The 115,343-nt window shown below is 48.8% G+C and carries 104 protein-coding genes and 6 tRNA genes; 71 read left to right on the forward strand and 39 right to left on the reverse strand.

Annotated elements, in window-relative coordinates:
* Positions 1-183 precede the first annotated feature (183 nt).
* Together ACL9RG_RS17080 and ACL9RG_RS17085 are read left to right on the forward strand one after the other, a co-directional pair.
* Positions 184-260, forward strand: a tRNA-Asp gene (locus tag ACL9RG_RS17080).
* Between the two features lie 55 nt (positions 261-315).
* Positions 316-391: transfer RNA gene (locus ACL9RG_RS17085), tRNA-Trp, on the forward strand.
* A 336-nt stretch (positions 392-727) separates the two neighbouring features.
* Here ACL9RG_RS17085 and hdfR read toward each other — a convergent pair.
* The gene (gene hdfR, locus ACL9RG_RS17090; protein WP_422793836.1) at positions 728-1,555 is read right to left on the reverse strand and encodes an HTH-type transcriptional regulator HdfR; all 828 of its coding nucleotides are present in this window, start codon (positions 1,553-1,555) and stop codon (positions 728-730) included.
* Between the two features lie 118 nt (positions 1,556-1,673).
* On the opposite strand from hdfR, the gene ACL9RG_RS17095 reads away from it, so the two are divergent.
* Positions 1,674-2,012, forward strand: a complete 339-nt coding sequence (locus tag ACL9RG_RS17095; RefSeq protein WP_422793837.1) for a DUF413 domain-containing protein — start codon at positions 1,674-1,676, stop codon at positions 2,010-2,012.
* A gap of 25 nt (positions 2,013-2,037) precedes the next feature.
* Here ACL9RG_RS17095 and ACL9RG_RS17100 read toward each other — a convergent pair whose 3' ends face one another.
* Positions 2,038-3,579, reverse strand: coding sequence for a YifB family Mg chelatase-like AAA ATPase (locus ACL9RG_RS17100; protein ID WP_422793838.1), 1,542 nt, complete (start codon positions 3,577-3,579; stop codon positions 2,038-2,040).
* Between the two features lie 367 nt (positions 3,580-3,946).
* Here ACL9RG_RS17100 and ACL9RG_RS17105 point away from each other — a divergent pair, with 367 nt between their 5' ends.
* The 7 genes from ACL9RG_RS17105 to ilvA all read left to right on the forward strand — a co-directional run bounded on the left by ACL9RG_RS17105 (position 3,947) and on the right by ilvA (position 11,908).
* Entirely contained in the window at positions 3,947-5,164 is a 1,218-nt protein-coding gene (locus ACL9RG_RS17105; RefSeq protein WP_422793839.1) for an MFS transporter, read from the forward strand.
* Between the two features lie 153 nt (positions 5,165-5,317).
* Complete coding sequence (gene ilvL / locus ACL9RG_RS17110; protein WP_422793840.1) at positions 5,318-5,416, forward strand: ilv operon leader peptide; 99 nt, start codon at positions 5,318-5,320, stop codon at positions 5,414-5,416.
* 140 nt (positions 5,417-5,556) lie between these two features.
* Positions 5,557-7,203: an acetolactate synthase 2 catalytic subunit gene (ilvG, locus tag ACL9RG_RS17115; RefSeq protein WP_422793841.1), complete on the forward strand. Its 1,647-nt coding sequence runs from the start codon at positions 5,557-5,559 to the stop codon at positions 7,201-7,203.
* A complete protein-coding gene (gene ilvM / locus ACL9RG_RS17120) occupies positions 7,200-7,463 on the forward strand; it encodes an acetolactate synthase 2 small subunit (RefSeq protein ID WP_422793842.1) in 264 nt (87 codons plus the stop codon). Before ilvG ends, ilvM begins: the two co-directional genes overlap by 4 nt.
* 15 nt (positions 7,464-7,478) lie before the next feature.
* The gene (locus ACL9RG_RS17125; RefSeq protein WP_422793843.1) at positions 7,479-8,408 is read left to right on the forward strand and encodes a branched-chain amino acid transaminase; all 930 of its coding nucleotides are present in this window, start codon (positions 7,479-7,481) and stop codon (positions 8,406-8,408) included.
* Positions 8,409-8,507: 99 nt separating this feature from the next.
* Positions 8,508-10,358 carry a dihydroxy-acid dehydratase gene (ilvD, locus tag ACL9RG_RS17130; protein ID WP_422793844.1) on the forward strand — a complete coding sequence of 617 codons (1,851 nt, stop codon included), beginning with the start codon at positions 8,508-8,510 and terminating at the stop codon, positions 10,356-10,358.
* A 5-nt stretch (positions 10,359-10,363) separates the two neighbouring features.
* Positions 10,364-11,908, forward strand: coding sequence for a threonine ammonia-lyase, biosynthetic (gene ilvA, locus ACL9RG_RS17135; protein WP_422793845.1), 1,545 nt, complete (start codon positions 10,364-10,366; stop codon positions 11,906-11,908).
* Between the two features lie 62 nt (positions 11,909-11,970).
* Here the strand turns inward: ilvA and ilvY are convergent, their stop codons facing one another.
* Positions 11,971-12,858 carry an HTH-type transcriptional activator IlvY gene (gene ilvY / locus ACL9RG_RS17140; protein WP_422793846.1) on the reverse strand — a complete coding sequence of 296 codons (888 nt, stop codon included), beginning with the start codon at positions 12,856-12,858 and terminating at the stop codon, positions 11,971-11,973.
* A gap of 185 nt (positions 12,859-13,043) precedes the next feature.
* On the opposite strand from ilvY, the gene ilvC reads away from it, so the two are divergent.
* A complete protein-coding gene (ilvC, locus tag ACL9RG_RS17145) occupies positions 13,044-14,519 on the forward strand; it encodes a ketol-acid reductoisomerase (protein ID WP_422793847.1) in 1,476 nt (491 codons plus the stop codon).
* Positions 14,520-14,628: 109 nt separating this feature from the next.
* On the opposite strand, the gene ppiC is transcribed toward ilvC, so the two are convergent.
* Positions 14,629-14,910 carry a peptidylprolyl isomerase PpiC gene (ppiC, locus tag ACL9RG_RS17150; protein WP_422793954.1) on the reverse strand — a complete coding sequence of 94 codons (282 nt, stop codon included), beginning with the start codon at positions 14,908-14,910 and terminating at the stop codon, positions 14,629-14,631.
* 284 nt (positions 14,911-15,194) lie between these two features.
* Here ppiC and ACL9RG_RS17155 point away from each other — a divergent pair, with 284 nt between their 5' ends.
* The 3 genes from ACL9RG_RS17155 to rep all read left to right on the forward strand — a co-directional run bounded on the left by ACL9RG_RS17155 (position 15,195) and on the right by rep (position 18,532).
* Positions 15,195-15,563 carry a nuclear transport factor 2 family protein gene (locus ACL9RG_RS17155; RefSeq protein ID WP_422793848.1) on the forward strand — a complete coding sequence of 123 codons (369 nt, stop codon included), beginning with the start codon at positions 15,195-15,197 and terminating at the stop codon, positions 15,561-15,563.
* Between the two features lie 50 nt (positions 15,564-15,613).
* Entirely contained in the window at positions 15,614-16,423 is an 810-nt protein-coding gene (locus tag ACL9RG_RS17160; RefSeq protein ID WP_422793849.1) for a MoaF C-terminal domain-containing protein, read from the forward strand.
* 81 nt (positions 16,424-16,504) lie between these two features.
* Positions 16,505-18,532 (forward strand): DNA helicase Rep, encoded by a 2,028-nt coding sequence (gene rep / locus ACL9RG_RS17165; protein WP_422793850.1) that lies wholly within the window; start codon positions 16,505-16,507, stop codon positions 18,530-18,532.
* Positions 18,533-18,794: 262 nt separating this feature from the next.
* Here rep and gppA read toward each other — a convergent pair whose 3' ends face one another.
* Both gppA and rhlB read right to left on the reverse strand, forming a co-directional pair.
* Positions 18,795-20,294 (reverse strand): guanosine-5'-triphosphate,3'-diphosphate diphosphatase, encoded by a 1,500-nt coding sequence (gene gppA, locus ACL9RG_RS17170; protein ID WP_422793851.1) that lies wholly within the window; start codon positions 20,292-20,294, stop codon positions 18,795-18,797.
* A 4-nt stretch (positions 20,295-20,298) separates the two neighbouring features.
* The gene (gene rhlB, locus ACL9RG_RS17175) at positions 20,299-21,591 is read right to left on the reverse strand and encodes an ATP-dependent RNA helicase RhlB (RefSeq protein ID WP_422793852.1); all 1,293 of its coding nucleotides are present in this window, start codon (positions 21,589-21,591) and stop codon (positions 20,299-20,301) included.
* Between the two features lie 132 nt (positions 21,592-21,723).
* Here rhlB and trxA point away from each other — a divergent pair, with 132 nt between their 5' ends.
* The 17 genes from trxA (at position 21,724) to ACL9RG_RS17260 (ending at position 37,565) form a co-directional block, all read left to right on the forward strand.
* Entirely contained in the window at positions 21,724-22,050 is a 327-nt protein-coding gene (gene trxA / locus ACL9RG_RS17180) for a thioredoxin TrxA (protein ID WP_422793853.1), read from the forward strand.
* A 460-nt stretch (positions 22,051-22,510) separates the two neighbouring features.
* A complete protein-coding gene (gene rho, locus ACL9RG_RS17185) occupies positions 22,511-23,770 on the forward strand; it encodes a transcription termination factor Rho (protein ID WP_422793854.1) in 1,260 nt (419 codons plus the stop codon).
* A 314-nt stretch (positions 23,771-24,084) separates the two neighbouring features.
* On the forward strand, positions 24,085-25,167 hold the full coding sequence (wecA, locus tag ACL9RG_RS17190) for a UDP-N-acetylglucosamine--undecaprenyl-phosphate N-acetylglucosaminephosphotransferase (RefSeq protein ID WP_422793855.1): 1,083 nt from the start codon (positions 24,085-24,087) through the stop codon (positions 25,165-25,167).
* Between the two features lie 63 nt (positions 25,168-25,230).
* Positions 25,231-26,280 (forward strand): ECA polysaccharide chain length modulation protein, encoded by a 1,050-nt coding sequence (wzzE, locus tag ACL9RG_RS17195; RefSeq protein WP_422793856.1) that lies wholly within the window; start codon positions 25,231-25,233, stop codon positions 26,278-26,280.
* Between the two features lie 110 nt (positions 26,281-26,390).
* On the forward strand, positions 26,391-27,509 hold the full coding sequence (gene wecB / locus ACL9RG_RS17200) for a non-hydrolyzing UDP-N-acetylglucosamine 2-epimerase (protein ID WP_422793857.1): 1,119 nt from the start codon (positions 26,391-26,393) through the stop codon (positions 27,507-27,509).
* On the forward strand, positions 27,506-28,768 hold the full coding sequence (gene wecC / locus ACL9RG_RS17205; RefSeq protein WP_422793858.1) for a UDP-N-acetyl-D-mannosamine dehydrogenase: 1,263 nt from the start codon (positions 27,506-27,508) through the stop codon (positions 28,766-28,768). The genes wecB and wecC overlap by 4 nt, the downstream gene beginning before the upstream one ends.
* Positions 28,769-28,795: 27 nt before the next feature.
* Positions 28,796-29,503, forward strand: a complete 708-nt coding sequence (rffC, locus tag ACL9RG_RS17210; RefSeq protein WP_422793859.1) for a dTDP-4-amino-4,6-dideoxy-D-galactose acyltransferase — start codon at positions 28,796-28,798, stop codon at positions 29,501-29,503.
* Positions 29,504-29,508: 5 nt separating this feature from the next.
* A complete protein-coding gene (gene rffA, locus ACL9RG_RS17215) occupies positions 29,509-30,639 on the forward strand; it encodes a dTDP-4-amino-4,6-dideoxygalactose transaminase (protein ID WP_422793860.1) in 1,131 nt (376 codons plus the stop codon).
* Between the two features lies 1 nt (position 30,640).
* Positions 30,641-31,891: a lipid III flippase WzxE gene (gene wzxE, locus ACL9RG_RS17220; RefSeq protein WP_422793861.1), complete on the forward strand. Its 1,251-nt coding sequence runs from the start codon at positions 30,641-30,643 to the stop codon at positions 31,889-31,891.
* A complete protein-coding gene (locus ACL9RG_RS17225; RefSeq protein ID WP_422793862.1) occupies positions 31,888-32,973 on the forward strand; it encodes a TDP-N-acetylfucosamine:lipid II N-acetylfucosaminyltransferase in 1,086 nt (361 codons plus the stop codon). Before wzxE ends, ACL9RG_RS17225 begins: the two co-directional genes overlap by 4 nt.
* Positions 32,970-34,346: an ECA oligosaccharide polymerase gene (wzyE, locus tag ACL9RG_RS17230; RefSeq protein ID WP_422793863.1), complete on the forward strand. Its 1,377-nt coding sequence runs from the start codon at positions 32,970-32,972 to the stop codon at positions 34,344-34,346. The genes ACL9RG_RS17225 and wzyE overlap by 4 nt, the downstream gene beginning before the upstream one ends.
* A gap of 5 nt (positions 34,347-34,351) precedes the next feature.
* Entirely contained in the window at positions 34,352-35,089 is a 738-nt protein-coding gene (gene wecG / locus ACL9RG_RS17235) for a lipopolysaccharide N-acetylmannosaminouronosyltransferase (RefSeq protein WP_422793864.1), read from the forward strand.
* Positions 35,090-35,546: 457 nt separating this feature from the next.
* A complete protein-coding gene (thrP, locus tag ACL9RG_RS17240) occupies positions 35,547-36,929 on the forward strand; it encodes a bifunctional threonine/serine APC transporter ThrP (RefSeq protein ID WP_422793865.1) in 1,383 nt (460 codons plus the stop codon).
* Between the two features lie 156 nt (positions 36,930-37,085).
* Positions 37,086-37,162: transfer RNA gene (locus tag ACL9RG_RS17245), tRNA-Arg, on the forward strand.
* Between the two features lie 63 nt (positions 37,163-37,225).
* Positions 37,226-37,301 (forward strand) — tRNA-His (locus ACL9RG_RS17250).
* Between the two features lie 37 nt (positions 37,302-37,338).
* Positions 37,339-37,425 (forward strand) — tRNA-Leu (locus tag ACL9RG_RS17255).
* Positions 37,426-37,488: 63 nt separating this feature from the next.
* Positions 37,489-37,565, forward strand: a tRNA-Pro gene (locus ACL9RG_RS17260).
* A 648-nt stretch (positions 37,566-38,213) separates the two neighbouring features.
* On the opposite strand, the gene hemY is transcribed toward ACL9RG_RS17260, so the two are convergent.
* Genes hemY through hemC form a run of 4 tightly spaced genes read right to left on the reverse strand, consistent with a single transcriptional unit; the run spans position 38,214 to position 42,253 of the window.
* The gene (gene hemY, locus ACL9RG_RS17265) at positions 38,214-39,407 is read right to left on the reverse strand and encodes a protoheme IX biogenesis protein HemY (RefSeq protein WP_422793866.1); all 1,194 of its coding nucleotides are present in this window, start codon (positions 39,405-39,407) and stop codon (positions 38,214-38,216) included.
* Positions 39,408-39,410: 3 nt separating this feature from the next.
* Positions 39,411-40,550, reverse strand: coding sequence for a uroporphyrinogen-III C-methyltransferase (gene hemX, locus ACL9RG_RS17270; protein WP_422793867.1), 1,140 nt, complete (start codon positions 40,548-40,550; stop codon positions 39,411-39,413).
* Between the two features lie 21 nt (positions 40,551-40,571).
* The gene (hemD, locus tag ACL9RG_RS17275; RefSeq protein WP_422793868.1) at positions 40,572-41,315 is read right to left on the reverse strand and encodes a uroporphyrinogen-III synthase; all 744 of its coding nucleotides are present in this window, start codon (positions 41,313-41,315) and stop codon (positions 40,572-40,574) included.
* On the reverse strand, positions 41,312-42,253 hold the full coding sequence (hemC, locus tag ACL9RG_RS17280; RefSeq protein ID WP_422793869.1) for a hydroxymethylbilane synthase: 942 nt from the start codon (positions 42,251-42,253) through the stop codon (positions 41,312-41,314). Before hemC ends, hemD begins: the two co-directional genes overlap by 4 nt.
* Before the next feature lie 333 nt (positions 42,254-42,586).
* Here hemC and ACL9RG_RS17285 point away from each other — a divergent pair, with 333 nt between their 5' ends.
* The 7 genes from ACL9RG_RS17285 to uvrD all read left to right on the forward strand — a co-directional run bounded on the left by ACL9RG_RS17285 (position 42,587) and on the right by uvrD (position 51,140).
* Positions 42,587-45,148 (forward strand): class I adenylate cyclase, encoded by a 2,562-nt coding sequence (locus tag ACL9RG_RS17285; protein ID WP_422793870.1) that lies wholly within the window; start codon positions 42,587-42,589, stop codon positions 45,146-45,148.
* 129 nt (positions 45,149-45,277) lie between these two features.
* Positions 45,278-45,478: an LPS translocon maturation chaperone LptM gene (gene lptM, locus ACL9RG_RS17290; protein WP_422793871.1), complete on the forward strand. Its 201-nt coding sequence runs from the start codon at positions 45,278-45,280 to the stop codon at positions 45,476-45,478.
* Positions 45,479-45,642: 164 nt separating this feature from the next.
* Positions 45,643-46,467, forward strand: coding sequence for a diaminopimelate epimerase (gene dapF / locus ACL9RG_RS17295; protein WP_422793872.1), 825 nt, complete (start codon positions 45,643-45,645; stop codon positions 46,465-46,467).
* On the forward strand, positions 46,464-47,201 hold the full coding sequence (locus tag ACL9RG_RS17300; protein ID WP_422793873.1) for a DUF484 domain-containing protein: 738 nt from the start codon (positions 46,464-46,466) through the stop codon (positions 47,199-47,201). The genes dapF and ACL9RG_RS17300 overlap by 4 nt, the downstream gene beginning before the upstream one ends.
* On the forward strand, positions 47,198-48,109 hold the full coding sequence (gene xerC, locus ACL9RG_RS17305; protein WP_422793874.1) for a tyrosine recombinase XerC: 912 nt from the start codon (positions 47,198-47,200) through the stop codon (positions 48,107-48,109). Before ACL9RG_RS17300 ends, xerC begins: the two co-directional genes overlap by 4 nt.
* Complete coding sequence (gene yigB / locus ACL9RG_RS17310) at positions 48,109-48,825, forward strand: 5-amino-6-(5-phospho-D-ribitylamino)uracil phosphatase YigB (RefSeq protein WP_422793875.1); 717 nt, start codon at positions 48,109-48,111, stop codon at positions 48,823-48,825. Before xerC ends, yigB begins: the two co-directional genes overlap by 1 nt.
* Before the next feature lie 152 nt (positions 48,826-48,977).
* Entirely contained in the window at positions 48,978-51,140 is a 2,163-nt protein-coding gene (gene uvrD, locus ACL9RG_RS17315) for a DNA helicase II (protein ID WP_422793876.1), read from the forward strand.
* A 399-nt stretch (positions 51,141-51,539) separates the two neighbouring features.
* Here the strand turns inward: uvrD and ACL9RG_RS17320 are convergent, their stop codons facing one another.
* Complete coding sequence (locus tag ACL9RG_RS17320; protein WP_422793877.1) at positions 51,540-52,013, reverse strand: WbuC family cupin fold metalloprotein; 474 nt, start codon at positions 52,011-52,013, stop codon at positions 51,540-51,542.
* 447 nt (positions 52,014-52,460) lie between these two features.
* Here ACL9RG_RS17320 and corA point away from each other — a divergent pair, with 447 nt between their 5' ends.
* Positions 52,461-53,420, forward strand: coding sequence for a magnesium/cobalt transporter CorA (corA, locus tag ACL9RG_RS17325; protein ID WP_422793878.1), 960 nt, complete (start codon positions 52,461-52,463; stop codon positions 53,418-53,420).
* 205 nt (positions 53,421-53,625) lie between these two features.
* On the opposite strand, the gene ACL9RG_RS17330 is transcribed toward corA, so the two are convergent.
* Positions 53,626-54,102 (reverse strand): thioesterase family protein, encoded by a 477-nt coding sequence (locus tag ACL9RG_RS17330; RefSeq protein ID WP_422793955.1) that lies wholly within the window; start codon positions 54,100-54,102, stop codon positions 53,626-53,628.
* 300 nt (positions 54,103-54,402) lie between these two features.
* Here ACL9RG_RS17330 and pldA point away from each other — a divergent pair, with 300 nt between their 5' ends.
* The 3 genes from pldA (at position 54,403) to rhtC (ending at position 57,979) form a co-directional block, all read left to right on the forward strand.
* The gene (pldA, locus tag ACL9RG_RS17335) at positions 54,403-55,281 is read left to right on the forward strand and encodes a phospholipase A (protein ID WP_422793879.1); all 879 of its coding nucleotides are present in this window, start codon (positions 54,403-54,405) and stop codon (positions 55,279-55,281) included.
* Between the two features lie 82 nt (positions 55,282-55,363).
* The gene (gene recQ, locus ACL9RG_RS17340; RefSeq protein ID WP_422793880.1) at positions 55,364-57,196 is read left to right on the forward strand and encodes an ATP-dependent DNA helicase RecQ; all 1,833 of its coding nucleotides are present in this window, start codon (positions 55,364-55,366) and stop codon (positions 57,194-57,196) included.
* A 147-nt stretch (positions 57,197-57,343) separates the two neighbouring features.
* Positions 57,344-57,979 (forward strand): threonine export protein RhtC, encoded by a 636-nt coding sequence (gene rhtC / locus ACL9RG_RS17345; RefSeq protein WP_422793881.1) that lies wholly within the window; start codon positions 57,344-57,346, stop codon positions 57,977-57,979.
* A gap of 69 nt (positions 57,980-58,048) precedes the next feature.
* On the opposite strand, the gene rhtB is transcribed toward rhtC, so the two are convergent.
* Positions 58,049-58,669 (reverse strand): homoserine/homoserine lactone efflux protein, encoded by a 621-nt coding sequence (gene rhtB / locus ACL9RG_RS17350; protein ID WP_422793882.1) that lies wholly within the window; start codon positions 58,667-58,669, stop codon positions 58,049-58,051.
* 114 nt (positions 58,670-58,783) lie between these two features.
* On the opposite strand from rhtB, the gene pldB reads away from it, so the two are divergent.
* Positions 58,784-59,776 (forward strand): lysophospholipase L2, encoded by a 993-nt coding sequence (gene pldB, locus ACL9RG_RS17355; RefSeq protein ID WP_422793883.1) that lies wholly within the window; start codon positions 58,784-58,786, stop codon positions 59,774-59,776.
* 138 nt (positions 59,777-59,914) lie between these two features.
* Positions 59,915-60,751, forward strand: coding sequence for a sugar/pyridoxal phosphate phosphatase YigL (gene yigL / locus ACL9RG_RS17360; RefSeq protein WP_422793884.1), 837 nt, complete (start codon positions 59,915-59,917; stop codon positions 60,749-60,751).
* A 15-nt stretch (positions 60,752-60,766) separates the two neighbouring features.
* On the opposite strand, the gene ACL9RG_RS17365 is transcribed toward yigL, so the two are convergent.
* Positions 60,767-61,753 carry a LysR family transcriptional regulator gene (locus tag ACL9RG_RS17365; RefSeq protein ID WP_422793885.1) on the reverse strand — a complete coding sequence of 329 codons (987 nt, stop codon included), beginning with the start codon at positions 61,751-61,753 and terminating at the stop codon, positions 60,767-60,769.
* A gap of 84 nt (positions 61,754-61,837) precedes the next feature.
* Here ACL9RG_RS17365 and ACL9RG_RS17370 point away from each other — a divergent pair, with 84 nt between their 5' ends.
* Positions 61,838-62,578, forward strand: coding sequence for an SDR family NAD(P)-dependent oxidoreductase (locus ACL9RG_RS17370; RefSeq protein WP_422793886.1), 741 nt, complete (start codon positions 61,838-61,840; stop codon positions 62,576-62,578).
* Between the two features lie 18 nt (positions 62,579-62,596).
* Positions 62,597-62,800 (forward strand): tautomerase family protein, encoded by a 204-nt coding sequence (locus ACL9RG_RS17375; RefSeq protein WP_422793887.1) that lies wholly within the window; start codon positions 62,597-62,599, stop codon positions 62,798-62,800.
* 65 nt (positions 62,801-62,865) lie between these two features.
* Here ACL9RG_RS17375 and glpQ read toward each other — a convergent pair whose 3' ends face one another.
* From glpQ to ACL9RG_RS17400, 5 genes are all read right to left on the reverse strand, one after another.
* Positions 62,866-63,966 (reverse strand): glycerophosphodiester phosphodiesterase, encoded by a 1,101-nt coding sequence (glpQ, locus tag ACL9RG_RS17380; RefSeq protein ID WP_422793888.1) that lies wholly within the window; start codon positions 63,964-63,966, stop codon positions 62,866-62,868.
* Between the two features lie 3 nt (positions 63,967-63,969).
* Positions 63,970-65,322: a glycerol-3-phosphate transporter gene (gene glpT, locus ACL9RG_RS17385; RefSeq protein ID WP_422793889.1), complete on the reverse strand. Its 1,353-nt coding sequence runs from the start codon at positions 65,320-65,322 to the stop codon at positions 63,970-63,972.
* A gap of 412 nt (positions 65,323-65,734) precedes the next feature.
* Positions 65,735-66,817, reverse strand: a complete 1,083-nt coding sequence (gene aguA / locus ACL9RG_RS17390) for an agmatine deiminase (protein ID WP_422793890.1) — start codon at positions 66,815-66,817, stop codon at positions 65,735-65,737.
* A 3-nt stretch (positions 66,818-66,820) separates the two neighbouring features.
* On the reverse strand, positions 66,821-67,705 hold the full coding sequence (aguB, locus tag ACL9RG_RS17395; protein ID WP_422793891.1) for an N-carbamoylputrescine amidase: 885 nt from the start codon (positions 67,703-67,705) through the stop codon (positions 66,821-66,823).
* A 66-nt stretch (positions 67,706-67,771) separates the two neighbouring features.
* Positions 67,772-69,166, reverse strand: a complete 1,395-nt coding sequence (locus ACL9RG_RS17400; protein ID WP_422793892.1) for an APC family permease — start codon at positions 69,164-69,166, stop codon at positions 67,772-67,774.
* A 105-nt stretch (positions 69,167-69,271) separates the two neighbouring features.
* Between ACL9RG_RS17400 and ACL9RG_RS17405 the strand changes: the two genes are divergently transcribed.
* Positions 69,272-70,165 (forward strand): LysR family transcriptional regulator, encoded by an 894-nt coding sequence (locus ACL9RG_RS17405; RefSeq protein WP_422793893.1) that lies wholly within the window; start codon positions 69,272-69,274, stop codon positions 70,163-70,165.
* A 107-nt stretch (positions 70,166-70,272) separates the two neighbouring features.
* On the opposite strand, the gene ACL9RG_RS17410 is transcribed toward ACL9RG_RS17405, so the two are convergent.
* Positions 70,273-70,833: a DcrB family lipoprotein gene (locus ACL9RG_RS17410; RefSeq protein ID WP_422793894.1), complete on the reverse strand. Its 561-nt coding sequence runs from the start codon at positions 70,831-70,833 to the stop codon at positions 70,273-70,275.
* A 114-nt stretch (positions 70,834-70,947) separates the two neighbouring features.
* The gene (locus tag ACL9RG_RS17415) at positions 70,948-71,619 is read right to left on the reverse strand and encodes a 7-cyano-7-deazaguanine/7-aminomethyl-7-deazaguanine transporter (protein ID WP_422793895.1); all 672 of its coding nucleotides are present in this window, start codon (positions 71,617-71,619) and stop codon (positions 70,948-70,950) included.
* Between the two features lie 226 nt (positions 71,620-71,845).
* On the opposite strand from ACL9RG_RS17415, the gene tusA reads away from it, so the two are divergent.
* Positions 71,846-72,097, forward strand: a complete 252-nt coding sequence (gene tusA / locus ACL9RG_RS17420) for a sulfurtransferase TusA (protein WP_422793896.1) — start codon at positions 71,846-71,848, stop codon at positions 72,095-72,097.
* Positions 72,098-72,130: 33 nt separating this feature from the next.
* Here tusA and ACL9RG_RS17425 read toward each other — a convergent pair whose 3' ends face one another.
* The 4 genes from ACL9RG_RS17425 to rsmD form a co-directional block, all read right to left on the reverse strand.
* Entirely contained in the window at positions 72,131-74,518 is a 2,388-nt protein-coding gene (locus ACL9RG_RS17425; protein ID WP_422793897.1) for a zinc/cadmium/mercury/lead-transporting ATPase, read from the reverse strand.
* 84 nt (positions 74,519-74,602) lie between these two features.
* The gene (locus tag ACL9RG_RS17430) at positions 74,603-75,229 is read right to left on the reverse strand and encodes a lysoplasmalogenase (protein ID WP_422793898.1); all 627 of its coding nucleotides are present in this window, start codon (positions 75,227-75,229) and stop codon (positions 74,603-74,605) included.
* A 141-nt stretch (positions 75,230-75,370) separates the two neighbouring features.
* The gene (locus tag ACL9RG_RS17435; RefSeq protein ID WP_422793899.1) at positions 75,371-75,649 is read right to left on the reverse strand and encodes a DUF1145 family protein; all 279 of its coding nucleotides are present in this window, start codon (positions 75,647-75,649) and stop codon (positions 75,371-75,373) included.
* Positions 75,639-76,262, reverse strand: a complete 624-nt coding sequence (rsmD, locus tag ACL9RG_RS17440) for a 16S rRNA (guanine(966)-N(2))-methyltransferase (RefSeq protein WP_422793900.1) — start codon at positions 76,260-76,262, stop codon at positions 75,639-75,641. Before rsmD ends, ACL9RG_RS17435 begins: the two co-directional genes overlap by 11 nt.
* Before the next feature lie 210 nt (positions 76,263-76,472).
* Here rsmD and ftsY point away from each other — a divergent pair, with 210 nt between their 5' ends.
* From ftsY to rpoH, 4 genes are all read left to right on the forward strand, one after another.
* Entirely contained in the window at positions 76,473-77,879 is a 1,407-nt protein-coding gene (ftsY, locus tag ACL9RG_RS17445) for a signal recognition particle-docking protein FtsY (protein ID WP_422793901.1), read from the forward strand.
* Between the two features lie 5 nt (positions 77,880-77,884).
* Positions 77,885-78,553, forward strand: coding sequence for a cell division ATP-binding protein FtsE (gene ftsE / locus ACL9RG_RS17450; protein ID WP_422793902.1), 669 nt, complete (start codon positions 77,885-77,887; stop codon positions 78,551-78,553).
* On the forward strand, positions 78,546-79,526 hold the full coding sequence (gene ftsX, locus ACL9RG_RS17455) for a permease-like cell division protein FtsX (protein WP_422793903.1): 981 nt from the start codon (positions 78,546-78,548) through the stop codon (positions 79,524-79,526). The genes ftsE and ftsX overlap by 8 nt, the downstream gene beginning before the upstream one ends.
* 339 nt (positions 79,527-79,865) lie before the next feature.
* A complete protein-coding gene (gene rpoH / locus ACL9RG_RS17460; RefSeq protein WP_422793904.1) occupies positions 79,866-80,723 on the forward strand; it encodes an RNA polymerase sigma factor RpoH in 858 nt (285 codons plus the stop codon).
* Positions 80,724-80,785: 62 nt separating this feature from the next.
* Here rpoH and ACL9RG_RS17465 read toward each other — a convergent pair whose 3' ends face one another.
* Positions 80,786-81,490, reverse strand: a complete 705-nt coding sequence (locus ACL9RG_RS17465; protein ID WP_422793956.1) for a DUF2461 domain-containing protein — start codon at positions 81,488-81,490, stop codon at positions 80,786-80,788.
* 298 nt (positions 81,491-81,788) lie between these two features.
* On the opposite strand from ACL9RG_RS17465, the gene ACL9RG_RS17470 reads away from it, so the two are divergent.
* Positions 81,789-82,706 carry a DMT family transporter gene (locus ACL9RG_RS17470; RefSeq protein WP_422793905.1) on the forward strand — a complete coding sequence of 306 codons (918 nt, stop codon included), beginning with the start codon at positions 81,789-81,791 and terminating at the stop codon, positions 82,704-82,706.
* Positions 82,707-82,786: 80 nt separating this feature from the next.
* Here ACL9RG_RS17470 and ACL9RG_RS17475 read toward each other — a convergent pair whose 3' ends face one another.
* The gene (locus ACL9RG_RS17475; RefSeq protein ID WP_422793906.1) at positions 82,787-83,572 is read right to left on the reverse strand and encodes a hypothetical protein; all 786 of its coding nucleotides are present in this window, start codon (positions 83,570-83,572) and stop codon (positions 82,787-82,789) included.
* A gap of 166 nt (positions 83,573-83,738) precedes the next feature.
* Between ACL9RG_RS17475 and ACL9RG_RS17480 the strand changes: the two genes are divergently transcribed.
* Both ACL9RG_RS17480 and ACL9RG_RS17485 read left to right on the forward strand, forming a co-directional pair.
* Complete coding sequence (locus ACL9RG_RS17480; protein WP_422793907.1) at positions 83,739-84,641, forward strand: hypothetical protein; 903 nt, start codon at positions 83,739-83,741, stop codon at positions 84,639-84,641.
* 140 nt (positions 84,642-84,781) lie between these two features.
* Positions 84,782-85,453, forward strand: a complete 672-nt coding sequence (locus ACL9RG_RS17485; RefSeq protein WP_422793908.1) for a peroxiredoxin-like family protein — start codon at positions 84,782-84,784, stop codon at positions 85,451-85,453.
* Positions 85,454-85,495: 42 nt separating this feature from the next.
* Here the strand turns inward: ACL9RG_RS17485 and ACL9RG_RS17490 are convergent, their stop codons facing one another.
* From ACL9RG_RS17490 to umuD, 5 genes are all read right to left on the reverse strand, one after another.
* Positions 85,496-86,380: a LysR substrate-binding domain-containing protein gene (locus ACL9RG_RS17490; protein ID WP_422793909.1), complete on the reverse strand. Its 885-nt coding sequence runs from the start codon at positions 86,378-86,380 to the stop codon at positions 85,496-85,498.
* A gap of 50 nt (positions 86,381-86,430) precedes the next feature.
* Entirely contained in the window at positions 86,431-87,267 is an 837-nt protein-coding gene (locus ACL9RG_RS17495; RefSeq protein ID WP_422793910.1) for a hypothetical protein, read from the reverse strand.
* 373 nt (positions 87,268-87,640) lie between these two features.
* Positions 87,641-88,423: an alpha/beta fold hydrolase gene (locus ACL9RG_RS17500; RefSeq protein ID WP_422793911.1), complete on the reverse strand. Its 783-nt coding sequence runs from the start codon at positions 88,421-88,423 to the stop codon at positions 87,641-87,643.
* Between the two features lie 107 nt (positions 88,424-88,530).
* Positions 88,531-89,799: a translesion error-prone DNA polymerase V subunit UmuC gene (gene umuC / locus ACL9RG_RS17505; protein WP_422793912.1), complete on the reverse strand. Its 1,269-nt coding sequence runs from the start codon at positions 89,797-89,799 to the stop codon at positions 88,531-88,533.
* Between the two features lies 1 nt (position 89,800).
* Positions 89,801-90,220 carry a translesion error-prone DNA polymerase V autoproteolytic subunit gene (gene umuD, locus ACL9RG_RS17510; RefSeq protein ID WP_422793913.1) on the reverse strand — a complete coding sequence of 140 codons (420 nt, stop codon included), beginning with the start codon at positions 90,218-90,220 and terminating at the stop codon, positions 89,801-89,803.
* Between the two features lie 242 nt (positions 90,221-90,462).
* Between umuD and ACL9RG_RS17515 the strand changes: the two genes are divergently transcribed.
* Both ACL9RG_RS17515 and ACL9RG_RS17520 read left to right on the forward strand, forming a co-directional pair.
* Positions 90,463-90,708: a hypothetical protein gene (locus ACL9RG_RS17515; RefSeq protein WP_422793914.1), complete on the forward strand. Its 246-nt coding sequence runs from the start codon at positions 90,463-90,465 to the stop codon at positions 90,706-90,708.
* 387 nt (positions 90,709-91,095) lie between these two features.
* Positions 91,096-92,256: a TDT family transporter gene (locus ACL9RG_RS17520; protein WP_422793915.1), complete on the forward strand. Its 1,161-nt coding sequence runs from the start codon at positions 91,096-91,098 to the stop codon at positions 92,254-92,256.
* Positions 92,257-92,287: 31 nt separating this feature from the next.
* On the opposite strand, the gene ACL9RG_RS17525 is transcribed toward ACL9RG_RS17520, so the two are convergent.
* Both ACL9RG_RS17525 and panM read right to left on the reverse strand, forming a co-directional pair.
* Positions 92,288-92,647 carry a bleomycin resistance protein gene (locus ACL9RG_RS17525; protein WP_422793916.1) on the reverse strand — a complete coding sequence of 120 codons (360 nt, stop codon included), beginning with the start codon at positions 92,645-92,647 and terminating at the stop codon, positions 92,288-92,290.
* 51 nt (positions 92,648-92,698) lie between these two features.
* Positions 92,699-93,094 carry an aspartate 1-decarboxylase autocleavage activator PanM gene (gene panM / locus ACL9RG_RS17530; protein WP_422793917.1) on the reverse strand — a complete coding sequence of 132 codons (396 nt, stop codon included), beginning with the start codon at positions 93,092-93,094 and terminating at the stop codon, positions 92,699-92,701.
* A gap of 421 nt (positions 93,095-93,515) precedes the next feature.
* Here panM and ACL9RG_RS17535 point away from each other — a divergent pair, with 421 nt between their 5' ends.
* The 10 genes from ACL9RG_RS17535 to ugpQ all read left to right on the forward strand — a co-directional run bounded on the left by ACL9RG_RS17535 (position 93,516) and on the right by ugpQ (position 103,854).
* Complete coding sequence (locus ACL9RG_RS17535; protein ID WP_422793918.1) at positions 93,516-94,625, forward strand: branched-chain amino acid ABC transporter substrate-binding protein; 1,110 nt, start codon at positions 93,516-93,518, stop codon at positions 94,623-94,625.
* 110 nt (positions 94,626-94,735) lie between these two features.
* Complete coding sequence (gene livH / locus ACL9RG_RS17540; RefSeq protein ID WP_422793919.1) at positions 94,736-95,662, forward strand: high-affinity branched-chain amino acid ABC transporter permease LivH; 927 nt, start codon at positions 94,736-94,738, stop codon at positions 95,660-95,662.
* Positions 95,659-96,942, forward strand: coding sequence for a high-affinity branched-chain amino acid ABC transporter permease LivM (locus ACL9RG_RS17545; protein ID WP_422793920.1), 1,284 nt, complete (start codon positions 95,659-95,661; stop codon positions 96,940-96,942). The genes livH and ACL9RG_RS17545 overlap by 4 nt, the downstream gene beginning before the upstream one ends.
* Positions 96,939-97,709 (forward strand): high-affinity branched-chain amino acid ABC transporter ATP-binding protein LivG, encoded by a 771-nt coding sequence (gene livG / locus ACL9RG_RS17550; protein WP_422793921.1) that lies wholly within the window; start codon positions 96,939-96,941, stop codon positions 97,707-97,709. Before ACL9RG_RS17545 ends, livG begins: the two co-directional genes overlap by 4 nt.
* 154 nt (positions 97,710-97,863) lie before the next feature.
* Positions 97,864-98,565, forward strand: a complete 702-nt coding sequence (livF, locus tag ACL9RG_RS17555; RefSeq protein ID WP_422793922.1) for a high-affinity branched-chain amino acid ABC transporter ATP-binding protein LivF — start codon at positions 97,864-97,866, stop codon at positions 98,563-98,565.
* A gap of 221 nt (positions 98,566-98,786) precedes the next feature.
* A complete protein-coding gene (gene ugpB / locus ACL9RG_RS17560; protein WP_422793923.1) occupies positions 98,787-100,103 on the forward strand; it encodes a sn-glycerol-3-phosphate ABC transporter substrate-binding protein UgpB in 1,317 nt (438 codons plus the stop codon).
* Positions 100,104-100,301: 198 nt separating this feature from the next.
* Positions 100,302-101,189, forward strand: coding sequence for a sn-glycerol-3-phosphate ABC transporter permease UgpA (ugpA, locus tag ACL9RG_RS17565; RefSeq protein ID WP_422793924.1), 888 nt, complete (start codon positions 100,302-100,304; stop codon positions 101,187-101,189).
* Entirely contained in the window at positions 101,186-102,031 is an 846-nt protein-coding gene (gene ugpE / locus ACL9RG_RS17570; RefSeq protein ID WP_422793925.1) for a sn-glycerol-3-phosphate ABC transporter permease UgpE, read from the forward strand. The genes ugpA and ugpE overlap by 4 nt, the downstream gene beginning before the upstream one ends.
* A 6-nt stretch (positions 102,032-102,037) precedes the next feature.
* Positions 102,038-103,111: a sn-glycerol-3-phosphate import ATP-binding protein UgpC gene (locus ACL9RG_RS17575; protein WP_422793926.1), complete on the forward strand. Its 1,074-nt coding sequence runs from the start codon at positions 102,038-102,040 to the stop codon at positions 103,109-103,111.
* 2 nt (positions 103,112-103,113) lie between these two features.
* A complete protein-coding gene (gene ugpQ, locus ACL9RG_RS17580) occupies positions 103,114-103,854 on the forward strand; it encodes a glycerophosphodiester phosphodiesterase (RefSeq protein ID WP_422793927.1) in 741 nt (246 codons plus the stop codon).
* A gap of 109 nt (positions 103,855-103,963) precedes the next feature.
* On the opposite strand, the gene ACL9RG_RS17585 is transcribed toward ugpQ, so the two are convergent.
* The 3 genes from ACL9RG_RS17585 to ACL9RG_RS17595 form a co-directional block, all read right to left on the reverse strand.
* Positions 103,964-104,641, reverse strand: coding sequence for a hypothetical protein (locus ACL9RG_RS17585; protein WP_422793928.1), 678 nt, complete (start codon positions 104,639-104,641; stop codon positions 103,964-103,966).
* A gap of 278 nt (positions 104,642-104,919) precedes the next feature.
* The gene (locus ACL9RG_RS17590) at positions 104,920-107,310 is read right to left on the reverse strand and encodes a TonB-dependent receptor domain-containing protein (RefSeq protein ID WP_422793929.1); all 2,391 of its coding nucleotides are present in this window, start codon (positions 107,308-107,310) and stop codon (positions 104,920-104,922) included.
* 370 nt (positions 107,311-107,680) lie between these two features.
* The gene (locus tag ACL9RG_RS17595) at positions 107,681-108,013 is read right to left on the reverse strand and encodes a DUF2756 domain-containing protein (RefSeq protein WP_422793930.1); all 333 of its coding nucleotides are present in this window, start codon (positions 108,011-108,013) and stop codon (positions 107,681-107,683) included.
* A gap of 225 nt (positions 108,014-108,238) precedes the next feature.
* Here ACL9RG_RS17595 and ACL9RG_RS17600 point away from each other — a divergent pair, with 225 nt between their 5' ends.
* Positions 108,239-109,138, forward strand: a complete 900-nt coding sequence (locus ACL9RG_RS17600; protein ID WP_422793931.1) for a carboxylate/amino acid/amine transporter — start codon at positions 108,239-108,241, stop codon at positions 109,136-109,138.
* Here ACL9RG_RS17600 and metR read toward each other — a convergent pair.
* Positions 109,023-109,979, reverse strand: a complete 957-nt coding sequence (metR, locus tag ACL9RG_RS17605) for an HTH-type transcriptional regulator MetR (protein ID WP_422793932.1) — start codon at positions 109,977-109,979, stop codon at positions 109,023-109,025. The genes ACL9RG_RS17600 and metR overlap by 116 nt on opposite strands.
* A 104-nt stretch (positions 109,980-110,083) precedes the next feature.
* Between metR and metE the strand changes: the two genes are divergently transcribed.
* A complete protein-coding gene (metE, locus tag ACL9RG_RS17610) occupies positions 110,084-112,360 on the forward strand; it encodes a 5-methyltetrahydropteroyltriglutamate--homocysteine S-methyltransferase (RefSeq protein ID WP_422793933.1) in 2,277 nt (758 codons plus the stop codon).
* An 84-nt stretch (positions 112,361-112,444) separates the two neighbouring features.
* Here metE and ACL9RG_RS17615 read toward each other — a convergent pair whose 3' ends face one another.
* Positions 112,445-113,272, reverse strand: a complete 828-nt coding sequence (locus tag ACL9RG_RS17615) for a dienelactone hydrolase family protein (RefSeq protein WP_422793934.1) — start codon at positions 113,270-113,272, stop codon at positions 112,445-112,447.
* Positions 113,273-113,578: 306 nt separating this feature from the next.
* Between ACL9RG_RS17615 and udp the strand changes: the two genes are divergently transcribed.
* The gene (gene udp / locus ACL9RG_RS17620; RefSeq protein ID WP_422793935.1) at positions 113,579-114,334 is read left to right on the forward strand and encodes a uridine phosphorylase; all 756 of its coding nucleotides are present in this window, start codon (positions 113,579-113,581) and stop codon (positions 114,332-114,334) included.
* A gap of 117 nt (positions 114,335-114,451) precedes the next feature.
* The gene (locus ACL9RG_RS17625) at positions 114,452-115,234 is read left to right on the forward strand and encodes a tyrosine-protein phosphatase (RefSeq protein WP_422793936.1); all 783 of its coding nucleotides are present in this window, start codon (positions 114,452-114,454) and stop codon (positions 115,232-115,234) included.
* Positions 115,235-115,343 lie beyond the last annotated feature (109 nt).

Consider the following 115,343-nt stretch of genomic DNA (forward strand, 5'->3'; position numbering starts at 1 on the left):
TGAAACGCCGTAGCGCCGATGGTAGTGTGGGGTCTCCCCATGTGAGAGTAGGGAACTGCCAGGCATCAAATTTAAAGCAGTACGTAAGTATTGTGAAAGTTAGGTTCCTTTTTCCCCTGACAAGGAAATATAACAGGAACAAACTGATATCAGATAACGTCTGATGTGAGTGAAAGAACCGGTGGAGCGGTAGTTCAGTTGGTTAGAATACCTGCCTGTCACGCAGGGGGTCGCGGGTTCGAGCCCCGTCCGTTCCGCCACTTATTTAAATTATGCCTGCTAATTTATTAGCAGGCATAATAGTAAGAAAAATCTAGGGGCGTAGCTCAGTTGGTAGAGCACCGGTCTCCAAAACCGGGTGTCGCGAGTTCGAGTCTCTCCGCCCCTGCCATATTAAAACCCTTCGCGTAAGCGAGGGGTTTTTTGCTTTATAGCAAATGAAAAATCTTCAATACCTCGCTGAAAATCCCCCTATTGCTTGCCGCTGATCTTCCCTTGTTGGGGATCATTCCTTGCTTTCATATTGCTTAGTGACACTTAAGCCATATGATTTTGACAGCGCAAATACATTATTTGATGATTATTGTGTGCAGGAATCGCTACTGAGGCAGTAGTTTGTCTCCAGCATAGGTGAGGGTAAAGTGACGGGTTATAGCTCGTCAGAAGGGCAGAGGTATATCTTGATGAGCATAGCGGCCATCCATCCTTGGTAGGTGCCATTAAATTTCTAGATAGTGGTAATGAGCGTGGTTTTAAGCAGTTGGCGAATAAGGACTTGCTGGTCGCTATTTTGCAGCCACACGGCATAAAGTGGCCGGATCACTGGGGGAATATCCTCATATACGGACAACTGGGGATATTTTTTCTCCCAGTGCTCAGGCAGAAATGCACACGCACCTGTTGTTTCCAGTAATTGCCGTGTTAAATGTGCTGAAGTTGTTGTGAGCATCGGCTCTTGTTCATTCATTGATATACGGCTTTCCTGTTGTGGAAAGTCAGCACCCCATTCGAGTCGTATATAGGCGACTTCCGCGCTTTTTTCTTGTTTTTGAGAACAAAAAAGACGTAACGAAAAGTTACCCAATAGTTGGCTGGAGAGTTCATCCATTTTCGGGGGTTCAGTGGTGATCAGTAAATCTAATTGCCGTTCATGCAGTTGTTTGACTAATGAATGACGTAGTGCAACGCGAGCCTCTAACCGCAGGCTTTCTCGCTGCTGGTAAAGCGTTTGTAGCCAGGGAGTAAGGTAAGCCTCCCATAATGATGCCGTGGCTCCAATAGATAGCTCTGTGTGCTGTAACGAACGTACAACCTCTTTTTTGGCTAATTGCCATGTCGACATCAAACTCTCGGCATAAGGCAGTAGCCTTTCACCTGCAGGCGTCAGGCGAATGTTATTTCTGTGTCGGGTGAAAAGGTTTGCACCCAATTGAGTTTCAAGTTGTCGTATACGAAAACTCACTGCTGATTGTGTCAAATAGAGAGATTCAGCCGCCCGACCAAAATGGCGAGTTCTACTGACCTCCAAAAAGGTTTTCAGTAATTCCGTGTCCACAACTATCTCCAAAAAATTTTGTCGTTAGGATTTAAATGTTTTGTTTTACACAATGTCAAGCCTATCTAATACTCCGCGCCATAACAGCAGGACTATGAGAACATTAGGAGCGTGTCAGATGGCTGAAAGCTTCACCACGACAAATCGTTTTTTTGATAATAAACATTACCCGCGCGGGTTTTCCCGGCATGGCGATTTCACCATTAAAGAAGCCCAATTGCTAGAACGTTTTGGCTATGCTTTTAACGAACTAGATTTGGGTAAACGCGAACCTGCAACCGACGAAGAAAAGCTGTTTGTAGATGTTTGCCGCGGTGTGCGCGAGCCAGCAACCGATGCTGAAAAAGTGTGGAGCAAATACATTATCCGCACTCGTCGCCCGAAAAAATTCCATACTCTGTCCGGTGGTAAACCTCAGGCAGATGCGATGGAAGACTACACAGAAAGCGACGATTAATGAAACGGGGCATGTCCCCGTTTTTTTATGCCAAATTTTTATGTAAGGCTAACAATAGTCGATCCATACTGCGATAGCTTAATGCTTCTGCAAGCTGTGCCCTTTCAATCATAGTTTGATCATTCAAATCTGCTAATGTCCGAGCAACTTTTAGTATCCGGTGCCATGCTCTGACTGATAATCCTAGCTTTTGTAATACTTCTTCTAGAAACAGCGCATCAGCGACTTTCAGCTCACAATACTCTTCGACTTCGCGACTGCTAAGGTGGGCATTTAATTTCCCCGCACGATTTAATTGAATATCGCGAGCTGCGATCACCCTATCACGTATCTGGCGGCTATATTCTTTGCTGCGTTTTTTGCTGATATCGTGCTGTTGGCTAAGTAATCCAGGGGGAAGTAACGGAACTTCGATAGATAAATCAAAACGGTCGAGGAAAGGGCCAGATAAACGGCCTAAATAACGCAGGACTTGCTGAGGCGGCGTGCGATTGTGTCGTCCTTGATAATGCCCGGTTGGGCTAGGATTCATGGCGGCGATAAGCTGCATCTTGGCCGGAAAGCACACTTTGGCTCTTGCGCGCGATATGGTGATCTCCCCGGACTCCATCGGCTGGCGTAAAGCATCGAGTACTCTGCGCTCAAATTCTGGCAGCTCATCAAGAAATAGCACACCATTGTGTGCCAGAGAGATTTCGCCTGGTCGTGGTAAGGTACCGCCTCCTACCAATGCTGACATGGATGAACTGTGGTGAGGTGCTCTAAAGGGACGTCGGCGTGAAAAACTCATATCACTGTCGGTACTATAAACCAGACTGGTGATAGCTGCGGTCTCTAGTACCTCTTGATTGGTTAATGGAGGCAGCAGGCTGGGTAAACGGCTAGCCAGCATCGTCTTACCCGTTCCTGGGGGGCCGATAAGCAATAGATTATGCCCGCCGGCTGCGGCTATCTCCAAGGCTCGTTTAGATTGTTCCTGACCAATAATATCCGCAATATCCCCACTTTCTGTTTCATCCTCATCGACCGGCGATGTTTCAACGACAACCAGACTCTCCTGATCCTGCAAAAAGCTGCATACTTGCAACAAATGATTAGCAACCAATGCTGTTCCTTTCTCCAGTAATGCCATCTCTCGCTGGTTATCTTCAGGTGCAACCAGCATGCGTCCATCGTGTTTTGCTTCTAGTGCTGCTGGGATCGCACCGGTCACACCGCGCAGGGATCCTGCTAGCCCGAGTTCACCGATAAATTCATAGTGATTTAATTTGTCTCCTGCAAGCTGTTCGGAGGCAACCAGAATGGCGATGGCGATTGGTAGATCATAACGCCCGCCTTCTTTAGGCAAATCGGCTGGCGCTAGATTGACCGTGATACGTTTAGCCGGAAAGGTGAAGTTGCAATTAATGATAGCGCTGCGAACCCGGTCCTTTGCCTCTTTCACGGCCGTTTCTGGTAACCCGACTAACGTTAGAGCGGGAAGACCGTTGCTGATATGAGCCTCGATAGAGACACCTGGAGCCTGAACACCTAGCGATGCTCGAGTATGAACAATGGCTAATGACATATCGTCCTCTTGGCAAAACATCAAGCATGCTGCATAGCGGCGTTGCGTGAGAGAGGGACGTTATTTATTTACGAGACCGGTGCAAAAAATTCATCTCCTGATGTCGTTTGGCAAAATTTTTTTGGGTCATGCCACGTAGATATTAAGTAATTTTCATTAACATTTAGATTTGTTCGGATACAAATTTCTATTCCACATAATCTTGCTGGTGATTTCTTCAACTGGTATTTATTGAGTGGGGGATTTAACAATTGAGTATTTTAAATTACATATAATTAACGCCCTCCACTTACTTCTCTTGCCATTCCGTTGAATGCAAAACGGGTACTACTACGAATACATTTTCGAAAGAAATAAGGATTACACCATGTTTGGTTGGACTTCCAGGCAACGTAACGTTGCTATTGCCAGCTTCTTGAGTTGGACGCTGGATGCTTTTGATTTCTTCTTGTTGGTATTCCTGCTCAGCGATATCGCGGCGGCTTATCACGTCGATATCAAAGAAGTCACGTTAGCTATCTTACTCACTTTGGCCGTGCGCCCTATTGGCGCGTTGCTTTTTGGACGTGCCGCCGAAAAGTTTGGTCGTAAGCCTGTGCTGATGGTCAACATTCTGTGTTTTTCCATTTTCGAACTTCTCACTGCCGCCGCACCTTCATTGGCCGTTTTCTTAGTTTTACGCGTGATTTACGGTATCGCAATGGGTGGTGTCTGGGGCGTAGCGTCGTCGCTGGCGATGGAAACTATTCCCGATCGTTCTCGCGGTATGATGTCTGGGATATTCCAGGCCGGTTATCCGTTCGGCTATCTGTTAGCTGCTGTGGTTTATGGGCTGGTATCTGACATAGTGGGCTGGCGTGGAATGTTTGTTATTGGCGCGGTGCCGATTTTCCTGCTGCCATTTATCTATTTCAAAGTACAAGAGTCACCAGTGTGGCTAGCGGCTCGTCAACGTCATGAAAGTACGGCACTGCTACCGGTGTTAAAAACACATTGGAAGCTTTGTGTGTACTTGGTGATTCTGATGGCGGCCTTTAACTTCTTTAGCCATGGTACGCAGGATCTTTATCCTTCATTCCTGAAAGTTCAGCACGGCTTTGATGCGCATATGGTGAGTATTATTGCCGTTAGCTACAACATCGCCTCTATTATCGGTGGTATCACCTTTGGCGCGCTCTCTGAACGTATTGGCCGTAAGAAAGCCATTATTATTGCCGCATTGCTTTCCCTGCCTGTGATCCCTTTGTGGGCGTTTGCGGGAGGTTCTTGGACGTTGGGCCTTGGCGCTTTCCTGATGCAATTTATGGTTCAGGGTGCGTGGGGGGTTATCCCAAGCTATCTTACCGAGTTGGTGCCAGCTAATACTCGTGCTGTGTTGCCAGGCTTCGTGTATCAGTTGGGGAACCTGATCGCATCAGTCAATGCGACGCTTCAGGCTTACATAGCCGAAAACCATGGTCAGAATTATGGGTTAGCAATGGCGATCGTTGCCGGCACGGTGGCCATTGTCATTGCAGTATTGGTTTCCTTCGGACGCGATACTCGCGGTCAGGCGCTCAATACAGCTGGAAATGTGAAAAAATAATTTTTTAACTCTACATCATGATTTAAAAGTATTTTTCGGTCGTTTTTGTGGACAAGGTAATGATAATAACTAAACAAAAGTATTGTCATTACCACAAAAACTGTGATAACTCTGTAGGCAATCGTTCGCAAGAAGAAATATAGACAAGCTAAAATGAAAGCACTTCTCGTCCTCGTCAGCCTAATTATTATTCGTGTGGTGGTGATTATTATCCCACCGTGCGGGGCTGCATTTGGACGAAGAAAGGCTTAATAAACAAGCCTGAACCCAAAAAAAACCCCCGCACCGAAAGGTCCGGGGGTTTTTTTTGATTCAGGCAATAACGAAGCAGGGATAAAAGATGAACAACAGCATAAATCTCTGTAATTATAGAAAAAGGCAGGGGAAATGATATGAATGGAGCACAGTGGGTAGTGCAAGCATTGCGTTCACAGGGTGTAGAAATAGTTTTCGGTTACCCTGGCGGAGCAATTATGCCGGTATACGATGCACTCTATGATGGCGGCGTGGAACACCTACTGTGTCGCCATGAGCAGGGCGCAGCGATGGCGGCGATTGGCTATGCGCGTGCAACGGGTAAAGTTGGCGTCTGCATTGCGACATCTGGCCCAGGAGCAACCAACCTTATCACTGGACTGGCTGATGCAATGATGGATTCCGTACCGCTGGTGGCGATCACCGGACAGGTCGGTTCTGGCTTGATTGGTACCGATGCATTTCAAGAGATTGATGTTCTTGGTTTATCTCTGGCCTGTACCAAACACAGTTTCTTGGTTGAATCTCTGGATGCTTTGCCAGAAATCATGGCTGAAGCCTTCGCTATTGCCAGCAGTGGCCGCCCTGGCCCCGTTTTAGTTGATATCCCGAAAGATATCCAATTGGCTGTTGGCGATTTAACGCCGTATTTGACACAGGTAGAGCAAGATATCCCGCATTCTGAAAGCGATTTAGCTTCTGCCTATGCGATGCTGTCTGAGTCGACCAAACCGATGCTGTATGTTGGCGGTGGCGTAGGTATCGCCCAAGCTGTTCCTGCATTGCGTGAGTTTATCCGCACTACGGGTATTCCCACGGTTGCGACCCTGAAAGGATTGGGTTCACCAGATAGTAATGATCCTTGTTACTTGGGAATGCTTGGCATGCACGGCACCAAGGCTGCGAATATGGCGGTGCAATCCTGTGATTTATTGATTGCGGTTGGTGCGCGTTTTGATGACCGCGTAACGGGCAAACTTAATGCTTTCGCACCGCATGCGAAAGTTATCCATATGGACATTGACCCGGCGGAGTTGAATAAGCTGCGTCAGGCGCACGTTGCGTTACAAGGTTCATTGAATACTCTGCTGCCCGCTTTGCAACAGCCGTTAGCTATCAATGCCTGGCGTGACGAAGTGATGACGCTGAAAGCCGCAGGAGAGTGGCGTTATGACCATCCCGGCGAAGCTATCTTCGCCCCGTTACTGCTGAAACAGATTTCAGATCGTAAAGCTGCCGATACCATTGTTACTACCGACGTTGGGCAACACCAAATGTGGACTGCACAGCATATGCAGTTCTCTCGTCCTGAAAACTTCATCACTTCAAGTGGTTTAGGCACGATGGGCTTTGGTATTCCTGCGGCCGTTGGCGCGCAAGTTGCTCGTCCTGACGATATGGTGATCTGTGTATCTGGTGACGGATCTTTCATGATGAACGTACAGGAGTTGGGGACGATTAAACGCAAACAGCTGCCATTAAAGATCCTGTTGCTGGACAACCAGCGATTGGGAATGGTTCGCCAGTGGCAGGAATTGTTCTTTGATGGGCGCTACAGCGAGACCAACCTTTCAGATAACCCAGATTTCATTACGTTGGCAAGCGCCTTTGATATCCCAGGCCAACGAATCAGCCGTAAAGATCAAGTGGATACCGCATTAGATGCCTTCTTTAACAGCAAAGGTCCGTATTTGCTGCAGGTTTCCATCGACGAAAATCAAAATGTCTGGCCGCTGGTGCCACCAGGTGCAGGCAACGAAACCATGTTGGAGAAAGTATCATGATGCAGCATAACCTCTCGATCCAGGCGCGCTTTCGCCCTGAAATGTTAGAGCGCGTATTACGCGTTGTCCGCCATCGCGGATTTCAGATTTGTGCGATGAATATGAGTGCTGAAGCCAACAATGAGAGTATAAATATCGAATTGACCGTTGCCAGCCAGCGCCCAGTAGATTTACTGTCAGCACAGTTAAACAAACTTATGGATGTCGCCAGTGTCGAAATCCAACAACCTACATCACAACAAATACGCGCAAACGCGTAAGTAAGGAAAGAGAGAATGACGAAGAAAGCTGATTTTATTTGGTTTAACGGTGAAATGGTTCCGTGGGCAGAAGCCAAAGTTCACGTAATGTCTCACGCACTGCATTACGGAACATCAGTCTTTGAAGGCGTACGTTGCTATGACTCCCACAAAGGCCCGGTGGTATTCCGTCATCGTGAACACATGCAGCGCCTGCGCGATTCAGCCAAAATTTATCGTATGCCAGTAACCCAGAGCGTTGATGAATTGATGGAAGCGTGCCGCGAAACACTGCGTACTAACAAACTGGTTAGCGCTTACATTCGTCCGCTGGTGTTTGTTGGTGATGTTGGGATGGGCGTTAACCCACCTGAAGGTTACAAAACTGACGTGATCATCGCCGCTTTCCCTTGGGGCGCATATCTGGGTGCAGAAGCGTTGGAGCAAGGTATTGATGCTATGGTTTCTTCATGGAACCGTGTTGCGGCTAATACCATCCCAACCGCCGCAAAAGCGGGTGGTAACTACCTGTCTTCCCTGCTGGTAGGTAGCGAAGCACGTCGTCATGGTTATCAAGAAGGTATTGCGCTGGACGTTCATGGCTATGTGTCTGAAGGTGCCGGTGAAAACCTGTTCGAAGTAAAAGATGGCATCCTGTTCACTCCGCCATTCACCTCTTCTGCTCTGCCGGGTATCACCCGTGATGCCATTATCAAACTGGCGAAAGACATGGGTATCGAAGTGCGTGAGCAAGTGCTGTCACGTGAATCACTGTATCTGGCTGATGAAGTCTTCATGTCTGGTACCGCAGCAGAAATCACGCCGGTTCGTAGCGTTGATGGTATTCAGGTTGGCGAGGGCAAACGTGGCCCAGTCACCAAACAAATTCAAGATGCATTCTTCGGCTTGTTTACCGGCAAAACCGAAGACAAATGGGGTTGGTTGGACCCGATTAACCCACAGTGATTTACTGTCGGATGAATTTAAAACCATAAATCAAAACACAACATCGGCGGGCGGTGGTTGCACCGCCCGCGTATTAGAATTAATTGGAGTGAATAGAGCATGCCTAAGTACCGTTCCGCTACCACGACGCATGGCCGCAATATGGCCGGTGCCCGCGCTTTATGGCGTGCCACCGGTATGACCGATGATGACTTCGGTAAACCAATTATTGCCGTCGTTAACTCCTTTACCCAGTTCGTTCCTGGCCATGTGCACTTGCGTGATCTGGGTAAACTGGTTGCTGAACAGATCGAAGCATCCGGCGGTGTGGCTAAAGAGTTCAACACCATTGCTGTTGATGACGGGATTGCCATGGGTCATGGCGGCATGCTGTATTCACTGCCTTCTCGTGAGCTGATTGCAGACTCAGTGGAATACATGGTTAACGCACACTGTGCTGATGCGATGGTGTGTATTTCCAACTGCGACAAAATCACCCCGGGGATGCTGATGGCTTCCCTGCGTTTGAATATTCCGGTGATCTTTGTTTCCGGCGGCCCGATGGAAGCTGGTAAAACGAAACTGTCTGACAAGATCATCAAACTCGACCTGGTCGACGCGATGATCCAAGGTGCGAACCCGAACGTCAGCGATGCTGATAGCGAGCAAATCGAACGTTCAGCCTGTCCAACCTGTGGTTCATGTTCCGGTATGTTTACCGCCAACTCCATGAACTGCCTGACCGAAGCGCTGGGCCTGTCTCAGCCGGGTAACGGTTCACTGTTGGCCACCCACGCTGACCGCAAAGAATTATTCCTGACCGCAGGTCAACGTATTGTTGAGCTGACCAAACGTTATTACGAAAAAGACGATGCCAGCGCATTGCCTCGCAGTATTGCGAGCAAAGCGGCATTCGAAAACGCCATGACGCTGGACATCGCGATGGGCGGTTCTACTAACACGGTTCTGCACTTACTAGCCGCGGCGCAGGAAGGCGAAATCGAATTCGATATGACCGATATCGATCGCTTGTCTCGCAAAGTGCCTCACCTGTGTAAAGTTGCGCCAAGCACCCAGAAATATCATATGGAAGACGTTCACCGTGCTGGTGGCGTGTTAGCTATTCTCGGCGAGTTGGACCGTGCAGGTCTGTTGCATCGCGATGTTAAAAATATTCTAGGCCTGTCTCTGTCCGAGACGCTGGATAAATACGACATCATGCTGACCAAAGACGAAGCCGTGAAAAAAATGTTCCGCGCTGGCCCGGCAGGTATTCGTACCACGCAGGCATTCTCGCAAGATTGTCGCTGGGACACGCTAGACGATGACCGTGCCGAAGGCTGTATTCGTTCTTTAGAACACGCTTTCAGCAAAGACGGTGGTCTTGCAGTGTTGTACGGCAACATTGCTGAAGCGGGCAGTATTGTTAAAACGGCGGGTGTCGATAAATCTAACCTGACTTTCCGTGGCCCGGCCAAAGTTTATGAAAGCCAGGACACCGCTGTTGAAGCTATTTTGGGCGGCAAAGTGGTTGCTGGTGACGTAGTTGTTATCCGCTATGAAGGGCCAAAAGGTGGACCAGGCATGCAAGAAATGCTCTATCCAACTACTTATTTGAAATCGATGGGCCTGGGTAAAGAGTGTGCACTGATCACCGACGGTCGTTTCTCCGGCGGGACGTCTGGGCTGTCTATCGGCCACGTTTCTCCTGAAGCGGGCAGCGGCGGCCTGATCGCCCTGATCAACGATGGCGATATGATTGACATCGATATTCCAAACCGCAGCATGGTTCTGGATGTCTCTGAAAGCGAATTGGCGACTCGCCATGAAGCTGAATTGGCACGCGGAGACGCGGCGTGGACGCCGAAAAATCGTGAGCGTCAGGTTTCCTTCGCATTGCGCGCATACGCCAGCTTGGCGACCAGTGCCGATAAAGGCGCGGTTCGCGACAAGAGTAAGCTGGGAGGCTAATTGTCATGGCGGTATCACAACCTTTACCTGAGCAGCCTAGCGGCGCGGAGTATCTCCGTGCCGTACTGAGCGCGCCGGTTTATGAAGTGGCGCAGGTTACGCCGCTACAGGTGATGGAGAAAATCTCTTCACGACTGGGTAATACCATTGTCGTGAAGCGAGAAGACCGTCAGGCGGTGCACAGCTTCAAGTTGCGCGGTGCTTATTCGATGATTGCCGGGTTGAGCGCTGAGCAGGCGGCTCGCGGCGTTGTTACTGCTTCTGCTGGTAATCACGCGCAAGGTGTGGCGCTATCTGCCAGTAAAAAAGGCATTAAAGCGCTGATTGTGATGCCAGTCGCGACGGCTGATATTAAAGTCGATGCAGTACGCAGTTTCGGCGGTGAAGTCCTGTTGCACGGTGCGAACTTTGACGAAGCCAAAGCCAAAGCAGTCGCGTTATCGCAAGAACAAGGCATGACCTTCGTGCCGCCGTTTGACCACCCGGCAGTGATCGCCGGGCAGGGAACACTGGCGATGGAACTGTTACAGCAAGATGCGCATCTTGATCGTATTTTCGTTCCAGTCGGTGGCGGTGGTTTAGCCGCTGGCGTTGCGGTTCTTATCAAGCAACTGATGCCACAGATTAAGATTATTGGCGTTGAGGCCGAAGATTCTGCCTGCCTGCGGGCTGCGCTGGATGCTGGTGAGCCTGTTGATTTGGCTCGCGTTGGTCTATTTGCTGAAGGTGTCGCGGTCAAACGTATTGGCAGTGAAACCTTCCGTCTATGTCGTGAATATCTTGATGATGTGATCACTGTAGATAGCGATGCAATTTGTGCCGCGGTAAAAGATATTTTTGAAGATGTACGAGCCATCGCAGAGCCTTCGGGTGCATTAGCGTTGGCCGGTCTGAAAAAATATGTTCAGCAGCACAATATTCAGGGCGAACGTCTGGCACATATCTTGTCGGGTGCTAACGTGAATTTCCACGGCTTGCGCTATGTTTCTGAGCGCTGTGAACTGGGCGAGCAGCGTGAAGCTTTGCTGGCGGTGACTATTCCTGAACGCAAAGGTAGTTTCCTTAAGTTTTGCCAGTTGCTCGGTGGTCGTTCGGTTACTGAGTTTAACTATCGCTATGCGGATGATGCCAATGCCTGCATTTTTGTCGGTGTGCGTTTAACTCGCGGCAACGCTGAGCGTAAAGAGATCATCGATGAATTGCAGCAAGATGGTTATCAGGTGGTCGATTTGTCGGATGACGAAATGGCCAAGCTGCATGTGCGTTATATGGTCGGTGGTCGTCCGAGCAAACCGCTGCGTGAGCGCTTATACAGTTTTGAATTCCCTGAATCACCGGGCGCGCTGCTGAAGTTCCTGCAAACACTGGGGACGCATTGGAATATTTCGCTGTTCCATTATCGTAGTCACGGCACTGATTTTGGTCGCGTGTTGGCGGCATTTGAGCTGACAGAGCAGGAGCCGGAGTTTGAGCAAAATCTCTCGGCGCTGGGCTATGACTGTCACGATGAAAGTAATAATCCGGCTTTTCGCTTCTTTTTGGCGGGCTAATGATGCAATGAAACGGGCCATTATTTAGGCCCGTTTTTTTATCGCGTTTTAGCTCTCTTTCGTTAGCGAGAGAGAAGATGCCAGAACGCATTAATCAGAGGCTCGTTCAGGCGTTTTTTCTGCAAGCAGACGCCAAGATCGAAAGGCGCGCCACCGGCAACATTGTCGAGAATCGAAATACGGTTACGTACCGGTTCCGGGCTGTTATCGACGACCACTGCGGGGATAAGAGCAATACCACAGCCCAATGCCACCATCGAGACAATGGCCTCATGACCAGAAACCGTGGCATAGATTAATGGGGCAAGCAGGCGGTGGTGCTTAAACCAGGTATCGATACGTTTTCTCGCCGGGCCGTGTTCCGGCAGGATAAAGGGAATTTGCGACCAGTCAGGATGGGGCTGACTCACTTGCGTACGCACTGCGCAAGGCAGCGAAGGGGCAATCAATATCATCGGAATTTCACCGATTTTAGTGAAATCGATGCTGCCAGGTAAGTTCTCTGGTCGCCCGGCAATCGCTAAATCCGCCTCGGTGGATTGGATTTTTTCTACCGCATCGGCCGGATCGCCAGTCGTCAGTTTTATTTCGACTAGCGGATGTTGAGCGCGGAAGGCATCAAGGATCGGCGGCATATGGCTATAAGCGGCGGTCACCGAACAGAATAGATGCAGCTCACCGCTCAATGCTGGGCCACTTTGTCCCAAAGAACTACGCAGTTGCTGGTATTGCATCAGCGTCTGTTGGGCAAAAAGTTTGAGTTGCTCGCCGGCATCGGTGAGCTGCACCGTGCGATTATCGCGTTGGAAAAGTGGCTGAGCCAGTTCCTCCTCCAGCCGTTGAATTTGCCGGGAAAGCGTCGATGGACTGACGTACATCGCTTTGGCTGAACGCCCGAAATGACGGCTTTCGGCCAAATGTAAGAAAAGCTTGAGATCACGTAAGTCCATAATGAGTACCGGGCGATAACGCTAGTTGACTGAACAAAAGAGTACGTTGCATAAATTGCAATGACATCTTCGTAATATATCAATTTAAGCAATATCCCGCATGACATATAGTGTTTTTACAGCGTTCCACGGCACTGCCGATACGCACCAAAATAACAATATCTAACCTTGAACGGAGTATTACGATGGCTAACTATTTCAACACCTTGAACCTGCGTCAGCAGTTGGCGCAATTGGGTAAGTGTCGCTTCATGTCCCGCGATGAATTCGCAGACGAAGCTAGCTTCCTGAAAGGTAAGAAAGTCGTGATTGTTGGTTGTGGCGCACAGGGTTTGAACCAAGGTCTGAACATGCGTGACTCCGGCCTGGATGTATCCTATACCTTGCGTGCTGAAGCGATTGCTGAGAAGCGTGCTTCATGGCGTAAAGCGACCGAAAACGGCTTTAAAGTTGGCACCTACGAAGAATTGATCCCGCAGGCTGACCTGGTGGTTAACCTGACGCCAGACAAACAACACAGCTCAGTCGTTAAAGCAGTACAGCCGCTGATGAAAGATGGCGCAACGCTGGGTTACTCACACGGCTTCAACATCGTTGAAGTGGGCGAGCAAATTCGTAAAGACATCACCGTAGTGATGGTCGCACCTAAATGTCCAGGTACCGAAGTTCGCGAAGAATACAAACGTGGTTTTGGCGTACCAACGCTGATTGCTGTTCACCCAGAAAACGACCCTAAAGGCGAAGGCATGGCCATTGCTAAAGCCTGGGCTGCAGCGACCGGTGGTCACCGTGCTGGCGTTCTGGAATCTTCTTTCGTTGCTGAAGTTAAATCTGACCTGATGGGTGAGCAAACTATCCTGTGTGGTATGTTGCAGGCTGGTTCTCTGCTGTGCTTCGATAAGCTGGTGGCTGACGGCGTTGATGCTGCATATGCAGAAAAACTGCTGCAATTCGGTTGGGAAACTATCACCGAAGCGCTGAAACAAGGCGGCATCACGCTGATGATGGATCGCTTGTCTAACCCGGCTAAACTACGTGCATTCGCGCTGTCTGAGCAGCTGAAAGGCATTATGGCTCCACTGTTCCAGAAACACATGGATGACATCATCTCTGGTGCGTTCTCTGGCGGCATGATGGCTGACTGGGCTAATGATGATAAAAACTTGCTGACCTGGCGTGAAGAGACTGGCGCGAGCGCATTTGAAAACGCACCACAGTTTGAAGGCAAAATCTCTGAGCAAGAGTACTTCGACCACGGCGTGCTGATGATTGCAATGGTTAAAGCGGGCGTTGAGTTGGCATTCGAAACTATGGTGTCTTCTGGCATCATCGAAGAGTCTGCTTACTATGAATCTCTGCATGAACTGCCATTGATTGCCAACACCATTGCTCGTAAGCGTCTGTATGAAATGAACGTGGTTATCTCTGACACGGCAGAATACGGTAACTACCTGTTCGCTAACGCTGCTGTGCCATTGCTGAAAGATTTCATGACTACGCTGCAAGCTGGCGACCTGGGTAAATCTGTTGCTACTGCCGCGGTTGATAACGCGCAACTGCGTGACGTGAACGAAGCGATTCGTAGCCATGCGATTGAAGCGGTAGGCCACAAACTGCGCGGCTACATGACCGACATGAAACGTATCGCAGTCGCGGGCTAATGTCAGCGCTAGCGATTCGTTTTTGCTAACTGTTCTTGCTAACAGATAGCATGTAAAAAGCACCGCTTTGGCGGTGCTTTTTTATGTCATTAATAAGCTAATGAAGCAATTAGTTGCGATATAACACCTTGATAATATGGTAGCCAAATTGGGTTTTTACTGGCCCGGTTGGCTTGAGCACTTCACAGCTGAAGACCACTTTATCGAAAGCTGGCACCATATCTCCTTTACGGAACTCGCCTAAAGAACCGCCGTTACGTTTTGACGGACAGCTCGAGTATTTCCGAGCCAGCGTATCAAAACTGACGCCGCGTTTGAGCTTGGTCAGTAGTTCGTTAGCCAATGCTTCGTTATCCACCAGGATATGGAGTGCAGAGGCTGTTTTCGCCATCTTGTTGGTTACCATTGTTTTGCCTTTTGCTTCTTAATTTTTGCCCATTATACCTGCTCGATAACTATTCTCAGCAACAAACAATCTCTGCAATAACCAAGTCATTCTCCTTTCTGCGCACGTCTCGTTTTTTGCTTTTGTGTCTTGATGTGACTGCTTTATGAGCAATGTGTGCTTGTCGATATTGACCAATTATCATACACCGAGTAGTTGTTAAGATATTAACAATGTCTGGATGTGTGAAATATGTGTTAGATGCCATTTGGTTTAGGCTCGGAGGAACTATGCAAAATGATAATAGAATCGATGAGGTGAAAGCCTGTGTGCATGCTTATTTTACTGGTATGTATCAGCGAGATTTATCGCTGCTTGCTGATAGTTTTCACCCGGACGCCTGGCTGTTTGGTTATATCAATGGTGAGTTCGAGCGCCTTTCCGTCGCACAATGGCTAGATAAATTAGCTCAAGCTCCGATCCCTGCTGAGCGGGGAGAAAATTTCAAAATGCACATTATTGCGATGGATATTACTGAACGTATTGCCTCGGTCAAAGTTTATAACTTCCTGCATGACATGGCGTTTATTGATTATTTATCGCTGCTGAAAACGGCGGATGGTTGGTGCATCGTCAATAAAACCTTCGCGCAGTTTTAGCAGGGTTCCTTCTTTAATAAGGTGTTGATTTGCAAACCTAAGGAAAAATTATGTCTCTTCCAAATGTTCTCAGTGCGTTAGCTGAACCGGGCTGGAAAAACTATGACGATTTTGCTCAAGGTATTGATACCAATCGACTGCCATCGACTCATCACTGGCAGGGGAAGGGGTTTACAATAGTGTTTGAAGAGGGACAAACTCTACGCTTGGCGTTTTTAAGTGGCGATCTCCATCAGGTGCGCTGGGAATCGGGCAATGAGCAAGGCGTCGACTTCTATGATGAAGTCTGCACCTCCGAGTCGCATTATTTCTTCAGTGTGCAGTTTGCCGCTAAGCCCGATGAGTGTTTGGTGCTGGTCGTTAATACGCAAACGCGACGGGTACTCGCTGTGCGTTGTAAGCTCCTTAGCGCTGAACAAGCCACAGGAGGATCGAGACTGGCACAACGTTTTATGGCCGGATATATCGAAGGTGAAACGCCACAGGGCATGGTGCCCGCACTCACGCGAGAATTGATTGGTTATCGTGCTCTGAATATTTACAGCCCTAACCATTATTACGAGCATTTCTACGTTAACTCAGAACGTTACGCCTGGCAGAATTTGCGCGGTGAACAGTTTGGCCACGGCGATATGGATTATGCTACCTACTATAAATTTTCGCCGGATAAGTATTTGTTCAGTTTCAGGGAAAAAATCATTCCGGTATGTTCGGTCTTCTTTTTTGATTATCAGCTAGGGCGTTGTACCGGTATTTTTATGGGGGTTGCGGCGTCTGGTGAGATACAAATCCGGCCGGCCGGCGCTTTTATCTCCAAAATGAGTTTTAACTGTTATCCCGTCGGCGTTGCGCCACTGTGAAGGGAATGGGCGGTCGGTACTCCATCAGCAAGCGATGTTTGTTATACTCGCCGCCTGTTCTTTATCTGAGTGCTACCCGTTATGCGATTAAACCCCAGTCAACAACACGCCGTCGAATTCGTTACCGGGCCTTGTTTGGTTCTGGCCGGGGCTGGCTCGGGTAAAACGCGGGTAATTACCAACAAAATCGCTCATTTGATCCGTGAATGTGGTTATCAGGCTCGTCATATCGCTGCCGTAACCTTTACCAACAAAGCCGCGCGTGAAATGAAAGAGCGTGTAGGGCAAACGCTGGGGCGCAAAGAAGCGCGCGGATTAATGATCGCCACCTTCCATACTTTGGGGTTGGAGATTATTAAAAAAGAATTTGCAGCGTTGGGAATGAAGTCCAACTTTTCGCTATTTGACGATCAAGATCAGATAGCTTTGCTTAAGGAGTTGAGCGAAAAGTGGTTGGAAAATGACAAGACGTTGATCCAGCAATTGATCTCGACCATCTCCAATTGGAAAAACGATCTGGTTGATCCCGCTCGTGCGGCAGATTTAGCCCGATCCGAGCGTGATAAGCTTTTTGCCCACTGTTACGCGATGTATCACGATCATATGCGCGCCTGTAATATTCTGGATTTCGACGATCTGATCCTGCTGCCGACATTGCTATTACAGCGCAATGAAGAAGTACGAGAACGTTGGCAGAATAAATTACGTTACCTGCTGGTGGATGAATATCAAGATACCAACACCAGCCAATACATGATGGTTAAGCTATTGGTCGGCAACCGCGCACGTTTTACCGTGGTCGGTGATGATGACCAGTCGATCTACTCTTGGCGCGGCGCACGGCCGCAAAATCTGGTGTTGCTGAAAGAAGACTTCCCACATTTGCAGGTCATTAAGCTTGAGCAGAACTATCGCTCGTCTCAGCGCATCCTCAAAGCTGCCAATATCCTGATCGCCAATAACCCACACGTGTTTGAGAAGCGATTATTTTCCGAATTGGGTTACGGTGAAGAGTTAAAAGTGGTCACGGCCAATAACGAAGACCACGAAGCGGAGCGCGTCGTCGGTGAACTGATTGCCCATCACTTTGTGAAGAAAACTAACTACGGCGATTACGCCATTTTGTATCGTGGTAATCACCAGTCGCGGCTGTTCGAAAAGATGCTGATGCAAAACCGCATCCCTTATCGTATCTCTGGCGGCACCTCTTTCTTCTCTCGCCCCGAAATTAAAGACTTGTTGGCTTACCTGCGTGTATTGACCAACCCCGATGACGATAGCGCATTCTTGCGTATCGTTAACACGCCACGGCGTGAGATTGGGGCTGCGACCCTGCAAAAACTGGGTGAGTGGGCCAATCAGCGCAATAAAGGGCTATTTAAAGCCAGCTTTGATATGGGGTTAAGCCAGTATTTAACGGGGAGAGGCTTAGAGTCTTTGCAGCGTTTTACCCATTGGATGGGGACTATCTCCGAACTGGCCGAACGCGAACCTATCGCAGCGGTTAGAGATTTGATTCACGGTGTGGATTACGAAAGCTGGTTATTTGAAACTTCCCCCAGTCCGAAAGCCGCTGAAATGCGCATGAAAAACGTTAACCAGTTGTTTAGCTGGATGACCGAAATGCTTGAAGGTACCGACTTGGATGAGCCAATGACGCTGACTCAAGTGGTCACCCGTTTCACCCTGCGCGATATGATGGAACGCGGTGAAAGTGAAGAAGAGCTGGACCAAGTACAGCTGATGACGCTACATGCGTCAAAAGGTCTGGAATTCCCTTACGTCTTCTTAGTCGGCATGGAAGAAGGTCTGTTGCCGCATCAGAGCAGTATTGATGAAGACAACGTCGATGAAGAACGACGTCTGGCTTATGTGGGCATCACCCGCGCTCAGAAAGAGCTGATCTTTACGCTTTGTCGTGAAAGACGCCAATACGGTGAGCTCATTCGCCCAGAACCCAGCCGTTTCCTGTTAGAACTGCCGCAAGATGATCTCGCCTGGGAAACCGAACGCAAAGTCGTTAGCCCAGAAGAACGGCAACAAAAAGGCTTAAGCAATCTGGAAAAAATCCGCGCACAACTGGCAAAAGCCAAAGAAAACGGGAATTAAGAAAGGTTTTTGAATCTTTTTTGTGTTGGCTTAAAAAGCCAAGTGGCGCACTCAAAATTTCACTGATAAATGGTGGAGAGACAATAGTTTTATTATTAGCTCGCACCCGAATGCGGGGATCCGTAGGGATGAAATTTGCGCTATCGCGCAAGCCCCTGAAACACGACCGCTACTGGACTGAGAGTTAACGAATATAAAAGGCGCCAAATTGCGCCCTCCGATTTACATCATAACGGGCTCAGTCGCCTACTGAGAAGGAACCTTAGGCAGGTTCCTGTTCTTCAATACTCAACGGCCAATGGACGTAGCTCTGCCAATGGCTTTCTTGCTCTAACTCTTCGGCGCGCAGCGGATGTTGTTCTAACCAGCCTTGAGGTACCACGACACGGAGCTCATCTTCGTTAGCATGCAGACGTACTGCCGGTAACGTGTCATCACGGCGACGGCTGGCAAAGATAATCGCCAGTCGCATAATGCGGCACAAACGTTCTGCCTGACGTGGTGGCAAGGCGTTTTGCTGATTAAGCAGTGACAAGTCCAGATTGCTGTTCTGGTTTTGCAGCAGTGTGGCTAATAGTTTCTTTTGAGCGGGGGTAAAGCCCGGCAAATCCAGATGGCGGATTAAATAGGCCGCATGCTGTGGCGCTTTTTTGAAATCAACGCTTAAACCAATCTCGTGAATCAAACAGGCGCTGTTGAGTAATTCTCGCGCACGTTCGTCCAAGTGCCAGATATTTGCTACCTGTACAGAGAAGTTATCCGCTAATTGGGCGACGCGAGCAGCCTGTTCACTATCAAGCAGATAGTGACGTTGTAAATTACGCAGCGTACGTAAACGAATATCCTGCACGACAGGTAAATGCAGCATGCCATAGACCAATCCTTCGCGCAGTGCGCCGCCGGCTAAGGTCATGGTTTCAATATTTAGCGTTTTGAAAAGAGCTATCAGAATAGATAAGCCGCTAGGGAAGACTAACGCTCGTTCTAATGTTAGTCCTTCTATTTCTAATTCTTCCAACTTGCCACAGGCAATAGCTCGTTGTTTGAGCTGTTGTAACTTAGGCAGGGTAATACGTTCGTCCATGCCTTGAGCAACCATAATTTCCTGCAACGCTTGCACGGTGCCTGAGGCACCTACACAAATTTGCCAACCGTTTTCTAGCAGTATATTGGCGACAGGGCGGATCATTTCGGTTGCGGCGAGTTCTGCCTGTTCAAAATTTTCTTTCGCGAGATTGCGATCCCCAAAGTAGCGTTCGAGCCAGGTTACGCAACCCATAGATAGGCTGAATAACCGCGTTGCCTGCGCGCCGGTTCCGGTGACAAGTTCGGTACTGCCACCGCCGATATCGACCACTAGCCGCTTTTCCGGGCCGCCAGTGGTATGCGCTACACCTTGGTAAATCAATCGAGCTTCTTCTTCGCCGCTGATCACTTGTACCGGGCAACCCAAGATAGTTTCAGCCACCTTGAGAAATTCATCGGCATTGTTCGCCAATCGTAATGTTGCGGTAGCCACGACACGAATTTGATCGAGCGGAATATCCTGCAGCCGTTCAGAGAATAACCTGAGGCATTGCCAGCCGCGTTGCATCGCTTCCTGCGATAGCTGATTTTGCTTGTCGAGCCCTGCGGCTAGGCGAACTTTACGTTTAATACGCGCTAGCGTTTGAATACTTCCCGCCACCTCACGGACGACCAACATATGAAAGCTGTTGGAACCCAGATCGATCGCTGCATAAAGTGAGGTGGAGCTCAGCATAGTTTTAGCTCGTGCGTTTACGGTTATTACGAGGCGCACCATTTCCGCGACGCGACGATGGCGTATTGCGGCGTGGGCCATTACCATTGCGACTGCGAGCCAGGCGTTTCGCCGGAGGCAAATCAGTCAATAGGGCATCACTATTATATTTGCTAACTGGAATACTGTGGCCAGTATAGGTTTCAATCGCCGTCAAGTTCAGCGCGTATTCTTCACAAGCCAGGCTTATCGAGTGACCACTTAAACCAGCACGGCCGGTACGGCCAATACGGTGAACATAATCTTCACAGTCATCAGGCAAATCGTAGTTAAAAACGTGTGTCACGGCTGGGATATGCAAACCGCGAGCGGCGACATCGGTAGCGACCAAGATGTCGAGATCACCTTTGGTGAAATCTTCCAGAACACGCAGACGTTTCTTCTGCGGCACGTCGCCGGTCAACAGACCAACGCGATGACCATCGGCAGCCAAACTCCCCCAAACCTCTTCACAGCGATGCTTGGTGTTTGCGAAGATAATGCAGCGATCTGGCCACTCTTCTTCAATCAACGTTTGCAACAGGCGCATTTTCTCTTCATTTGAAGGATAGAAAAGCTCTTCCTTAATGCGGTGTCCGGTTCTTTGTTCCGGTTCGATTTCAATCGACTCGGCATTGTTCATGTTTTCAAATGCTAATTCTTTAACGCGATAAGATAACGTTGCAGAGAACAGCATATTTAAACGTTGATCGGCTGGTGGCATTCTGCGGAACAGCCAGCGGATATCCTTAATAAAGCCCAGATCGAACATACGATCGGCTTCATCAAGCACAACGACCTGAATCGCGCCCAAATTGATATGATTCTGTTTGGCGTAGTCGATGAGACGACCGGTTGTACCAATCAGGATATCAACGCCGCTTTCTAACACTTTTAGCTGTTTGTCGTAGCCATCACCGCCGTAAGCCAGACCCAACTTCAGGCCAGTAGACTCGGAAAGTGCGGCGGCGTCAGAGTGAATTTGTACTGCTAATTCACGCGTTGGTGCCATAATCAACGCACGAGGTTGATTGGTTTGGCGACCTTCTGCAGCGGGGTGAGAAAGCAAATAATGGAAAGTAGACGCTAAGAAAGCTAGCGTCTTGCCGGTACCGGTTTGCGCCTGACCCGCTACATCTCGCCCAGAAAGGGTAATTGGCAATGCCAATGCCTGAATAGGGGTGCAGTAATGAAAGCCTTTCTTTTCAAGGGCTTCAACCGCAAGTGGGTGCAGGGCGAAGTCGGAAAACTTCTTTTCTGTTAAGTGTGTTTTGCTCATAGTGTGGTAGAATATCAGCTAAGTATTGCTTTACGAAAGCATATCCGTTGAAATAAAAACGGTGAAATCAAGTCAACCTGATGTTGCTTAATGCTACATCAACCAGGTAAAGATAATCCTTTGGAGTAGAACATGAGCGATAAAATTATTCATCTGAGCGATGACAGTTTTGGCAACGACGTCCTGAAAGCAGAAGGGCCTGTTCTGGTCGACTTCTGGGCAGAATGGTGCGGTCCATGTAAGATGATTGCTCCGATCCTGGACGAAATTGCCGGCGAGTTTGCAGGTAAGTTGACCATTGCTAAATTGAATATCGATGAGAACCAAGGTACCGCGCCAAAATACGGTATCCGCGGTATCCCAACGCTGTTGTTATTCAAAGGCGGTGAAGTGGCTGCAACCAAAGTTGGTGCCCTGTCAAAAAGCCAGCTGAAAGAGTTCTTGGAAGCAAATCTGTAATCTGAATTAGCATATTCAGCTAGGTGTTTAGGGGTGCTTCGAGTTTTTCAAATTGACCTCTAGACGCCTGTCTGGAAGCGTGATAAGTTTATCTTCACTGCATATAGACCTTACCTGTAGTTTGACTCTTATATAGTTTGATTCTAACCATAGTTTGACTCTTATATAGTTTGATTCTAACGTTTTACCCTGTGTCGAAAACATCTGCCTCTAATGTTGCTTCTAAAAAATAAGTTGAACTGGCGATGTGCTTTGACAATCTAACGGTTTACATACAAGCGGCTTTAAGACACCTTCAATATCAGTCTGCCCTCTACAACACTGGCTCGTGAGCGTTTACGTGCTGCCTGTTATCAGAAACTGCTAATTGAGTGTCGTATATAAACAGGCACGGATGACCTTGCCATCCTCATTCACGACAGATGTTCGAGACATACCCCGAGTTAAAGAACCCACCACTATGAATCTTACCGAATTAAAAAATACGCCGGTTTCTGACCTAATAGCACTCGGCGAAAATATGGGACTTGAAAACCAAGCCCGTATGCGTAAACAAGACATCATCTTCTCGATTTTGAAGCAACATGCGAAAAGCGGAGAAGATATTTTCGGCGACGGCGTACTGGAAATATTGCAGGACGGATTTGGTTTCCTCCGCTCTGGTGATAGTTCCTACCTTGCTGGTCCCGACGATATCTATGTTTCTCCTAGCCAAATCCGCCGCTTCAATCTCCGTACTGGTGACACCATTTCTGGTAAAATTCGCCCACCAAAAGAAGGTGAACGCTATTTTGCCCTGTTAAAAGTTAACGAAGTTAACTACGACAAACCTGAAAACGCCCGCAGTAAAATCCTGTTCGAAAACCTTACTCCACTTCATGCTAATTCTCGTCTGCGGATGGAACGAGGCAATGGTTCGACAGAAGATTTAACCGCTCGCGTACTGGATTTGGCTGCGCCAATCGGTCGTGGACAGCGTGGACTCATCGTAGCACCGCCGAAAGCCGGTAAAACTATGTTGTTGCAGAACATCGCCACTAACATTGCTTACAATCATCCAGATTGCGTATTGATGGTGCTGCTGATTGACGAGCGTCCAGAAGAAGTGACCGAGATGCAACGTTTGGTTAAAGGTGAAGTTATTGCTTCTACCTTTGATGAGCCAGCGTCTCGCCACGTTCAGGTCGCCGAAATGGTCATCGAGAAAGCTAAGCGTTTGGTTGAGCATAAAAAAGACGTCATTATCTTGCTCGACTCCATCACTCGTTTAGCGCGTGCTTATAACACCGTGGTTCCAGCATCTGGCAAAGTGTTGACTGGTGGTGTGGATGCTAACGCATTGCATCGTCCTAAGCGTTTCTTCGGTGCCGCTCGTAACGTAGAAGAAGGTGGTAGTTTGACTATCATCGCCACCGCACTGGTTGATACCGGTTCGAAGATGGATGAAGTGATCTACGAAGAGTTTAAAGGTACCGGCAACATGGAATTGCACTTGGCGCGTAAAATCGCTGAAAAACGTGTATTCCCTGCTATCGATTACAATCGCTCTGGTACCCGTAAAGAAGAATTACTTACCAGTTCTGAAGAGCTGCAAAAAATGTGGATCCTGCGCAAAATTATTCACCCAATGGGTGAGATCGACGCGATGGAGTTCCTCATCAATAAGCTTGCGATGACAAAAACCAATGACGATTTCTTCGATATGATGAAACGTTCTTAGTTTTCATTAGTAAATCTGTGCAAAACGCCACGCTAAGTCGTGGCGTTTTGTGCTTTAGGTGGTTACGATATGTAACGTAATTTTTTTAGTAAAATTATTCAGATATACACCGATAGTTTTTTCCATTTTCTCTGTTTACTTTATCGATGTTTAAAAGTGCGATAGCACAGCATTTTAAGTTTTGTTGGAAAAAAACAAACTGTAGCAATAAGATATGATGGTAAAGCTGTGAGGTATGATGATGATTAATAAGCTTCAAGCTCGACTACATTCTCTTTTTGCAGATCAATCTTTATTGCAGAGATGTATTAATTGTGAATTTACTCACTATGAGTACTGAACTTTTCTTTATTTTCTTGTTTTCTTTTGTCTTTTTATTTTTGGCACGAAAAGTTGCCAAAAAAATAGGCTTGGTGGACAAGCCCGATTTCCGTAAACGCCATCAGGGGCTGATTCCTCTGGTTGGCGGCATTTCTGTCTACGCTGGTATCTGCTTCACCTTTTCCATCACCGATTATCACATCGCCCATCGAGAATTGTACTTGATTTGCTCTGGGTTGCTGGTCTTTGTTGGCGCGTTAGACGATCGCTTCGATATTAGCGTGAGAATCCGCGCTTTCATTCAGGCGATTGTCGCGATTGTGATGATGGTATTTGCTGGCATGGTGCTGAGTAATCTGGGTCATATCATCGGGCCTTGGGCGATGGCATTAGGGCCGTTCAGCTATCTATTTACTCTGTTTGCCGTCTGGGCGGCTATCAACGCTTTCAATATGGTTGATGGTATCGACGGCCTTCTTGGTGGTTTGTCTTGTGTCACCTTTGGCGCGATGGGCATTGTGATGTTCATGAGCGGATACAGAGAGTTGGCGCTGTGGTGTTTTGCGATGATTGCCTGCATTGTGCCTTATATTCTGCTTAACCTCGGTGCCTTTGGCCGCCGCTATAAAGTGTTTATGGGAGATGCGGGCAGTACATTAATTGGTTTTACGGTCATTTGGATCTTACTGCAAAGTACACAGGGGGTCTCTCCTCCTATGACGCCTGTCACTGCACTTTGGTTAATCGCTATTCCGCTAATGGATATGATTGCCATCATGTACCGTCGCTTGCGTAAAGGCATGAGTCCCTTCTCCCCGGACCGCCAACATATTCACCATTTGATCATGCGGGCCGGGTTCACCTCTCGGCAGGCTTTTGTCCTCATCACTTTAGCGGCAGCGGTGCTGGCGGCTATAGGGGTAACTGGTGAGCATTTGTTGGTGCCGGAATGGGTGATGCTGGCGCTATTCCTGCTCGCATTTCTACTGTATGGCTATTGTATAAAACGTGCATGGCGAGTGGCTCGCTTTATTAAAAGAGTGAAAAGACGCTTGCGTCGGATGACTCACCAATAGATCTTTAATCATTCATTTAGCTATTTATCCATCTGGCTATTTATCAATTGAGGTTTGGTTGGGATGAAATCAGAGACGATGTCCAAAAAAGACGATCTCGCCCTTGATAACGAATTAGACATTCGCGGTTTGTGTCGCTCATTATGGCGTGGTAAGTGGTGGATTGTCGGGATTGGCGCGGTGTTCGCGCTGGTGACTTTGCTCATCACCTTACTGATGACACCGGTCTGGAGTTCGCTGGCGGTGACTGATAAGCCAACGGTCAACAACCTCGGCTCGTATTTTTCTCAGGCCCAGTTTTTGCGTAATTTGGACACACGTAATGTACTGACGCCGACTGGCGATGGTCCGTCGATTTCTGATGATGCTTATAATGAATTTATCAAACAGTTAGGCGCTTACGATACCCGCCGCGATTTCTGGCTGAAAAGCTCATATTATCAGCAGCGCAAAGAAGGGAAGGCCACTGCAGACGCGACATTATTGGAGAAGCTTATCAATGATGTGCAATTTATTGCCCGCGACGACAAAAAGTTTCCCAACGACAGTATTAAACTCTCTGCCGAAGATGCAGCAGATGCCAATAACCTGCTGCGCGACTATGTCAATTTTGCCAGCGAGCGAGCGGCTAAGCATCTGACAGATGAAATTCAAGGTGCCTGGGCTGCCCGAACGCAATCCATGAAAGCACAAGTTAAACGCCAAGAGGCCGTTGCTGGAGCTATTTATCAGCGTGAGGTCAATGGCATTGAACAGGCGTTAAAAATTGCCCAGCAGCAAAAAATCGACCGTAGTATCACCGAAACCACAGCTCAAAACCTTTCTAATGCAGATCTGTTTTTATTAGGTACGCCGATGTTGCAGGCACGTCTCGAATTGCTGCAAGCCAGCGGGCCGAGTTTTGATGTGGATTACGATCGTAATAAAGCCATGCTTGCTACCTTGAACGTTGGGCCAGTCTTAAATCCCAATTTTCAAACTTATCGCTACCTACGCACGCCAGAAGAACCGGTGAAAAGAGACAGCCCACGCCGGGTGTTCTTGATGGTGATGTGGGGAGTTGTGGGAGCGTTTATTGGTGCTGGAGTTGCGCTAACCCGTCGTCGTTATTGAGATCAGCCAAGAGGCTGTGAATTTACGCATGGCAGGGATAAATAAATGGGCATCGAAGAGTGCCCGACCTGCAGAGAATCTCTGTGCCTATCCGAATAAGCGAGATCGCTATGAAGATATTAACTATTTTTGGTACCAGACCTGAAGCCATCAAAATGGCGCCTTTGGTACATGCTTTGGCTCAGGATGAGGCCTTTGAATCAAAAGTCTGTGTGACTGCCCAACACCGAGAAATGCTAGATCAAGTTGTCCAGCTTTTTGCGATTAAGCCGGATTACGATTTAAATATTATGCAAGCTGGTCAAGGTTTGACGGAAATTACCAGCCGTATTCTTCTCGGTCTTAAACCAGTTTTGGAAGAGTTTAAGCCCGACGTTGTATTGGTGCATGGCGATACCACTACTACGCTGGCCGCTAGTCTGGCCGCTTATTATCAACAGATTCCTATTGGCCATGTTGAAGCGGGGCTACGTACGGGGAATCTGCTTTCACCTTGGCCTGAAGAGGGAAACCGTTGTCTTACTGGACATTTGGCGGCCTGGCATTTTGCTCCCACTGAACTATCCCGGGCAAACTTACGACGTGAAGGTATTAACGACTCGGCGATTTTTGTTACCGGCAATACGGTGATCGATGCGCTGTTGTGGGTACGTAATCTGGTTAGCGAAGATAACGAACTTGCCGCTCGCTATCCTTTCATTGACCCACAGAAAAAGATGCTGCTGGTGACCGGTCATCGCCGTGAAAGCTTTGGCGGCGGTTTCGAACGTATTTGTCACGCCTTGGCGCAAATCGCCACGCAACACCCTGATTTACAAATTGTCTATCCGGTACATCTCAACCCGAATGTCAGTGATCCTGTAAAACGGATTTTGCATGGCATTGATAATGTCATCCTGATCGAGCCACAGGATTACCTGCCATTTGTTTATCTGATGGATAAAGCAACGCTGATTTTAACTGACTCCGGCGGCGTACAGGAAGAGGCACCCTCGCTAGGTAAACCGGTGCTGGTAATGCGCGATACCACCGAACGACCTGAGGCGGTTGATGCGGGGACGGTACGGTTAGTCGGAACGAACACCGAAACGATTGTTAATGAAGTAAACAGGCTGCTGACGGATTCACAAGCCTATCAAAGTATGAGCAGAGCGCATAACCCCTACGGTGATGGACAAGCTTGTAAACGCATTTTGGACGCATTAAAGACATATCGGAAAATGTCATGAGTTTTGAAACTATCTCTGTGATCGGTTTGGGCTATATAGGGCTGCCAACGGCGGCCGCATTTGCCTCATGCCATAAAAAAGTGATTGGTGTTGATATCAACCAGCATGCGGTTGATATCATTAATCAAGGCGCCATTCATATCGTCGAGCCTGATCTCGATGTATTAGTTAAGCAAGGTGTCGAAAACGGTTTCCTGCGTGCGGTGACAACACCACAAGCGGCAGATGCTTTTTTAATTGCCGTACCGACGCCGTTTAAAGAACAACACCAGCCTGATTTGATTTTTGTAGAGCGTGCTGCCCGTTCGCTTGCTCCGGTGTTGAAAAAAGGTGACTTAGTCATTCTGGAATCGACCTCACCCGTTGGGACGACTGAACAGGTGGCTGAATGGCTCGCTCAGATGCGCCCAGACTTGACCTTCCCGCAACAGGCCGGTGAATCATCCGACATCAACATTGCTTACTGTCCCGAGCGCGTATTGCCGGGCAAGGTGATGGTTGAGCTGATGAAAAACGATCGGGTGATTGGCGGCATGACATCAGTATGCTCACAGCGGGCCTGTGCACTGTATAACCTGTTCTTGCAGGGTGAATGCATTATTACCAACTCCCGGACTGCCGAGATGTGCAAGCTAACGGAAAACAGCTTCCGTGATGTCAATATCGCTTTTGCCAATGAGCTGTCGCTTATCTGTGATGCTCAAGGTATCGACGTATGGGAATTAATCCGCCTGGCTAACCGACATCCGCGTGTGAATATTTTACAGCCAGGGCCGGGTGTTGGTGGGCACTGCATTGCAGTCGACCCTTGGTTTATTGTGGCGCAAAACCCTGATCTAGCCCGATTGATTCATACTGCGCGTGATGTCAACGACAGCAAACCATTCTGGGTGATGGACAAAGTGAAAGCTGCACTAGCAGACTGTTTGACGGTGAGCGGCAAACGGGCTGCGGATATCAAAATTGCCTGCTTTGGCTTGGCCTTTAAATCTAATATTGACGACTTACGTGAAAGCCCGGCAGTGGAAGTGACCAAACTTATTGCCGATTGGCACGCCGGGGAAACTTGGGCTGTCGAGCCTAACGTGCAGAAATTGCCCACTTCTCTGGCTAAAAAAGTGATATTGAAAGGTCTCACCGAGGCGTTAGAACATGCCGATCTGCTGGTGATGTTGGTCGATCATACGGATTTCAAACTGATTCCAAGGGATCAGATTACCCAGAAATGGATCATTGATACCAAAGGTGTCTGGCAATAGTTTGCCGCCAGAGTGGGGGAACATCTGATGAGTGTGCATGGTAATTTGCAGCCCCTCTCTTGGGAGAGCGAATTCTTTGGCCTGCAGACGGCAAAACTGCAGCTGGCATCTGAAGCTCCTTTGATTACAGAGGCCATGTTGGCATGCCATGCATTGGTACAAGCTAAAGTGCCCGCTGCTAATGTCGCTCAACTTGATGCTTTATCTCAACTTGGTTTTCAATTCGTAGAAGGTGAAATGGATTGCTGTCTGGCGATAACAGCGCAGGATGGCTTACCCGCTGTACCGCAGAGATGGCGTGTTGCCAATACGGACAGCCTAGACTCGGTTCGTGATATTGCCAGAGGCGCTTTCTCGTTAAGCCGTTTTCGCTCGCCTTGGTATCAACCTGGTGATAGCGGCCGTTTTTACACGCTGTGGGCTGAAAAAGCCATTCTTGGTACCTTTGACACACATTGCTTAGTCATTCAGGGCACCGACGCCCAACCGCTGGGTTTTGTGACTTTGCGCAGTATTGCGCCGGGTGAAGCGCGCATTGGTTTATTAGCCGTGCGGCCGGATAGTACTGGGCAGGGTGTCGGAAAAAAATTGATGATTGCCGCACGGCAATGGTGCGCTCAGCAGGCAATTTCACGGTTATACGTCGCGACCCAAAGCAGCAATATCGCTGCGCTCAACCTTTATCTGGCAAGCGGTGCAAAGCTTGTCAGCTCGGCTTACTGGCTCTACAGGTAAATCTTATGATCCCGTTTAATGCACCGCCCGTTGTTGGCTCCGAAATCGACTATATGCAGGCGGCGATGGCAAGTGGCAAATTATGCGGCGATGGTGGTTTTACGCGCCGTTGCCAGCAATGGTTTGAGAAAAACTTTCGTAGTGCAAAAGTGTTATTAACACCTTCCTGTACCGCCTCGTTAGAGATGGCGGCGCTGTTGCTTGATATTAAAGACGGCGATGAAGTGATCATGCCCAGCTACACCTTTGTCTCTACTGCGAACGCCTTTGTGCTGCGCGGAGCTAAGGTTGTTTTTGTTGATATTCGTCCCGATACGTTAAATATCGATGAAACCTTGATTGAAGCGGCGATCACCGATAAAACCCGTGCCATCGTGCCGGTGCACTACGCGGGCGTTGCCTGTGAGATGGATGTCATTATGGCGCTTGCAGAAAAATACCATCTGTTTGTGGTGGAAGATGCCGCGCAAGGTGTGATGTCGACCTATAAGGGTAAAGCGCTGGGCACTATTGGTCATATTGGCTGTTTCAGTTTTCACGAGACCAAAAATTACACCGCCGGTGGTGAAGGTGGGGCAACGCTGATTAATGATCCTGCGCTGATCGACCGTGCAGAAGTCATTCGTGAAAAAGGCACCAATCGTAGTCAATTTTTCCGCGGTCAGGTTGATAAATATACATGGCGGGATATTGGTTCCAGCTACCTGATGTCAGATCTGCAAGCCGCCTACCTTTGGGCACAGCTAGAAGTCGCAAACGAGATTAATCAGCGCCGCTTGGCTTTATGGCAACAATACTATTCTGCTTTCGCGCCGTTGCAAAATGCCGGGCATCTTGAGCTGCCACGCGTGCCCGCTGAATGTGTGCAAAACGCCCATATGTTTTACATTAAATTGGCTGATATCGAACAGCGTGATGCCTTAATCCGTTACATGAAAGAGGCGGAGATTTTGACGGTGTTCCATTATATCCCGCTACATAGCTCCCCGGCGGGTGAATCTTTTGGACGCTTTGCCGGTGAAGACCGCTTTACCACGCAAGAGAGTGAACGTCTGGTGCGCTTACCATTGTTTTATAATATGGACGATATCACGCAAAAAACAGTGATCGCCACGTTGCAAAGCTTCTTCGCCTGATATGTCACTTGCTAAAGCCTCTATTTGGACCGCTGGCTCGACGCTAATTAAAATTGGCGCTGGTTTGCTGGTGGTCAAATTGCTTGCCGTTAGTTTTGGTCCGGATGGTGTTGGTCAAGCGGGAAACTTCCGCCAATTGGTCACCGTGTTGGGCGTACTTTCTGGTGCCGGGATATTTAATGGTGTCACTAAGTATGTTGCTGAGTATCAGCACCAACCCGATCGCTTAAAAGCAGTACTTGGCACCGCTTCAACGCTGATTCTGGGATTTTCCTCGCTGCTGGCGGTCATTTTTCTGCTGGCGGCAGCGCCAATTAGCGAGGCGTTATTTGGGCATGACCGCTACCAGTCGATAGTGCGTGCGGTTGCATTAATCCAGATGGGTATAGCTTATGCCAACTTTTTCCAGGCGATCCTCAAAGGGTATCGCGATGCGATGGGGAATGCGCTGGCAGTCATTGGCGGTAGCCTGATTGGCTTACTGGCTTATCTATTGTGTTTCTGGCTGGGTGGATATGTTGGTGCATTGGCGGGATTAGCATTGGTGCCAGCGCTAGCGTTATTGCCGGCTGGGGCCATCTTGCTACGCAAGCAAGCTTTTCCACTGCATTATCTTGCCCTACGTTGGGATGCGTTGCTGGCCAGCCACTTTGCTAAGTTTACGCTGATGGCGCTGATTACCTCGGTCACATTGCCGGTGGCCTATATCATGATGCGTAACCAGCTGGCCGCGCATTATGGCTGGCAGGCAGTGGGGATTTGGCAGGGCGTCAGCAGCATTTCCGACGCGTATTTGCAGTTTATCACCGCTTCTTTTAGCGTCTATCTGTTACCGACGTTAGCGCGGCTTACTGATAAACAGGCCATTTCACGTGAAATCATCAAGTCATTAAAATTTGTTCTGCCGGTCGTTGCCGCCGCGAGCTTTACCGTATGGTTGTTGAGAGATTTTGCTATTTGGTTACTGTTTTCTAAGCAGTTTGTGGCAATGCGTGATCTCTTTGCCTGGCAACTAGTCGGGGATGTGCTAAAGGTCAGTTCTTATATCTTTGGTTACCTGGTAATTGCGAAGGCATCACTGCGTTTTTATCTCTTAACTGAACTGAGCCAGTTTGCATTGCTCAGCGGTTTTTCTCATTGGCTTATCCCTTTGCATGGTTCATTGGGCGCGGCCCAAGCCTATATGGCGACCTATATTATTTACTTCGCCCTGTGTTGCACCGTATTTGTTATTTATCGTAGACGAGCATGACAACCCTGATTCACGTATTGGGATCTGATATCCCACACCATAATATGACTGTGCTGCGCTTCTTTAATGATGTGCTGGCCTCTTACGTGCCGATTGAGCAACTAGGGCGCTTTATGGTAGTTAGTCGCGACCCAGCGGCGTTTGATGCTTTCAATGAACTCAAGATTGAAATCGCGGCGGATAAAGCCACATTGGCGCAAGCGGTTATTGCACTCGCGCGCGAAGATCGCAGCCGTCGCTTTCTGTTTCACGGTCAATTTAATCCCGGTTTATGGCTGGCCTTACTGACGGGCAAGATTAAGCGCGACCAATTTTACTGGCATATTTGGGGCGCGGATCTTTATGAAACCGCCTCGAGTATGAAATATCGACTCTTCTATCTATTGCGGCGTTTCGCGCAGAAACGTGTGGGGCACGTTTTTGCCACGCACGGTGATTTAAGCTACTTTCATCGGCGGCATCCTAATGTAGCGTCATCATTACTCTATTTTCCGACGCGTATGGACCCGGCGTTAACTCTGCCTGCTACTACGCCTGCGCCACAGGGGAAAATGAGGGTGCTGGTGGGTAACTCAGGTGATGCCAGCAATCGTCATCTGGAAGCATTGCGTACATTACATCAGCAGTTTGGTGCTGATATCCAAGTGATCTTGCCGATGGGCTATCCGCAGAATAATCAGGCTTATATCGAACAAGTTAGGGCCGAAGCGTTACGGCTTTTCCCTGTTGAAAACGTGCGCTTATTGGTTGATTCGATGGCCTTTGATGACTATCTGGCGATGTTGCGTACCTGCTCATTAGGTTACTTTATCTTTGACCGTCAGCAGGGAATCGGCACCTTGTGCTTACTTATCCAGTTTGCTGTCCCTTTTGTTATTAGTCGGCACAACCCGTTTTGGGAAGATTTGGCTGAGCAGCATTTACCCGTGTTGTTTTATGGTGATGAGCTTAATATAGCGACGGTTAACGAAGCGCGTCGTCAAATGCTCAGTTGCGATCGCCACAATATTGATTTCTTCAACCCTAACTATATCAAGGGTTGGCAGCAAGCGTTGGCTCGCATAGCAGGAGAGCCATCATGACCTTAGCCCAGCTAGGTGGGATGAGCGCAGTGTATGTGCTTTCCCTGCTGTTTATTCTAACGTTAACCTACATTGAGTTTCGCCGTGTGCGTTTTAATTTCAATGTGTTTTTCTCTGTGCTTTATCTGCTGACCTTCTATTTTGGTTTTCCTCTGACTTGTATTCTCGTTTTCCAGTTTGATGTTACCGTGGTGCCGGTCAGTTATTTACTGCAAGCGATGCTGGCCTCGACTTGTTTCTACGGTATCTATTATGTTTGTTATAAAACACGGCTACGACGTAAGCGCGTCGGTCCGGCGCGTGAAATATTCAGCATGAATAGAGTCGAGACGCATCTTACCTGGATGTTAATGGCACTTATTGCCATCGTGACTGTGGCTATTTTCTTTATGAATAACGGTTTTTTGTTGTTCAAATTGACCTCATATAGCCAGATATTTTCCAGTAATGTTTCTGGAGTCGCGCTCAAACGTTTCTTCTATTTCTTTATTCCCGCGATGTTGGTGGTTTATTTTCTACGTCAGGATGGGAAAAGCTGGCTACTGTTTTTGGTCACTACCGTCGCATTCGGTGTACTGACTTATGTCATTGTCGGCGGTACCCGCGCCAATATTATTATTGCCTTTGCTCTGTTCTTGTTTATCGGCATGATCCGCGGCTGGATAACGTTGTGGATGTTAGCTATTGCCGGCGTACTGGGCGTTGTAGGGATGTTCTGGCTGGCGTTAAAACGTTATAACCTCAATGTGAGCGGCGCTGAAGCATTTTATACATTCTTGTATTTGACCCGTGATACGTTTTCGCCGTGGGAGAATCTTGGCCTATTACTACAAAATTACGACAAGATTAGTTTCCAGGGATTGGCACCTATTATCCGTGACTTTTACGTGTTCATCCCTAGCTGGTTATGGCCAGGTAGACCAAGTGCCATCATGAATACCGGTAACTACTTCACGTGGGATGTATTGGATAATCATTCGGGATTGGCAATATCCCCGACACTGATTGGGTCACTGTTAGTGATGGGCGGAGTGTGGTTTATTCCGTTGGGTGCAGTGGCAGTTGGATTGATAATTAAGTGGTTTGATTGGCTTTATGAACAGGGGAAATCCGAACGTAACCCTTACAAAGCGGCAATTTTACACGGCTTTTGTTTCGGGGCGGTGTTTAATATTATTGTGCTAGCGCGTGAGGGTGTGGATTCTTTCTTTTCACGAGTGATTTTTTTTGGTGTGGTGTTTGGTACCTGCCTGGTACTGGCAAAACTCCTGTACTGGCTATTCGATTGCGCTGGTTTGATTAAATTGAGATCTTCAAAATCTCATCAAACTGCGCAAGTAGAAAGGACGCCTATAGATAGCCCGGAGTCATAGTAATAATGCATTCAGAACATATTCCTAAATATAAAATACGCGGGATCGATTTATGGGGATTCCGCTCAATGGCACAACTTCTCGATTATTTATTTACTGGGAGAAAAACTAAAACTGGCATTTTGGTGGCAATGAATGCTGAAAAAGTGCTCACCATTGAGCGTGATGCGCAGTTGCGGACGTTAATTGACGACGCTGACTATAAATATGCCGATGGCATCAGTATCGTACGTTCTATTCGCCGTAAATATCCCGAGTCACAGGTTGACCGTATTGCTGGTGCGGATTTATGGGAAGCCATAATGGAGCGAGCAGGCAGGGAAAATGCGCCAGTTTTTCTAGTCGGTGGTCGCCAAGCTGTGCTGGATCGTACTATTGAACTATTAAGAGCACGTTGGAATGTAAATATCGTCGGTAGCCAGGATGGTTATTTCACGCCTGAACAGCGTACTGCGGTCTGCGAGCGGATTAAATCAAGCGGTGCCGCTATTGTGACTGTCGCAATGGGTTCTCCACGCCAGGAGTTACTGATGCGTGATTGCCGCCAGTTATATCCTGAAGCGCTATATATGGGCGTGGGTGGCACCTATGATGTTTTTGTTGGCGAAGTGAAACGTGCACCTAAAGTCTGGCAAAAATGGGGAGTAGAGTGGCTTTACCGCCTAATACATCAGCCCAGCCGTTTGCCACGTCAGCTGAAATTACTCAAATATCTATTTTATCATTACACCCGCCAACTTTAATTCTATCTTCTCTATCCAATTAATTTTGAGATGCAGGCAGGCGGCTAAGCCTCCTGCAACCTGCAATATGACGGGTACAGGCATTGATCTTTGAAATAATGCACCGATGCTAAAACTCCGCAGAATCTGCTGTATTTCTCAGTTTTGACTATTGAATTGTTCAATATGTGGTCAGCTCGTCATGTTTTTACATTGTGGTTTGCAACTCACTATGAAATGCGGAAACATAGCCGCCGAAAATCTACTATTGCACTTTATATTCTTCATATTTGAAGTTGCATCTACGTTGGCGACGGTCACTTACCCGAATCACTTACCTAAGTAAGCTTATTGGGATGCGTTTCTTTTCCGGCTTGATGGCACTCTAATTATTTGGGGTATAGGTAGTAGAAATAACTATAAAGCATTCTGAAAATTCAGAAGGCAATCAAATACAACAATAGACAGTAGAGGGATTATGGCCGTTCAAGAGGAAAAACAGGGGCTACATCGTGGATTAGAAGCTCGGCATATCGAATTGATTGCTCTGGGCGGAACGATCGGCGTTGGGCTATTTATGGGGGCAGCGAGCACCTTAAAATGGGCTGGGCCTTCAGTACTGCTGGCGTATATTTTGGCCGGTGTTTTTGTCTTCTTCATTATGCGTTCAATGGGTGAAATGCTACATCTTGAGCCGGTAGCTGGCTCATTTGCCGTTTATGCACATAAATATCTCGGGCCTTACTTTGGTTATCTGACCGCCTGGAGTTATTGGTTCATGTGGATAGCGGTCGGTATTTCAGAAATCACAGCCATTGGTCTGTATGCACAGTACTGGTTCCCCGATTTACCTCAGTGGATCCCGGCACTAATTGCTGTTGCGATGGTTGCCGCAGCCAATTTAGCGGCGGTAAAGCTTTACGGGGAAATGGAGTTCTGGTTCGCACTGATTAAAATTACCACCATCATCGTGATGATTTTAGTGGGACTTGCGGTGATCTTCTTTGGTTTCGGCAATCACGGTCAGCCTATTGGTTTTAGTAATTTGACCATCAATGGCGGTTTCTTTGCCGGAGGCTGGAAAGGCTTCTTGTTTGCTCTGTGTATTGTTGTTGCTTCTTATCAAGGCGTTGAGTTAGTCGGTATTACTGCTGGTGAAGCGAAAAATCCACAGGTAACACTTAAGCGTGCTATTAACAAGGTTCTGTGGCGCATCCTGATTTTCTACGTGGGGGCGATTTTTGTTGTTATCACTATCTTCCCTTGGAATGAAATCGGCAATCACGGCAGCCCTTTTGTCATGACCTTTGCTAAGGTGGGTATCGTTGCAGCGGCAGGCATTATTAACTTTGTGATTTTGACGGCTGCGTTGTCGGGTTGTAATAGTGGCATGTATAGCTGTGGACGTATGCTCTATACGCTCGCTCAGAACCGCCAAGTGCCTGCAGTCTTAGGCAAAGTATCAGCCAGCGGTGTGCCGGTATATGGCATCGCCGTGACGATTCTCTGCCTGCTGGTTGGTTCGTGTCTGAATTACGTCATTCCAAACCCTGAGCAGGTGTTTGTTTACGTTTATAGCGCCAGCGTATTGCCGGGCATGGTACCGTGGTTTGTGATTCTGGTCAGTCAGCTGCGTTTTCGTGAAGCACACAAAGCGGCGCTACCTGCACACTCGTTCAAATCAATATTGTTCCCTTATACTAACTACTTGACCCTGGCTTTCTTGCTTTGTGTCTTGGTTGGCATGGCAATTAACCCAGATACGCGGGTTTCTTTGCTGGTGGGAGGAATATTTATTGCTGCCGTCTCACTTATTTACTTTGGTTTGGGCATGCATAAACGGGCGACGGTAAAAGTATAATACTGGCGATATCACCGTTTTATACGTCGGGTGGGGGAAATACAGGCTACTTTTAGTGCATAATGGACAAAGCGTAATCAAACGCAATATTTCCTAAAAAAAGCACTAGACAGCATGGCATTAAAACCGTAGTATCCCCACCCGCAACGGCGCTAAGCGCCCGTAGCTCAGCTGGATAGAGCGCTGCCCTCCGGAGGCAGAGGTCTCAGGTTCGAATCCTGTCGGGCGCACCATGAATTTAGTGCGCAAGAGTTGCGGCGATAGAGTTAGTTAGTGTAGTACGAGTATCTGATATGGTGGCTATAGCTCAGTTGGTAGAGCCCTGGATTGTGATTCCAGTTGTCGTGGGTTCGAGCCCCATTAGCCACCCCAGATTCTCTAAGCAGCATTTAAAAAGATTTGTGACAGTGCGAAGGTGGCGGAATTGGTAGACGCGCTAGCTTCAGGTGTTAGTGTTCTTACGGACGTGAGGGTTCAAGTCCCTCTCTTCGCACCACACAAAATCATTTAAATGATGTACTTAGCTCTAAAACGTTGTAGAATGAAAAAGCTTTAAAATCGGCGAGTAGCGCAGCTTGGTAGCGCAACTGGTTTGGGACCAGTGGGTCGGAGGTTCGAATCCTCTCTCGCCGACCAATTCAATGAAAGAGCCCTGCAGAAATGCAGGGCTTTTTTGTTTTTCAGGCATTTCACTGTTTGGACTATATTCTTTTCGTTGCCCGCAGTGTCGTTGATGTTAGAACGGCCTGTCGCTTGACGGAGACATTTATCCTTTTGATTTTATTTGCTTTATCTTCATCGGAAGGAAAGCGTCTCTCCGCGGTAACAGTTTTCTGTTTTGCCGATTGCTTTTAGCGAATGAAAAATCGCCGTGAGGCCAATCAGTGAATAAAATAACCCACTTAAAATCATTGCCTTATATTTTATATCGCCATTTTTTCCATTGATTACATTAATTGGCACGAACTATGCTATAAATACAGTGTAGATGCTCATCCCACACTCTTATGATTGCATTGCTTCATAAACCTCGGGATGACGCAGAGCCAATTTTCGGTGTCTCTTGTCTAATCTGAACGATATGACTTCTCAAAAAGTTTTATCACCCAGCAGGCAATACGTTGAGTGTGACACTACCCTGTTGTTCAAGACCTGATCTTTTTATGCACTTGCCTCTCCCGGCAAGTGTTTTTTTTGTCTGGAATATTTTCGACCCTAAATAGCAGATATAAAAAAGGTGCCTAATCAGGCACCTTGGGTATGCGGTAATAACTTACATCGTTATTATTCAGCTGGGTTATTTAGGCTTAGCATCAATCCTTGATGGCGCATTTCCGCCGCTTCTGCAGGTTTATGCAGTTTATCCAAAGCATCAGCAAGCCAGGCATAGTCGTAAGCGTCAGGACGCTGTTGCAAGGCGCTTCTGAAGGCTTCGGCTGCTTGCAGCCATTCACCATGTTTCATCAACAACTGGCCCAGCGTACTATTGAGCAGAGGAACATCGCCTTGCTGCTTGATAATATTACGCAATGCTTTTTCGAGTTGTTCCGGGTTGCCTGAGCGTAATTTCGGCATCATGGCAATCAGCCGCGGATCGTCGCTGCGCTTGAGGCCGTCCAGAATCACTTCTTGTGCTAAGTCATGATCGTTACATTCAATCAGATGTGCCGCCATTGCTACTTGTAATACCACTTCATGGCGGGTTTTACGGTTCTGATCTTTCCACCAGCGCTTCAAGCCTTCGCTGCCTTCTTCGGCCATCAACTGATCCATCAGGCCAAGATAGGCTTTTTCCTGCAATGCTTGAATCTGCTCATCATCGTAAATGTCGGCCTTGGCCATTGACGGCATAATTTCTAGCAACGAGCTGTAAGCCCCGGTACGTAAGTAAGCTTGTTCTGCCAGACGTAAAATTTCTGGATGGCGAGGAGAAAGACCCAACAGGCGATCAACACCATGACGTGCGGCATGAATTTCTCCTTGTGCCAACTGAATGCGCACACGGGTAATATCGACCGGAAGTTGGTCGGTATCCGCGATTTCTGCCGCACGCTCAAGATATTGATTGGTACGGAACTCATCACCGCGTTGTGACGCAGCTTCCGCCGCCAGCAAATAGTTAACCATCGGCTGTTCAGCGTGATCGGCATGGCGAGCGAGCAATTTCTCCATCTGGCGATGGTCACCTTCGGCCAGTTTAATCATTGCTTCTTGTGTTTTGCGTCGTGCTTTTGAACGTTTACGCCCAACGAACCAACCGCGGGTACGAGCACCGGTGCGGAAGACGCGACGTAATACCCACTCGATGAAAAACAGTACTAAAAATAGCAAGATTGCCATGATAGCCAGGCCGGTAACGCTGGTTTCAACGTTATAATTATCGGTCTGAATCAGAACGTAACCCTGATGACCGGCCAGCATTGGGCCGACAACGATGCCAGCAATCACAATCAGGAACAGGACTAAAACACGTAACATAGGTTAGCCCCCCTGGCTTGGTGTAGCGGCAGGTGCAGCAGGCTGTTGAAGCAGATTACGTACCCGGCTTTGCATCAATTTTTCCAGCATTGGCTGGCTTTTCAGCTGTTCTGGTACATCCATCGAAATGGATTGTTGTCTTAGTGTCTCAAGACTTGCCAGGAAGGCTTTGGTTGCTGGATCTGATGCATCGAAGTAAGCGCGAACCCAGGTTGATACGCTTTCGAGCGATTGTTTATAGATCTCATTTTGATGGCGTGGCACGGCTTGTGCTGCGATCAGCAGACTCGAACGGATATTTTCACGCAGGTAAATATCCTGGTTCGGTGCCAGCAGCGGCTCGGCACTGCTATCGCGACGGCGAATCGTGATGAAGTCCGACATAAAGTTATGCCAGCTTTTGGTGAGATTTTGACGCCATTGGCTGAGCGAGGCAGAAAGTTCGTTGCTATCGCTATCCATTGGTGATTCATCGCTGTTGTTATCGGCCAGTCGCAAATCATCAACCTGATTAGACAGCAAGTTTAGCTTGAGGATAATACCGTCAAAGTCGACTTGGGTGACCGCAGAAAGGCTTCCAACGTCTTCGTTGAGCGCTTTACGTACGTCGATAAGACTCGGATCGTTCATATCAGCCAGGCTAGCATCGGCGCTTTTTAACAGCGCGGCTGCGGTGGTGACATCTTGATCGCTCCACAGCTTACGCCCTGCCAACTTCACCAGATAGTCAGCCTGCGCCAGCATCCAGGTTTTAGCATCGCTGCCTGAAATCGCGGCAACCTTATCTTGCAACTCGCTCAATTGACGGCCAAAAGAAGCCTGCTGGAGGTCTGCGGCTTGCATTGATTTATCTTGCTGGCTGAGCAAGGCATCAATCTGTTGTTTATCTTGCAGATGGCCTGCTTTTAAACTGGCAATCTGTTCCTGCAATTCTTCATTGGTCAGGTTCATTGCTTGAGATTGGCGGTGTCCTTGATAATAAAGGCCTGCGCTCAAGGCAATGACTAAAACAATGGCGATAGCACCTAATACCGGACCCGTTTTACTGGTTTTGGCCGGTTTATCGCGCTCTGGCTGTTGGGTAACTTCACTTACGGTCGCATTTTCCTTAACGTCTGCGGAAGTATTGTTTTGCTCCGTCATATGGCACATCCCTTAGTCAGGTTATTTTAATGCACGAATAAGCGCATCATTATCAGCATTCTCGGCAACCCGAATTGTCGCTTGCCAGCCTAATTGGCGGGCGAGGGTTGCCAAACGTTCACTAACGACTATCAGACTACAACGCAAAAGCCATGAAGTTCGATAGTATTCAGGAACTAACATATATAACTGTTGTAACATTTCCCCACTGGTAACCACCAACGTATCGATACCTGCGCGCTGCCAATTGGCACTTTGCTCGCTGCCGTCATAATAAATTGGGCTGCGTTGGTAGCATTCGCAGTAGATCACTTCAACGCCGCGTTCACTCAATGTTTCTGCTATCAGCTCGCGCCCGCCGTTACCGCGTAGAATCAGCGCGCGTTTGGCCGACAGATTCTGCAAGGAAGGCAACTGCAGCAAGGTTTCACTGGTTTCACCTTCTTGTGGGTAAATGACCGGCAAACTACTGGCGCGATGCATCAATAATCCGGTAGTTCGTCCAATAGCATAGTAGTCTACACAATCCGGCCAGTGCTGTTGTTGCTGTTGCAAAGCTCGGTTTGCGTAATTAACGGCATGCTGTGATAGAACAACGATCAGATCCTGTCGCTGTAATGAGGATAGCATCTCTGGCAATTTTACGAGTTCACTCCCCGGTGAGAATTCGATCAGCGGAGAGTGATAGGCAACCCGGCCAAGCGTTCGCAAGCGGCTGACAAGCTGTTCCCCGGCAGGAGAAGGTCGGGTTACCAAAATACTCATCGCGGCGCATGTCCGTTATAAACGTCCGCCAGAATTTCGCGCGCGCCAGCGTCGAGTAGTTCTTCCGCAAGTTCGATACCCATTTGTTCTGCATTTGCAGATGGGCCGCGACGTTCGCCGCGCACAATCTGGCTGCCGTCAGGGGCACCGACTAAAGCACGTAACCACAGCGTGTCGCCTTCCAATTCAGCATAACTGCCAATCGGTACCTGACATCCCCCTTCCAGGCGAGTATTCATTGCGCGTTCCGCTAAGATACGCAGCGTAGTTTCTCGGTGGCCCAGCGGGGCGAGTAGGTCGCGAGTTTGTTGATCATCAAGACGACATTCGATACCGACAGCCCCTTGACCCACGGCTGGCAGGCAGAGCTCAGGCGGGAGTTCGGTACGAATACGAGATTCCATTTCAAGACGTTTTAGACCGGCAACGGCCAGAATAATGGCGTGGAATTCACCGCTATCGAGTTTGCCAAGGCGGGTGCCGAGGTTGCCACGCAAATCACGGATGACCAGATCGGGACGGAGCTCAAGCAACTGGCATTTACGACGTAAGCTAGAAGTGCCGACGATGCTGCCAGCAGGCAAGGCATCCAGATTGGCAAAATCGTTGGAAACAAAAGCGTCGCGCGGATCTTCGCGCTCACAAATGGTGACTAAGCCAAGACCTTCAGGAAAATCTACCGGCACATCCTTCATTGAATGCACGGCGATATCGGCACGGCCATCAAGCATCGCGAGCTCGAGTTCTTTGACAAACAGACCTTTACCGCCGACTTTAGACAATGGGGTATCTAAAAGAACGTCGCCTTTGGTTACCATTGGAACCAATTCAACCTGTAAATCAGGGTGAAATTCCATTAACTTTCTTTTAACATATAATGCCTGCCACAGCGCCAAAGGGCTTTTGCGGGTAGCAATTCTGATTATTTTGTCTAACATGCGTAATACCGTTTGTCTATTTTGCTGCCTATCCTACCACTGACAAACTTAATCTGTCAGCGTAAGTAGCCAACGTCCAGACCGGGAACAGGGCGGTTTAGGGAAAATGTTACAATGGAGAGTCATAGAGGAAAATGTAAACGATGGGAAGAGTAAGTGTGGCTCGTTCCTTCCTTTACGGTCAATCAGCAAGGTGTTAGATTGATCACGTTTCCAGCATTAATACGTCAAAAAATTTATTTTAAATTAAATATTTCGAAACGAATATTTTGAAAAACGACGTGGTTGGATAGCGAGTTCTTAACCAGACACTGGAAAATCAGGCGAATAGTCTTGTACCTTTATATCGAGACACTTAAGCAAAGATTGGATGCAATCAACCAGCTACGCGTTGACCGCGCTTTGGCTGCAATGGGGCCCGCTTTTCAGCAGGTCTATCAACTATTGCCCGTCTTCTTACATCATCATCATCCACTGATGCCCGGCTACCTTGATGGAAAAATGCCGCATGGTGTCTGTATCTTCACGCCCGATGAATTCCAACAATCCTACCTGACTGATTTAGAAGATAAATGGGGTAGCCCTCTTGCTGCTACGTTGAAAGGCGAATTGCCAATCACCGGCGTCTATACCATGGGCAGCACCTCTTCTATTGGTCAGAGTCAAACCTCGGATCTGGATATCTGGGTTTGCCACCAGTCCTGGCTCGATAGCGAAGAACGCAACCGGTTACAGCAAAAATGCACCCTGCTTGAAGCTTGGGCCGCATCGCTTGGTGTGGAAGTCAGTTTCTTCCTTATTGATGAAAACCGTTTCCGCCACAATGAAAGTGGCAGCCTGGGCGGAGAAGATTGCGGCTCGATGCAGCATATTCTTTTGCTCGATGAATTTTATCGTACGGCGGTGCGCCTGGCTGGCAAACGTATTCTGTGGAATATGGTGCCGGTCGAGGAAGAAGGACACTATGACGACTATGTCATGTCGCTGTACTCGCAAGGTGCGTTAACGCCAAACGAATGGTTAGACCTTGGTGGTTTGGGAACGCTGTCGGCAGAAGAGTATTTCGGTGCCAGCTTATGGCAACTCTATAAAAGCATCGACTCGCCCTATAAGGCGGTATTAAAAACTCTGCTGCTAGAGGCTTATTCCTGGGAATACCCTAATACGCAACTTTTGGCGATGGATATCAAACAGCACCTGCATAAAGGCGAAATCATCGGTTTCGGCCTTGATGCCTATTGCATGATGCTTGAGCGGGTAACGCGTTATCTGATTCAGGTAGAAGATCCGACGCGCCTCGACTTGGCTCGCCGTTGTTTCTATCTTAAAGTCTGTGAAAAATTGTCTCGCTCCCGTGCCTCAGTCGGCTGGCGACGTGAAATTCTTGGTCAACTGGTGAGTGATTGGGGTTGGGATGAAGCCCGACTGGCGGTACTTGATAACCGCGCCAATTGGAAAATCGAGCGTGTGCGCGAAGCGCATAACGAATTGTTAGATGCGATGATGCAAAGTTATCGCAACTTGATCCGCTTCGCTCGCCGTAACAATCTTAGTGTTAGCGCCAGTCCGCAGGATATCGGGGTATTAACCCGCAAACTCTATGCCGCTTTCGAAGCGTTACCAGGCAAGGTTACGCTGGTGAACCCACAGATATCACCGGATTTGTCCGAAAGCGATTTAACCTTTATTCATGTGCCGATTGGCCGCGCCAATCGCACCGGCTGGTATTTATATAACCAGTCGCCATCGATGGACTCCATCGTCAGCCATCAGCCGCTGGAATATAACCGCTATCTAAATAAATTGGTGGCTTGGGCCTATTTTAATGGCTTGCTGACCAATACCACGCGTTTACATATCAAGAGCGGTAATCTGTGTGATATTGCCAAACTGCGTGAGCTGGTTGCTGATGTATCGCACAGTTTCCCGTTGCGTCTGCCTGCACCGACGCCAAAAGCCTTGTATAGCCCGTGTGAAATCCGTCATCTGGCGATAATCGTCAATCTTGAACAAGACCCAACCGCGACTTTCCGCAATCAGGTGGTGCATTTCGATTTCCGCAAACTTGATGTATTCAGCTTCGGACAGCAGCAGCAGTGTTTAGTCGGCAGTATCGACCTGTTGTATCGCAACTCTTGGAACGAAGTTCGTACCTTGCACTTCAGCGGTGAGCAGGCGGTATTAGAAGCGCTGAAAACCATTTTAGGCAAGATGCATCAGGATGCCGCGCCGCCGGAATCGGTCGAAGTCTTTTGTTATAGCCAGCACTTGCGTGGCTTGATTCGTACTCGTATTCAGCAATTAGTTTCGGAATGCATTGAACTGCGCTTGTCCAGCAAACGTTTGGAGCCTGGACGTTTCAAGGCGGTGCGCGTTTCTGGGCAAACCTGGGGATTATTCTTCGAACGCCTGAGCGTTTCTGTGCAGAAGCTGGAGAACGCGATTGAGTTTTATGGCGCGATTTCGAATAACAAACTGCACGGCCTGTCGGTAAAAGTCGAAACCGATCAGGTGCATTTGCCTTCTGCTGTCGATGGCTATGCCAGCGAAGGGATTATTCAATTCTTCTTTGAAGATGCGGGCAACGATGCGGCGGGATTCACCTTATATATCCTTGATGAAGCGAACCGGGTTGAGGTTTATCAACATTGTGAAGGTAGCAAAGAAGACTTGGTCAGAGATGTCAGCCGTTTCTATTCGTCTTCACACGATCGCTTTACCTACGGTTCCAGCTTTGTGAACTTCAACCTGCCACAATTTTACCAGGTTGTGTCCATTGATGGCCGCACTCAGGTGATCCCTTTCCGCAGTAAAGTGCTATCGCATCTGTGTCTGGCGATGCCGGAAAGTGCCAGCGCACCGGCCGAACTGGCGAAGCAATACCAAACCCACTGATTGTTCCCACTTGTTTGCCAACAGCGATTCCTATTGCTTTTCATGATCGAGCTGCGATTATAGAGAGCTTGAATGGATGAAGTTCAGGGCCGACATATAATGAAAACCGATAAAAAGAACATACTTAACATGAAAACAATCTTGCGTTGCTCTCTGGCTACTTTGGTACTAATTGGACTCTCTGGCTGTGGTTTGAAAGGACCGTTGTACTTTCCGCCTGCTGAAAAGCCAGCGGGAAATAGTCAGGCTGCACCGGCAAAAGGTCCAACGCTAACCACCACGCAAACGGGTGAGAGCGTCGATAAAAACCAGAACATCTCTGGGCAATAATAATAGCTTTATCGCGGTGATCATTGATGGTCACTTGCAGAGAGCGGCTACTATTTATGACGTGAAACTGCTATGACGTGATAACGATTATGACGTGATAACGCCGTCTGGGAATGACGAGATAACCACGTCTGGATTTGACTTGAGGTCAAACGGAGCAAGATATGCAGTTCTCCAAAATGCACGGCTTGGGTAACGACTTTATGGTCGTCGATGCCGTGACGCAAAATGTTTATTTCTCTCCGGAATTGATCCGCCGTTTGTCCGATCGCAACCGTGGCGTCGGTTTTGATCAACTTTTGGTTGTCGAACCCCCTTATGATCCAGAATTAGACTTTCACTATCGCATCTTTAATGCTGACGGCAGTGAAGTGATGCAATGCGGCAACGGTGCACGCTGTTTTGCCCGTTTTGTACGCATCAAAGGGCTCACCAATAAACGTGATATTCAGGTCAGTACCCAGAATGGTCGGATGACGTTGACCGTAACCGATGATGAAATGGTTAAGGTCAATATGGGCGAGCCGATATTTGAACCACAGCAAGTTCCTTTCCGTGCAGCAAAGCCGGAAAAAACCTATATTTTACGTGCCGCGGAGCATACGGTGCTCTGTGGTGTGGTCTCGATGGGTAATCCGCATTGCGTATTACAAGTTGAGAATGTGCAGACTGCGAGCGTCGAAGTGCTTGGCCCAGTGCTGGAAAGCCATGAGCGTTTCCCTGAACGAGTCAACGTCGGATTTATGCAGGTTGTTGCCCGCGATGAAGTTAAGCTTCGCGTATTTGAGCGTGGCGCGGGTGAAACCCAGGCCTGCGGCAGCGGCGCTTGTGCCGCAGTTGCCATTGGTATTCAGCAAGGTTTGCTAGCAGAAGATGTGAATGTAGAACTGCCAGGCGGTAGTCTCGACATTAGTTGGAAAGGCCCGGGCCATCCGCTATATATGACCGGTCCTGCCACCCATGTTTATGACGGATTTATTCATCTATGAGCCATATTGATGAAAGCAACGTTGCGGATGAGAAGCGCACTGCTGCTCAGCTTCCACTCGCAACCGAGCTTGATGATGACATGGTTTTGCAGTATCTACTGCAAAACCCCGACTTCTTTATCAGAAACTCACGCCATATTGAGCAGATGCATATTCCTCATCCGGTGAAAGGCAGTATCTCATTGGTTGAATGGCAGTTGGGGCGTCAGCGCCATCAGATAGGGCAGTTGGAAGAAGAAATTACGCTGTTGATGGAACAAGCTGCCATCAATGAAACGCTCTTTGGCCGCTTGATTGAGCTACAGGCGAATCTGGCCGCGGCCACGAGCCTGCAAGACATGCTCAACCGTCTACAGCGCTGGGCCAGAGGATTAGGACTGGCTGGTGCCAACGTGCGTTTGTTTAGCGAAAGCTGGCGTATCGGTGCACCGTCTGATTTTACTCATCTGGCATTAAGCCGTGCCGCTTTTGAGCCGCTGCGTATTCAGCGACTTGGTGAAAGTCATCACTATTTGGGCGCGTTAAATGGCCCAGAATTATTGTTAGTTCTGCCTCAGGCAAAAGCGATAGGTTCTGTCGCGTTGTCATTAATGGGTGAAGATGGCGAGCTAGGTGCGCTGGTCTTTAGCAGTCGCGACCCCCAGCATTATGAGGCTGGAATGGGCACGGTAATGCTGAACCAATTAGCCAAAATGTTGCCGGGTTTATTGGCCCGTTGGATAGAACGGGTATGACCGCCCCTGGCTCGTTACTGCAACCTGCAGTCGAGGCATTTCTACGCTATTTGCGGGTCGAACGCCAGTTGAGCCCGCTGACGCAGTCCAACTATGGGCGACAGCTCGACACCGTCGTGGCAATGGCTGACGAGATGAAGCTCACCGACTGGTCGCAGCTTGATGCCGGCAAAGTCCGCATGTTAGCTGCACGTAGCAAACGCGGTGGCTTAGGTGCCGCCAGTCTGGCGCTACGGATGTCAGCTTTGCGCAGCTTTCTCGACTGGCAAGTGCATCAAGGCGTATTAAGCGCCAACCCTGCCAAAGGTATTTCCACGCCGCGAGCGCCGCGCCATCTGCCTAAAAATATCGATGTTGATGAAGTTAACCAACTGCTCGATATTGACCTGAACGATCCACTGGCCGTGCGCGATCGCGCCATGCTGGAAGTGATGTACGGTGCTGGCTTACGTCTTTCTGAATTAGTTGGTATTGACTGTCGCCATCTCGATGTTGCCTCAGGTGAAGTCTGGGTGATGGGGAAGGGCAGTAAAGAGCGAAAATTACCGATTGGTCGCACCGCGGTGACGTGGGTCGAGCACTGGCTGGCACTGAGAGATATTTATGCGCCAGAAGACGATGCGCTGTTTTTATCTAATCAAGGGCGACGCATTTCGGCGCGCAATGTACAAAAACGCTTTGCCGAATGGGGGATAAAACAAGGCGTTAATAGCCATATCCACCCACATAAATTGCGGCACTCATTTGCTACTCACGTTCTGGAATCGAGCGGAGATTTACGCGCGGTACAAGAGCTGTTAGGCCATGCCAACCTCTCAACAACGCAAATCTATACCCACCTCGACTTCCAACATTTAGCGCAGGTTTATGATGCTGCGCATCCCCGTGCAAAACGAGGTAAATCCTGATGAAATTCTACCGCCAGTTAAAACAGATTGATGCCATCACCTTTGATCTTGATGACACGCTTTATGATAACCGCCCGGTGATTGTGCGCACCGAGTTGGAAACGATGGCATTCTTACGTCAGTACCATCCGGCGCTGGCGACGATTGAGACAGAAGAATTACGTCAGGTGCGCCTTGAGTTGCGAGATGATAATCCGGAAATTTATCATGATGTCAGCGCCTGGCGACAAAAGGCGATTCATCACGTGATGCGTCGTCGTGGCATGACCGAAGCAGGGGCCATTCTCGGTGCGCAGGCGGCAATGGATAACTTTGATCACTGGCGCAGCCTGATTGATGTGCCACAGGAAACTCACGACACGTTAAGTGCATTAGGTAAACGCTGGCCGCTGGTGGCTATCACCAACGGTAATGCCAATCCTGACCTATGCGGTTTATCGCCTTATTTTGAATTTACGCTACGAGCGGGCCGAGACGGTCGTGCTAAGCCGTGGGATGATATGTACCAGCTGGCCGCCGAGAAACTTTCGCGACCGTTGGCAAACATTCTGCATGTAGGCGATGATTTGACCACCGACGTGGCTGGTGCTATCCGCTGCGGAATGCAGGCCTGCTGGATTAACCCGCATAACGGTAATTTGCTAGAAATCGATGATAGTCGATTGTTGCCACATATTGAGATTTCGCAGTTGGCATCGCTGACCGCATTGTTATAATCCCCCACGGCTTTCAATTTCGCAATTTGACTGTATATAATAACAGTTAATCTCCTGCGTGATTCGTCACGCAGGCTCAGTACATTTATAAAAAATACGTTTCTCAAACAACGTTTTTACCCCACACATTCTTTACCAGACAAATGGTGACTATGGACGTTTCCGACCTGCTCGACAGCTTGAATGAAAAACAACGTGAAGCCGTCGCGGCACCGCGTAGCAACCTGCTAGTGCTGGCTGGCGCTGGCAGTGGTAAAACGCGCGTACTGGTACACCGTATCGCCTGGTTATTGTCGGTAGAGAACTGCTCGCCTTATTCGATTATGGCGGTGACTTTCACCAATAAGGCGGCGGCAGAGATGCGCCATCGTATCGATCAACTGATCGGCACCAGCCAAGGCGGTATGTGGATCGGGACGTTCCACGGATTGGCTCACCGTTTGCTCCGTGCTCACCATCTGGATGCCAAACTGCCGCAGGATTTCCAAATTCTTGACAGCGATGACCAGCTGCGCCTGCTCAAGCGCATTATCAAAGCGCTGAATATCGATGAGAAACAGTGGCCGCCGCGTCAGGCTATGTGGTACATCAATGGCAAGAAAGATGAAGGATTACGCCCACAGCACGTTGAGAGTTACGGCAATCCGGTTGAAGCGACCTGGCTACGGATTTATCAGGCCTATCAGGAAGCGTGTGACCGCGCTGGATTAGTGGATTTTGCTGAGCTACTGCTGCGTGCCCACGAACTTTGGCTGAATAAGCCGCATATTTTGCAGCACTACCGCGAACGTTTTACCAACCTGATGGTGGACGAGTTCCAGGATACTAACAGTATTCAATATGCCTGGATCCGTCTGCTGGCCGGTGAGAATAACAACGTGATGATCGTTGGTGACGATGACCAGTCAATCTACGGCTGGCGCGGTGCGCAGGTGGAAAATATCCAACGTTTCCTGAAGGATTTCCCCGGCGCTGAAACTATCCGCCTGGAGCAGAATTACCGCTCGACCAGCACTATTTTGACGGCCGCCAACTCGCTTATCGCCAACAATAATGGCCGTATGGGTAAAAACCTGTGGACCGATGGTGTTGAAGGCGAACCTATCTCACTCTATTGCGCGTTCAATGAGTTGGATGAATCGCGCTTTGTGGTCAATCGCATTAAAGCCTGGCAGGACAACGGCGGTGCGCTGAACGACTGCGCCATCCTCTATCGTAGCAACGCTCAGTCGCGTGTGCTGGAAGAAGCCTTGCTACAAATGGCGATGCCTTACCGCATTTACGGCGGACAGCGTTTCTTCGAGCGACAAGAGATCAAAGATGCGCTGGCTTACTTGCGTTTAATTTCTAATCGTAATGATGATGCGGCGTTTGAGCGCGTGGTGAATACGCCAACGCGCGGCATTGGCGATCGTACCCTTGATGTTGTGCGCCAGACTGCCCGTGATAAGCAACTCACCATGTGGCAGGCTACGCGTGCGCTGTTACAGGATAAAGTACTGGCAGGCCGCGCGGCCTCGTCATTGCAACGTTTCCTTGAGCTGATTGATGCCTTGGCCCATGAAACCGCCGATATGCCGCTACACGTTCAAACTGACCGTGTGATCAAAGATTCTGGCCTGTTTATTATGTATGAGCAGGAAAAGGGTGAGAAAGGTCAGGCGCGTATTGAAAACCTTGAAGAACTGGTGACGGCAACCCGCCAATACAGTTATCAGGATGAAGATCAGGATTTGATGCCATTGCAGGCATTTTTATCTCACGCCGCGTTAGAAGCTGGCGAAGGGCAAGCCGATGCTTATCAGGATGCGGTGCAGTTGATGACGTTGCACTCGGCTAAAGGTCTGGAATTCCCGCAGGTATTTATTGTTGGCATGGAAGAAGGGATGTTCCCAAGCCAAATGTCGCTCGATGAAGGCGGCAGATTGGAAGAAGAGCGTCGCTTAGCCTACGTTGGTGTCACCCGTGCGATGCAAAAACTGACCTTAACCTACGCCGAAACCCGCCGCTTATACGGTAAAGAAGTCTATCACCGTCCTTCACGTTTCGTTGGCGAACTGCCAGAAAACTGCGTAGAAGAAGTTCGCCTACGCGCCAGCGTATCGCGCCCGGCAAAGCATCGCAGTATGGGCACGCCTATCAATGCTAACGACAGTGGCTTCAGCTTAGGCCAGCGCGTTCGCCATCCTAAATTTGGTGAAGGCACCATCGTGAATCTGGAAGGCAGCGGAGAACACAGCCGCCTGCAAATCGCCTTCCCCGGCGAAGGTATCAAATGGCTGGTCGCCGCCTACGCAAGACTAGAAGCGGTTTAACCCGTTTTGGGGCTATCAGTCAGTTGATCTTGATCTTGACCTTGTAATCCCTTGACCTTCGATAGCGCATCTTGTCGGCCAAGAGAGTGGCTTTGGCTAGGGGAAATCCGCTAGGGACGGCGGATTTAGGCTGAGTCGGGAAGGGACGCCCGTCTCAGCCGACCCGTGAGGCCAAAGACGTGAACGCGGGCAGTCGCGTAGCGACCCGACAAGCTAAGCTCAGGCGGGGATGCAAGGGTTTCGCCTTAAACCCTTGCCGGGCGCGTTCGGCAGTCCGAACATACTTTGTCTTAGTCGATAAGCGGCCGAACCTGCGCAAACGCGATATAAACCATCTGCTTGATGACACAACCCTGATGGCTGTTCCATTCAGCCCGGAATGCGCCCATTCCAACCTAATTAGCGGTAAACGTCGCCTACGTTAGCCACCCCATACCATTCCAACGTCGCCGCAACACGTTCATCACCCTCAACCGGTGAGCCAGGGAAACTATCCTGCTCAGTAACCGGCTGATAAGCACCATGTTTCACTTCAAAGATCACCGCACCGTCATCTAAAGAGAGTACGCTGTGCCAAGTGTTAGCGGGGATCTCAAGTAAGCGTAGATCTTCACCTAAGCGCAGTTTGTCGGTCACTTGTCCTTCATCATTATAAATCAGTACGATAAAGCGGCCTTTAAGTGCAGTCAGTAGTTCCCAGGTATGGGGATGGCGGTGAATTCGTACATAGGTACCCGGTTCCATCGCAATCGCCAAACGTTGTACCTGATCGCTCTCTTGTGGATGCAGGTTCAGGTTACTACGCAGGCGTGGCGCCTCGGCAGCGCGTTGGCCAAGGTCAGACAGCGTGTCACGGGTAATCAACTTTATCATGAGAAATCCTGAGAATGAGTGCACCGGCCTGGCGCGAAAAAAAGGGTAAGATTGCGCGTCGAGTGTAGCCAAAATTTCGCGCTGAGATAAGTCTGTAATGCAGATGAACGGCGGTTGAATATTATGCCGAAATGTTGCTGCAATCCCGTGGTTGGCGGTTGACAGTCTTTTTCTTCTCGGCGTAACATGCGCGCACTATTATCAGTGAGGATATTTGCCTTGGACGCACCCAGTAGATACTGGCTCAATAACCTGTTCATTAGGTACCACTTCTAAGGCTTTCCTCATTGCTGATGGCCTTAGTGGTTGTCAGCGACCGCCGATAAGACGTTCGTCGCTGTGAGTCAGATCTGAATGTGGTCTGAAACCTGCCGGTGACTTTTCATCCCGCATTTTTCTGTGTTTCAATGCATTGTCCATACTTTTCACTTAGGGGAGAACGGGCACATGCTCAGTGCTTTTAAATTAGATAATAATCGCTTATCCCGTTTGGAACTGGATGATATAGAAACCGAAGACAATTTGACGTCTTCGTTGTGGGTAGATTTGGTTGAGCCAGACGAGCAGGAGCGTGATCGTGTTCAAAATGAACTCGGTCAGAGCTTGGCCACCCGCCCTGAATTGGATGATATCGAAGCCTCGGCACGTTTCTTTGAAGACGAAGATGGCTTGCATATTCACTCCTTCTTCTATTTTGAAGACGCCGAAGATCATGCGGGTAACAGCACTGTCGCCTTTACCATCCGTGATGGTCGCCTTTATACCTTGCGTGAGCGTGAGCTACCGGCATTTCGTTTATACCGTATGCGTGCCAGAAACCAGATGTTGGAAGACGGTAACGCTTATGAGCTGCTGCTCGATCTGTTTGAGACAAAAATTGAGCAGTTGGCCGACGAAATAGAAAATATTTACAGCGACTTGGAAAAACTCAGCCGCATCATCATGGAAGGTCAGCAAGGCGATGAATATGATGCTGCGCTATCTACATTGGCAGAGCTGGAAGATATCGGCTGGAAAGTTCGTCTGTGTTTGATGGATACCCAGCGCGCGTTGAATTTCCTGGTACGTAAAGCACGTCTACCTGGCTCTCAGTTAGAACAGGCACGTGAAGTGCTGCGAGATATTGAATCACTGTTACCGCATAATGAGTCGTTGTTCCAGAAGGTTAACTTCCTGATGCAAGCAGCGATGGGCTTTATCAACATCGAACAGAACCGCATCATCAAGATCTTCTCGGTTGTTTCTGTGGTGTTCTTGCCACCAACGCTAGTGGCATCGAGCTACGGGATGAACTTTGAATTTATGCCAGAACTGAAATGGAGCTTTGGTTATCCTGGCGCCATCGGTTTGATGATGTTGGCAGGCCTTGCTCCTTATCTGTACTTTAAAGGTAAGAAGTGGCTGTAATACGTTGCCCCTCTCGATAATATTCGCAGAGGGGCGAAGACTCTCTATTGTTTGCCTATTTATTCCTTCATTGTGCGATTAACGTGCCACTCGGCGCTGTTGGTAAATCGCGTCAGAAATAAAGCACAGTAACCCTGCCCAGATAAAGCCCTGACGTGTACGTTGTATATCCATTAAATCCAGACCTTTTTTAACCGACTAAAGCTTATCCAACCAGATATGTCGCGTGAGCTGTAGCAATGTGAATGCCACTATCATTATGCAAATCAACGCGTGCTACTGAGACTTTATTCCCAGCCCGAATCAGCGAACTGGTAGCGGTGAACGTTTCTCCTCGGCCTGGGCGCAGATAATCTATCTGTAGATTAATTGTGCCAATAGTTGCCAAACGCTGGCGCATTTCAGCTTCAACGAGCAACTGCTCAGGGCGGTCTTTACGAATCAGCGCACTGCCGACACAAACCAACCCGGCGGCGACGTCGATAACCGAAGCAATCACTCCTCCGTGGAGAATTCGCTGCGCGGCATTACCCACCAGAGTGTCTTGGTTTGTAAAAATGAGTTCGGCAAAACCATCTTGCATGGTTTTCAATTGCATACCCAATGCGCGGTTAAATGGCATTTCATAAACAAATATTTCGCCGATTAATTGGCGTGCGGCATCGTGGGTAAGGGTATTCATGGTGGAGGACATGCTTATTTCCTGGATAAAGATCGCAATAGTGGACAAATATTTTTTTAAATCATGCGTTCATTTTACGTTTGCGTATTATTGATCTTTTACGCACGCATGATAATTCTAACTAATAGTAAATCAGTGGCATTTTGTGTGTAAATACTACAATATTTTAACCATCAATTAACAATATGCCTTGCTGAGGGTTTTAATTGAAATATTAGGGCATAGACCTAATAAACTTCGAGATGCTGATTGTAACTTTGCATTGTGGAAGATGATGGCAATATCTTTGGGAGAGGAATAATGCGCAATTTTTGGATTGCAGGCGCGGCCATGGTGGCGTTACCAGCACTTAGCTATGCAGATGAGGCGACGGTAAAGCAGGTTCACGATCAGCCTGCTGTACAAGGAAGTATCATCGCTAACCTGTTACAGGAGCATGATAATCCTTTTACGTTATACCCTTACGAATCAAACTATCTGCTTTATACCTACACTAACCATATTAACAAACAGGCTATCAAATCATACGATTGGGCCGATAAAGCCAAGCATGATGAAGCTGAATTCCAGTTGAGCCTGGCGTTTCCAATCTGGACGGGCATTGCTGGTGATAACTCGTTACTTGGGGCGTCTTATACGCAAAAATCCTTTTGGCAAGTGACCAACCGTAGCGGCTCTTCACCATTTAGAGAAACCAACTACGAACCGCAACTTTTTATCGCCTGGGCAACAGACTATAGCTTTATGGGCTGGACCCTGCGCGATGCTGAATATGGTTTCAATCACCAGTCTAACGGGCGTTCAGATCCAACATCGCGCAGTTGGAATCGTATCTATGCGCGCTTCATGGCACAAAATGGTAACTGGCAGGTCGACCTAAAACCTTGGTACCGCATCCACGAAAGTGCCAGCAGTGATGACAATCCTGATATCACTAAATACCTGGGTTATTACCGGCTAAAAGTGGGGTATGCCCTGGGAGAAAGCGTGATAAGCGTCGAGAGTCGCTACAACTGGAACAGCGGTTATGGCAGTGCCAACGTTGGGGTCAGCTACCCGATTACTAAGCATGTGCGCTTCTATACCAAAGTGTTTAGTGGCTACGGTGAGTCAATGATTGACTACAACTACAAGCAGACTCGCGTGGGTATTGGTATCATGCTCAACGATATGATGTAACCGTCGACCTGAGGGCCGATGGACAACCGTGGCTCGGTAGGTATTTCTGCTATCGAGCACTTTGATTTAGTTGGGGAAACGAGTGTCTACGGCGGCAGTAATAAATCAAGAGTTGTTGGCAGAGCAGGTATTACGTAATACCTTCGGCTATCAACAATTCCGACCAGGTCAGCAAACTATCATCAATACCGCCTTAGCTGGGCGCGATTGTCTGGTTGTCATGCCTACAGGTGGCGGAAAGTCACTCTGTTATCAAATCCCCGCGCTGGTGATGGATGGCCTAACGTTGGTGGTCTCACCACTGATCTCTTTGATGAAAGATCAGGTTGATCAACTGATGGCCGCGGGTGTCGAAGCCGGTTGCCTCAACTCGACGCAAACGCGTGAAGAGCAGCAAGAGGTGATGGCTGGCTGTCGCACCGGGCGCATAAAAATGCTTTATATCGCCCCGGAACGTTTGGTGATGGGCGATTTCCTCGAGCAGTTGCAGCAGTGGAATCCGGCGATGCTGGCGGTGGATGAGGCGCACTGTATTTCACAGTGGGGCCATGATTTCCGCCCGGAATATCGCGCGCTCGGACAACTGAAACAGCGCTATCCTGCTTTGCCAGTCATTGCGTTGACCGCAACGGCCGATGAGGCAACGCGTAATGACATTGTGCGTTTGCTCTCGCTCAACGATCCGCTTATCCAGATTAGCAGCTTTGACCGGCCCAATATTCGTTACACGCTGGTGGAGAAATTCAAACCGCTCGATCAGTTATTGCGCTTTGTGCAGGATCAACGCGGCAAAAGCGGCATTATTTACTGCGGCAGCCGCGCCAAGGTTGAAGATACCGCCGAGCGTTTGAAAAGCCGTGGCTTAAGCGTCGGCGCTTATCATGCAGGCTTGGACAGTGAAACGCGCTCCCAAGTACAAGAAGGCTTTCAGCGTGATGATTTACAAATTGTCGTCGCAACTGTGGCCTTCGGCATGGGTATCAACAAACCCAACGTGCGTTTTGTGGTGCATTTCGATATTCCCCGCACTATCGAATCTTACTATCAAGAGACTGGGCGCGCTGGGCGCGACGGTTTACCTGCCGAAGCCGTGCTGCTTTATGACCCGGCAGATATGGCCTGGCTGCGCCGTTGCCTGGATGAAAAACCACCGGGCGCACAGCAAGATGTTGAACGCCACAAGCTCAATGCGATGGGCGCTTTTGCCGAAGCGCAAACTTGTCGACGTCTGGTGCTGCTCAACTATTTTGGCGAAGGTAAACAACAGCCTTGCGGTAACTGTGATATCTGCCTCGATCCACCCAAGCGTTATGATGGTTTAATGGACGCGCAGAAAGCCTTGTCTTGTGTTTATCGTGTCGGTCAGCGTTTTGGTTTGGGGTATGTCGTTGAAGTGTTGCGTGGCGCGAATAATCAACGTATTCGCGAATATGGGCACGACAAACTGCCTATCTATGGTATGGGTCGTGAGCAAAGTAATGAGCATTGGATAAGCGTGGTTCGCCAGCTGATCCACCTTGGGTTGATTACCCAAAATATTGCTATGCACTCTGCGCTGCAACTTACAGAAGCCGCCCGTCCCTTTTTACGCGGTGAAATTCCGTTGCAGCTTGCCGTACCGCGTATTCAGACGTTGAAAATCAAAAGTAGCAGCAGCCAAAAATCTTACGGTGGTAACTACGACCGTAAGCTGTTTGCCAAATTACGTAAACTGCGTAAAACCTTGGCAGATGAAAACAATGTGCCGCCTTATGTGGTGTTTAACGATACCACCTTGCTGGAAATGTCCGAGCAGCTCCCAGTAAGTCCTAGCGACCTGTTAGATATTACCGGGGTTGGGCAGCGCAAGCTTGAGCGCTTCGGTCAGCCGTTTATGGCAATGATTCGCGATCATATTGATAATGGCGATGAGTAGTTTTTTACTGTGGTAATTTTTGTTTTTAAAGTGATTTATACCAAATAAATTTTTGTCATCAGCCGAGCTATCTGCAAATTGTCAGATGATGGGTATAATCCGTCACCGAATGATGGTTAGCAGATTTATGCGAAGGGGTAGTACCGGATGTTGATGTTATTTCTAACTGTGGCGATGGTTAATTTAATTGCGTTGATGAGCCCTGGGCCCGACTTTTTCTTCGTCTCACAAACGGCAGCAAGTCGTTCGCGTCGTGAAGCCATGATGGGCGTCATTGGCATCTCATTAGGCGTGGTTTTCTGGTCAGGTATTGCGCTGATGGGCTTACATTTGCTGATGGAAAAAATGGCTTGGCTGCATCAAGTTATTACCATCGGCGGTGGGCTTTATTTGTGTTGGATGGGCTGGCAATTGCTGCGCTCAGCGCGCGCAAGAAAAAATAATGCCTCTGCTGCGAGCGAGAGCAGTGAAGAAAACGTTAAACTGCCGGCACGCGGTAAAACCTTTATGCGCGGATTGCTGACTAATTTGTCTAACCCAAAAGTGGTTATCTATTTTGGCAGCGTGTTCTCGCTGTTTGTAGGTGATAACGTGGGGGGCACTGAGCGCTGGGGCTTATTTATCATGATTGTTGCTGAAACCTTTGCCTGGTTCTCGGTGGTGGCGATGGTATTTGCATTACCGGTGATGCGTCGTGGTTATCAGCGTTTAGCCAAATGGATTGATGGTATTGCTGGCGGCTTGTTTACGTTGTTTGGTCTTCACCTGATTATTTTCCGCTAACATATTGCCCTTCAAATATTCTGTCGTGAGATGCTCTGAAGCAGCATCTCACGACATCGCTTAGCAAGATTATACTTTTCTCGCCGAGGCCAGCAGTAACCCCACCAGCATAAACATTGAACCGAAGATGCGATTTAATAGCTTCATCTGACGAGGTGTTTTCAACCACGCGGCAATACGTTTTGCCAGGGTGGCATAACCAATCATCACCACAATATCAACCAACACGGTAGTCACGCCCAAAATCACGTACTGCTCAGCTTGCGGCTGGTTAGCATTGATAAACTGGGGGAACAGCGCGGCTAGAAATACAATACTTTTAGGATTCGTCAGATTAACCAGTACAGCGCGTTTAAACAGGCGACTGCGCGGCATACTGCTTGCCAGTGCGTTGAGGTCTAACGAACCTGCTGCACGCCATTGGCAAATCCCCAGCCAAACCAGATAACCTGCCCCTAACCATTTCAATAGTTCAAAAGCCAGCAGCGACTGGGAAATCAATGCACCTAAGCCAATTCCGACTAATACAATGTGGGTGGTAAGCCCGACCTGTAAGCCGGCGATAGAGGCAACTGCCCCACGATAGCCATGGCTAATACCCGTGCTCATGGTGTTAATTGCACCAGAACCAGGGGACAAGCTTAAAATTATGGTGGTCAGGAGATAAGTTAGCCACCAGTCCATCGTCATGATACTGCTCCTTAAGGCGGTCATTTTGTGGCACAATACGCTATTGTTAACTATTACGCTACGGTTGCAAAATAACGGTTACTTTAGCTTGTCACTCTATTTTGGGATCAGCCAATGTCATCAAATTATGAGCGGTGGTTAACCCGCGAGCGCGAGTTTTCTGCATTCGCGACTGGCCCATTGTTGGACTTCTGGCGCACGAGAGAAGAAGCGCAATTTCTCGGGGTGGATAACGTCCCTATCCGCTATGTCCGTTATTGTTCCGCCAAGCACAATAAAGTGATTTTGGTATCAACAGGACGTATTGAAAGCTATGTGAAATACGCGGAAGTCGCCTATGACCTGTTCCATCGAGGTTTCGACGTCTTTATCATGGATCATCGTGGTCAAGGGCGCTCTGGGCGAGTATTGAAGAACTCGAGCTGCGGACATGTCGAACGTTTTGATGATTATGTTGCCGATCTAGGCACTTTCTATCAGTTAGAAATTGCCCCGCGTCGCTACGCCAAGAAATTTGCGCTGGCCCACTCGATGGGCGGTGCCATTCTTTCCCTCTTTTTGGCACGGACGTCGGGTCGATTCGACGCAGCGGCGCTTTGTGCGCCGATGATTGGTATTCCCTTGCCGTTGCCTTTGTGGATATCGCGTAAGATTTTAAATTGGGTGGAAAAGTACCCTCGGCGGCGCAATAGCTATGCCTTGGGAACCGGCCAATGGAATCCCGCACCTTTTGGTGTTAACCGAGTGACACATAGCCGGGCACGTTATCGGCGTAATGTACGCTTTTATGCTGACGGCCCCGACCTGCGCGTTGGCGGGCCAACTTATCATTGGGTGCGCGAAAGTATCCATGCTGGTGAACAAATTTTACTCGAAGCCAAAAATATCTCTACGCCATTGCTATTATTACAGGCAGACGATGAAAGAGTGGTCGATAACCGCGCCCAGTTTGCGTTTTGCCAGGCAATGTCTGCTGCGGGTCATCCTTGCGAAGGCAACCAGCCGTTGCTGATTGAGGGAACCCGGCATGAAATTTTGTTCGAGCGCGACCCAATGCGTACCAAGGCGCTTGATACCATCATGCGATTTTTTGCACGGTACACTTAGTTTTATTCAGATGGTTTTGATTAGAGAGCGGTGATTAGGCTGGGCTAATCACTCGCGTATCCTGTTATTGCACGTACCATTCTACTTAAAGAATTCTATGCAAGAATTCTACATCCACAGAGGTTAGAACCTAACGCTATGTATCATGTTGTCGCTTCCGATTTAGATGGCACGCTGCTATCACCCGATCATGTCCTCACGCCATATGCTAAAGAAACCTTGCAACTGCTGACGCAGCGCGGCGTGCATTTTGTGTTTGCTACCGGCCGCCACCATATTGATGTTGCTCAGATGCGTGACAATCTAGGGATCAGCGCTTATATGATCACCTCCAACGGTGCGCGGGTACATAACACGGACGGTGAGCTTATTTTCTCTCATAACCTGGATGCGGACATTGCCGGCGATCTTTTCGGCATCGTGCACGATAACCCGGATATTCTGACTAACGTGTATCGTAACGACGACTGGTTTATGAACCGCGATCGTGAGGATCAAGAGGATTTCTTCCGCGAGACGGTCTTTAAATATCAGGTTTATGAGCCGGGTTTGTTAGAAACTGACGGTATCTGCAAAGTCTATTTCACCTGTGATAACCATGAAAAACTTCTGGTATTAGAAGAAGCGATTAATGCCCGCTGGGGGGATCGCGTTAACGTCAGTTTCTCACTGCCAATGTGTCTGGAAGTAATGGGCGGCGGGGTTTCTAAAGGCCATGCGCTGGAGCAAGTTGCCAAATTGATGGGCTACAACCTCAAAGACTGTATCGCCTTTGGCGACGGTATGAACGACATGGAAATGTTGAGCATGGCAGGAAAAGGCTGCCTGATGAGTGGTTCCTTGCCAAGGCTGAAAGCACGTTTACCTGAGCTGGAAGTAATAGGTTCCAACGCAGATGATGCCGTGGTGCATTATCTGCGTAAGATGTATTTAGCCATTCTACCGTGGCCAGGTAATACATATTTCAATGAGTGAGGCGCTTGGCCTCGCTCATTGTGAGTTATCAAAAAATCGTTTTTTCTGCCCCTGACCAACGTGTTGAACCACAAAGTCGATAAAGGCTCTTACCCGCTGCGGTAAGTGGCGATTCTGTGGGTAAAGAAGGATAAAGGGACGAGAACAGCCACCAAACTGTGGTAATAATTCAACTAACTCCCCGCTTTCCAGCTCGCGTTGTACGCTGAAACGATAACTTTGTGCGATGCCGGCACCGGCGCGCGCCAGCGTCACAATCCCCAGATAGTCCTCTTTACAGGTATACCCGCCTGCTGTTGTGATTTCCTGCGTTTTACCGGCAATATTGAATAACCATGGCGTTCTGCGACCGGAGCTGGGTAACTCAAACTGGATACAATGATGGGCCTGCAAATCTTCAATATTTTGCGGTATTCCGGCGGTATGCAGATACTGTGGTGAGGCCACGACAACTAACTCCGCCTCTTCTAACTTGCGGGCAATGAGCGTCGAATCTTTGGGATCTCGCCCGCGAATCACCAGATCGTACTGATCTTCGACGAAATCGATATTGCGGGTACTGATATGGATATCGATTTCAATATCAGGATATTGTCGACGAAACTGTGGCAATAGAGGCAGCAGGCGAGAGTGAGCGTAAGGCGTGGGGACGCTAATTCTTAACAGCCCGCTAGGGGTGATTTGTTCACCTGTTGCATGGCGTTCCGCTTCGACCAGTTGCGACAGTGCCTGCTGGCACTGCTCAAAATAACGACGTCCGGCATCGGTGAGACGCATTTGGCGGGTTGTTCGGGTGAATAGACGAATTCCTAAGCGTTTTTCTAACCGGGCCACGGAACGACTGACGGCAGCGGGTGTAATGCCAGCCTGATTGGCGGCGGCGCTAAAGCTGCCTTTTTCGGCCGCGAGACAGAATAATTCAATACTGCCGAGTAAAAGATCGTCGAAATAACGGGTCATATTGGCCTGATTTATTACCTGATGTATCAATTCAAATAACATATACCTAATTTTTCCAATACGCATCGAATTGTAGAGTCTCTCCACTGCCGGGCAAGGCGTCCGGGGATAACGGAGAATTTTTCGATGAGCAATAAAACAGTCATTGTGACAGGTGCATCTAGCGGGCTCGGTTTTGCTATTGCCAAAGCCTATTTGGCGCGTGGCTATAATGTGGTCGGTAATGCTCGCACCCAGGAACGTCTTGATCAGGCGGCGCTGGCTTTCGGGGAAACGAAAGGCAAGTTTGTTGCAGTAGCGGGAGATATCGCTAGCCCTGAAACGGCGCGTAAATTATTTGCCACGGCCATCGACTCTTTTGGCAAGGTAGATATTTTGATCAACAATGCCGGAATATTTATCGCCAAGCCGCTGGTGGAGTACAGCGAAGACGATTTGGAATCGATTGTTGCCACCAATATCAAAGGCTTTTTCTATCCATCACAAGAAGCCGCTCGCCATATGGCTGCCAATAAAGACGGACATATTGTCACCATTACCGCATCGCTGGGTATGCAGCCAAACCGTAAGGTCCCCGCGTTGCTGCCAGTATTGATCAAAGGCGGGCTGAATCAGGCGACACGCGCGCTGTCTATCGAGCTTTCTACTTCTAATGTCCGAGTCAACGCCGTTGCACCGGGCATCATTGCAACGCCACTGCACGGCAGTAAACCAGAAACCCTTGCCGCGCTGAAATCACTGACTGCCAGCGGTGAGATTGGCAAGGCCGAAGATATTGTTGATGCGGTACTGTACCTGACGGATTCAAGCTATACCTCCGGGTTAGTGATGAATGTCGATGGTGGTTCGTCTTCCGGCACTTGGTAAAAGGATTGAGGATACATTATGCCTTACGTCAATATTCGTGTGACGCGTGAAGGGGTTAGCGCTGAGCAAAAACGCCTGCTGATTGAAGGAACGACTGATTTACTGTGGCAGGTTTTAGGTAAGTCGCCGGACAGAACCTTTGTAGTTATCGATGAAGTGGATACGGATAACTGGGGTGTCGGTGGGGAAGTGCTGACGGCAGTGCGCGCCAGAGGGAAGTAAGCATTATTGGTTGTTGCAGAGTAGAAACGGGCAGAGAAAACTCCGCCCGTTTTATTCGCTAGCTGTTATTGCTGCGCTTTATGTTGCTGCAAATAGCTCACCGCTTTATCTGGGAAGTCGGTGAACAAGCCGTCAACATGCGCCTGTTGGTACAAAATACCGTACAGCGCATCAACACTTTTGGCATAAGGCGGAAGTGCATCGGCACGTACGGTATAAGGATGCACCACTAAATGACTGGCGTGAGCATCGGCAGTCATGGACGTTAGCTCAACGCGATCCGCTGTCGAATCCTTATTGACTAACATGTGATAATCCGGCCCGATACCGTCGGCGTATTTAGCGATTTGCTGCATCGCCCCCGGCTTAAACATCCAATCGTAGTCGTAATTAACCCACTTGCCGTCGCGCTGTTCTTGGGTTTCATCCCAATCGGTATAGGCAATCAACTGAACCAGTTTCAAGTCCATCCCCATTTTCGGCTCCAGCTCATTTTTAATGCGCTTAAGCTCGTTTGGGTCGAAGCATTGCAGATAAACATTGTCGCTTTTGGTGTTGTAACCGTAGTGCTTGAGCACTTCCAGCACGCGGGCAGTAATATCTTTACCTTCTTTGCGATGGAACCACGGCGCTTTAATTTCGGTATAAAGACCGATATTTTTGCCGGTGGAGTGGTTCAGCCCCTGAATAAACTCGATTTCCTCTTCGAAGGTATGAATATGGAAATCAGATTTACCCATCGGGAAACGGCCCGGATAGGTTTGTACCCGCTTGCCATCTTTAATCTCAAAGCCTTCGGTAAACTTCAGCGATTTGATCTCGGCCAGAGTGAAGTCGATAGCATAGTAGCGTCCATCTTTACGGGCACGGTGAGGAAAACGCTCGGCAACGTCAGTGACGCGATCGAGGAAATGGTCGTGTAGCACCACCAGCCTGTCATCTTTGGTCATCACTAAATCTTGCTCAAGGTAATCGGCACCTTGGGCATAAGCCATCGCTTTGGCTGGCAGAGTATGTTCGGGCAGATAACCGCTTGCCCCGCGATGGGCGATAACGATTTGATGTTCAGCTGCCGTTTGGCTGGCGTCAGCGGCGTTTCCAGCCGCGCTGGCGAAACCGGCGGCGAGCATTAACCCGGCTACGGTAGTTTTAACGAACAGTTGCATGATTTAGGCTCCTTTCGCGAGTTTAGCTTTGTGCTTATTTTCACTGAGCATGGTTAACAGCAGCAGGAATACCGCCAAGATGGAACCGGCGATCATTACCAAGAAGCCGCCATTCCAGCCGAAATAGTCAACGGTATAACCGACGATGGCGCTTGCGGCGACCGAGCCACCAAGGTAACCAAACAGACCGGTAAAGCCCGCGGCAGTACCCGCTGCTTTCTTCGGTGCTAATTCCAACGCATGTAAGCCAATCAGCATGACCGGGCCATAAATCAGGAAGCCGATAATGATCATACAGGCCATATCAATACCTGGATTGCCAATCGGGTTAAGCCAGTAGACGATGGTGGCAATGGTCACCAGAATCATAAAGAACACACCGGTCGCGCCGCGATTGCCTTTAAAGACTTTATCCGACATCCAGCCGCACAGCAGCGTGCCTGGAATACCTGCGTATTCGTACAAGAAGTACGCCCATGAAGATTTATCCAGCGCGAAGTGTTTCACTTCTTTCAGATAAGTTGGCGACCAGTCGAGGATGCCGTAACGCAGCAGGTAGACAAAAACGTTCGCCAGCGCGATATACCAGAGCAGTTTGTTTGGCAGGATGTACTGCATGAAAATCTGCTTGGTGGTCAGCTCTGTCTCTGCGACGTCTTTATTGTAGTCTGGCGGGTAATCGTTTTTATATTCCTCGATAGGTGGCAGACCGCAAGACTGCGGAGTATCACGCATGGTAGCGAAAGCGAATAACGCCAGCAGGATGGCAGCAAAAGCTGGCATATATAGCGCGGCGTGCCAATCGTTGAACCATGCCATACCGAGTAAGAACAGCAGAGGAGGAAGACCGCCGCCGACGTTATGCGCGCAGTTCCACACCGAAACAATGCCGCCACGCTCTTTCTGCGACCACCAGTGAACCATAGTTCGTCCGCACGGCGGCCAGCCCATCCCTTGGAACCAACCGCATAGGAACAGCAGGACAAACATAATCGCGATGCTGGAGGTTGCCCAAGGTACAAAGCCCATAAACAGCATGACTGCTGCGGCGAGGATGAGCCCGGCAGGCAAGAAGATACGCGGGTTGGAGCGATCCGAGACCGATCCCATAATAAATTTAGAGATCCCGTACGCGATAGAGATCCCTGAGAGTGCCAGTCCAAGATCGCCGCGGGTAAAACCTTGCTCGATAAGGTATGGCATTGCCAGCGTAAAGTTCTTACGAACCAGGTAATAGGCGGCATAGCCGAAGAAGATACCCATAAATATCTGCCAGCGCAGACGACGATAGAGAGGGTCAACGTGGGCATCTGCCACGCGTGGCTTATGAGCCGCTGGTTTAAAGATACTGAGCATGAAATGCCTCCGATGGCATGAGTCAATCAATGTCACTGGTGAAAACGAGCTGAGGTCACATGTTCTATAACGAGCGTAAGACTAGTGATATGCGCGCATACGAACTGTGATAGATGACATATTTGTTACAATTATATGAATTTAGATGCGAATTTTGCGGGAATAATTTACAGATTGAAATGTGTATCAGCAGGAATTACTGGTCATAGATCACATTTTGGCAGTTTATTTTACTTGTTGGCTTTATTTTTTCGTTTCTGCTCGAATTGTTATGATCTGAGTGTAACGTTTTATCGGTGGGTCGCTAGGTGATATGGGATTGCTGAAGGGGCTTTATGTTTGATGATCAGAGCCAGGCGGCTGTGCTGAAAAACCGCCTGTCCAATGAACAGGCGGCTATCTGGACTTATTTTTACGCTGGGATCTGCTGAGTAATGCAGTGAATATTGCCACCACCAAGCAGAATTTCCCGCGCAGGGACGCCGGTAATCAGATAATCAGGATACATTTCCCGGAACAGTGCTTCGGCTTCGCCATCCGTGCGTGCGTCCAGCAATGGGAAAATAATCTGTTTATTACTGATCAGATAGTTAACGTAAGAACCCGCCAGGCGGTTACCTTCGTTACGTTCAACCGCCGTACCGTCCTGCACATCCAGTGTTTCTTCTGCGCTGGCGTAAAGCGGGCCTGGCGCAGGGAGTTTCCATACTTTCAGGCTACGTCCCTTGGCATCTTTTGTCGCGCTTAGAATATTCAGCGCGGCAACCGAGCGTGCATACTGCGGATCGTTTTGATCGTCAGTCCAATGCAGCGCGACTTCACCCGGACGCACAAAGCAGCACATGTTATCGATGTGGCCGTCGGTCTCGTCGTTGAACACGCCATCTGGTAGCCAGATGAAGTTTTGTACGTCGAGATAGTCGCTCAATTTCTGCTCAATCTGCGCCTGAGTCAGTTCAGGGTTGCGATTGGCATTGAGCAGACATTCTGCGGTGGTCATCAAGGTGCCTTCACCATCCACATGGATAGAACCGCCTTCCAGTATCAGGTCGGTGCTATAGCGAGCAAAACCGTGGTGCTCAAGCACTTGTGCCGCTACGGCCTGATCTTGATCCCAAGGTGAATATAATCCACCAAGATTTCCGCCCCAGGCGTTAAATGTCCAGTCAACGCCGCGGCGTTCGCCTTGTGGATTGACCACCACGGTTGGGCCAGTGTCACGCATCCATGCATCATCGCTTGCCATTTCAACCAGCGTAATCGAAGCGGGCATCGTTTTACGCGCCTTCTCCATTTCGGTGGCGGGTACTGCCATCAGCACCGGTGTCGTTTGGGCAATCGCCGCCGCAACAGCAGAAAACGCCTGCTGTGCTGGCGCGCCGTTGGCACGCCAGTTATCGGTACGATAGGGCCAAATCATCCACACGGCCTGCTGAGGTGCCCATTCCGCTGGCATCATAAATCCGTCTTGATGAGGTGTCGTAACCTGTGACATGGCTTAGCTCCGCGTGGTGCCATCAGAGGAGGCAATCGCACCATACATATTTGGACGGCGATCGCGGAACAGGCCCCAAGCGGCACGCTGAGCGGCGATAGCATCGAGATCAAAGGTATGAACCAACACGCCTTCGTCAGTTTTGTTAGCTTGTTTCACCAGCTCACCGGTCTGATCGGCAATAAACGAAGAACCGTAGAAGGTCATTTCCAGGCTGTCGATATACTTGCTCGCTTCGGTACCGATACGGTTAGAGGCAATAACTGGCAGCACGTTTGCCGCTGCATGGCCTTGCTGTACACGAGTCCAGTGTGGTTGGCTGTCGATATCTGGATAAGCCGGCTCAGAGCCAATTGCCGTTGGGTAGAAGATAACTTCCGCACCCTGCAATGCCAGGCAACGTGCGGTTTCTGGGAACCATTGATCCCAGCAAATACCCACGCCAACTTTTGCATAACGGGTGTTCCACACTTTGAAACCGGTATCGCCAGGAATAAAGAACTGTTTTTCCTGATAAGCCGGGCCATTTGGAATATGGGTCTTACGGTAGGTGTCCAGCACGCTGCCGTCGGCATCAATCATTACCAGAGAGTTGTAATAGGCGTTGTTAGCCTTTTCAAACAAGCTCAGCGGCAATACGACTTCTAATTCTTTAGCCAGCGCAGAGAAGTGTTTAATCAGCGGGCTGGTGGCAACTTCTTGCGCCAGCGCGTAGTGTTCTGGGCTTTGATCAATGCAGAAGTAAGGGGCAGCAAACAGCTCCTGAATCAGGATAATTTGCGCGCCTTGGGCGTGGGCCTCACGTACCAGTCGTTCTGCATTGACAATATTTTTGTCCAGATCCCAGCTGCAGGCCATTTGTGTGGCGGCGACGGTGACATTTCTCATTGAAATCTCCTGAAATTATAAAAGGTTGGAGTTTGTTTATCTAAATGGGTGCAAAAATGATCCCGATTATATGCCGGTTCTCAGCGTTTTTCTGTGAAATCGTAGAAGACACAGTTCACCAATCAATAGTGTGACCGCCAACCCCGTGATAATCGGCAGACTATGCTTGGCTTCTATTTTTCCCTCAAGTAAATCCGGGAAAATAAACAGCACCACTCCTTGAAGTATAAACAGTAAACCGAGAGATACGACTAACCACTGCCCAGGTTTTCCGCCTGGTACACGATAAGGACGTTGCACCTGTGGTGCCGAATAACGCAGCCAGAACCAGGCAGTGAATAACAAAAAATAGGGCAGCAGGAAGATACAGCTCGAGAAAGAAAAGATTAACCAGAACAAATCATTATTGCCGCTGGCGAACTGGCTGTAACAGAGGATAACCAAGGTTGAGACAAGACCTGTTGCGATGTTTGCGCCCACCGGAGTATCAAATTTTTTACTGCGTTTCCCCAACGGTTTTGGCAGGTCGCCGCTTTGCGCCGCTTCTGCCGCCGCACGGCTTGAACCAGAAGTCCAGGTAACCATATTGCTGATAAAGGTAAAAAGCGTCAGCAGACACAAGATATTCAGCATCACTTTTGAGGCGAGACTCTGACCAAACAGAATCTTTAGTGCATCAATAATGCCGGAAACTAAGCTGATTTTATCCACGGGTAGCGCAGCAAGGATACCAAGGGTGCCAAAGAGATAGAGCAGGGCAATCAATAACGCGGCGGCTAGCATCGCGCGCGGCATGGTTTTTTCCGGCTTTTTAATGAGCTTGCCCATGCAAGCAACTAATTCCAGCCCAAGCAGGCTGTAAATGATTGCCGGCAGAAAATGGCTGGCTTCATTAAAATGTGGGATCAGATTATGTAGCTGTAGGTCATTCGCTAAGCCGTGCTGTATGGCTTGATTAATTCCTGCGATGCCCAGAGTGACAATGACAATAATCTTGGCCCAGGCTCCCCAGCGGGCAATGCTAATACAAACCGTCGTTGAAATATTGCAGAACCATACCGTTAGCCAGGTAAGGGCCAGACACATCAGAATTTGCCAGTTAATATTCATTCCCGGCCAGTACAGTGAGGCGAATGTCCCGGCAAACAGGATATACACCGAAGGCATCCACAGACCGACATTGATCCAGTATAAGTAAGAGGTTCTTGCTGCCATACGATCGCCAAAGGCACGCTTCACCCAGTCATAAATTCCTCCCTCGGCAGGCCAGGTAGTGCCCAGCTCAGTAACAACTAAGGTATAGGGAAGAACAAAACCTATTAACATGATCCCCCACCAGGCAAAAGCCGAGGGGCCAATCGCCGCGGATGCAGTCAACGTATCTAGCACAATCACTGCACATATCATAAACATCGTCAGACTACCGACACCGATCTGTTGCTTCGTATCTTGTCCACTCATAAGGGCCTCTGCATGATTTCTACCTTAATTTGAGTATATAGATAGCGATGATAATGAATGAAATGTATTGTTATCATTTTACTATGCACAGAATACATAATTGTTATGGACCTCAACCTGCTCCGCCTATTGCCCATCCTCGCGCGTGAGAAGAACGTCACCCGAGCTGCTCGTAAGGCAAATCTCAGCCAGTCGGCATTCAGTCATGCGCTTAATCGCTTAAGAGAGCAGCTTAACGATCAAGTCTTTGTGCGTACCCGCAATGGGATGGAGCCGACGCCTTATGCCGCATCGATTATCCCTGTGGTAGAGCGAGCGATGGAAACATTGAAAGTCGCGACGCTTGGCGCACAACCTTTCGACCCGGCGACGACGGCGCATACGTTTTATGTTGGAGCCGTCGACTATTTTGAATTCATGTGCATGCCGATTCTGACGGCAAGATTTAAAGAAAATGCGCCAAATGTGCGGCTATCGGTTGATATTTTGTCTGAAACGATAAAATTGGATCGTGTGGAGATGGGGCAACTCGATGCTTTTATTGGGGTCGATAGCTTGCAGCATATTCCGCATTACTTTAACCGGCACAGACTGATTTCCGACCATTTTGTTGCCATTGCCGCGAAAGAGAGAACAGATTTGCCGCAGCAGTTAAAAATGCAGCATTTAGCCTCTGAGCCACAGATTCACTTACCTGCGGTCAGTTCCGGTGCCGATCACATCGACCGTTGGTTATTGGCACAGCACATGTACCGGCCATTGGCATCGGTAGTACAAAGTTATGCCGTCGGTGGACGGGTTGCGGTGGCGTCAGGATATTTGATGTGCGTACCCTACCGTATAGCCAGGGAGTTAGAGCAAATGTTACCGCTGCGTGTGTTGGATTTACCGGCGGGTAGTCCATCCTACGATTTGGAATTGCTCACTCACAGTTTGTACGATCACCAACCGGCTCTCCATTGGCTCATCAGCGAGTTAAAAGCGATCAATCTGGACTAAGCATTATCCCTTTATCTGCCTGTGCAGTTGGCTGGATTCGTGGGTAGAGTTTAGAAGGGGGGTTATGAAACAGGTCAGTTAGTGAGCACTAACTGACCTCTATTAACTTACTGAATTTTCAGCGTACTGATAATCGCTTCAGCGCCAGCTTGTGCCTGAGCCTGATCGTCAGCTGGCAGAGTGATTTGCAGCGTGATCAATTGATTATCAATCTTACCCAGTACGACGGAAGAATACGCTTTTTCTCCTCCGGCATTAATGATGCTGTCGAGCTGTTGCAGTGTCTGACCATCAACCTGAATTGACTTATTGGTCACCACTTGCAGGTTGGTATCGCGCTCTTGCTGCTGGGCTTGCAGGCGATTTGCCAACGTTTCCAGTGAGTCAGACGTGTTGTCTCCAACAATGACGATCACTGCTTTTTGTCCGGTGCTATCAGCATAGACATGCATGTTATTGCTCTGCGTTCCCAGCTTGCCGCTTTGGTCACTCATCCCCTGAGGAAGAGTAAAGCTGACTTTACCGTCGAGCAGGCTAATAGGCTGTGTGGCAGCTGCTGCGCTGGCACCTTTATCAACAGGGGCCGTTTTATCATCCGTTTTGCCATCGCAGGCTGCCAGCCCGGCAACCAGCAAAGTAATACCCATGAATTTGGCAAGATTACGCATTAGAGTTCCTTAATATTTCACTTAACGGCACGTACTGCTACGTATCGTATGGCATTGAGCTTACGGCTGTAATGGCACCCTATTCACCAACGAAAAGCAAGCCAGTTATGGCTTTCAGTGTGAACTCAACTGAACCTCGTTGTGATGACCAGACTGTGCCAAGCGTTTTAACAGCATATTAAGCAGCATACCGTACATCGGCAGGAAGAAAATCAGACAAATTAACAATTTGAAACTGTAATCCACTAAGGCGATCTCTACCCAATGTTGCGCCATAAACGCATCGCTGCTCTTATAAAAAGCGATAAAGAAGAAGGCCAGCGTATCGCTAATATTGCCCAGGAACATCGCTGCTGCTGGCGCAATCCACCAGGTTTTCAACTGGCGCAGACGGTTAAAGACGTTAACGTCGAGGATTTGCCCGAGAACGTAGGCCATAAAGCTAGCGATGGCGATGCGGGCGACCATGATATTCAGGCTGCTGAGCGCGGCAAAACCTTGCCATTCTCCCTGATAGAACAACGCAGAGATAACGTAAGAAATAATCAGCGCTGGTGCCATTACCGACAAAATAATGCGTCGGGCCAATGGCGCGCCGAAGATACGTACGGTTAAATCAGTCGCTAGGAAAATAAACGGAAAGGTAAATGCGCCCCACGTGGTGGTAAAGCCAAATACCGATACCGGAAGCTGGACCAGATAGTTACTAGACGTAATGATGGCAATATGGAATAGCGACAGCCATACCAAGGCGGAAAACCGCTGTTGGGCAGAAAAAGCGTACATAAATGTGACCTTTTTAGTGATTGGGGTGAGGGAACCCAAGAAAAATCTTCGTTATTTGTTGCTGTGAAAAACCATGATTTTTCCAGCGAGCGCGGATCGTACCCGTTTGCGCAAACAATGCAATGGCTAATTTTAACGCAAACGTTAACCTGTATTGCACCAAAAATCAGGGGGAGTAAACTGTCGCTCTTTAAGTTCCCCATTTGACCTAGAACAGAGACGCCTTATGACCGATCCCTTCAGCCATCCCGACCACCAACTCGATGCCTTGGGCGAACGTTGTCCAGTACCTGTGATGATGGTGCGAAAGGCGGTGCGCGGTATGCAGGATGGTGAAACGTTGCTAATCATTGCCGACGATCCGGCGACGACGCGCGATATTCCGGGGTTTTGCCGCTTTATGGAACACAACCTGTTGGCGTCTGAAACGGAAACCTTGCCGTATCGCTATTTATTGCGCAAAGGAAAAGGGGCTTAATATCAGCCCCTTGCTTGTGAATAAACGCGTTTTCTAACCTGATTTTTTGCGCAACAAGCGCAGCGCGTTGGCCGTGACCAGCGCAGTAGCACCAGAGTCTGCCAATACTGCCAGCCATAATCCGGTGATCCCCAGCAGCGTAGTGACCAGGAATACCCCCTTCAGTCCCAGCGCGATGGTGATGTTCTGGCGGATGTTGGCTCGGGTTGCGCGCGATAACGCAATCATCTGCGCCAGCCCGGTTAAGCGGTTGTGATTGAGCGCGGCATCCGCCGTTTCCAGCGCCACATCGGTGCCGCTGCCCATCGCAATACCAATGGTGGCGGCTTTCATCGCTGGGGCATCGTTGATGCCATCGCCGACCATCGCCGTTGGATATTGCAGATTCATTTTCTCGACGGCACGGACTTTATCTTCCGGCAATAACCCGGCCTGATAATTAATCCCTAAACGCTCGGCAATGGTTTTCGCCGCGCGTGGGTTATCGCCAGTCAGCATCACCGCAGATACGCCAAGAGCTTTCAACTCAGCAAGCGCGTTAACGGCATCATCACGCAACCGGTCTTGCAACGCGAGTAGGCCTAGCACCCGCTGGTCTTCCAGCACCACGACCACGGTTTTTCCGCTGGCTTCCCATTCGGTAATTTTTGTTTCGAAGGCTGCTGATAACTGCTTTTTATCCACATGCTGTGGTGCTGACACCACAATGTGTTTTTCGTTAACCCAACCTTCAACACCCACACCTGCCAAGGCGCGCCGACGTTCGGCATTGGGCAACAGCGAGTATTGCTGGCTAGCACGTTGGATAATCGCTAATGCGAGTGGATGGTGAGAACCGGCCTCGACTGCAGCGGCTTGCGTTAGTAGCTGCTGCTCACTAACACTTTCGGCGGTTAATACATCGCTGACTTCAGGTTTGCCTTCGGTCAATGTGCCGGTTTTATCCAATGCCACGCGTTGAATTAGCGCTAATTGTTCTAATGCTGCGCCGCCTTTAATTAATGCGCCTTGGCGCGTTGCCGCAGCCAGGCCAGAAGCGATAGCGGCCGGAGTTGAGATGACTAACGCACAAGGACAGCCAATCAACAGCAGCGTTAAACCACGGTAAATCCAGGTTTCCCATGACAGGCCCATTGCCAACGGCGGGATAACGATCACCAGCAGTGACAGCAGCATGATAGCGGGAGTGTAATAGCGGCTAAAGGTGTCAAGGAAGCGCTCGATTGGCGCACGGCGCTCTTCGGCTTCTTCAATCAATTGCAGTACGCGGTCAATCGCGCTATTACCCGCAGCAGAGACCACTTGTACACGTGCCAAACGATCGACACACAGGCTACCTGCCGGAATCTTTTCGCCTGGCTGGCGTTCAATGGGGATCGATTCACCCGTTAGTGCGCTTTCATCAAAGCTGGCGGCACTATCAAGGAGCGTCGAGTCTGCGGGCAGGCGTCCACCGGCGGCAACTTCAATCACATCACCGGGTTGCAGGCTGCTGACGGCAACGGTTTGACTGCCAGTTGCATCGATACGTACGGCACTTTCTGGGATCAGCGCCATCAGTGCTTTCACACCGCTACGGGCGCGGTTGGCGGCAAACCCTTCTAAACGTTCACCCACCATAAATAGCAACAGCACCATCGCGGCTTCTGCCGTGGCGCCGATAAATAGCGCGCCTAATGCGGCGATGCTCATCAAGGTTTCAATAGCGAAAGGTGAACCGCTGCGAATCAAGCGAATAGCCTGGCGTAACACCGGATACAAGGCGACTAACGTAGTGAGTGTGAAGGCAATTTTGCCGCCTTCATGGGAAACCTGCTCAATCCCCCAGCTAATAATCATCAGCACTAGCAGCGCAATAATCGCTGCATTCTCTTTAAGATGAGAGAGGAAAGTGGTGGGTGCGTGCTTAGTTGGTACGCCTTCAAGCAATTGAAAACCGGCGGAAGTCACGGCCTGTTTGATTTGTGGGGAAATATCCCGACTTGCACTGACCAACAGTTTTTCGGTGGCGAAGAGAACTTTGGCCTGTTTGACTCCTGGCAGAGTGCTGACTGCTTTTTCGATTTTCCGTGCGCAGCTGGCGCAGTCCATTCCTACGACTTGCCAACTATATTGTGTCGTTCCGCTCGGTGCTGCGAGCGAACTGGGGTCTTCTTCCGCGCCGGGATCTCCTTCCGCTTGAGAGGTGGCGCAGCAGCTTGATTCTTGGTGTGAGTGCTCACTTACTTTCTCGGTTGAGCAGCAAGCTGAAGCAGCTAACGGTGCGGTGGTGCTACAGCAGTCCACCGGATGTGGCCCTTGCTGACGAGCCGCGGTGATTTTAGGCGCGGCGGTCATTTTGGTGAATGTTGGGATAGGTTTGGCCTGCGCTTTTGATGAACAGCCGCAGTGGCCGGCAGTGCTTCTATGTTGTGAGTGCATATTACCTCCAAAAGGGGCATTGGGTCGGAATAATAGGCACTCTACACCCTGGAGTTAACTCCAGGGTCAAGCGAAAAAACCAGATTAAAGATAGAGGGAGCGAACAATCAGGAAATGTCCACCAAAGTAACAGGCTGCAACCAGTGCATCAGCCAGGCGGAACTTGAAGCGATAGTGACTAATCAGCCAAATCACATTGGCGAGCAGCAGCAATACCGTCCCGCACAGTACAGAGAAGGCCAGATTAGTACTGCGTGCAAAGTACTGCTCACCGGCAAACCACACCATCAATAGCGTCATGCCGATATAGGCGGCGATTGGCCAGCGCATTTCGTGCAATTTGGTCCAGATTATTGCCAACAGAACAATGCCGATAGCGAGCAAGATAAGTGGCAAAGGCCAGAACAGGCTGAATGTCATCTGACTGGCAAAAGCAATGGTATACAGCAGGTGTGATAAGAAGAACGCGCCAATAGCGTACAGAATACGTTCACGCGGGAGCAAGAGTAGGAGATCGGCAATCAGTGTGGCGACCAACCCGAGCAAGATAAGATAACTATAAGTGGTTAATTCTGGCGCTTGCCAAACTAATAACACTAATAATAACAATGTAATGGGTTTAAACAACCAGCCTTGCCAGCGCGTGCCACGATAGCGTGCATCTACGTATAACCAACCGGAGAGAAATACGGCAATAAATGGCCAACTCATTGTTTATCCTTTTTCTAAGGTCAGATGGAAACAAACCACGATGAGATGATGACGAAATCTCATCGTGGTTATTCAGTGTAGAGTCGAGATTTACTACCAGCAATCATCATGAAAAAACAGCCGCATATTGCGGCTGTAGTTTTATTTACGCTTTGGCATTGGTGGCTGGGTTTTCTGCCAGGCTAGCAGCTCGAATACGCCAAACAAGAAGATGCGCAGTTGTAGCCAAGCACCGATTTTCTTTTGATCTTTGCCTTGTGTCGCCTTCAATAACGTCACTTGCAAGCCATGCATGAAAAGCATGAAGAATGCCGCTACATCGAGGAAGTATTTCATCGGCTTAGGGAACGGATGAATAAAATTCAACAGCAAAAAGGCCCAGATGCACAGCATCAACAGGCGACCGATATTAATCAACATCTGACGGCTCCAGTGGTAGCGACGAGACGGACGGCGTCACATCTCGATGATATAAGCGATAAGCGACTTGTCCAGCGACCTTTTCACGGTGCAGTCGCCAACTGGCAGGCACCGGTATCGCGCCGTGTTCGACTTCGGCTTCAACGTAAATCCAGGCTTCATCGGCCAGCCAACCTTGTGTTTCCAATAGGCTGAGTGTTTCTTGCAAAATCCCTTTACGGAATGGCGGATCGACAAACACGATATCGTGCGCCGTGCCTGTTTTCGCCAACCATTGCAATGCATTGACATTAAAGACTTTTCCGTCTGTCGCATTGAGCAGCGCCAGATTCTTTTCTAATTGCTGGGCTACCGGGCGTTCAAACTCCAGTAGCGTGGCGCTGCCAGCGTAGCGGGATAGCGCTTCCAGCCCTAATGCACCACTACCGGCGAAGCAATCAAGACAGCGCGCGCCCTGAATCATCGGTGCTAGCCAGTTAAACAGGGTTTCGCGCACACGATCGGTGGTCGGACGCAGGCCGGGGCTGTGTGGAACCGGTAATTTGCGTCCGCGCCATTGTCCGCCGATCAGGCGAATCTGGCCTGCGGCAGGGGTTTGCGGTTTTTTTGCCATAATGGATTTTTATTGATCTTTACTGACGTTTGGAACGCTATTCTACCGGTGTCGCGGCGTTGGGCCAATGTTTAAGATTGTTGATTGAATTGACAGCAGAAATCATCACGCAAACGTGTTGCCGCTAAGGGAAAGTGATAGACTGTTAGGTTATTACCTTTATTGATAATCCGTTCGCCAGCAATTAACGGCGAGGAGTGAAGTTGTAAAATGGCAAAACAGAAAAAACGTGGATTTTTCTCCTGGCTGGGACTTGGCGGCAAGGAAGAAGAACAAAAACCATCGATAGAGACAACCGACGCTCCGAAAACTGAGCAGCCTGTCGATGTCGTAGAACCTATCGATGCAGTAGAACCTGTCAACGCAGCAGAAGACGTTGCAAAAGGCGTAGAACCCGACGCGCAATTATCGCAGGTTGAGCCTGCGATAATTGAAGACGTGTTAGCAGAAGATAAACCGGCAGCAGAGTCCTTTGCTGAGAATGTTGTTGTGGTGACTGAAGAGGTCGCGGCATTACAACATCCTGCACAACCTGAAATCGCTCAGGTAGAGGTAGAAGAACAAGCTGTCGTAGAAGAAATTATTGAGCCTGAACCGGTCGTTGTGCCAGAGGTTCAGGAAGCAGCAGCCTTGCCGGTTGAGTTGGAACCTATTATCAGTGCGCCTGCCGTAGAAACTGAGCAGAAGCGCCCAACCAAAGAAGGTTTCTTCGCTCGCCTGAAACGTAGTTTGGTCAAAACGCGTCAAAATTTGGGGTCAGGGTTTGTTAGCCTGTTCCGCGGTAAGAAAATTGACGATGACCTGTTCGAAGAACTCGAAGAGCAGCTATTGATAGCCGACGTTGGGGTCGAAACCTCGCGTAAAATTATCGCCTCCCTCACGGAACATGCCACGCGTCGCCAGTTAAAAGACGCCGACTCGTTGTATGTGAAGCTGAAGGAAGAAATGTCTGAAATATTGGCTAAAGTTGACCAACCGCTGGATGTTAGCGGTAAAACCCCGTATGTCATTCTTATGGTCGGGGTGAACGGCGTGGGTAAAACTACGACGATCGGTAAATTGGCGCGTCAATTTGAGGCCGAAGGTAAATCCGTCATGTTAGCGGCGGGCGATACCTTCCGTGCTGCGGCAGTAGAGCAGTTACAAGTGTGGGGCCAACGCAATAACATTCCCGTTATCGCGCAGCACACGGGTGCGGATTCTGCGTCGGTTATTTTTGATGCGATTCAAGCGGCTAAAGCACGTGGTGCGGATGTCTTGATCGCGGATACCGCCGGACGTTTGCAGAATAAATCTCACTTGATGGAAGAGCTGAAGAAGATCGTCCGCGTCATGAAAAAACTGGACGAAGATGCCCCTCATGAGGTTATGCTGACGCTCGATGCCAGCACCGGCCAGAATGCGGTAAGTCAGGCTAAACTGTTTAATGAAGCCGTGGGTTTGACCGGTATTACGCTGACCAAATTAGATGGCACAGCCAAAGGCGGAGTGATTTTCGCTATTGCTGACCAATTCGGTATTCCTATCCGTTATATCGGGGTAGGCGAAGGCATTGAAGATTTGCGGCCATTTAAGGCCGACGATTTTATTGAGGCACTTTTTGCCCGAGAGGATTAATACGGATGATTCGCTTTGAACAGGTCAGTAAAGCTTATCTAGGCGGGCGACAGGCGTTGCAAGGCGTCGATTTTCATATCCAGCCGGGGGAGATGGCATTTCTGACCGGACATTCCGGCGCGGGTAAAAGTACCCTGCTGAAGTTGATTTGTGGCATTGAACGGCCAAGCGCCGGGCATATTTATTTCGGTGGCCACGATATCAGCCGGCTAAAGAGCAGCGAAGTGCCATTCTTACGGCGTCAGATCGGTATGATCTTCCAGGATCACCACTTGCTGATGGATCGCACTGTTTATGACAATGTCTCGATGCCATTGATCATTGCTGGCGCCAGTGTTGAAGACATTCGCCGTCGCGTATCCGCGGCGCTGGATAAAGTGGGCCTGTTGGATAAAGCTAAAAACTTCCCGATTCAACTCTCCGGTGGTGAGCAACAGCGTGTCGGTATTGCTCGTGCTGTGGTCAACAAGCCTGCGGTATTACTGGCGGATGAGCCAACGGGCAACCTTGATGAAGTGCTATCAGAAGGTATTCTGCGCTTGTTTGAAGAATTTAACCGCGTTGGCGTGACCGTGTTGATGGCAACGCACGACATGGGGCTTATCGCGCGTCGCCAGTACCGCACATTGACGCTCAGTCAGGGCCGCATCGCGGGAGGCGCGCACTATGGCTAACCCGCCAAATGCAGTAAAAACGAATAAAAGCGCGCGTAAGGCTAAAAGTAAGGCCTTACAAGGCGGCTGGCGTGAACAGTGGCGTTATTCATGGGATAACGCCTTTGCTGACATGTTGCGTCAACCTTTGGCGACGCTGCTGACGATTATGGTGATCGCCATTTCACTCACGCTGCCAAGTGTATGTTATCTGGTGTGGAAAAACGTCAGCCAGGCGGCAGAGCAGTGGTACCCAACGCCACAATTGACCGTTTATCTTGATAAATCACTCGATGATGATGCGGCCGAAAACGTGGTGAAAGCGCTAAAAGCTGAAGCGGGCGTTGATAAGGTCAATTACCTGTCGCGTGCCGAAGCAATGGGCGAGTTCCGCAACTGGTCTGGCTTTGGCGGCGCAATGGATATGCTGGAGCAAAATCCATTGCCGGCGGTCGCGATTATCACGCCGAAAATGAATTTCCAGGATGCGGCTACGCTCAATACTTTGCGTGACCGAGTTGCTGCGGTACAAGGCGTCGATGAAGTCCGAATGGATGACAGCTGGTTTGCCCGCCTGGCCGCGCTTACCGGATTAGTTGGCCAAATAGCCGCGATGATCGGCGTGTTGATGGTGATTGCCGTATTCCTGGTCATTGGTAACAGTGTGCGACTGAGTATCTTTAGCCGCCGCGATACCATTAACGTGATGAAACTGATTGGTGCGACTGACGGCTTTATCCTGCGGCCATTCCTTAACGGCGGCGCGTTGCTTGGCTTTAGCGGTGCATTTTTGTCGCTGATTTTGTCTGAACTGCTGGTTTTCCGTCTGGAAGCTGTGGTGACTCGCGTGGCATCGGTATTTGGTACCACCTTTGATTTACACGGTTTGGCATGGGATGAAAGCCTGTTATTGCTGTTGATCTCGGCAATGATAGGGTGGATCGCCGCGTGGCTGGCAACGGTGCAACATTTACGGCGATTTACACCAGAATAATGTTTTTTTGTTATACTCACCTCTTGCTGCCGAGGATCTTGTGGCAAGAGGTGATCCTAAATCTGTGCATCAACTGTCTTTCAAGCGTTCGATTAATCGATCTAACCCATGATTTGGCAGGCACAGAATGTTCCCTCCAAACGCACAATTTCCCTATCAAAAATCTTCGGATTCACCTAAAGTCGATGAGTTATGTCGGTATTTTTCAGTGAACTTTTGCTGGGATGGTGAGTCTGATATAGCAGTAAATGTGAGCGGTTCTGCGTTGTTTTTCAGGTGGTATGACTCCCCTGCAGCGTTGTGTAAAACCTACCTTACGTCACATTATGAGAGGCTTGAATGACCAAAGAAATGCAAACTTTAGCTTTAGTTCCCCAAGGTAGCTTGGAAGCCTATATCCGGGCAGCCAACACTTATCCTATGCTTACAGCAGAGGAAGAGCGGGCTTTGGCTGAACGGCTGCATTACGACGGCGATTTAGAGGCCGCCAAACATCTGATCCTGTCCCACCTGCGTTTTGTTGCGCATATTGCCCGTAATTATGCGGGCTATGGCTTGCCGCAGGCTGACCTGATTCAGGAAGGTAACATCGGTCTGATGAAAGCGGTTCGCCGTTTTAATCCAGAAGTGGGTGTTCGCTTGGTATCCTTTGCTGTGCATTGGATCAAAGCAGAGATCCATGAATACGTATTGCGCAACTGGCGTATCGTGAAAGTGGCGACTACCAAAGCGCAGCGTAAGTTGTTCTTCAACTTGCGCAAAAACAAACAGCGTTTAGGCTGGTTCAGCAATGAAGAAGTTGAACACGTTGCTCGTGAGCTTGGTGTAACCAGCAAAGACGTGCTGGAGATGGAATCGCGTATGGCCGCTCAGGACATGACGTTTGATCCAACGCCAGACGAAGAGCCGCGTGATGGCCAGGCAATGGCACCAATGCTTTACCTGCAAGATAAAAGCTCTGACTTTGCAGAAAGCATCGAAGAAGATAACTGGGAACATAGCGCGGCTGACAAACTGACCAACGCAATGGAAGGTTTGGATGAGCGCAGCCAGGATATCATTCGCGCCCGTTGGTTAGACGATGATAATAAATCCACCTTGCAGGAACTCGCCGATAAATACGGCGTATCTGCCGAGCGTGTTCGCCAGCTTGAAAAGAACGCGATGAAAAAACTGCGATTAGCTATCGAAGCTTGATAGCTGGTTGATGTGTAAGACGGCCCGGAAACGGGCCGTTTTCTTTTGTATCGACTAGACGGTTATTCATCAAATTGCTGACGATTTTTCTTTAACCCTTCTATTTTGATCAAGAAATCATAAATCGGTGCAATCCGCTGAAAATCTTTGCTTAATACGCTGACTAATTGATCTGAAAACAGCATGTCCATATCCATCTGATGGCTAATCAAGGCAAAAGACTTTCTGTTGTACCAAGTAGCCAGTTCTGGTTGTTGATCTTTAATCAGCGGTCGTTTGTAACTTTCACCTTCCAGCGCATAATTAGGCTGCAAACGTTGCGCCATTTTGAGAAAAGCCTGTGGATCTTTGAGCATTTGCTGACGGAAAAAATCCATCGTAATTTTTGATGCGCTGTAATACCCCAATCCGTAACGCCACCAATCCGGACCCAATTCAAAAAAGTAAGTGGGCGCATCGGTCCAGTTTTTACGCGAACGTTTAAAGCTCAACCACATGTTGCTGCGATAAATCGACTTATCCCGCGAAAAACGAGTATCACGGTGCATTCTGGATAGCGTTTTTCCAATTGCCGGACGAACTTCAAACAGCTCGTCAATCACCAGCATGTCTTGACTCAAATCTGTCACCAGACCGCGAAAAGGCTCTAATAATGCGTGCTGATAAGTATCACGATTTTCCTCGAACCACTCTTTGTTATTGTTCTGACTAAGCTCTAATAAGAAAGTCAGGCCTTGCTGTGAAAATCCTGAAAACGCTGCCATGATGATCCCTTTTAACGGACAAGATACTGATATGGACTAATAACGGTTGTCTGTATACTTAAACAGCCTGTGAATTAAAACAGTATCGCTGAAGATGGCATAGAGATCAAAAAGAACACCGGCATGCGCGGTGTTTTATGAATTGGCTCTTATCTCGAACATTTTCGTAAAAACAGTGCATTCAAATATGGCTTAGTAAGTCTATATTTGGAGATCGTTAGCAAAAATATAGTGCATATAAATTGCAGCTATTTTCCCTTTAATTACGGGGAGTTTATTAAATACAGCGGGATAGGGCAGAATGGAAAATCAAAGTGTTAAGGATATTAACGCAGCCAGCATTCATGAGCCGGGTGTACAACGTTCGACTCGCGGCTGGGTGAATGGTTTTTTAGGTATGCTGATTTTCAGTGGATCTTTGCCTGCTACTCGGGTTGCTGTACTGGAGTTTGATCCCGTTTTATTAACGGCTGTTCGAGCGGTTATTGCCGCATTGTTGGCGCTTTGTGTCCTACTTCTTACCCGACAAAAACGGCCGCAACGCCAAGATATTCTGCCGCTGGTATTCGTTGCTGTTGGTGTAGTGATTGGTTTTCCTTTATTAACCGCATTCGCTTTACAGCATATGACGTCATCCCACTCATTGGTCTATATCGGCCTCTTGCCTTTATCGACCGCCTGTTTTGGCGTATTACGCGGCGGAGAACGTCCTAGACCGGCATTCTGGGCATTTTCAGTATTGGGAAGTTTGCTGGTGGCAGCCTTTGCTCTGAGCCAAGGCTCGGAAGGCTCGTGGACGGGGGATTTGCTGATGCTGGCAGCGATTGTGCTTTGTGGTTTAGGCTATGCCGAGGGCGCGGTACTTACGCGTAAATTAGGCGGATGGCAGGTGATCTGCTGGGCGTTGCTAATCGCGTTACCGCTTGCAGTCGTTGTTGCAGCCTTTTCTGCGCCGCCGGCTTGGCCGGTTGCCAGCGCTAGCGCATGGATATCGTTAATCTATGTTTCGGTATTTAGCATGTGGATCGGTTTTATTTTTTGGTATCGTGGTCTGGCACAAGGCGGCATTGCTGCAGTGGGGCAATTACAACTGCTACAACCTTTCTTTGGGCTAGTCCTGGCCAGTTTGGTATTACATGAGACTGTGCAACCTTCCATGATTGTCGTAATGGCCGGGGTATTAGTTTGCGTCTTTGGTGCGAAGCGATTTTCTCGGTAAGTTTGTGCGTGATGCAGGGCACAGCGAATGCGCCCTGTTCCGCATATATCAATGATGAATCACTCTATGGTCGGCTTTAGTTATTCCGCTTTCTCTACCGTATCAAATTGCCGTATTTTAGCCCTGCGGCGATAGAGTTTACGTTTCATTTTACTCAGGCTATGGCCTAGTAATCGATAAGCAATATCACTAAAGCTGATTTTTGAGATAACGACTAACCCTTCCCCTTGTTCATAGCCTTTGTTTTTCTTTAAGAAAAAGTCGGCATCTCTATTGGTATTATCCTTTGCTGCTTGTGAGCCATGCGCCGTGCCAAAATTAGTTGGAGAAACAAACACGCCATCACTTTCTATTACTTTCAAATCAAATAGATCAGAGATATTTCTACAATTGGCTTTCATTTTATTATTTGACGTATAGTTTCTTCTTGTTGGCCACGTATGGTTCATTAGTGAGTTTTTGACCGAGGCTCTGTAGCTTGATGGATGAATGCAAACAGCAAAAAAATAAGAGGGATAGCGGTTTTTCACTATCTCTGCTGTAACCATTTTAATATATGATGATTTCATTAAGTTATTATTTCGGTATTTTTCAATGAAACCCGCTTGGCTTCTAAATACGTTGGTCTTTTTATTATCTATATCGAATAGATAACGCTGCATACAAAGGTAGCCAACGGGTTTTTCACCATCATAATAAATAATGATTTTTTTTGATGCTGATTTTTCTGGGTGAAATGTTTTTATCTTTTCATCAAGAGACATATTGTCAGGCGGTGAAAATATACTGGAATATAATGACTTTAGGATTGCTGCTAGCTCTAATGAATAAACTTCATCATCAGAAAATTTTTCGATTCTTAGCATAAAGTTAATCTTTGTTGGCAGGAGAACTATAAAGCTAGTTCATTAAATAAGAGTTTTCCAATTGTAATTAGCTCAAAAAGCAAAATATCCCAGAGTTGAGTATGTATAAATGCTAGTCCATGGTAATTGTTATTTATAGATATTCCGCGTAGTCAGGAGAATCGCTGTGCAGAGCAAAAAGCTATACGTTTTACAGGCATTGCCTAAAGGTCGGGTAATAGAGATCAGCCTTGATACTGGTGATGTGCATATCGTCATCGATGATATGGACTCGCATCCAGACGGCATTGCAATAGATAAGGCTGCTGGTCGGATTTATTGGACCAATATGGGCGTAGTGAAAGAACAAGAGAGCTTGGAGTTCTTTCAGGCTGACGGCAGTCTGGAAACCTGCTTGTTAGATGGCTCGGCTAGACAGACAATCCTTGGAAACGGCCTATTTGTTACCGGAAAACAGTTGCTGCACGACGCTGAGACCCAATCTTTATACTGGTGTGACAGGGAAGGGATGCGCGTATTCCGCGTTGATCAAGATGGCAAAAATATTCAGGTATTAGTACAGCGAGGCTTATTCCCAAGAGACTCTCGTGATTATACCCGGCACTGTGTAGGCATTGCGCTGGATAAGAAAAACGACATGCTTTATTGGACCGAAAAGGGACCCTCTAAAGGCGGCCAAGGGAAGATATTGCGAGCCGGTCTCACGCTACCTGAAAATCAGCGCGCGGATAACCGGCAGGATATTGAGGTAGTGATGGCTAATCTGCCGGAACCAATAGATTTAGAACTCGACGCCAAAAATAACATCATGTATTGGACAGATCGAGGGGATAGCAAAAGAGGCGGCAACACCCTCAATTGTGCCGACATTTCCAACGGAAAATTCATCAATCATAGGATTTTGGCCGCAGGTCTGGATGAAGGTATCGCACTAGCTTTGGATGAAGATAATCGCGCTATTTACCTCACCGATTTAGGCGGCAATATCTATAAGCACCAGCTAGATAACCCCGGCTCACTGGAAAAACTCTTCACATTTGGGCCGCTGACAGGTTTAGCGATTGTGTGACGACTTAAATGCCATTCCCGGCAGGAATGGCTATTATTCTCAGCGGCTGTCTACCTGCATAGCTGATGTTTCTGGAAGATGTCATCTGGAAGAGCGAGAACTGCTCGTCGATATGACATCAACAAATTCCGGAGATTACTATGTCACTGCAAGATAAACTGGATGCATTTAAAGCCGATTTTACCGCCGGTAAACCACCGTACAACGCCCCTGCCGAGATCCACCCTATTATGACGCGCGCGACTGATGAACTGATCGCCAGTGGTCAGGCCGGACGAGCGATTAAAGCTGGAGATCTCGCCCCCGAGTTCTTCTTGAAAGATCAAAATGGGAAAGATATATCATCGGTCGAGTTGCTGGCTAGCGGGCCATTGGTGGTGACGTTTTATCGTGGTGTATGGTGTCCGTACTGCAATCTTGAGTTGCAGGCCATTAATGAAGTACTACCGCAGATTCAGGCTCTAGGAGCCAATGTCGTGGCTATTTCACCACAAACTCAGCCGAATAGTCGTAAGTCAGTACGTACCAATCAACTTAGCTTTCCTGTTCTAAGCGATGCTAATGGTCATATTAGTGATGCCTTCGGCCTGCGTTTTAAGCTGCCCGATTATCTGATTGAGTTATACAAAATGCTGCAAAATGATCTGCCTGCAATCAACAACGACTCGAGCTGGACACTACCTATACCGGCGCGTTATGTCATTGGGCGGGATGGTATTGTGCTGTACTCAGAAGTTAATCCTGATTATACCCACCGTCCTGATCCTGCGGATATGTTCCCGGTGCTTGAAAAAGCGACCCGACACGAGTGATGTAGAGGCAAGCCCGTGCCGAGCTAATGGCATGGGCGAGCTTTACCTAGCCATCACGTTATCGACAAAGTCGACGAATGCACGGGCCTTGGCAGACACTAATCTGCCCGATGGGAATACTGCCCATAAATCTATCGGTGGTAATTCCCAATCAGGCAGGACGACTTGAACCTGACCTTGTGCCAGCTCCTCTGAAAACATCCAGACCGAAGCGACTGCAATACCCATATCAGCCAAAACGGCGGTGCGAATGCCTTCTGCTGCATTGACTCGTATCCTCCCGGAGACGATCATCGCCACCTCTCGACCATTCTGGCTGAAAGACCAAGATTCACCGCCGCCGCGCAAGACATAAACAATTGCCTGATGTTGGGCTAAATCTGTCGGTGTCTGTGGTATACCTGTGCGGGAAAAATAACGTGGTGTACCAACCACCAAGCGGCGGCTCTGCGAGATATGCCGTGCTGTCATACTCGAGTCTTGAAGTTCGCCCATGCGTAATGCTACATCGGTGCCTTCTCCCAGCAGGTCGATATTGTGATCGTCTAGCGACAGGTCGATATTCAGGTTTGGATGTTTATCTAGAAAAGTCTGCAAGGCTGGAAGGATATGCAGGCGAGCAAACGTCACCGGGGCACTAACACGTAATGTGCCAGATAACCCCCTGGAAGTGTCTTGTACCGCCTGTTCTGCTTCATCGGCCTGGTCTATGACACGTTTGGCATGTTCATAGAACCGTTGGCCTGCGTCCGTCGGTGTTAAACCACGTGTTGAGCGTAATAACAGCCTTGCCCCAAGGTGTTCTTCCAAGCGTGCGATGGTTTTGGAAACTGCCGGCTGACCGAGTTTTAATCGTCTGGCAGCACCAGAAAATGAACCCATTTCCACCACGCTGATATAAGTCTCCATTGCCATCAATCGATCCATTGCTATATTCCCATTCGGTTATTTATTGCCATGCTACATGCTGTGTGGTTTCAATCGCCGAAAAATTCTATAGCTTGGCCGTTTAGGCGCGGGTGATGTATCACTACATCCAAAAATTGGCCGGTGTAGAAATCGAACACAACGACCTCATCTTGCGCCACGCAGTACAAATGCCCGCCAGGACCGAATCTTAGCCCACGCGGATGACGGAAAGAGACTCTTTTTTCCGGTGAGAATATCCGCACAAGTTCGCCATTCAGCCGATCGTATTCTCGTACCGTAGTGACCGAGGAGTCCTGCCCATAGGGAAATTCGCTCGATACCAGAATATTGCCGTTGGGACCGATTGCTAAATCAAGTGGGCTCACGGCATTATCGGTAATATGACGGGCCGATTTAAGCTTGCCATCCGGTGAAAATTCCAGAATGGTATTTTCACCATTACCTTGTGGGCCAATACCTGAGGCTAAGAACAAGCTGCCATCATCGGCGTAAGCAAAGCCCCTTGGGAATGGCACAACACCATGTTGTAGCACGGGTATTGCTCTGCTATCCAGATTGGCAGGGAAGGCCGTGACGGTTTTGTCGGTACGTAGCCCAACATAATATTGTCCGTTCGGACCCAGATTGCCACCACCAGCGTTAAGTCCGGGAATATGTCCGCTGTCGAGTTGAATTGTGCCACTTTTATCCAGTGCCAGTATCCTGTCGCTACCACTGTTAATGTACAGCAGTTGGCTATCGGTACTCACGCGCATACCACGTGGGTCCGTGATCCGCGGATCGTCGCTGAATGTCCCGAGGGGCAAGCCATCTATAGAAAATGCCAGAACCTGGCCATATCCATCCCCGTTGGCACCTGAAGCACTTGTGACGAGTATCTTCATCCTCTTAATGCCTGTACGCAGGATACATTGAGCATGGATCGGTATATCAAACGGGGAGCGGTTAACAGAAGGGCGCAGAAAAACCTATTCATTGGGTTATCCTTGATGTGATAGAGGGAAACACATCATCTTCAGCGCAGGCAGCTCGCAGCGGAAGGCCTCTGTTGGCAATAGATGTCATTCCACAGAGGAATAAATAGTGTCAAAAGCCGGACAGGGAACTGTTTCAGATATCCTAATTGATGTTTTCTTGTATTTCGTTGTCCCCTAGCGTTCGATACTCTGTTGCTACCTCGACGCTGATATCCATTGAACAGATAGAGAAAAGGGCGCATTAAGCGCCCATTTCTAATCATTATGCGAAGCGAAGCAATTAGTAGCCAGGTACGTGAGCCGCTTTCATGATCAGATTTGCTACGGCTTGAGGCTGAGAGATTAACGATACGTGGCTAGATTTTAGCTCTATCGTTTGCGCATGCATGCGCTTTGCCATAAAGCGTTCAAGATCTGGGTTAATGGTGCGATCTTCGGTAGAAACAGCATAGTAGGTTGGCTTAAATTGCCATGCCGCTACCGTTGTTTTGGCCATGGTGATTGCTTTTCCCATTGGCTGCTGAACTGCGTAATAGGCTTTAGCCTCTTTTTCCGGCAGATCGCCTGCGAAATCATGAATGAAAGCGGATTCTGTCAACGCGCCAAAATCACCATTCCACTTTATTCCGGCAGATGCCGGTGCTGCTGGGAATTTCTTAGTCAGCGCAGGGTAATCTTCACCGGCCTCTGGCGCGCGGGCAGCAATATAGACCAAACCTTTTACTTCTGGCTCATTACCCGCTTGGCTGATGACCATGCCGCCATAAGAGTGTGCTACCAAGATGACCGGGCCATTTTGTAGCGCCAGCGCACGTTTTACTGCAGCAACATCATTATCCAATGAGGTTGTTGGGTTCTGAACTGAGGTCACATGCAGGCCTTTGGCTTGCAGCAGCGGGATAACTTTGGACCAGCTTGACCCATCAGCAAATAAGCCATGAACCAGAACGATATTAGTGACTTCTTGGGGTGCCGATGTTGATGTGGTATCTGCTTGAGCAACAGAGACGCCCATTCCAGCAATAACCAGTGAAGCGATAAACGATAGATTGCGCAGTTTCATGATGATTCCTCTAAACAGGGTGTGAATCGCAATATATCAAGCCGGGGGCAACAAAAGGCTGACTCAAAAATGACAAAAGAATGACAAGCCTGGCAAGGTGACCTCTCTTACTTAACTACCGCCGTCATCAGCTCATTAAACCGTGTGGTATAGGCTGGCGATAGCATCTCGCGTTTCATCGCCCAGCTGCGTTCGATGCCCTGACCGGCGAACCATATTTTGCCGATACCTTGTTGGTTGATGCGATCCAGCGTTTGCATTAGCCGTTGGCTGTTGGGTTTTGGCTGATACTCATCAAACAGATTAAGTTGTGCCACGCCTTGACTGAAAAAGTCACCCAACATTACGCCACCTTTCTGATAGCGGTAGCCGGGCTTCCAGATTTGTTCGAGGCAACGTACTGCTGCATTGAGAATATCGCGACTGTCTTGCGTTGGAGTATTCACGGCGATCGCCGAATAGTTACTGTAATAGGGAATATTAGGGTCGTGCGGGCTGGTTTTGATAAAGGCGGAGATATAGCGGCAATATTGGTGCTCAGCGCGTAGTTTCTCTGCTGCTCGCACCGCGTAGCTGCAAATTGCTTCGCGCATATCCTGAAACTCGGTAATGCGCTCACCAAAGGAACGCGAACAGATAATCTGTTGTTTACTTGGCAATGACTCTTCAAAGGCCAGGCAACTTTCTCCCCGAAGCTCCCGCACCGTGCGCTCGAGTACTACGCTAAAATGCTTGCGGATTAACGTCGATGGACTGTCTGCCAGTTGCAATGCAGTTTTAATCCCCAACATATTCAACTGTTTACTAATACGTCGGCCCACGCCCCAGACTTCACCCACCGGGATCAGATGCATTAATTTTCTTTGTCGTTCAGACGATGATAAATCCAGCACGCCGCCGGTTGCCTTCCAGGTTTTCGCCGCCAGATTAGCCAGTTTGGCCAACGTTTTGGTGGGGGCGATACCGACGCCAACCGCGAGGTGATTCTCTTTATAGATTTTATCTTGAATCTGTTTACCAAAGTCGTGCAGCGGCATAAGTTTATTGATACCACTGAGATCAAGAAAGGCTTCATCAATCGAATACACATCGACTGCCGGGGCCAGTGCTTCCAGCGTTTCCATCACCCGATTAGACATATCTGCATATAGCGCATAGTTGGAGGAAAAGACCGCCACATTATGACGCTTAACCTCATCGCGTATCTTAAAATACGGCGCGCCCATTTTTATCTCTAGGCGCTTGGCCTCAGCATTACGAGCGATAACGCAGCCGTCGTTATTCGACAGTACTACTACCGGGCGTCCGCGTAAGTCTGGCCGAAAAATGGTTTCGCAGGAGGCGTAAAACGAATTAACGTCCACCAGGGCAAACATCTCAGCGTGCCGCATAAATAATAAAAGTCACCACTCCGAAGATCTCTAGCGATGTGTCGTCATCAAAGGTAATAGGCGCATAGCTGGGGTTCATAGCCAGCAGTTGCAGCCTCGGTTTGGTACAAAGCCTTTTGACGGTAAATTCGCCATTAACCGATGCTACGACAATATTGTCATGTACCGCGGTCAGCGCGCTATCGACCACTAGCAAATCCCCTTCATTGATATTGGCATCAGTCATTGAATGCCCAGAAACGCGCACAAAATAAGTGGCGCTAGGGTGCTGGACTAAAAATTTGTTCAGATCAAGGCGTGACTCAACGTAGTCCTGTGCTGGGCTAGGGAAACCGCAAGGCACGCGCTCCAGGAATAGCGGCAGTAAGGACTCTGACTGAGACTCAGTGGGTTTGTAGCAGATCATCACACACCTATTAATACTGTTTTTATATACAGTATTAATGTTGGCAATCTGTCAATCAAGACTGTGTGATAAAGAAAATGCTATCAGGTTGATGAATGAGGGAATTTAGTTTTGACCTCATTCCTTGAATATTTTGTATGCTAAGAAAAAGGCTGGTGGTTTGTATCGTTCGAATCGTTAAACAAAATTACAATATTACTCATACAAACTTTGCGAATAGCTCTTATAGCAGGATACTTTTTATGAGCGAACGTCAGCGCATTACTATCTTTGTTCTTCATGATGACTCGCCAGCTGATTTTGAATTTGTCCTGGCATGGATAGAAAAATGGAAAAGTGTTGTCAGTATTGCTGATTATAGTACGGGGGGATGGGAGCATTTATGGGATATAGAAGCCCCTGCCGAAGCGATAATTGAAGTCCCTGAAGAATGGTTATGCCTCAGTGATTGGTCTTCATCACACAGTGGGCTATTCGGCAATAAATGACTATATTTGAGCATATAAATGAAAAAGGACGGGCGCTGACCCGTCCTAAAGAATATTGATATATTTTTCATGCTTTGCATTACAACGAAAGCGCATCTTTCACCCCCAGTCGCTGTTAGCAATCTAAGCTCCTAAGGATAAATGGGGCGGTTTCCTAAGATTTTTCCCCTCCTGTCAACGCCAACGTTGTTCACATTGTTTCTTGACCGATTTGTCTCTCGATTGCCGCTTACCGACAGCTTAAAATTTATGGGGTATATAATAAAAAAAGATGTCTAATTCTATTTAATTACCACTTTTATAGATAACTCATACGATATTAATGCGTTTCTTACCTGAGCCAAAATCTATTAACATTTTTGCAATGTTTTGTGGGGGGGGAAGAATATGAGTGACCAAAAAATTGCGGCAATATTCGCTGGCGCAACACCGCTTAATGCGCTGAAAGAGCCGACAGAAGTTATTCGTCAGTTTACGCCAAACTGGTTTGCCGCCACGATGGGGACGGGGATTTTATCCTTGTCGCTTGCACAGTTTCCTTGGCCTGTTCCTGGATTACAGGCTATTGCCGAAGGGCTTTGGATGTTCAACATCCTGCTTTTCGTCCTGTTTTCCATGATATATCTGGCGCGTTGGATCATGTATTTCGACGAAGCGAAGCGGGTATTTGGACACTCTACGGTATCCATGTTCTTCGGGACAATCCCGATGGGGATGGCAACGATTATCAATGGGTTGTTGGTATTCGGTTTGCCGCGTTGGGGGGCGAGTGTTGTACCGATTGCTGAGGTTCTCTGGTGGCTGGATGTAGCGATGGCGCTGCTTTGTGGTGTTTGTATTCCCTATATGATGTTTACCCGGCAAGAACACCGTATCGATCAGATGACAGCCGTCTGGTTGTTACCCGTTGTTGCCGCTGAGGTTGCTGCCGTTAGCGGTGGGTTACTGGCACCGCATATCGCCGATGTACACACCCAGCTTTATGTGGTTATCACCAGCTACGTACTCTGGGCCTATTCTGTTCCTATTGCGCTAAGTATTTTGGTTATTTTGCTGTTGCGTATGGCGCTGCATAAACTGCCTCATGAAAGCATGGCAGCCTCAAGCTGGCTAGCTCTTGGTCCTATTGGTACGGGTTCTTTGGGTATGTTAGTTATCGGAGGGGATGCGCCGGCTATTTTTGCCGCGAATAATATGGCAATGCTGGGCAATATTGCACAAGGCGTAGGATTTGTATCTGGGATTCTGTTTTGGGGATGTGGCTTATGGTGGATGTTATTGGCAGCCATGATCACTATTCGCTATTGTCGCAACGGAGCCATTCCTTTTAATCTTGGATGGTGGGGTTTTACCTTCCCATTGGGTGTTTATACGGTGACAACGCTGAAACTGGCAACGTTGATTGATATTGCGTTTTTCAAAGTGTTTGGTGCCGTCTTAGTGATCGCTTTGGCTCTGATGTGGAGCTTAGTAGCAGTAAAAACCATCAGAGGCGCTTGGAGAGGCACCCTGTTTGTTTCGCCTTGTATTAGTGGCCTGAAGAAATAATCAGCAGTATTGAGTTTGGATCTGCACGCTATTAATTCTGAATCAGGCGCAGTAGCGACCCATCAAGGTCAATCAGCGCGGCCATTGTTATCCCCGCTGGCAGTTGCTCCGGCGGGTGCAGGCGTGGGGCACCTTCATTAAGCTCGGTTATGCCACTTGATTGGCATTGAGCATAAAAGGCACCGAGGTCGTCTACACGCAGGCAACAGCTAAACCAACTGCTGAGCGGGTCAAGCTCTGGATGCGGGAAGAACTCCAGCTGTAGACCCAACAAATTCATGATCAGCCAGCTATCATCGCGGTATGTCGTGTTAAACCCCAGATTCGCGTAAAACTGCTCAGTTTTATCAAAGCTGCGGGACGGTAAATTGGGTGTTGCGTGATTAGCCATAAAGCCTCTCTAATTATTGGCTCGATACTACATTGGCTCGATACGGCCAAATCACGATAATGACTGCTCTCGCTGCCAGCCATCGGGTATTACTACAAACCCGCAGGCCTGCATAAAGGCGTCGAGCAGCTTGTCATTATCGGCGCTATACAGCGCCCATCTATCTATCTCTGGCAGTTGCCGTTGTACTTCTTCAAGCAGGTATAGACCAACGCCGCGTCGGCGCGTGACTTCTCGTACCAATAAATCACTGAGTTCGGCTGTTTTCCCGCTGATTTTAACTTTCACCGCCGCTAACAGGCGATCGTTAAAACGTGCGGCAAATATGGCGTGATCCGCGCTTAACCAGGGTTGCCACGCTTCCAGGTTTTGTTGCGGCCAAATCTTACCTAGGTCAATCAGGTCCTGTGCGCTGAATTGGCGCACTCTTTCGATCGTTAATTTCATGGTGAAGTCATCAAGGAAAACAGAGTGTCAGTGTAGCGGATTGCTGATTAAGTCCCGCGTAACTTTTTTTGTACAGTAACAGGTTGAAAGTTTTTTGCCGATCTTTGTATAAGGAATAAACGTTGGCATAAATGGTATTTAATCAGTTTTAAACACTAACTTAATTCACTTTAGCCCGCTTTTTAGCCAAATAAAATTCTGTTTACACCTATTGTTTCTAACAATGTGATTTGATTTGCAGAAGAAAATTCCTGTTTAATAATATGATAAATAAAGTCTTATTTGATATTAAAACAAAAATAAGTCGCTAACTCGTTATTACTTATAAGTAAATTCCTAAGTGATGATGTTTTAGACGACAACAATGCAAACAATAAAAAATACAAACATCACAACTGACAAAACTGAGTGGGGTAATAGGATGAAAGCAACAGGAAAAATCTGGCTGGCGGGTTGTATCGCATTGGCAATGAGCCACAGTGCTATCGCTAAAGACATTAAAGTAGCGATTGTTGGTGCGATGTCTGGCCCAGTAGCACAATACGGTGATATGGAATTTACCGGTGCTAAACAAGCCATTGCCGATATTAATGCCAAAGGTGGGATTAAAGGCGACAAATTAGTGGGTGTGGAATATGACGATGCTTGTGACCCAAAACAAGCCGTTGCTGTTGCCAACAAAGTGATCAATGACGGTATCCGTTATGTTATCGGTCACCTGTGTTCTTCTTCAACGCAACCAGCGTCTGATATCTATGAAGACGAAGGCGTGCTGATGATTACCCCAGCGGCCACCAATGCTGACCTGACCACACGTGGTTATAAGTTGGTGATGCGTACCACCGGTCTGGACTCCGACCAAGGGCCAACGGCGGCGAAATACATTCTGAGCGCCATCAAACCAAAACGTATTGCGGTAGTACATGACAAACAGCAATACGGCCAAGGCTTGGCAACCTCAGTGCGCGATAGCCTGCAAAAAGCCGGTGCCAATGTGGTGCTGTTTGAAGGAATCACCGCTGGTGATAAAGACTTCTCTGTGCTGGTCGATCGCCTGAAGAAAGATAACGTCGATTTTGTCTACTTTGGCGGCTACTACCCAGAGATGGGACAAATCCTGCGCCAGGCTAAACAAGCCGGTCTGGATGCTAAATTTATGGGTCCAGAAGGCGTGGGTAACTCTTCGCTGTCAAACATCGCCGGTGCCGCTTCTGAAGGTATGTTTGTGACGCTGCCAAAACGTTACGACCAGGTACCTGCTAACCAGCCGATTGTGGCGGAGCTGAAAGCCAACAAGCAAGATCCAACCGGGCCATTTGTATGGACCACTTACGCTGCACTACAAGCGTTGACCACCGGGATGGAGCGTAGCGGCAGCATGGAACCTGCGGATATTGCCAAAAACCTGAAATCTCAATCGGTAGATACCGTCATGGGGCCGTTGAGCTGGGATGAGAAGGGCGACCTGAAAGGCTTCGAGTTCGGTGTCTTCGAGTGGCATAAAGACGGCACTTCAACGCCTATCCAATAATACACCTCTCATTACTTAATGCTTTCTCCCTCGCTAGATGTTTATAGATATTTATCTGGCGAGGGGTTGCAGCACCAGTTTTCAACACCCTTGAAGAATAAGGATAGGGTATGTCAGAGCAGTTTCTTTATTTCCTACAGCAGATGTTTAACGGCGTCACGCTGGGCAGCACCTATGCACTGATCGCCATCGGTTACACCATGGTTTACGGCATCATCGGCATGATTAACTTCGCCCACGGCGAGGTGTATATGATTGGTAGCTACGTCTCTTTCCTCGCCATTGCCGGGCTGATGATGCTGGGGATCGACGCCAGTTGGCTGCTGATTGGCGCCGGTTTTATTGCCGCGATGGTGATTGCTAGTGCCTACGGTTGGAGCATTGAGCGTGTCGCTTATAAGCCGGTGAGAAACTCCAAACGTCTTATTGCGCTGATCTCCGCTATCGGTATGTCGATATTCTTGCAAAACACCGTCAGCCTGACCCAAGGTTCCCGTGATTTAGCGCTGCCAAGTCTGGTCACCGGCCAATGGACGCTCGGCCAAACCAACGGCTTCGCTGCGACTATCAGCACTATGCAGCTGATTATCTGGGTTGTTACCTTTTTGGCGATGCTGGCATTGACCCTGTTTATCCGCTACTCGCGTATGGGCCGTGCGTGCCGCGCCTGTGCCGAAGATTTGAAAATGGCCAGCCTGCTGGGTATCAGTACTGACCGTGTTATCTCTCTGACCTTTGTTATCGGTGCTTTAATGGCGGCGGTTGCCGGTGTATTGCTGGGGCAATTCTACGGGGTGATCAACCCGTATATCGGCTTTATGGCCGGAATGAAGGCCTTCACTGCGGCAGTATTGGGCGGTATCGGTAGCATTCCTGGCGCAATGATCGGCGGTCTGATTCTGGGCGTAGCCGAGGCATTAACTTCCGCTTATTTGAGCACAGAATATAAAGATGTCGTCTCCTTCGCACTGCTGATTGTGGTGTTATTGGTGTTGCCGACCGGTATTTTAGGCCGCCCGGAGGTAGAGAAAGTATGAAACGTCTCAACCTGTTCAACGCGCTGCTTTCAGCGTTTGTCTTATTAGTTTTAGCCTCTTTTATCATGGGGTTGCAACTAACACTCGACGGCACTCATTTGGTGGTGCGCGGGGCGGGCAATGTGCGCTGGACGTGGATTGCCGTTGGTTGTGCGGTGGTGTTTGTCTTCCAACTATTACGTCCTCTGTGGCAACAAGGGCTGAAAAAAGTCTCTGGGCCGGGCTGGGTATTGCCCAGTTTTGATGGCAGCACACCGCGACAAAAATGGTTGGCGCTGGTACTGATTATTGCCGCTTTGGTCTGGCCGTTCTTGGTGTCACGCGGTAGCGTTGATACCGCCACGCTGACCCTGATTTACATCATGTTGGGGTTAGGCTTGAATGTGGTGGTGGGGCTTTCCGGGTTGCTGGTTCTGGGGTACGCCGGTTTTTACGCGGTTGGCGCCTACACTTTTGCGTTGCTTAATCATTATTACGGCTTGAGTTTCTGGGAGTGTCTGCCGCTGGCGGGGCTGGTTTCTGCGGCCTTTGGTTTACTGCTTGGCTTCCCGGTGCTGCGGTTGCGCGGTGATTATCTGGCGATAGTGACGCTGGGTTTTGGTGAGATCGTTCGTATCTTGCTGCTCAATAACACCAATATTACCGGTGGTCCGAACGGTATCAGCCAAATCCCGAAACCCACGCTGTTTGGTCTGGAGTTCAGCCGCACGGCGCGCGAAGGTGGCTGGGATACCTTCAGCCATTTCTTCGGCCTGCAATATGACCCAAATGACCGCATTATTTTCCTCTACATGGTGGCGCTGCTGTTAGTGCTGCTGACGCTATTTATCATTAACCGCCTGCTGCGAATGCCGCTGGGACGGGCATGGGAAGCGTTACGTGAAGACGAAATTGCTTGTCGTTCTTTAGGGTTGAACCCAACGCGTATCAAGCTAACCGCTTTTACTATCAGCGCCGCTTTTGCCGGTGTCGCCGGGACGTTATTTGCTGCTCGTCAGGGGTTTGTCAGCCCAGAATCCTTCACCTTTGTTGAGTCTGCTTTTGTATTAGCCATTGTAGTGCTAGGCGGGATGGGGTCGCAGTTTGCGGTGATTCTGGCGGCAATTTTGCTGGTGGTATCGCGTGAACTGATGAGGGACTTGAATGAATACAGTATGTTGCTGCTCGGGGCATTAATGGTGTTGATGATGATTTGGCGACCGCAAGGCTTATTGCCAATGAAACGACCGCAGTTGAAGCTGAAAGTCGCGCAACAATCTACTGAAGGAGAGCAGGCATGAGCCAACAACCTCTGCTGTCCGTCGAAGGATTATCGATGCGTTTTGGCGGCCTGTTGGCGGTTAATAACGTTGCCTTGCAGCTTAATCAGGGCGAAATCGTTTCATTGATTGGCCCAAACGGTGCTGGGAAAACCACGGTATTTAACTGTCTGACCGGTTTTTATAAGCCAAGCGGCGGCACCATCAAATTACGTGACCAGCATCTGGAAGGCTTACCCGGCCAGAAAATTGCGCGTATGGGCGTGGTGCGAACCTTCCAGCATGTGCGGCTGTTCCGTGAGATGACGGTGATTGAAAACCTGCTGGTGGCGCAACATCAACATCTTAAAAGCGGCGTATTGGCCGGACTGTTTAAAACGCCGGGATTTCGTCGTGCCGAAGCGGATGCGTTAGATCGTGCCGCAGTGTGGCTCGAACGCGTCGGGCTATTGGCGTTAGCTAACCGCCAGGCCGGTAATCTGGCTTATGGCCAGCAGCGTCGTCTGGAAATCGTGCGCTGCATGGTGACCCGTCCAGAATTGTTGATGCTGGACGAACCGGCTGCTGGTTTGAACCCGCGCGAAACGGAAGAGCTGAACCAATTGATCGCCGAGCTGCGCAATCAACATCAGGTATCGGTATTGCTCATTGAACACGATATGAAGCTGGTGATGGGTATCTCAGACCGGATTTACGTCGTTAATCAGGGTACGCCGCTGGCACAGGGTACACCGAATGAGATTCGTAATAATCCAGATGTGATACGCGCGTATTTGGGCGAGGGATAGCTGCCTATCCCATTAAGGCTATTTTATTTGCTATTTTGCACTCGGGCAGTGCTCGAAATCCTCACGTACTTGCCTGTACGCTGCGGTTTCTGCGCGCAGTCCGAGCGCAAACTGGCTGCAACAATAACGCCTACTGAGATAGGCAGGGATCAACATGCTGTCATTTAATAACGTTTCCGCCCATTACGGCAAAATTCAGGCGTTGCATCAGGTCAGCCTGCATATCAATCAAGGCGAAATTGTCACCCTGATAGGTGCTAATGGCGCGGGAAAAACCACCTTGTTAGGTGCGTTATGCGGCGAGCCGCGTGCCACACAAGGCTCAATTGTCTTTGAAGGGCAAGATATTACTCAGTGGCCGACGGCGAAAATCATGCGTGGCGATATTGCCATTGTGCCGGAAGGTCGGCGAGTATTTTCACGTATGACAGTGGAAGAGAATCTGGCAATGGGCGGTTTCTTTGCTACCCGCGAGCAATATCAGCAGCGCTTGCAGCACGTTTATGCGCTGTTCCCGCGTCTGCAAGAACGTCGTGCTCAGCGTTCTGGCACCATGTCCGGTGGTGAACAGCAAATGTTGGCGATTGGTCGTGCGCTGATGAGCCAACCACGTTTGTTATTGCTTGATGAACCTTCTCTGGGGTTAGCGCCAATCATCATTCAGCAGATTTTCGACACTATTCAACGCCTGCGTGAAGAAGGGATGACGATTTTCCTAGTCGAGCAAAATGCTAATCAGGCATTGAAACTCGCTGACCGTGGCTATGTGTTGGAAAACGGTCACGTGGTGCTGGAAGACAGCGGCGCTGCGCTGTTAGCCAATGAAGCGGTGAGATCGGCGTATTTGGGGGCATAGTCTTAGATTTTTACTCGGTTAATTCAAAACACAAAGGGTGCTTAAGCGGCACCCTTTGTCCTTTCTAGGAAATATCTTTAGCGGCTACCCGCTGTTCATGCAGCTGTCACTCTTCTGTCATATAAACGCTATTTTTCTGTCATTTAGTCATGTCATTTTAGCCTCGATTTGAAGAAATTTTTTCTTACAGGGCTACACACCTACCTTTTCTGGAGACAGGCATGCTTAAGCAAGCAATAACTAAAACGACGCTTTGCGTGGCGCTGGCATTATCATTCAGCACTCAGGCGATGGCAGTAACTGAAATTCCTTTCTGGCATTCGATGGATGGTGAATTAGGCAAAGAAGTTAACTCTTTGGCCGACCGTTTTAACCAGACGCATCCTGATTATAAAATCGTGCCTGTCTATAAAGGTAAGTATGACCAAGGGTTAGCAGCAGGCATCGCGGCGTATCGCAGCGGCCAGGCACCCGCTATCTTACAAGTTTATGAAGTTGGCACCGCGACCATGATGGCAAGTAAAGCGATCAAGCCGGTCTATCAGGTCTTTGCTGACTCAGGTATCAAACTCGATTCTGCCCAGTTTGTTCCGACCATTTCTGGTTACTACTCAGATTCTAAAGGTCAGTTGCTGTCCTTACCGTTCAACAGCTCTACGCCGGTGCTGTACTACAACAAAGACGCTTTCAAGAAAGCCGGTCTGAACCCAGATGAGCCGCCAAAAACCTGGCAGGAACTGCAGGCTGATACTGACAAGCTGCGCGAAGCCGGCATGAAATGTGGCTACTCCAGCGGTTGGCAGGGTTGGATCCAAATCGAGAACTTCAGCGCCTGGCATGCTCTGCCAATCGCGACCAAAAATAACGGTTTCGATGGTACTGACGCGGTTCTGGAATTCAATAAGCCAGAGCAAGTCAAGCACATCCAGATGCTGGAAGATATGAACAAGAAGGGCGACTTCACTTACGTGGGCCGTACCGATGAATCTACCGCTAAGTTCTACAACGGTGACTGTGCCATTACTACCGCTTCTTCTGGTTCACTGGCTGATATCCGTCAATATGCCAAGTTCCACTACGGCGTTGGCATGATGCCTTACGATGCTGACGTGAAAGGTGCACCACAAAACGCCATTATCGGCGGCGCGAGCCTGTGGGTAATGAACGGCAAAGACAAAGCAACCTATAAAGGTGTTGCTGAGTTCATGCAGTTCCTGACAACACCTGCTATTGCTGCGGAATGGCACCAGAAAACGGGTTACCTGCCGGTAACGACCGCCGCTTATGAACTGACTAAGAAAGACGGTTTCTACGACAAGAATCCAGGTGCTGATGTGGCCATTCGTCAGATGATGAACAAGCCACCATTGCCATTCACCAAAGGTCTGCGTCTGGGCTATATGCCACAGATTCGTACCATTGTTGATGAAGAGTTAGAAGGCGTATGGAGCGGCAAACAAACTGCTCAGCAAGCGTTGGATAACGCTGTTCAGCGTGGAAACCTGTTGCTGCGTCGCTTCGAGGCTTCAACTAAGTAACGACTTGTAGCCCGATGCCTGCCGGTATCGGGCTAACCCTGTGATGCGTGAAGTGGGGGCGTTCACAGGGAATGTCGAGACCGTCGTTTGACTCGTGCTCCAATTTTTACAGGTTCTACGTTTGTCGATTGATTCTCCGTTTTTTTAAATAGTTCCTGCCGGGTTTTCCCGGCATTTTGTCTTAGCGAGTAGATGATAATGAGTGCACATCGTCCCGGTTTTAGTTGCAGTTGGCTGCCCTATGCGCTGGTTTTACCGCAACTACTGATCACCGTGGTTTTCTTCCTGTGGCCGGCCGGTCAAGCATTGTGGTATTCGTTACAAACTGTTGATCCCTTTGGTCTATCAAGCCAATTTGCTGGCCTGACTAACTTTACTCAACTGTTCCATGACCCGTACTACCTCGCCTCGTTTTACACCACGATGAAGTTCAGTTCGATGGTGGCAATTATCGGGTTGGTGGTATCACTGTTTCTTGCTGCGCTCGTCGATCACGTGGTGCGCGCCAGCCGTATTTATCAAACATTGATGATCCTGCCTTATGCTGTGGCACCGGCGATGGCGGCAGTATTGTGGATGTTCTTATTCAGTCCGGGACTTGGATTGATTACTTATTTCCTTAACACACTGGGCTATACCTGGAACCACGCACAAAACAGTGGTCAGGCGATGTTCCTGGTGGTGTTGGCATCGGTATGGCAGCAGATTAGCTACAACTTCTTATTCTTCCTGGCCGCGTTGCAATCGATCCCTAAATCTTTAGTTGAAGCCGCAGCCATCGATGGCGCAGGCCCGGTGCGTCGCTTCTTTAATCTGGTCTTGCCGCTGATTACGCCGGTTAGCTTCTTCTTGCTGGTGGTCAACCTGGTTTATGCCTTCTTCGACACCTTCCCGGTTATTGATGCCGCGACCAACGGTGGCCCGGTACAGGCAACGACGACGCTGATTTATAAGGTATACCGCGAAGGCTTTACCGGTCTGGACCTGTCGAGTTCTGCCGCGCAGTCGGTGATTTTAATGGTGCTGGTGGTTGGTTTAACCGTCATACAGTTCCGCTTTGTTGAACGTAAGGTGCGTTACCAATGATTGAAAACCGCAGAGGGCTGGATATTTTCAGCCACATTATGCTGATCCTGGGCGTGCTGGTGATTTTGTTCCCGCTGTATATCGCGTTTGTTGCGGCAACACTGGATAACAAACAGGTGTTTTCTGTGCCAATGACGCTGATCCCCGGCGGGCATCTCTGGGAGAACATTCGTTATATCTGGACGCACGGTGTGGGCGACGGTAGCAGCGCGTTTGGTCGTATGTTGTTAAACAGCTTCATTATGGCGCTGGCGATTACGATCGGTAAGATTTCAGTATCGATTTTGTCGGCTTATGCCATCGTTTATTTCCGCTTTCCGCTACGTAACTTGTTCTTCTGGCTGATTTTCATGACGTTGATGCTGCCAGTTGAAGTGCGTATTTTTCCGACGGTACAGGTTATTGCTGACCTGAAGATGATGGACAGTTACACCGGTCTGACCCTGCCGTTGATGGCATCGGCCACCGCAACTTTCCTGTTCCGTCAGTTCTTTATGACCTTGCCGGATGAACTACTGGAGGCGGCGCGTATTGATGGCGCAGGCCCGATGCGTTTCTTCTGGGATATTGTTTTACCGCTGTCGAAAACCAATTTGGCAGCCCTGTTTGTGATTACCTTCATCTACGGTTGGAACCAGTATCTGTGGCCGTTGCTGATCACCAGCAATCCGGCGATGAGCACGGCGGTTGCCGGGATCAAAGGCATGATTGCCAGCGGTGATGCGACCACCCAGTGGAACCAGGTAATGACGGCAATGATCCTGACTTTATTACCACCGTTAGCGGTGGTGCTTTTGATGCAGCGCTGGTTTGTGCGCGGTCTGGTAGATAGTGAGAAGTAATGCGAAATGGCTAATTTAAAACTACAGGCAGTCACCAAGTCTTACGACGGTAAAAATCAGATTATCAAGAGTATTGATCTTGATGTCGCCGATGGTGAATTCATCGTGATGGTTGGCCCATCGGGTTGCGGTAAATCTACCTTGCTGCGTATGGTCGCGGGCCTTGAGCGTACGACCAGCGGCGATATCTATATTAACGACCAGCGCGTGACTGAAATGGAACCTAAAGATCGCGGGATTGCGATGGTGTTCCAAAACTACGCGCTGTATCCGCATATGACCGTGTTTGACAACATGGCTTATGGTCTAAAAATTCGTGGTTTTGGCAAAGCGCAAATCGAGAGCAAAGTGGCTGAGGCAGCACGTATTCTTGAACTTGGCCCATTGTTGAAACGCAAGCCGCGTGAGCTGTCCGGCGGGCAGCGTCAGCGTGTGGCGATGGGGCGCGCTATTGTGCGTGAGCCAGCCGTCTTCTTATTTGACGAACCGCTATCTAACCTTGATGCCAAACTGCGTGTGCAGATGCGTCTTGAGCTGCAACAACTGCATCGTCGCTTACGTACCACCAGCTTGTATGTGACCCACGATCAGGTAGAGGCCATGACATTGGCTGAACGAGTGATTGTGATGAACAAAGGTGTGGCGGAGCAAATTGGTACGCCATCCGAAGTATATCGCCGTCCAGCCACCTTGTTTGTTGCCAGCTTTATTGGTTCTCCGGCGATGAACTTGCTACCGGGGCAGCTCTCCTCGAACGGCAGCACGCTGGTGATGGAAGGGGGCTTCCAGCTCGCCTTGCCACAAGCGCGTCCAGAATGGGGCGGCCGCGAATTGACACTGGGTATTCGACCAGAGCATATTCAACTGTCGGACGATGTGCAGCACGGTATTCCGCTGACTATCAATACGCTGGAATTGCTGGGTGCCGATAACTTAGTGCACGGGAAATGGGCGGAAAGTAACGTGGTGGTTCGCCTTAACCATGAATACTGCCCACAGCCAGGGACTTCGCTGCGTCTGGTTCTCCCGCAGAATGCACTACACTTTTTTGACAGTAAGACCGGATTACGGATGGAGTAACAATGAAAGCTTGGCCTTATCCACGAATCGTCGCGCATCGCGGCGGCGGTTCACTTGCCCCGGAAAATACCCTGGCAGCGATTGATGTTGGTGCCAGTCATGGCCACACCATGATTGAGTTTGATGCCAAATTGGCAGCAGATGGTGAGATCTTCCTGCTGCATGACGACACGCTCGATCGCACCAGTAATGGCTGGGGCGTTGCCGGCGAGCTGAACTGGGATAAATTGGTTCAGTTGGATGCGGGCAGTTGGTATAGCGCGAAGTTTGCCGGTGAGAAGTTACCGACGCTGTCTGAGGTCGCGGCACGTTGTGCCGAACACGGTATGTTGGTCAATATCGAAATCAAACCGACGACGGGTACTGATGAGCTAACGGGTAAGCAGGTTGCATTGGCTGCACGTAGCCTGTGGCAAGGACAAGAGGTTGCACCGTTGCTCTCTTCGTTCTCCGTTGAGGCATTACGTGCCGCACAGCAGGCGGTGCCTGAATTGCCACGCGGGATTTTGCTCGATCATTGGGATGATAACTGGCTGGCGTTAATCCGTGAACTGGAGTGCGTGTCGCTGCACATCAATCACAAAGAGCTGACCCAAGAGCGTGTTGAACAGCTTAAAGAAGCCGGTTTGCATATTCTGGTTTACACCGTTAACACCGCAGAAAGAGCACATCAATTGCTGAGCTGGGGTGTGGATTGTATCTGTACTGACAAAATCGATTTGATCGGGCCGGATTTCATATAGCAGGTACGGCTGATTTGTGGGTAAGTATGAAGGCGGATATCATGCCTTCATACTTTAAATTGTCTTTATACCCGCAACGCCAACAGTTTTGGGTATAGATTGGCAATAATTAGTGTTTCAACAATGTTGGTAACTGGTTTTGCAATTCTAGCACGCAAGAATCCATATATTTTTCGGTAGTCTTCTTCACTAATGCATAGCCATTTTCCTGCCAGTCAGCAAGTTTAGCGACATCTGGTTTTGGTGAGCAACCTGCCATAATAAAGGAGGAGAACATATTGCCATCCTCAGGTTTTTTATAGAACTTCACCGTATAACGTAATTCATAGTTTGAATTTTCGGTAGAAAGGTCTTGGTATACTAATAACCATTTTGCCGCGACGATATTCAAATCATTTTTATACTGATATCCATTACCATTTTTCTGCAACCAATCAGCAATAACCAGTTTAGCTTTAGGTTTTAAATAGGCTTCGGTTGGTTCTGGAAGAGTATCAATATTGTTGCCCTTCAGAGTATCTTTGCTAAATGTTGATGCAGAGATCCCTCGTGCGAGAACTGATGCCAGTACGTTAATACCAACACCGACGCCAGTGTGGGCTGGTGTAACTTCACGCAGATGTAAATCAGCATATTGATTGTTATTTAACTCTGCCGAAACGAAGCCAGTATATAGAGCAACGCTGCTGCCATTTGCTGCAGTGATCTTATCTGTGTTGGGAGTTGTAGCACAAGCAGCTAACATTAACGTACTAAAAGTCACTCCTAACCCTTTTAAAATATTCATGACAAACCTTTTCCTGCGTCTAGTTATTTCTATTTTATAATAAGTTTATTATTAATCCTGAAAGTTACTTGGATTAATAAGCCGCAAGAATTTAGAGCAATACGCGAACTAAAATCAATCATTAAGTGAAATTATTAATTTCATAATAAGAAAAATCTTAAGATTATTGGAAGGGGCTATATTTAATAATGGCGATGGAGGGAATAAAAGAATTTTATATTGAATAATGGCAGGAAATATTCCCTGCCATTAAATAGGCTGTGATTACTACATCTGACTTAGAAGTCGACATTCACCCCAAGCTGGAAGGTTCTTCCTGGCTCGGTGGCTAGTGCCTGATTGTAGGCATCTTGATTAGTGACGTTGGTTAAGTCACGGCTGCTCAGATAATCCCAATATTTCTTATCCATCACGTTATAGATACCACCGCTGATTTTAACCGTTGGCGTCACACGGACGTAAGCAGTCAAATCGACTAAACCATAACCCGGAATGCGGTCATAAGAGGTAGTTGAGTTAGCGATCGGTGCACCGGTATTGGAGTAGCTCTGGCGGTTAGTGGCCTGCTGTTGCTTACCTTTGACGAAGGTTGAGATCACCGCAGCGCCATAGCGTTTGCTTGGGGCATCCCAGGCCACGCCGATCACCGCTTTCATTGGCGCTACGCTATCAAGATCAATGTATTTATCACCGAGGTAACTCGACTTGGATTTACCTTGGTTATAGCCCAGTGCAAAGGAGGTGCTCAGCCCATCAACTTGTTTAAACCAAGTACCGTAATTTACTTTAGCTGACATCTCGCCGCCGTAGATATAGGCTTTATCGCGGTTTTCTGCCTGATAAATCGTGTAGATGTTGCCAGGTACGTTGGCAAACATCTGCGGGCTACCGCTGCGGGTATAGCGGGTATAAGCAATAAAGTTCTGATAGGCGGTATAGAATACGGAACCGCTGAAGGTGACGCCTTCCACCGCTTCGCCTTTCAAGCCTAACTCGAATGCATTGCTGGTTTCTGTCTGCAGATTAGTGTTACCAATCAATGCATATTGCTGTGTTCCCGCATAGCTTGATCCCAGGTTCCAGGAACCGTAAAGCTGGCTGGCATCTGGGAATTCTGCGCCGCGTTTATATTGTAAATACGCAGTCAGTTTTGGCGTGATGTCATACAAGAAACTCAATGACGGTAAAACTTTGGTGTCACTGTTGGTTTTACCGTACAACGTCTCAACCGATGCTTCATTCAGTACCGCGCTACCGGCGCTAAGATCGCCTAAATCGGTTGGTTTGGTATTTTGATAAATCGCACGTACTGCTGGGACGATAGAGAAAGCATGACCGCCAAGGTCAAAGGTCATGTCATCCTGCACGAAACCACCGAGCGTATAACTTTTGCTGTTGGCTTCAGGTTGCATGATCACAGTGTAAATACTTGGCGCCGGATCTTGGGTAAACGGACGCTCGGTATCAGATTGTTTAGCGTTGATCCCGGCACTTAAGCGGTGAATACCGACTTCTTTCATCGCCTTGGTTTCAAAGCCGTACGTTTTTACGTTATAGCCAGAACCGACCGTTTGCATGCTGGTTGGTGGGTCGTTTGGCATATAAGTATCATCTTGCGCTTCGGCATTTTGATAATAAAGTTTGGTATCCACTTCATCGAGCCAGTCGATATTATTTGGCGTCCAGGCATCAGACAGGCTGAAGCTCCAGCGTTTGGTATCACTCTTTTGCTGTGCCGTGCCAAGAATGCTAGAACCTTGATCATTCCACGCATCGTAATGGGAGTGGCTGGTTTTATCATAAACGTCGGCCGTGGCCGTGAATTTATGTTCATCGTTAGGCTGCCATATGCCGCTGGTCATCAACGCGGTTGAATGCCAGTTCATCGGGTAAGCCTTAAGGCTATCGCTGTTATTACGCGTTTGTTGGCCATCACGGCGAGAAATAACCACGATGCCACGCAATGTTTGATCGCCACCTGCAGCAGTAATACCGTTATGCCAGCTATGGTCGGAGGAATCAAAATCGCTTTGATAACCGAAATAGGTATGTTTATTTGGGTTTAAATATTGATCCGGTGATTTAGGCTCGAATGAAACGGAGCCACCAATGGCGCTGTTGGCATTATCTGCAGCAGTCGTGCCAGACTCGATATTAATAAGCCCGTACATATAAGGGTCAATATAATCGCGGCCAATACCGAAGGTGTTGAGCCCTGCACGGCTGACGTAGCTGCGGCCGGTTGCATTCGGCAATGGAATGCCGTCCACATCTAATCCGATACGGTTGCTTTCCATTCCACGAATGTTGTATCCGGTGTAACCACTTCTATCAAAGCCGCTTTTACCTACTGAGGAACCGGGGCTGGAGCCGGTTGCACTGATCAACGGCTGATAACGCATGATGCTGCCGAAGTCATTACCGCCGTTACGTTGCATATCAGAGGCGGTAATTTGCGTAGACGTTCCCGCTTTTTTTACCTGCTTAGGTGCAACGACAGTCATCACATCTTTGTTGTCATCACTGTTAGCTGCTGTGTGTGTTTGATTGCCCGGCGTCGTCGTAACGGCCGTATTGTCTGCAGCAACGGCGCTGGTAATCGCACTTGATAAAAGACTGAGCAAAAATAGGGAATTAGCATGGCGTTTCCCCTGTTTTAAAATGAACATAATAAACCTCAGAAAGATTATGGTTTTTTATTTTTTATGCTCATACATTGCAAAGTTAAAGAAATAGCCTGTTATCTTTCAGGCTTATTTAAATATTGTAATGATTCTTATTACGGTAAATTTCGGAGGGCATTCTTACGCAAAACATATTCTTTGTATAGAGATAAATGGTATCTGAAATGAATTTTTATACTTTATGACGTAAAAAATACATATATAAAATATGAGGTTAAATAACCTTGTTATTTATCCTGATAAAGAAGTAGTGAATTTTACAGAGGATTTGCCTGTTATTTATACTATCAAGGCAACACCTTTCTTTTGATATAAGAAAGGTGTTTGAGTGGAGGCGATCGCGTAGTTGAGATACTTACTGTAATCGTTGCTGCAGCTGTTGGTTATTTTGATTGAGCTGCTGAATTTGTAAGCGTTGCTGATCACTTTGTATTTGAGAGCGAAGCTGCAACTGCTGTTGTTGAATGCTGCTATTGAGGTCTTGCTGTAGTTTACGTTGTTGCATTTGCTGGTTGATTTGCTGTTGCTGTTGCATCCGTTCTTGCGATGGGTTGCTTAACAGTTGTTGTGTTTGGTTGGGTATTTGAACATTTGCCAATGTAGCATGTGCGGCGAGCAACAGCGGTACCGCGAGGAGCAAACGGCAAGATAAGAGTCTATGTGAACGTTGTGTATGAGTATTCTTCATTTAGCTACACTCCATTGGGTTCAATGATGTTCAGTTATGCTAATTAGTTTAGGCAATATTACAGTGAAATGTATTGAACGTTGCAGCATCTGCAAAAGTCAGTCGATAATCGGATTTTTCCTTGGGTGATTAAAAATCACACTGACGTCAACCATCTTCACCATTCTATCAATACCGACTTCCGCTACAATGCTGCATCTTTTCTCTTTTCCGAGCGACACTCACGTGCCTTTACTTATCATTACCACCATCTTGTGGGCCTTCTCCTTTAGCCTGATTGGTGTTTATCTGGCAGGCCAGGTCGATAGCGTTTTTTCAGTGTTAATCCGCCTGGCGCTAGCGGCACTTGTCTTTCTGCCATTCTTACGCTGGAAAGGTTATCCCTTAAAAACCCTGCTGATGTATATGGCCGTTGGTGCGATGCAGCTTGGTGTGATGTATCTGATAAGTTTTGAAGCTTATCTGTACTTATCAGTGCCAGAATTCTTGCTGTTCACAGTCATGACGCCGCTGTATGTCACACTCATTTATGACCTGATCAGTGGACGAGGCATCCGTATAGGATATGCATTGAGCGCCTTGCTAGCGGTCGCCGGGGCGGCGATTATTCGCTATGACCATATCAGCGAGCATTTCATCATCGGATTACTGTTGGTACAGGCCGCCAATATCTGTTTTGCCATTGGACAGGTAGGTTATAAGCGCCTGATGGAAACGCATCCGATGCCGCAACATACGGCATTCTCTTGGTTTTATATTGGCGCGTTGCTGTGTGCCGTGGTGGCGTGGTTCTTGTGGGGCAATCCGCAGAAGTTACCGACCACTCATCTGCAATGGGGCATTTTAATCTGGCTGGGCGTCGGGGCTTCTGCATTAGGCTACTTCATGTGGAACTATGGCGCGACGCAGGTTGATGCCGGTACTTTGGGTATTATGAATAACTTCCATGTTCCGGCGGGGTTATTAGTCAATTTGGCAATTTGGCAACAACAACCCCATTGGCCAAGCTTTATTCTTGGGGCCGCAGTGATAATGGGCTCACTGTGGGTGCACCGGCGTTGGGTCGTGCCGCGTCGCGAACAAACGGCAGATGATCGCACGCGTGTTGGCGGGCGGAGCGAATAAATGCCTCAGTAACCGGTTGACGCTGCTCACCATCGCGTACGGCAGCGTACAACCGACTCCACAATCCCTCACCCAAGGTTTTGGTTACGACCAAACCCTGTTTCTCAAAGCTTTCTACGACCCAATGCGGTAAGGCCGCAATCCCCATCCGCGCAGAGACCATCTGAATTAGCAGAAGTGTGTTATCCACATTTTTCATCACCGGACTAATGCCCGCCGGTTGCAGGAAGTGCCGCCAGATATCCAAACGCTGGCGCTGTACCGGGTAAATCATCAGTGTTTCAGCACTCAAATCTTCTGGCGTAATAATGGCGTTATTCGCCAATGGATGATCCGGTGCTAGCACCAAGCGCACTTCAAAATCAAACATCGGTGAATAGTGTAATCCGCTGCGTGGCAGGATGTCGGAGGTTAACACGACATCCAATTCACCTTGCTGTAGTTCCGGCTGTGGATCAAAAGTCACGCCGGATTTGAAGTCCATCAACACCTGTGGCCAGTTCTGACGGAAGTTATCGAGCGCTGGGGTGAGCCATTGAATACAACTGTGACATTCGATGGCAATACGCAGCGAAGCCTGATGCGGTTCATGGCAGGCTTGCAGCGCCTGTTGAATCTGTGGCAGCACCTGTTCTGCCAGATTCAGCATAATTTCCCCTTGCGGTGTAAAGCGCAGAGGCTGGCTTTTACGTACAAATAGCCTGAAACCCAGACGCTGCTCAAGGTCGCTAAACTGATGCGACAAGGCCGATTGGGTTTGATGCAGCTGAGATGCCGCCGCCGCCAATGAGCCAGTATTACGCAGAGCTTGCAGCGTCCGCAGGTGTTTCAGTTCGATCATGAGAGTCCTTCACTTTTACATGAAAATTTTGCGCTTGTGGGATATACAGTACCTGCGGATTATGGATGTGTAAACATCTGGACGTCTAAATGGAGATTTAAAAGATGGCGATACTGAATCACACCCTAGGTTTTCCGCGCGTTGGTTTGCGTCGTGAACTTAAAAAAGCACAAGAAAGCTACTGGGCGGGTAACTCTACTCAAGAAGAATTATTGGCGACAGGCCGCGAACTGCGCGCCCGTCACTGGAAACAGCAACAGGATGCTGGCGTTGATTTAGTTCCGGTTGGCGACTTTGCGTGGTACGACCATGTACTGACGACTAGCCTGCTGCTGGGTAACGTTCCAGCTCGCCATCAAAATGCTGACGGTTCTGTTGACCTTGATACCCTGTTCCGTCTGGGCCGTGGCCGTGCGCCAACCGGTAAACCAGCCGCAGCGGCGGAAATGACCAAATGGTTCAATACTAATTACCACTACATGGTGCCAGAGTTTGTTAAAGGTCAACGTTTCAAACTGACGTGGACTCAGTTGCTGGATGAAGTAGACGAAGCGCTAGCACTGGGGCACAACATCAAGCCGGTGCTCCTTGGCCCACTAACATATCTGTGGCTGGGTAAAGTGAAAGGTGAGCAATTTGACCGCCTGTCACTGGTGAATGACATTTTGCCTGTTTATCAGCAAGTTTTGGCTGAGCTTGCCAAACGTGGTATCGAGTGGGTACAAATCGATGAACCGGCTCTGGTGTTGGAACTGCCACAGGAATGGTTGGAGGCTTATAAGCCTGCTTATAAGCAGCTGCAAGGAAGCGTGAAACTACTGTTGACCACATATTTCGATAGCATCGGCCATAACCTGGACACTATTCGTCAGTTACCCGTTCAAGGCCTGCACATTGATGCGGTAGCGGGTCGTGATGACCTGGCTGCGGTGGCTGACAAATTGCCAAAAGCGTGGCTATTGTCTCTGGGAGTGATCAACGGTCGTAACGTGTGGCGTGCGGACTTGAGCAGCTGGTTCGAGCGTCTGCAACCTTTGGTTGCTGGCCGTAATGTTTGGCTGGGTAGTTCTTGCTCGCTATTGCATAGCCCAATCGACCTGAGTGTTGAAAGCCGGCTGGATGATGAAGTGAAAAGCTGGTTCGCTTTTGGTCTGCAGAAATGTGCCGAGCTGTCCTTGCTGACTTCCGCCCTGAACGATCCGCAGCAAGCCGCGCTGGATAAACTGGCTGAGTACAGCGCGCCAATTCGCGCTCGTCGCCATTCGAAGCGCGTTAACAACGATGCTGTTACCAAACGCGTTGCGGCCATCACGGCTGCTGATATCGAACGTCCAAATGTTTACACCAAGCGTGCACAAGCACAGCGCGCGCGCTTCAAGCTGCCAGATTGGCCGACCACGACGATTGGTTCATTCCCGCAAACTACTGAAATCCGTGGCCTGCGTCTGGACTTCAAACAAGGCCGCTTAGATAGCACCAATTATCGCACCGGTATCAGCGAACACATCAAGCAGGCGATTAAAGAGCAAGAGCGTCTGGATATCGACGTGTTGGTTCACGGCGAAGCCGAGCGTAACGACATGGTGGAATACTTCGGCGAACATTTGGACGGTTTTGTCTTCACGCAAAACGGCTGGGTGCAGAGTTACGGTTCACGCTGTGTAAAACCACCGGTCATCATCGGTGATGTTAGCCGTCCGGAAGCAATTACCGTTGAGTGGGCTAAATACGCCCAATCTCTGACTGAACGACCAGTTAAGGGTATGTTGACGGGCCCACTTACCATTTTATGCTGGTCCTTCCCGCGTGAAGATGTGACACGTGAAACCATTGCCAAGCAAATCGGTTTGGCGCTGCGTGATGAAGTTGAAGATCTGCAAAAAGCGGGTATTGGCATTATCCAGATTGACGAACCAGCGCTGCGAGAAGGTTTACCTCTGCGCCGCTCTGAGTGGGCTGCCTATCTGCGTTGGGCTGTTGATGCATTCAAACTCAATGCTGCCATCGCGAAAGACGATACCCAGATCCACACGCATATGTGTTACTGCGAATTTAATGACATCATGGACTCCATCGCAGCACTCGATGCTGATGTGATCACTATCGAAACATCACGCTCAGATATGGACCTGTTGGATTCCTTTAAAGAGTTCGAATACCCGAATGAAATCGGCCCTGGCGTATACGATATTCACTCACCAAACGTACCAAGCGTCGAGTGGATCGAAGACCTGTTGCGTAAAGCTGCCGACAGCATTCCCGCTGAACGTCTATGGGTTAACCCAGACTGTGGCCTGAAAACGCGTGGCTGGACTGAAACTCGTGAAGCCTTGGCTAACATGGTCACGGCAGCGAAAAACTTGCGAGCCGCTAAAGCTTAATCGTCAGCGATCATGGTTGGTTATGGTGAGAAAAAAGAGCGCATTAGCGCTCTTTTTTATGCTGATCTGATATTTAGCTTGGGGTTATTTCACACCATATTTGGCAAACCAATCTAACATTCGTTGCCAGCCATCGGCGGCAGCTTCTGGGTGATAAGTTGGACGGTAATCGGCATTAAACGCGTGATCGGCTTCTGGGTAGACCACGATTTCTGCATCAGCGTTTGCCGCACGGATTGCCTGGCGCATTTTCTCAATGCTCTCTTGCGAAATACTATTATCCTTACCACCGTACAAACCCAGCACCGGTGCGCTTAAATCTTTTGCCTCATCGACAGGATAGCTTGGATTGGTGAGGGTTTTATCCCCAACCAGTTTTCCATACCACGCCACTGCGGCTTTCAACTGCGGATTATGAGCGGCATATAACCACGTTATTCGTCCACCCCAGCAGAAACCAGTAATTGCCAGTTTTGAAGCATCGCCACCATTTTGGCAGGCCCAATGGGCGGCGTGATCAAGGTCAGAGAGGACTTGGTTATCCGGGACTTTGCTGACCAGTTTGCTGAATAACTCGCCGATATCTGTATATTGACTCGGATCGCCTTGGCGGAAATACAGCTCAGGCGCGATGGCAAGGTAGCCTTGCTTTGCCAAGCGGCGGCAGATATCACGAATATGTTCGTGAACGCCAAATATCTCTTGTACAACCAATACCACCGGCAGTTTTCCCGTATATTTTTGCGGGCGAGCAAGGTAAGCCGGTAGCTCTTTCCCTAAAGAAGGGATCGTGGTTTCACCTGCGTGAAGACCTTCGGTATCGGTGTGAATAGTGGTACCTGCAACAGGGGTAACGGCAGGGGAGAAAGTAGGTGTTGTTGGTTTTATTTCAACGTTATTTTCGGTTGTCATTGCGATCTCCATGCAGGGTAAGCGTTCAAGTATTAAACTATAAGCCATAATATTGAGAGGGCAATGACCATAATGTGTGCTAGCTCCAAGGATTCAGCAAAGTCTTATTTTTCCTTCCTTATTGATAACGCCGCGCAAATAACATTTACTCACTCGTTAATGTGATTTTTGTCACATATAAAATGTATGTGATGATTTTCACTTTGCATCAAAGTGACTGCTGTCACGTAAATGTGGCGTAATCAGCGATAAAGTAGCGATGTTTCCTTCAGCGAAAAACTCATCCAATCAAAAAGGAATTAATGTATGTCAGATGTTTTCCACCTTGGCCTCACCAAGCAAAACCTGCAAGGCGCGACCTTAGCGATTGTCCCTGGTGACCCTGAGCGCGTTGAGAAAATTGCTAAATTGATGGAAAACCCAGTGCGTCTGGCGTCCCATCGTGAATTTACCTCTTGGCGTGCGGAGTTGGATGGCAAGGCAGTTATCGTCTGCTCAACCGGTATCGGTGGCCCTTCTACTTCTATTGCCGTAGAAGAGTTAGCGCAATTAGGCATCCGTACTTTCCTGCGCATTGGCACCACTGGAGCTATTCAGCCGCATATTAATGTCGGTGATGTACTGGTTACGACGGCCGCTGTGCGCTTGGACGGTGCCAGCTTGCACTTCGCGCCGATGGAGTTCCCTGCGGTCGCTGATTTTGCTTGTACGACTGCATTGGTTGAGGCCGCAAAATCAGTCGGTGCCACCACTCATATTGGTGTGACCGCTTCTTCTGATACTTTCTATCCGGGTCAGGAACGTTATGACACCTATTCCGGCCGTGTTGTGCGTCGTTTTAAAGAGTCGATGCAAGAATGGCAGGAAATGGGCGTGATGAACTATGAAATGGAATCTGCCACGCTACTGACTATGTGTGCGAGCCAGGGTCTGCGCGCCGGAATGGTCGCCGGTGTAATCGTTAACCGCACCCAGCAAGAGATCCCTAATGCGGAAACCATGAAACAAACCGAAAGTCATGCGGTGAAAATCGTGGTTGAGGCTGCGCGTCACCTGATCTAATAGGCTACCTATTGGAATAATCGACTGAAACGGGCCACTTTTGCGGCCCGTTTTTTTATCTCACCGCGTGAATCTGTTAAGGTCAGTCTCAACATTGATGGAATAATGAGAGGCAATATGACGGCAACGATTTTACTTCACCCTTCTTTAACTCCTTTAGGCGGTGGTATTAATTTTCGCGAACTTGGGGGTAATATCGCCGCCGATGGCCGCCGAATCAAACGCGGATGGCTTTACCGCTCTGGTGCGCTTAATCAACTAACGGATAAGGATTGTCACTTCCTCAGCCAAATTCCTGTTGCCCATATTCTTGATTACCGTGATAGCGACGAAGTTGCCGACAAGCCCGATATTATCTGGTCTGGCTGCCAGTATCATCATGCGCCAGCTAACCCGCTAAGCGACGTGATCAGTGCTAATCTCGAACAGCTCAGTGCACAAACCATTGCAGGATTTGATCCTGAAAAGTTTATGCAAGAACTGTATCGTCGCCTGCCGTTTAATAATTCAGCTTATAAACAGCTCGTCGCTATTTTGCGTCAGCCAAACGGCGGGGCATTAGTACAGCATTGTGCGGTAGGGAAAGATCGTACCGGCATCGGCTCGGCATTAGTGCTCTTTGCTTTAGGGGCAGATAAGAACACCGTGATTGAGGATTATCTGCTGACTGACACCACGCTAGCGCCTTTTCGTGAGCAGTTGCTGGCGAGAATGTCCCTTAACCTTGGCAAAATAGCGTTGGATAAGTTCGGCTATGTGCTCTCGGTACGTGAAAGCTTCATTGATACCGCTATTGCTGAAATTGAAGTACGTTACGGCTCAACGGATAGTTGGTTAGAAAAAGAGTATGGCGTGACGGCACAAGTACGTGAGTCATTGCGCGAGCGTTACCTGGAATAGCATTTTCATTCAGGTTTTGTTGCGGAATTTCGCGGTGGAATGCACTACTCTTGGCTGCAATATGTCTCATGGCCATGTTGTTTAACCGCAACTTGGATTGCTTTGCGAG

The organism is Rouxiella sp. Mn2063, assembly GCF_049319665.1.
GTDB lineage: Bacteria > Pseudomonadota > Gammaproteobacteria > Enterobacterales > Enterobacteriaceae > JBMOUD01.

Excerpts from the sequence above, each read along its gene's own strand:
- ACL9RG_RS17430 (WP_422793898.1), bottom strand. The coding sequence starts at position 75,229 with ATGAGTTGGCCATTTATTGCCGTATTTCTCTCCGGTTGGTTATACGTA.
- rhlB (WP_422793852.1), bottom strand. The coding sequence starts at position 21,591 with ATGAGCAAAACACACTTAACAGAAAAGAAGTTTTCCGACTTCGCCCTG.
- ilvD (WP_422793844.1), top strand. The coding sequence starts at position 8,508 with ATGCCTAAGTACCGTTCCGCTACCACGACGCATGGCCGCAATATGGCC.
- ugpQ (WP_422793927.1), top strand. The coding sequence starts at position 103,114 with ATGAAAGCTTGGCCTTATCCACGAATCGTCGCGCATCGCGGCGGCGGT.
- livF (WP_422793922.1), top strand. The coding sequence starts at position 97,864 with ATGCTGTCATTTAATAACGTTTCCGCCCATTACGGCAAAATTCAGGCG.
- ACL9RG_RS17495 (WP_422793910.1), bottom strand. The coding sequence starts at position 87,267 with ATGAAGATACTCGTCACAAGTGCTTCAGGTGCCAACGGGGATGGATAT.
- metE (WP_422793933.1), top strand. The coding sequence starts at position 110,084 with ATGGCGATACTGAATCACACCCTAGGTTTTCCGCGCGTTGGTTTGCGT.
- hemX (WP_422793867.1), bottom strand. The coding sequence starts at position 40,550 with ATGACGGAGCAAAACAATACTTCCGCAGACGTTAAGGAAAATGCGACC.
- udp (WP_422793935.1), top strand. The coding sequence starts at position 113,579 with ATGTCAGATGTTTTCCACCTTGGCCTCACCAAGCAAAACCTGCAAGGC.
- ilvL (WP_422793840.1), top strand. The coding sequence starts at position 5,318 with ATGAAAGCACTTCTCGTCCTCGTCAGCCTAATTATTATTCGTGTGGTG.
- aguB (WP_422793891.1), bottom strand. The coding sequence starts at position 67,705 with ATGAGAAATGTCACCGTCGCCGCCACACAAATGGCCTGCAGCTGGGAT.
- ACL9RG_RS17370 (WP_422793886.1), top strand. The coding sequence starts at position 61,838 with ATGAGCAATAAAACAGTCATTGTGACAGGTGCATCTAGCGGGCTCGGT.
- ACL9RG_RS17125 (WP_422793843.1), top strand. The coding sequence starts at position 7,479 with ATGACGAAGAAAGCTGATTTTATTTGGTTTAACGGTGAAATGGTTCCG.
- ACL9RG_RS17415 (WP_422793895.1), bottom strand. The coding sequence starts at position 71,619 with ATGTACGCTTTTTCTGCCCAACAGCGGTTTTCCGCCTTGGTATGGCTG.
- ACL9RG_RS17375 (WP_422793887.1), top strand. The coding sequence starts at position 62,597 with ATGCCTTACGTCAATATTCGTGTGACGCGTGAAGGGGTTAGCGCTGAG.
- ACL9RG_RS17625 (WP_422793936.1), top strand. The coding sequence starts at position 114,452 with ATGACGGCAACGATTTTACTTCACCCTTCTTTAACTCCTTTAGGCGGT.
- ACL9RG_RS17435 (WP_422793899.1), bottom strand. The coding sequence starts at position 75,649 with ATGTTGATTAATATCGGTCGCCTGTTGATGCTGTGCATCTGGGCCTTT.
- ugpA (WP_422793924.1), top strand. The coding sequence starts at position 100,302 with ATGAGTGCACATCGTCCCGGTTTTAGTTGCAGTTGGCTGCCCTATGCG.
- ilvY (WP_422793846.1), bottom strand. The coding sequence starts at position 12,858 with ATGGACTTACGTGATCTCAAGCTTTTCTTACATTTGGCCGAAAGCCGT.
- ugpE (WP_422793925.1), top strand. The coding sequence starts at position 101,186 with ATGATTGAAAACCGCAGAGGGCTGGATATTTTCAGCCACATTATGCTG.
- ACL9RG_RS17595 (WP_422793930.1), bottom strand. The coding sequence starts at position 108,013 with ATGAAGAATACTCATACACAACGTTCACATAGACTCTTATCTTGCCGT.
- ACL9RG_RS17520 (WP_422793915.1), top strand. The coding sequence starts at position 91,096 with ATGAGTGACCAAAAAATTGCGGCAATATTCGCTGGCGCAACACCGCTT.
- ACL9RG_RS17410 (WP_422793894.1), bottom strand. The coding sequence starts at position 70,833 with ATGCGTAATCTTGCCAAATTCATGGGTATTACTTTGCTGGTTGCCGGG.
- rep (WP_422793850.1), top strand. The coding sequence starts at position 16,505 with ATGCGATTAAACCCCAGTCAACAACACGCCGTCGAATTCGTTACCGGG.
- ilvA (WP_422793845.1), top strand. The coding sequence starts at position 10,364 with ATGGCGGTATCACAACCTTTACCTGAGCAGCCTAGCGGCGCGGAGTAT.
- wecC (WP_422793858.1), top strand. The coding sequence starts at position 27,506 with ATGAGTTTTGAAACTATCTCTGTGATCGGTTTGGGCTATATAGGGCTG.
- ACL9RG_RS17515 (WP_422793914.1), top strand. The coding sequence starts at position 90,463 with ATGAGCGAACGTCAGCGCATTACTATCTTTGTTCTTCATGATGACTCG.
- ACL9RG_RS17615 (WP_422793934.1), bottom strand. The coding sequence starts at position 113,272 with ATGACAACCGAAAATAACGTTGAAATAAAACCAACAACACCTACTTTC.
- glpT (WP_422793889.1), bottom strand. The coding sequence starts at position 65,322 with ATGCTCAGTATCTTTAAACCAGCGGCTCATAAGCCACGCGTGGCAGAT.
- aguA (WP_422793890.1), bottom strand. The coding sequence starts at position 66,817 with ATGTCACAGGTTACGACACCTCATCAAGACGGATTTATGATGCCAGCG.
- ACL9RG_RS17425 (WP_422793897.1), bottom strand. The coding sequence starts at position 74,518 with ATGCACTCACAACATAGAAGCACTGCCGGCCACTGCGGCTGTTCATCA.
- gppA (WP_422793851.1), bottom strand. The coding sequence starts at position 20,294 with ATGCTGAGCTCCACCTCACTTTATGCAGCGATCGATCTGGGTTCCAAC.
- ACL9RG_RS17400 (WP_422793892.1), bottom strand. The coding sequence starts at position 69,166 with ATGAGTGGACAAGATACGAAGCAACAGATCGGTGTCGGTAGTCTGACG.
- metR (WP_422793932.1), bottom strand. The coding sequence starts at position 109,979 with ATGATCGAACTGAAACACCTGCGGACGCTGCAAGCTCTGCGTAATACT.
- ACL9RG_RS17590 (WP_422793929.1), bottom strand. The coding sequence starts at position 107,310 with ATGTTCATTTTAAAACAGGGGAAACGCCATGCTAATTCCCTATTTTTG.
- ACL9RG_RS17095 (WP_422793837.1), top strand. The coding sequence starts at position 1,674 with ATGGCTGAAAGCTTCACCACGACAAATCGTTTTTTTGATAATAAACAT.
- ACL9RG_RS17525 (WP_422793916.1), bottom strand. The coding sequence starts at position 92,647 with ATGGCTAATCACGCAACACCCAATTTACCGTCCCGCAGCTTTGATAAA.
- wzzE (WP_422793856.1), top strand. The coding sequence starts at position 25,231 with ATGAAATCAGAGACGATGTCCAAAAAAGACGATCTCGCCCTTGATAAC.
- wzxE (WP_422793861.1), top strand. The coding sequence starts at position 30,641 with ATGTCACTTGCTAAAGCCTCTATTTGGACCGCTGGCTCGACGCTAATT.
- rpoH (WP_422793904.1), top strand. The coding sequence starts at position 79,866 with ATGACCAAAGAAATGCAAACTTTAGCTTTAGTTCCCCAAGGTAGCTTG.
- trxA (WP_422793853.1), top strand. The coding sequence starts at position 21,724 with ATGAGCGATAAAATTATTCATCTGAGCGATGACAGTTTTGGCAACGAC.
- dapF (WP_422793872.1), top strand. The coding sequence starts at position 45,643 with ATGCAGTTCTCCAAAATGCACGGCTTGGGTAACGACTTTATGGTCGTC.
- corA (WP_422793878.1), top strand. The coding sequence starts at position 52,461 with ATGCTCAGTGCTTTTAAATTAGATAATAATCGCTTATCCCGTTTGGAA.
- ACL9RG_RS17330 (WP_422793955.1), bottom strand. The coding sequence starts at position 54,102 with ATGAATACCCTTACCCACGATGCCGCACGCCAATTAATCGGCGAAATA.
- umuD (WP_422793913.1), bottom strand. The coding sequence starts at position 90,220 with ATGATCTGCTACAAACCCACTGAGTCTCAGTCAGAGTCCTTACTGCCG.
- ACL9RG_RS17470 (WP_422793905.1), top strand. The coding sequence starts at position 81,789 with ATGGAAAATCAAAGTGTTAAGGATATTAACGCAGCCAGCATTCATGAG.
- ACL9RG_RS17160 (WP_422793849.1), top strand. The coding sequence starts at position 15,614 with ATGTCTCTTCCAAATGTTCTCAGTGCGTTAGCTGAACCGGGCTGGAAA.
- wecG (WP_422793864.1), top strand. The coding sequence starts at position 34,352 with ATGCATTCAGAACATATTCCTAAATATAAAATACGCGGGATCGATTTA.
- rhtC (WP_422793881.1), top strand. The coding sequence starts at position 57,344 with ATGTTGATGTTATTTCTAACTGTGGCGATGGTTAATTTAATTGCGTTG.
- tusA (WP_422793896.1), top strand. The coding sequence starts at position 71,846 with ATGACCGATCCCTTCAGCCATCCCGACCACCAACTCGATGCCTTGGGC.
- ilvC (WP_422793847.1), top strand. The coding sequence starts at position 13,044 with ATGGCTAACTATTTCAACACCTTGAACCTGCGTCAGCAGTTGGCGCAA.
- xerC (WP_422793874.1), top strand. The coding sequence starts at position 47,198 with ATGACCGCCCCTGGCTCGTTACTGCAACCTGCAGTCGAGGCATTTCTA.
- ACL9RG_RS17475 (WP_422793906.1), bottom strand. The coding sequence starts at position 83,572 with ATGCTAAGAATCGAAAAATTTTCTGATGATGAAGTTTATTCATTAGAG.
- wzyE (WP_422793863.1), top strand. The coding sequence starts at position 32,970 with ATGACCTTAGCCCAGCTAGGTGGGATGAGCGCAGTGTATGTGCTTTCC.
- ACL9RG_RS17485 (WP_422793908.1), top strand. The coding sequence starts at position 84,782 with ATGTCACTGCAAGATAAACTGGATGCATTTAAAGCCGATTTTACCGCC.
- wecB (WP_422793857.1), top strand. The coding sequence starts at position 26,391 with ATGAAGATATTAACTATTTTTGGTACCAGACCTGAAGCCATCAAAATG.
- hemY (WP_422793866.1), bottom strand. The coding sequence starts at position 39,407 with ATGTTACGTGTTTTAGTCCTGTTCCTGATTGTGATTGCTGGCATCGTT.
- pldB (WP_422793883.1), top strand. The coding sequence starts at position 58,784 with ATGTCATCAAATTATGAGCGGTGGTTAACCCGCGAGCGCGAGTTTTCT.
- ugpB (WP_422793923.1), top strand. The coding sequence starts at position 98,787 with ATGCTTAAGCAAGCAATAACTAAAACGACGCTTTGCGTGGCGCTGGCA.
- yigL (WP_422793884.1), top strand. The coding sequence starts at position 59,915 with ATGTATCATGTTGTCGCTTCCGATTTAGATGGCACGCTGCTATCACCC.
- ACL9RG_RS17405 (WP_422793893.1), top strand. The coding sequence starts at position 69,272 with ATGGACCTCAACCTGCTCCGCCTATTGCCCATCCTCGCGCGTGAGAAG.
- rffC (WP_422793859.1), top strand. The coding sequence starts at position 28,796 with ATGAGTGTGCATGGTAATTTGCAGCCCCTCTCTTGGGAGAGCGAATTC.
- ftsE (WP_422793902.1), top strand. The coding sequence starts at position 77,885 with ATGATTCGCTTTGAACAGGTCAGTAAAGCTTATCTAGGCGGGCGACAG.
- ACL9RG_RS17155 (WP_422793848.1), top strand. The coding sequence starts at position 15,195 with ATGCAAAATGATAATAGAATCGATGAGGTGAAAGCCTGTGTGCATGCT.
- uvrD (WP_422793876.1), top strand. The coding sequence starts at position 48,978 with ATGGACGTTTCCGACCTGCTCGACAGCTTGAATGAAAAACAACGTGAA.
- ftsX (WP_422793903.1), top strand. The coding sequence starts at position 78,546 with ATGGCTAACCCGCCAAATGCAGTAAAAACGAATAAAAGCGCGCGTAAG.
- yigB (WP_422793875.1), top strand. The coding sequence starts at position 48,109 with ATGAAATTCTACCGCCAGTTAAAACAGATTGATGCCATCACCTTTGAT.
- ppiC (WP_422793954.1), bottom strand. The coding sequence starts at position 14,910 with ATGGCGAAAACAGCCTCTGCACTCCATATCCTGGTGGATAACGAAGCA.
- ACL9RG_RS17365 (WP_422793885.1), bottom strand. The coding sequence starts at position 61,753 with ATGTTATTTGAATTGATACATCAGGTAATAAATCAGGCCAATATGACC.
- thrP (WP_422793865.1), top strand. The coding sequence starts at position 35,547 with ATGGCCGTTCAAGAGGAAAAACAGGGGCTACATCGTGGATTAGAAGCT.
- hemD (WP_422793868.1), bottom strand. The coding sequence starts at position 41,315 with ATGAGTATTTTGGTAACCCGACCTTCTCCTGCCGGGGAACAGCTTGTC.
- rho (WP_422793854.1), top strand. The coding sequence starts at position 22,511 with ATGAATCTTACCGAATTAAAAAATACGCCGGTTTCTGACCTAATAGCA.
- ACL9RG_RS17105 (WP_422793839.1), top strand. The coding sequence starts at position 3,947 with ATGTTTGGTTGGACTTCCAGGCAACGTAACGTTGCTATTGCCAGCTTC.
- ACL9RG_RS17585 (WP_422793928.1), bottom strand. The coding sequence starts at position 104,641 with ATGAATATTTTAAAAGGGTTAGGAGTGACTTTTAGTACGTTAATGTTA.
- ACL9RG_RS17320 (WP_422793877.1), bottom strand. The coding sequence starts at position 52,013 with ATGATAAAGTTGATTACCCGTGACACGCTGTCTGACCTTGGCCAACGC.
- ACL9RG_RS17545 (WP_422793920.1), top strand. The coding sequence starts at position 95,659 with ATGAAACGTCTCAACCTGTTCAACGCGCTGCTTTCAGCGTTTGTCTTA.
- ACL9RG_RS17225 (WP_422793862.1), top strand. The coding sequence starts at position 31,888 with ATGACAACCCTGATTCACGTATTGGGATCTGATATCCCACACCATAAT.
- ACL9RG_RS17490 (WP_422793909.1), bottom strand. The coding sequence starts at position 86,380 with ATGGATCGATTGATGGCAATGGAGACTTATATCAGCGTGGTGGAAATG.
- ftsY (WP_422793901.1), top strand. The coding sequence starts at position 76,473 with ATGGCAAAACAGAAAAAACGTGGATTTTTCTCCTGGCTGGGACTTGGC.
- rhtB (WP_422793882.1), bottom strand. The coding sequence starts at position 58,669 with ATGACGATGGACTGGTGGCTAACTTATCTCCTGACCACCATAATTTTA.
- ilvG (WP_422793841.1), top strand. The coding sequence starts at position 5,557 with ATGAATGGAGCACAGTGGGTAGTGCAAGCATTGCGTTCACAGGGTGTA.
- umuC (WP_422793912.1), bottom strand. The coding sequence starts at position 89,799 with ATGTTTGCCCTGGTGGACGTTAATTCGTTTTACGCCTCCTGCGAAACC.
- livG (WP_422793921.1), top strand. The coding sequence starts at position 96,939 with ATGAGCCAACAACCTCTGCTGTCCGTCGAAGGATTATCGATGCGTTTT.
- ilvM (WP_422793842.1), top strand. The coding sequence starts at position 7,200 with ATGATGCAGCATAACCTCTCGATCCAGGCGCGCTTTCGCCCTGAAATG.
- ACL9RG_RS17100 (WP_422793838.1), bottom strand. The coding sequence starts at position 3,579 with ATGTCATTAGCCATTGTTCATACTCGAGCATCGCTAGGTGTTCAGGCT.
- hemC (WP_422793869.1), bottom strand. The coding sequence starts at position 42,253 with ATGTTAGACAAAATAATCAGAATTGCTACCCGCAAAAGCCCTTTGGCG.
- ACL9RG_RS17500 (WP_422793911.1), bottom strand. The coding sequence starts at position 88,423 with ATGAAACTGCGCAATCTATCGTTTATCGCTTCACTGGTTATTGCTGGA.
- rsmD (WP_422793900.1), bottom strand. The coding sequence starts at position 76,262 with ATGGCAAAAAAACCGCAAACCCCTGCCGCAGGCCAGATTCGCCTGATC.
- ACL9RG_RS17300 (WP_422793873.1), top strand. The coding sequence starts at position 46,464 with ATGAGCCATATTGATGAAAGCAACGTTGCGGATGAGAAGCGCACTGCT.
- pldA (WP_422793879.1), top strand. The coding sequence starts at position 54,403 with ATGCGCAATTTTTGGATTGCAGGCGCGGCCATGGTGGCGTTACCAGCA.
- panM (WP_422793917.1), bottom strand. The coding sequence starts at position 93,094 with ATGAAATTAACGATCGAAAGAGTGCGCCAATTCAGCGCACAGGACCTG.
- lptM (WP_422793871.1), top strand. The coding sequence starts at position 45,278 with ATGAAAACAATCTTGCGTTGCTCTCTGGCTACTTTGGTACTAATTGGA.
- ACL9RG_RS17575 (WP_422793926.1), top strand. The coding sequence starts at position 102,038 with ATGGCTAATTTAAAACTACAGGCAGTCACCAAGTCTTACGACGGTAAA.
- glpQ (WP_422793888.1), bottom strand. The coding sequence starts at position 63,966 with ATGCAACTGTTCGTTAAAACTACCGTAGCCGGGTTAATGCTCGCCGCC.
- ACL9RG_RS17535 (WP_422793918.1), top strand. The coding sequence starts at position 93,516 with ATGAAAGCAACAGGAAAAATCTGGCTGGCGGGTTGTATCGCATTGGCA.
- livH (WP_422793919.1), top strand. The coding sequence starts at position 94,736 with ATGTCAGAGCAGTTTCTTTATTTCCTACAGCAGATGTTTAACGGCGTC.
- rffA (WP_422793860.1), top strand. The coding sequence starts at position 29,509 with ATGATCCCGTTTAATGCACCGCCCGTTGTTGGCTCCGAAATCGACTAT.